53 protein-coding genes and 4 pseudogenes (1 of these 57 only partly in view) are annotated in these 115,343 nt (G+C 73.8%); 20 read left to right on the forward strand and 37 right to left on the reverse strand.

The features are described from left to right. The 5 genes and pseudogenes from ACFC0B_RS00665 to ACFC0B_RS00685 form a co-directional block, all read right to left on the reverse strand. A pseudogene (locus tag ACFC0B_RS00665) lies at window positions 1–900 on the reverse strand (ABC transporter ATP-binding protein); the annotation flags it as partial. Further along, window positions 897–1,886 (reverse strand): ABC transporter permease, encoded by a 990-nt coding sequence (locus ACFC0B_RS00670; protein ID WP_376080181.1) that lies wholly within the window; start codon window positions 1,884–1,886, stop codon window positions 897–899. The pseudogene ACFC0B_RS00665 and the gene ACFC0B_RS00670, both read right to left, overlap by 4 nt. After that, window positions 1,883–2,956, reverse strand: a complete 1,074-nt coding sequence (locus tag ACFC0B_RS00675; protein ID WP_376080184.1) for an ABC transporter permease — start codon at window positions 2,954–2,956, stop codon at window positions 1,883–1,885. The genes ACFC0B_RS00670 and ACFC0B_RS00675 overlap by 4 nt, the downstream gene beginning before the upstream one ends. Window positions 2,957–2,996: 40 nt before the next feature. Beyond that, complete coding sequence (locus tag ACFC0B_RS00680) at window positions 2,997–4,715, reverse strand: ABC transporter substrate-binding protein (RefSeq protein WP_376080186.1); 1,719 nt, start codon at window positions 4,713–4,715, stop codon at window positions 2,997–2,999. A 145-nt stretch (window positions 4,716–4,860) separates the two neighbouring features. Next, on the reverse strand, window positions 4,861–4,953 hold the full coding sequence (locus tag ACFC0B_RS00685) for an Ms4533A family Cys-rich leader peptide (RefSeq protein ID WP_376080189.1): 93 nt from the start codon (window positions 4,951–4,953) through the stop codon (window positions 4,861–4,863). Between the two features lie 385 nt (window positions 4,954–5,338). Between ACFC0B_RS00685 and ACFC0B_RS00690 the strand changes: the two genes are divergently transcribed. The 3 genes and pseudogenes from ACFC0B_RS00690 to ACFC0B_RS00700 all read left to right on the forward strand — a co-directional run. Further along, window positions 5,339–8,113 carry an AAA family ATPase gene (locus ACFC0B_RS00690; RefSeq protein WP_376080192.1) on the forward strand — a complete coding sequence of 925 codons (2,775 nt, stop codon included), beginning with the start codon at window positions 5,339–5,341 and terminating at the stop codon, window positions 8,111–8,113. 240 nt (window positions 8,114–8,353) lie between these two features. After that, the gene (locus tag ACFC0B_RS00695) at window positions 8,354–11,113 is read left to right on the forward strand and encodes an AAA family ATPase (protein WP_376080194.1); all 2,760 of its coding nucleotides are present in this window, start codon (window positions 8,354–8,356) and stop codon (window positions 11,111–11,113) included. 194 nt (window positions 11,114–11,307) lie between these two features. Then, window positions 11,308–11,949 (forward strand): annotated as a pseudogene (locus ACFC0B_RS00700) (sigma-70 family RNA polymerase sigma factor); the annotation flags it as partial. Between the two features lie 165 nt (window positions 11,950–12,114). Here ACFC0B_RS00700 and ACFC0B_RS00705 read toward each other — a convergent pair. Continuing rightward, window positions 12,115–12,990, reverse strand: coding sequence for a ribosome-inactivating family protein (locus ACFC0B_RS00705; RefSeq protein WP_376080197.1), 876 nt, complete (start codon window positions 12,988–12,990; stop codon window positions 12,115–12,117). A gap of 202 nt (window positions 12,991–13,192) precedes the next feature. After that, window positions 13,193–16,993, reverse strand: coding sequence for an endonuclease/exonuclease/phosphatase family protein (locus tag ACFC0B_RS00710; RefSeq protein WP_376080199.1), 3,801 nt, complete (start codon window positions 16,991–16,993; stop codon window positions 13,193–13,195). 265 nt (window positions 16,994–17,258) lie between these two features. On the opposite strand from ACFC0B_RS00710, the gene ACFC0B_RS00715 reads away from it, so the two are divergent. Further along, window positions 17,259–18,176 carry an MBL fold metallo-hydrolase gene (locus tag ACFC0B_RS00715; RefSeq protein ID WP_376080202.1) on the forward strand — a complete coding sequence of 306 codons (918 nt, stop codon included), beginning with the start codon at window positions 17,259–17,261 and terminating at the stop codon, window positions 18,174–18,176. A gap of 213 nt (window positions 18,177–18,389) precedes the next feature. On the opposite strand, the gene ACFC0B_RS00720 is transcribed toward ACFC0B_RS00715, so the two are convergent. Further along, the gene (locus tag ACFC0B_RS00720) at window positions 18,390–19,580 is read right to left on the reverse strand and encodes an alpha/beta hydrolase family protein (protein ID WP_376080205.1); all 1,191 of its coding nucleotides are present in this window, start codon (window positions 19,578–19,580) and stop codon (window positions 18,390–18,392) included. 167 nt (window positions 19,581–19,747) lie between these two features. Between ACFC0B_RS00720 and ACFC0B_RS00725 the strand changes: the two genes are divergently transcribed. From ACFC0B_RS00725 to ACFC0B_RS00735, 3 genes are all read left to right on the forward strand, one after another. After that, window positions 19,748–20,875 (forward strand): sensor histidine kinase, encoded by a 1,128-nt coding sequence (locus tag ACFC0B_RS00725; protein ID WP_376080207.1) that lies wholly within the window; start codon window positions 19,748–19,750, stop codon window positions 20,873–20,875. Further along, entirely contained in the window at window positions 20,872–21,558 is a 687-nt protein-coding gene (locus tag ACFC0B_RS00730; RefSeq protein WP_376080210.1) for a response regulator, read from the forward strand. The genes ACFC0B_RS00725 and ACFC0B_RS00730 overlap by 4 nt, the downstream gene beginning before the upstream one ends. 294 nt (window positions 21,559–21,852) lie before the next feature. Next, entirely contained in the window at window positions 21,853–25,137 is a 3,285-nt protein-coding gene (locus tag ACFC0B_RS00735; RefSeq protein ID WP_376080212.1) for a discoidin domain-containing protein, read from the forward strand. Between the two features lie 111 nt (window positions 25,138–25,248). On the opposite strand, the gene ACFC0B_RS00740 is transcribed toward ACFC0B_RS00735, so the two are convergent. Continuing rightward, window positions 25,249–26,523, reverse strand: a complete 1,275-nt coding sequence (locus ACFC0B_RS00740; RefSeq protein ID WP_376080215.1) for a hypothetical protein — start codon at window positions 26,521–26,523, stop codon at window positions 25,249–25,251. A 286-nt stretch (window positions 26,524–26,809) separates the two neighbouring features. Here ACFC0B_RS00740 and ACFC0B_RS00745 point away from each other — a divergent pair, with 286 nt between their 5' ends. Both ACFC0B_RS00745 and ACFC0B_RS00750 read left to right on the forward strand, forming a co-directional pair. Next, a complete protein-coding gene (locus ACFC0B_RS00745) occupies window positions 26,810–27,460 on the forward strand; it encodes a response regulator transcription factor (protein WP_376080218.1) in 651 nt (216 codons plus the stop codon). Between the two features lie 14 nt (window positions 27,461–27,474). After that, entirely contained in the window at window positions 27,475–28,647 is a 1,173-nt protein-coding gene (locus ACFC0B_RS00750) for a sensor histidine kinase (RefSeq protein ID WP_376080221.1), read from the forward strand. A gap of 35 nt (window positions 28,648–28,682) precedes the next feature. Here ACFC0B_RS00750 and ACFC0B_RS00755 read toward each other — a convergent pair whose 3' ends face one another. The 6 genes from ACFC0B_RS00755 to ACFC0B_RS00780 form a co-directional block, all read right to left on the reverse strand. Next, on the reverse strand, window positions 28,683–30,143 hold the full coding sequence (locus tag ACFC0B_RS00755) for a S41 family peptidase (RefSeq protein ID WP_376080224.1): 1,461 nt from the start codon (window positions 30,141–30,143) through the stop codon (window positions 28,683–28,685). A gap of 43 nt (window positions 30,144–30,186) precedes the next feature. Continuing rightward, window positions 30,187–31,314, reverse strand: coding sequence for an ABC transporter permease (locus ACFC0B_RS00760; protein ID WP_376082306.1), 1,128 nt, complete (start codon window positions 31,312–31,314; stop codon window positions 30,187–30,189). Between the two features lie 92 nt (window positions 31,315–31,406). Further along, the gene (locus ACFC0B_RS00765; RefSeq protein WP_376080226.1) at window positions 31,407–32,090 is read right to left on the reverse strand and encodes an ABC transporter ATP-binding protein; all 684 of its coding nucleotides are present in this window, start codon (window positions 32,088–32,090) and stop codon (window positions 31,407–31,409) included. After that, window positions 32,087–33,226, reverse strand: coding sequence for a peptidoglycan-binding protein (locus tag ACFC0B_RS00770; RefSeq protein ID WP_376080229.1), 1,140 nt, complete (start codon window positions 33,224–33,226; stop codon window positions 32,087–32,089). The genes ACFC0B_RS00765 and ACFC0B_RS00770 overlap by 4 nt, the downstream gene beginning before the upstream one ends. Continuing rightward, a complete protein-coding gene (locus ACFC0B_RS00775) occupies window positions 33,223–33,792 on the reverse strand; it encodes a hypothetical protein (protein WP_376080231.1) in 570 nt (189 codons plus the stop codon). The genes ACFC0B_RS00770 and ACFC0B_RS00775 overlap by 4 nt, the downstream gene beginning before the upstream one ends. Window positions 33,793–33,974: 182 nt before the next feature. Continuing rightward, window positions 33,975–34,910: an AraC family transcriptional regulator gene (locus ACFC0B_RS00780; RefSeq protein ID WP_376080234.1), complete on the reverse strand. Its 936-nt coding sequence runs from the start codon at window positions 34,908–34,910 to the stop codon at window positions 33,975–33,977. Between the two features lie 87 nt (window positions 34,911–34,997). On the opposite strand from ACFC0B_RS00780, the gene ACFC0B_RS00785 reads away from it, so the two are divergent. Continuing rightward, a complete protein-coding gene (locus ACFC0B_RS00785; protein ID WP_376080236.1) occupies window positions 34,998–35,927 on the forward strand; it encodes an NADP-dependent oxidoreductase in 930 nt (309 codons plus the stop codon). Between the two features lie 206 nt (window positions 35,928–36,133). On the opposite strand, the pseudogene ACFC0B_RS00790 reads toward ACFC0B_RS00785, so the two are convergent. The 4 genes and pseudogenes from ACFC0B_RS00790 to ACFC0B_RS00805 all read right to left on the reverse strand — a co-directional run. Further along, a pseudogene (locus tag ACFC0B_RS00790) lies at window positions 36,134–36,325 on the reverse strand (IS982 family transposase); the annotation flags it as partial. 205 nt (window positions 36,326–36,530) lie between these two features. Continuing rightward, window positions 36,531–36,818 carry a transposase gene (locus ACFC0B_RS00795; protein ID WP_376080239.1) on the reverse strand — a complete coding sequence of 96 codons (288 nt, stop codon included), beginning with the start codon at window positions 36,816–36,818 and terminating at the stop codon, window positions 36,531–36,533. 179 nt (window positions 36,819–36,997) lie between these two features. Further along, window positions 36,998–37,171: a hypothetical protein gene (locus ACFC0B_RS00800; RefSeq protein ID WP_376080242.1), complete on the reverse strand. Its 174-nt coding sequence runs from the start codon at window positions 37,169–37,171 to the stop codon at window positions 36,998–37,000. Window positions 37,172–37,879: 708 nt separating this feature from the next. After that, entirely contained in the window at window positions 37,880–38,212 is a 333-nt protein-coding gene (locus ACFC0B_RS00805; protein WP_073810844.1) for a PadR family transcriptional regulator, read from the reverse strand. A gap of 280 nt (window positions 38,213–38,492) precedes the next feature. On the opposite strand from ACFC0B_RS00805, the gene ACFC0B_RS00810 reads away from it, so the two are divergent. From ACFC0B_RS00810 to ACFC0B_RS00820, 3 genes are all read left to right on the forward strand, one after another. Next, a complete protein-coding gene (locus ACFC0B_RS00810) occupies window positions 38,493–39,041 on the forward strand; it encodes a SigE family RNA polymerase sigma factor (protein ID WP_376080245.1) in 549 nt (182 codons plus the stop codon). Then, entirely contained in the window at window positions 39,038–39,616 is a 579-nt protein-coding gene (locus tag ACFC0B_RS00815; RefSeq protein ID WP_376080248.1) for a PASTA domain-containing protein, read from the forward strand. The genes ACFC0B_RS00810 and ACFC0B_RS00815 overlap by 4 nt, the downstream gene beginning before the upstream one ends. 694 nt (window positions 39,617–40,310) lie before the next feature. Continuing rightward, entirely contained in the window at window positions 40,311–40,823 is a 513-nt protein-coding gene (locus tag ACFC0B_RS00820; RefSeq protein ID WP_376082309.1) for a helix-turn-helix transcriptional regulator, read from the forward strand. A 1,473-nt stretch (window positions 40,824–42,296) separates the two neighbouring features. On the opposite strand, the gene ACFC0B_RS00825 is transcribed toward ACFC0B_RS00820, so the two are convergent. Beyond that, entirely contained in the window at window positions 42,297–43,211 is a 915-nt protein-coding gene (locus ACFC0B_RS00825; protein ID WP_376082310.1) for an IS982 family transposase, read from the reverse strand. A 55-nt stretch (window positions 43,212–43,266) separates the two neighbouring features. Further along, window positions 43,267–43,687, reverse strand: a pseudogene (locus ACFC0B_RS00830) (transposase); the annotation flags it as partial. A gap of 195 nt (window positions 43,688–43,882) precedes the next feature. On the opposite strand from ACFC0B_RS00830, the gene ACFC0B_RS00835 reads away from it, so the two are divergent. The 3 genes from ACFC0B_RS00835 to ACFC0B_RS00845 are packed head-to-tail and all read left to right on the forward strand — an operon-like array spanning window position 43,883 to window position 47,959. Then, a complete protein-coding gene (locus ACFC0B_RS00835; RefSeq protein ID WP_376080250.1) occupies window positions 43,883–44,509 on the forward strand; it encodes a toll/interleukin-1 receptor domain-containing protein in 627 nt (208 codons plus the stop codon). After that, complete coding sequence (locus tag ACFC0B_RS00840) at window positions 44,506–45,939, forward strand: TIR domain-containing protein (protein ID WP_376080252.1); 1,434 nt, start codon at window positions 44,506–44,508, stop codon at window positions 45,937–45,939. The genes ACFC0B_RS00835 and ACFC0B_RS00840 overlap by 4 nt, the downstream gene beginning before the upstream one ends. A gap of 4 nt (window positions 45,940–45,943) precedes the next feature. Next, window positions 45,944–47,959 (forward strand): hypothetical protein, encoded by a 2,016-nt coding sequence (locus tag ACFC0B_RS00845; RefSeq protein ID WP_376080255.1) that lies wholly within the window; start codon window positions 45,944–45,946, stop codon window positions 47,957–47,959. 413 nt (window positions 47,960–48,372) lie between these two features. On the opposite strand, the gene ACFC0B_RS00850 is transcribed toward ACFC0B_RS00845, so the two are convergent. After that, on the reverse strand, window positions 48,373–49,176 hold the full coding sequence (locus ACFC0B_RS00850; protein WP_376080258.1) for an exodeoxyribonuclease III: 804 nt from the start codon (window positions 49,174–49,176) through the stop codon (window positions 48,373–48,375). 275 nt (window positions 49,177–49,451) lie between these two features. On the opposite strand from ACFC0B_RS00850, the gene ACFC0B_RS00855 reads away from it, so the two are divergent. The 4 genes from ACFC0B_RS00855 (at window position 49,452) to ACFC0B_RS00870 (ending at window position 58,974) form a co-directional block, all read left to right on the forward strand. After that, window positions 49,452–50,225 carry a GntR family transcriptional regulator gene (locus ACFC0B_RS00855; RefSeq protein ID WP_376080260.1) on the forward strand — a complete coding sequence of 258 codons (774 nt, stop codon included), beginning with the start codon at window positions 49,452–49,454 and terminating at the stop codon, window positions 50,223–50,225. Window positions 50,226–50,528: 303 nt separating this feature from the next. Next, window positions 50,529–58,091, forward strand: a complete 7,563-nt coding sequence (locus ACFC0B_RS00860; RefSeq protein ID WP_376080263.1) for an RHS repeat domain-containing protein — start codon at window positions 50,529–50,531, stop codon at window positions 58,089–58,091. Continuing rightward, on the forward strand, window positions 58,081–58,497 hold the full coding sequence (locus ACFC0B_RS00865; RefSeq protein ID WP_376080266.1) for a hypothetical protein: 417 nt from the start codon (window positions 58,081–58,083) through the stop codon (window positions 58,495–58,497). Before ACFC0B_RS00860 ends, ACFC0B_RS00865 begins: the two co-directional genes overlap by 11 nt. Window positions 58,498–58,575: 78 nt before the next feature. Then, window positions 58,576–58,974, forward strand: coding sequence for a hypothetical protein (locus ACFC0B_RS00870; protein WP_376080268.1), 399 nt, complete (start codon window positions 58,576–58,578; stop codon window positions 58,972–58,974). On the opposite strand, the gene ACFC0B_RS00875 is transcribed toward ACFC0B_RS00870, so the two are convergent. The 15 genes from ACFC0B_RS00875 to ACFC0B_RS00945 form a co-directional block, all read right to left on the reverse strand. After that, entirely contained in the window at window positions 58,934–60,118 is a 1,185-nt protein-coding gene (locus ACFC0B_RS00875) for an ROK family protein (RefSeq protein ID WP_376080271.1), read from the reverse strand. The genes ACFC0B_RS00870 and ACFC0B_RS00875 overlap by 41 nt on opposite strands. A gap of 301 nt (window positions 60,119–60,419) precedes the next feature. Beyond that, window positions 60,420–61,196 (reverse strand): SDR family NAD(P)-dependent oxidoreductase, encoded by a 777-nt coding sequence (locus ACFC0B_RS00880; RefSeq protein ID WP_376080274.1) that lies wholly within the window; start codon window positions 61,194–61,196, stop codon window positions 60,420–60,422. A gap of 191 nt (window positions 61,197–61,387) precedes the next feature. Next, window positions 61,388–62,770, reverse strand: a complete 1,383-nt coding sequence (locus ACFC0B_RS00885; RefSeq protein ID WP_376082313.1) for an NDP-hexose 2,3-dehydratase family protein — start codon at window positions 62,768–62,770, stop codon at window positions 61,388–61,390. Continuing rightward, the gene (locus ACFC0B_RS00890) at window positions 62,764–63,750 is read right to left on the reverse strand and encodes an aldo/keto reductase (protein ID WP_376080276.1); all 987 of its coding nucleotides are present in this window, start codon (window positions 63,748–63,750) and stop codon (window positions 62,764–62,766) included. The genes ACFC0B_RS00885 and ACFC0B_RS00890 overlap by 7 nt, the downstream gene beginning before the upstream one ends. 128 nt (window positions 63,751–63,878) lie before the next feature. Beyond that, window positions 63,879–64,616, reverse strand: a complete 738-nt coding sequence (locus ACFC0B_RS00895; protein ID WP_376080279.1) for an ABC transporter permease — start codon at window positions 64,614–64,616, stop codon at window positions 63,879–63,881. Between the two features lie 113 nt (window positions 64,617–64,729). Continuing rightward, window positions 64,730–65,641, reverse strand: a complete 912-nt coding sequence (locus ACFC0B_RS00900) for an ABC transporter ATP-binding protein (protein WP_376080281.1) — start codon at window positions 65,639–65,641, stop codon at window positions 64,730–64,732. Between the two features lie 211 nt (window positions 65,642–65,852). Then, the gene (locus tag ACFC0B_RS00905; RefSeq protein ID WP_376080284.1) at window positions 65,853–66,455 is read right to left on the reverse strand and encodes a dTDP-4-dehydrorhamnose 3,5-epimerase family protein; all 603 of its coding nucleotides are present in this window, start codon (window positions 66,453–66,455) and stop codon (window positions 65,853–65,855) included. Beyond that, the gene (locus tag ACFC0B_RS00910) at window positions 66,455–67,702 is read right to left on the reverse strand and encodes an activator-dependent family glycosyltransferase (RefSeq protein ID WP_376080287.1); all 1,248 of its coding nucleotides are present in this window, start codon (window positions 67,700–67,702) and stop codon (window positions 66,455–66,457) included. The genes ACFC0B_RS00905 and ACFC0B_RS00910 overlap by 1 nt, the downstream gene beginning before the upstream one ends. A 151-nt stretch (window positions 67,703–67,853) precedes the next feature. Beyond that, window positions 67,854–68,654, reverse strand: coding sequence for a thioesterase II family protein (locus ACFC0B_RS00915; RefSeq protein ID WP_376080290.1), 801 nt, complete (start codon window positions 68,652–68,654; stop codon window positions 67,854–67,856). Between the two features lie 108 nt (window positions 68,655–68,762). Beyond that, the gene (locus ACFC0B_RS00920; RefSeq protein WP_376080293.1) at window positions 68,763–80,273 is read right to left on the reverse strand and encodes a type I polyketide synthase; all 11,511 of its coding nucleotides are present in this window, start codon (window positions 80,271–80,273) and stop codon (window positions 68,763–68,765) included. A gap of 28 nt (window positions 80,274–80,301) precedes the next feature. Further along, the gene (locus tag ACFC0B_RS00925) at window positions 80,302–90,435 is read right to left on the reverse strand and encodes a type I polyketide synthase (RefSeq protein ID WP_376082315.1); all 10,134 of its coding nucleotides are present in this window, start codon (window positions 90,433–90,435) and stop codon (window positions 80,302–80,304) included. Window positions 90,436–90,488: 53 nt separating this feature from the next. Beyond that, window positions 90,489–95,432: a type I polyketide synthase gene (locus tag ACFC0B_RS00930; protein WP_376080295.1), complete on the reverse strand. Its 4,944-nt coding sequence runs from the start codon at window positions 95,430–95,432 to the stop codon at window positions 90,489–90,491. Between the two features lie 58 nt (window positions 95,433–95,490). Continuing rightward, window positions 95,491–100,491 carry a type I polyketide synthase gene (locus ACFC0B_RS00935; RefSeq protein WP_376082317.1) on the reverse strand — a complete coding sequence of 1,667 codons (5,001 nt, stop codon included), beginning with the start codon at window positions 100,489–100,491 and terminating at the stop codon, window positions 95,491–95,493. Further along, a complete protein-coding gene (locus tag ACFC0B_RS00940; RefSeq protein WP_376080298.1) occupies window positions 100,488–113,552 on the reverse strand; it encodes a type I polyketide synthase in 13,065 nt (4,354 codons plus the stop codon). Before ACFC0B_RS00940 ends, ACFC0B_RS00935 begins: the two co-directional genes overlap by 4 nt. Window positions 113,553–113,928: 376 nt before the next feature. Continuing rightward, a protein-coding gene (locus tag ACFC0B_RS00945; protein WP_376082320.1) for an AAA family ATPase crosses the window boundary here: on the reverse strand, window positions 113,929–115,343 show its 3' end. Its footprint extends 1,579 nt past the window's final position; the window shows 1,415 of its 2,994 coding nt (coding positions 1,580–2,994); its start codon lies off the right edge, out of view — the gene reads right to left on this strand; its stop codon occupies window positions 113,929–113,931.

Here is a 115,343-nt window from a genome sequence, read left to right on the forward strand (position 1 = left end):
CCCCGGGTGGGTCCCCTCCCGGGGGGGCGGGTGGGGGCTTCTCCTGCCCCCCCCCCCCCCCCCCCCCGGCTCGGTCGGCGAGGGGGCCTCGACCGCCCCGACCGGCGCGTCGACCCGGGGCACCGCCGACAGCAGCGCACGGGTGTAGGGCTCGCGCGGTGTGCCCAGCACCTCGGCGACCGGGCCGTGCTCGACGGCCCGGCCGTCCTTCATCACCAGCACGCGGTCGACGCTCCCGGCGACCACGCCCAGGTCGTGGGTGACCAGGACCAGCCCGGCGCCCGTCTCGGCGCGCAGTTCGTGCAGCAGGTCGAGGACCTGGGCCTGGACGGTGACGTCCAGCGCGGTCGTCGGCTCGTCGGCGACCAGCAGCCGCGGCTCGCAGGCCAGGGCCATCGCGATCAGCACCCGCTGCCGCATGCCGCCGCTGAACTCGTGCGGGCGCGAGCGCGAGCGCCGCGCCGCGTCGGGGATGCCGACGCGGTCGAGCACCTCGACGGCGCGCTCCCGGGCGGCCCGGCGGGAGACGTCCCGGTGGACCCGCACGACCTCGGCGATCTGGTCGCCCACCGCGTGGTACGGGTCGAGCGCGGAGAGCGGGTCCTGGAACACCATGGCGGCCAGTCCGCCGCGCAGGCGCCGCAGGTCGGCGCCCTCGGCGGTGACGGCGTCGACGCCGGCCACCCGGACGGAGCCGCCGATCCGGGCGCCGGTGCCGCGGTGCAGCCCGAGCAGCCCGTAGGCGACGGTGCTCTTGCCCGAGCCGGACTCGCCGACGATGCCGAGCGCCTGCCCGGCCTCCAGGGTGAAGCCGACGCCGTCGACGGCGCGCAGGTGGCCGTCGCCGACGGGGAACTCGACGACCAGGTCCCGGACGTCGACCAGTGGTTCGCGGCTCATGTGAGGACCACCCTTCGGTCGGCCATCGCGTAGAGCAGGTCCGCGATGACGTTGGCGAGGACGACGCAGAACCCGGTGACGAGGGTCAGGCCGACGACGGTCGGCAGGTCGATCAGGCCGACCGAGGTGACCAGCAGCTTCCCGAGGCCCGGGAGGCCGAAGAGCGACTCGGTCAGCACGGCGGAGCCGAACATCGTCCCCAGGTCGATGGCGGTGAGCGCGATCACCGGGGTGAGCGCCCCGCGCAGCGCGTGCCCGGTGACCAGGCGCCGCTCGCTGACGCCGTACGCCCGGAAGGTGCGGATGTGGTCGTCGGCGAGGGTCTCCAGCAGGGAGGAGCGGGTCAGCCGGGCGTACTTGGCGCACTCGATGAGCGCGAGCGAGGTCCAGGGCAGCAGCAGGCCCCAGAACCACTGCTGGGGGTCCTCGGTGAGCGGGACGTAGCTCGGGAACGGCAGCCACTGGAGCTGGGCGCAGAGGACGATGAGCAGCACCAGGCCGATGACGAAGACCGGGACGGAGCTGCCGGCGAGCGTCAGCCCGGTCAGCAGGCGTTCGCCGAGCCGGCCCCGGCGCAGCGCGGAGACCAGGCCGGTGCCGACGCCGAGGACCAGCCAGAGCACCATCGAGCCGAGCGCGAGCGAGGCCGTCACCGGGAGCCGGGCGGCGATCATGTCGGTGACCTGCTCGCCGCTGCGGTAGGAGATGCCGAGGCAGGGCGCCGGGCAGTGCAGCAGGCCGGTTCCGGCGCTGAAGTCGCGGCCGGCGACGAGGCCTTGGAGGAAGTGGGCGTACTGCAGGTAGAGCGGTGCGTCGAGGCCGAGGCGTTCGCGCACCTGGGCGACCTGGGCGGGGCTGCACTTCTCGCCGCAGGCGAGCTGGGCGGGGTCGCCGGGGGCGATGTAGAAGACCGCGTAGACGAGCACGGAGAGGGCGAGCAGGACGCCGAGCATGCCGGCGGCCTTGCGGAGCAGGAAGCGGGTCATGCGGTGGCCTCCTTGGTCGCGGCCCGGTCGGTCGCGGCCGGGTCGGTGGCGGACCGGTCGGCGGCCTGTGCGGCGGCGTCCTGGTCCGGGGCGGCCCGATCGGCGCCGCGCGACGTGCCGACCCGCAGCCGGGAGGCCGCGCGGGGGTCGAGCTCGGTGCGGACGGCGTCGCCGAGCACGGTGAAGGAGAGCACCGTGACGAACAGCAGCGCGGACGGCAGCAGTACGTACATCGGGTCGGCGCGGAACCACGTGGTGGCGCCGGAGAGCATCTGCCCCCACGAGGAGGTCGGCGGCTTGACGCCCACGCCGAGGAAGGAGAGCCCGGCCTCGGCGATCACGTTGGAGGGCAGCAGCACCGCCGCGTAGGTGATGACCGGCGCGGCGAGCGAGGGCAGCAGCTCGCGGCGGGCGATCCGCCACCGGCTCGCGCCGGCCAACCGGGCCGCCGCCACGTAGTCGAGCTGCCGGAGGCTGAGCGTCTGCGCCCGGACCAGCCGCGAGGTGCCGGCCCAGCCGAGCAGCCCGATGACCAGGGTCAGCAGGAGCGGGCGGGGGAACCCGGAGGGCACCACGGCCATCAGGGAGATGGCGAAGACGAGCGAGGGCAGCGCCAGCATCACCTCGGTGGTGTTGCCGATCAGCTGGTCGAGCACCCGGCTGCCGAGGCCGGCGGCGAGGCCGAGCACGACGCCGAGCGCGACCTGGACGAAGGTGGCGCCGACCGCGACGAGCAGCGAGATCCGGGCGCCGTGGACGAGCCGGGCGAACACGTCCCGCCCGGTGCCGGGTTCGACGCCGAGCCAGTGGTCGGCGCCGACTCCGCCGAAGGAGCCGACGGGCACGCCGCCGGCCGCCGAGTCGAGCAGGTCGTTGTGGTAGCTGGTGGGGTCCTGGCCTTCGAGCGCGCTGAGCAGCGGTGCCGCCGCGGCGACCAGGGCGAGCAGGAGGATGACGAGGCCGGCGGCGACGGCGGAGCGCCGCGCGAGCAGCCTCCGCCACACCTGCCGTCCCCCGGCGGCCGGGGAGACCGCGAGGGCCTCCCCGGCGCTGGGCTTCTGTGGAGCCATGGTTGTCCGATCGATCCGTTCGGTCCGTCCGGCCCGGCCGCTACTTGACCGCGACCTGGGAGACGTCGAGCACGCCGGTCCAGTCGCTGATCACGATGTTGCGGACGTCCTTGCCGGACAGGCGCTTGTAGACGGGGTGGAACAGCGGGACGGTGAGTGCCTGCTCACCGATCCGCTTGTCCAGGGCACCCCAGCGCTTGGCGGCCTCGGCGTGGTCGGTGATCTTGTTGATCTGGTCGATCTCGTCGTTCACCGAAGGGTCGTTCAGCTGGGCGTTGTTGAAGTTGTAGCCGTCGGTGACGATCTGCCGACCGTCGAAGATGGGCGCGAGGAACGGACCGCCGGACGGCCAGTCGGCGCCCCAGCCGGAGAGGAAGAGGCCGGGCTCGGTGCTGACGGCGTGGACCGTCTTGGAGTACCGGTTGGAGTCCAGGGCCTCCAACTGGACGGTGATCCCGGCCGCCTTCAGGCCGTCCTGGACGGCGGTGGCCAGGTCGGGGCCGTAACCCTTGCCGACGGCGCTGGAGTGGGTGAGCGTGATGGTCAGGCCGTCCGGGTGGCCGGCCTCCTTCAGCAGTTCCCTGGCCTTCTCCGGGTTGCCGGTGGCGCCGGCCGGGAACGGGTCGTACGGGGTGTACCCGAAGGTCTCCTGGGCGGGCAGGTAGGTGGTGGCGGGCTCGGCGAGCGAGGAGCCGCCGGCGGCGTTGACGACCGAGGTGCGGTTGATCGCGTAGGCGACCGCCTGCCGGACCTTCGGGTCGTCGAAGGGCTTCACCTTGGGGTTGAACGCCAGGTAGTTGACGAAGCCGAAGCGGCCGGTGCCGACGCGCGCGGCGAGGGCCTTGTCGTCCTTCACCTGGGCGAGTTCGGACGGGCCGAGGTTGGTGTCGGTGGTGACGGCGGCGGAGTCCGCGCCGGTGCCGGCGGCGAGGCGCTGGTTGATCACCGCCGGGTCGAGGCCGGACTGCACGTCGACGGTGTCCGGGTAGGCCTTGCGCTGGTCGTCCGTCGCCGAGGACCAGTTGGGGTTGCGCTTGAGGACGAGGCGGGCGCCGTCGTTCTCGTTCTTCTCCACCAGGTAGGGGCCGGAGGAGACGGGGTGCTCCTGGTACTTGGTGCCGGTGTCCTTGGCCTTGGGGACGGGCGCGAACTGCGTCTGGGTCGCGAGGTAGGGGAAGTCGCCCTCGGGCTTGTTGAGGCGGAAGACGATGGTCTTCTCGTCCGGCGTCTCGATGGCGTCCAGGGTGCGGCCGTCCTTGTACGGGCCCTGGTAGTCGGCGGCGCCGACCAGCCAGTCCCTCAGGAATGGCGCCCCGCCGGAGAGTTCGGGGGCGAATGACCTTTCGATGCCGTACTTGATATCGGCGGTGGTGATCGGCGAGCCGTCCTCGTACTTCAGGCCGTCCTTGAGGCGGTACGTCCAGACGGTGGCGCCCTCCGAGGGGGTGCCGGTGTCGGTGGCGAGGTCCGGGACGACCTTGGTGCCGGCCGCGCCGTCGACCCGGTTGCGGGTGGTGAGGGTGCGGAAGACCAGGGAGGGGACGTTGCCGCCGCCGGAGGTGTAGAGCCGCGCGGGGTCGAACTGCTCCTGCGGGTTCTGGTTGAGGATCGTGAGCGTGCCGCCCTGCTGCGGCGCGGCGTCCTTGCCGGTGTCACCACCGCCGTCGGCCTTCGGCCCGCACGCCGCCAGTCCGACGACGAGGGCGACGGTGACGGTCGCCGCGGCGAGGCGGCGAGGGGTGAGGGTGGTTCGAGACATCGGAAAGGGAGCCTTTCGCTACCGATGGTGTACGGAGGAAGGCGGGCGACAGTGAGGCTGTGAGGGGAGAGAGCGGCACCGCGCCCGCAAAAAGGGGGCGACGCCCCGAGGCGGCGATCACCGCAACGCTTCGGGACAGGCGGATTCAGCGACAGAGATTGTCGGAAACGCAGTGCTCGGCCACGCCGATCAGCGCCAGCTCGATGGCGGCGCACTCGATCGGGTGACGGTCTGACATGCGGAGAAGCCTGTATGACGATAAGAGAAATGTCAAAATTCCCGATACTTCCCGGGCGCAGGGGGCGGATTTCCACGTCCGGGTGCGGGGAGATCCCGAGGGGGAGGAGAAACGGGGGAGACGGGTGGGGGAACCGCGGAGTGGGGTACGGCGCTTTGTGCCTACGGGCTGGGCGAGGCCCTGCGGGGGAGCCGGTGCGTCGCACCCGGGTCCGCCCGGGCCGGCGGGCCGCGCGTGACGGGCTGCCCGTCCGTCGTGATGACGGTCATTCAGAAGGCCTGCGGCGGCGTCCGGCAGGGGTTTGTCCGCTCCGCGCGGGCTGATGCATGATGGGGACGACCCGGAACGATCAGGGTCCGGACCTTGAACTGCGTGGTGGTGGCGGATGGCGGGCGGCGCTCCGTGGCGCGGGCTGCGCGGCCGGCGCAGCGAGTGCGGAGTGCTGGACGAGGTGATCGCCGGGGCCCGGGAGGGCCGGGGCCAGGTGCTCGTGCTGCGCGGCGAGCCGGGGGTCGGCAAGTCCGCCCTCACGGAGTGCCTGGTGGAGCGGGCGGGTGGGTTCCGCGTCCTGCGGGCGGTCGGCGTCGAGTCCGAGATGGAACTGGCGTTCGCCGGACTGCACCAGCTCTGCGTGCCCCTGATGGGGCGGCTCGACCGCATCCCCGGCCCCCAGCGCGACGCCCTGTCCGTCGCGTTCGGCCTGAGTGCGGGGAGCGCGCCGGACCGCTTCCTGGTCGGCCTGGCGGTGCTCAGCCTGCTGGCCGAGGCGGCCGAGGAGCAGCCGCTGGTCTGCGTCGTGGACGACGCCCAGTGGCTCGACCGGGTCTCCGCCCAGACGCTGGCCTTCGTCGCCCGGCGGCTGCTGGCGGAACGGGTGGCGCTGGTGTTCGCGGCGCGCACCCCGGCGCCCGTCGCGGACGGCGACCCCTTCGGGGGGCTGCGCGAGATCGCGGTCCGCGGCCTGCGCGACGACGACGCGCGGGCGCTGCTGGAATCGGTGCTGCCCGGGCGGCTGGACGAGCGGGTCCGGGACCGCATCGTCGCCGAGACCCGCGGCAACCCGCTGGCCCTGCTGGAGCTGACCCGGGGGCTGTCGGCGGCGGAGCTGGCCGGCGGGTTCGGGCGCCCGGACGTCCGCCCGCTGGCCGGCCGGATCGAGCAGGCCTACCTGCAGCGCATCGGCGCACTGCCCGCCGCCGCCCAGCGGTTGTTGCTGGCGGCGGCCGCGGAGCCGGTGGGGGACGCGCCGCTGCTGCGGCGGGTCGCCGAGCGGCTCGACCTCGGCGCGGACGCCGCGGGAGCGGCCGAGGCCGCGGGGCTGATCGAGTTCGGCACCCGGGTGCGGTTCCGCCACCCGCTGGTCCGCTCGGCGGCCTACCGCGCCGCCGACCCGAGCGTGCGCCGCGACGTGCACCGCGCGCTGGCCGAGGCCACCGACCCCGCCTTCGACTCGGACCGCCGGGCCTGGCACCGCGCCCACGCGGCGGTGGACCCGGACGAGGCCCTGGCGGGCGAGCTCGAACGGTCGGCCGGCCGGGCCCAGGCCCGCGGCGGGATCGCGGCGGCGGCGGCCTTCCTGCGGCGCGCGGCCGAACTGACGCCCGATCCGGACCTGCGGGGCACGCGCGCGGGTGCGGCCGCCCAGGCCGCGTTCGACGCCGGATCCCCCGACGCGGCGCTCGAACTCCTCGCCGCGGCCCAGCTCGGCCCGCTGGACGAGGCGCAGCACGCCCGGCTGGCCCGGCTCCGCGCGCAGGTCGCCTTCGCCCGCCGGCGCGGCGGAGAATCGCTGCCCCTGCTGCTCGACGCGGCCGGCCGGCTGGCGCGGGCCGGGGACGCGTCCGCGCGCGAGGCGTACCTGGACGCCCTCGGATCGGCGGTCTTCGCCGGCCGCCTGGGCCGGCGGACCGGGGTGCGGGAGGTCGCCGGAGCCGCCCGCACGGCACCGCCCGGGGCGCTGCCCGCACGGCCCACGGACCTCCTCCTCGACGGCCTGGCGGCCTGGTTCCTCGACGGCTTCGCCGAGGGCGGGCCGCTGCTGCGGTCCGCCCTGGGGGCGTTCCGGCAGGCCGCCGGACGCGAGAGCGGCGACGCCATGCGCTGGCTCTGGCTGACCTGGCTGGTCGCCGGGGAGCTGTGGGACGACGAGGCATGGCACCGGATGACCGAGCACGCGGTCCGCTCGGCCCGCGAGGCCGGCGCCCTCAACGTCCTCCCCCTGGCGCTCGGCTACCGGGCCGCGCTGTCCGTGCACGCCGGCGACTTCGACCTCGCGGCGGCGCTCATCGACGAGGCCGACACCATCGCGGAGGTGACCGGCCACTCGCCGATGGCGTACCCCGCGCTCCTGCTGACGGCCTGGCGCGGCGAGGACGCGCGGACCGCCGAGGTGATCCGCAGCGCCGCCCGGGACGCGACCTCCTGGGGCGAGGGGCGCGCGATCGGCCTGGAGCACTACCTCGTCGCCGTCCTCCACAACGGCCTCGGCCGCTACCAGGACGCCCTGGACCACGCGGAACGGGCCGTCGCGCACGAGGACCTGGCCGTCCACGGCTTCGCCCTCGCCGAACTCGTCGAGGCGGCAGCCCGCGCCGACGCCCCCGAGCGGGCCGCGGCGGCCCTGCACCAGTTGGAGGAACGCGCCGGGGCGGCCGGCACCGACTGGGCCCTCGGCATGCTGGCCCGCTCGCGCGCCCTGCTGGACGACGGCCCGGGTGCCGAGCGGCTCTACCGGGAGGCCCTGGCCCGCCTCGAACGCAGCCGCATCGCCGTCCACCTGGCCCGCACCCACCTGGTGTACGGCGAGTGGCTGCGCCGGGAGAACCGGCGCGGCGACGCGCGCGGGCACCTGCGCACCGCCCACGAGCTGCTGCGGGGGTTCGGCGCGAAGGCCTTCGCCGAGCGCGCCCGCCGCGAACTGCTGGCCACCGGCGAGACGCTCCGGCCCCGCCCCGCCGTCGCGGGCGGGGCGGGGCGCGAGGCCCTCACGCCCCAGGAGGGCCAGATCGCCCGCCTGGCCGCCGACGGCCTGACCAACTCGGAGATCGGCGCCGAACTCTTCATCAGCCCCCGCACGGTGGAATGGCACCTGGGCAAGGTGTTCACCAAGCTCGACGTCAAGTCCCGCAACCGGCTGCGCGCCGCCCTGGCCGGCGCCTGAAGGTCCGCCCTCCCGGACCCCTGGGACCCCCAGGGACCCCCGGGGTCACCCGGGGGTCGACCCGGGGTTCCCCGGGCGCCGGCCGGCGGGCCGGGGCGGCAGGGTGGGCCCGGCGGCGCCGACCGGCGCCGCGCGCGGGCGCGGCCGTCCTCGGGGACGGCACCGCGGCCCGCGCCGGGAACGACCGCGCGCCGGGCCCGGGGACCCGGGCCCGGCTCGCACCGAAGGGGAGGCCCGCCCATGACTCAGGAGATGCTGGGGCGCAGCCGCGAGTGCGGGGCACTGGAGGAACTGCTCGACGCCGTGCGCGGCGGCGCGAGCCGGGTGATGGTGCTCCGCGGTGAGGCGGGCGTGGGGAAGACCCGACTGCTGGAGCACGCCTCCGCCCGGGCGCGGGGGCTCCGGACCGCCCGGGTCACCGGCGTCCAGTCCGAGATGGAGCTCCCGTACGCCGGGCTCCACCAGCTGTGCGCCCCGTTCCTCGACCGGCTCGGCCGCCTGCCGGCCCCGCAGCGCGACGCGCTGGGCACCGCGTTCGGCCTGGCCGCGGGCACCCCGCCGGACCGCTTCCTGGTCGGCCTCGCCGTGCTCAGCCTGCTCGCCGACGCCTCCGGACAGGACCCGCTGCTCTGCCTCGTCGACGACGCCCAGTGGCTGGACGAGGTCTCCGCGCAGACGCTGGCCTTCGTCGCCCGGCGCCTGCTCGCCGAGCGGATCGGCCTGGTCCTCGCGGTGCGCGAGCCGTCCCTGGAAGCCCGGTTCACGGGGCTGCCGCAGCTCACGGTCGGACGGCTCGGCGACAGCGACGCCCGTGCCCTGCTGGACTCCGTGGTCCCGGGCCGGCTCGACGAGCGCGTCCGCGACCGCATCGTCGCCGAGACCCAGGGCAACCCCCTCGCCCTGCTCGAACTGCCCCGTGGCCTCGGCCCCGAGGAACTGGCCGGCGGATTCGGACGCCCCGACGCGCGGCCTCCGGCCGGGCAGGTCGAGCAGAGCTTCCTGCACCGGATCCGGGCCCTGCCGCCCGGCGCCCGGCACCTGTTGCTCCTCGCCGCGGCCGAACCGGTCGGGGACGTCGCCCTGCTGGCCGAGGCCGCCGCCCTGCTGGGCATCGACGACTCCGCGGCCCCGTCGGCCGAAGCCGCGGGCCTGGTGACGATCGGCACCCGGGTGCGGTTCCGGCACCCCGTGGTGCGCTCGGCGGCCTACCGGGCCGCCGCGCCCGAAGCCCGGCAGCAGGTCCACCGGGCCCTGGCCGAGGCGACCGACCCGGACACCGACCCCGACCGCCGCGCCTGGCACCTCGCCAACGCCACCGCGGGGCCCGACGAGGAGGTCGCCGCCGAACTGGAGCGCTCCGCCGGCCGGGCGCAGGCCCGCGGCGGGGTCGCGGCCGCCGCCGCGTTCCTGGAACGGGCGGCCGAGCTCACCCCCGACCCGGCCGCCCGCGCCGCCAGGGCCTTGGCGGCCGCCCAGGCCAAGTACCAGGCCGGCGGCTACGACACCGCGCGCGAACTGCTGGACGCCGCCGCCCTCGGCCCGCTGGACGAGCGCCGGCTCGCCCAGGCGGACCTGCTGCGCGGGCGGATCGTGTTCGCCTCCCAGAACGCCGGCAGCGCCCTGCCGGTGCTGGTGCGGGCCGCCGGCCGCCTGGAGGCGCTGGACACCGGACTCGCCCAGCAGACCTACCGCGACGCGCTGCACGCCGCCCTCATCATCGACCGGCCGCCGAGCGGCGCCGCGCTGGCCGACATCGCCCGGGCCGCGCTCGCCGCACCGCCGGGGCCGCCCCCGGAGCGCAACGACCTGCTGCTGCGCGGCCTGGCCGCGATGACCGTCGACGGCTACCGGGCGGGCGCGCCCACGGTGCTGCGCGCCCTGGGCGCCCTGTGCGCCGAGGAGGTCTCCGCGGAGGAGGGCCTCGGCTGGTTCCCGCTCGCCGCCCGGATGGCCTTCAACGTCTGGGACTTCGACAGCAACACGGTGCTCTCCTCGCGCCTGGTCGAGCTGGCCCGCGGGACGGGCGCGCTGTCGGTGCTGCCGTCGGCCCTGCTGCAACTCGTCTCCAACCGCGTCCTGGCCGGCGAACTCGACCACGCGGACGCGCTCATCGCCGAGGCGCGGACGATCGGCGAGGCCACCGGCAGCCGCTACCTCGCCCACTACGCCTCCCTGGTGACCGAACCGTGGAGGGGCCGCGAGGCCGAGGTGCTCAGGGCGACCGACGCCATGGCCCGCGACGCCGGCCCCCACCGGGGCGGGCCGGGCGACCTCCCCGGCGCCGGCGCGTGGGCGAAGGCCGTGCTGTACAACGGGCTCGGCCGCTACGAGGAGGCCTGCGCCGCCGCCGAACGCGGCGCGGAGAGCCTCCAGGAACTCGGCCTGGCGATCAGGTCGACGGTCGAGCTCGTCGAGGCCGCCGCCCGCAGCGGCCGGCCGGCCCGCGCCGCCGAGGCGGCCCACCGGGTCGCCGACCTGGCCCGGGCCAGCGGCACCGACTGGGCCCTCGGCACCGCCGCCATGGTGCGCGCCCAGGTGAACGCGGGAGCGGCCGCCGAGGCCCTCCACCGGGAGGCCGTCGAACGCCTGGGCCGTACCGGGGTCCGGATCACCCACGCCCGCGCCCACCTGCTCTACGGCGAGTGGCTGCGCCGGGAGAACCGCCGGGCCGACGCCCGCGAGCACCTGGGCACCGCCTACCGGGCGCTGAGCCGGATCGGGGTCGAGGGCTTCGCGGAGCGCGCGTGGCGCGAGCTGCGCGCCACCGGCGCGACGGCGCCCCGGCGGTCGGCCGACTCCCGGACCGCCCTCACCGCCCAGGAGACCCAGATCGCGCGCCTGGCCGGGGGCGGGATGACCAACCCCGAGATCGGGGCCCAGCTGTTCCTCAGCCCGCACACGGTGGAGTGGCACCTGCGCAAGGTGTACACGAAGCTCGGCGTCACCTCCCGCAAGCAGCTCGGCGGCGCCCTGCTCGCCGGCTCGGCGGCCACGGCCTGAGCCCGCCCCCGCGTCCCCGCCCCCGCGTCCCCGCCCCCCGCAGGCGGGGCACCCCGCCCCGGTACCCCCGGGGTGCCCGCCACGGGGTACCGGGGCGGCGGACCAGGCACCTTCCGGGGCGTCACGGCGGGGGCCGCGGAGGGAGCGTGTTCCCCGGGGGCATCGACGGATGCCGCAGGCGGAACGGAGCCGTGATGAGCGTGTTGACAGACCTGCCCGAGAAGCGTCCGGACACCCGGCCGCCCGCCGGGGAGGCCACCCTGGACGAGGCCGCGGCCGCCTTCGAGGGGCTGCGGCCCCGCCTCTTCGGCACCGCGTACCGGATCCTGGGCAGCGCGGTCGAGGCGGAGGACGTGGTCCAGGACGTGTGGCTGCGGTGGCAGCTGACCGACCGCTCGAAGGTGGTCAGCCCCGCGGCCTTCCTGTACCGCGCCACCGCCCGGCTGGCCCTCAACGTGGCCCAGTCCGCCCGCTCCCGCCGGCAGACCCCGCTCGGCCCCTGGCTGCCCGAGCCCGTCGACACCGGCAGCGACCCCGAGGCCGGCGTGCAGCGGGCGGAGGAGCTGGCGGCCGCGCTGCTCGTGGTCCTGGAGCGGCTGACGCCCACGGAGCGGGCGGTGTACATCCTGCGCGAGGCCTTCGAGTACGCCTACGCCGACATCGCCGCGATGCTGCGCCTCAGCGCCGTCAACGTCCGCCAGATCACCAGCCGGGCCCGCCGCCGGCTGGCCGCCGAGCAGCGGGGGGCCGTCGACCCGACGGAGCACCGGCGGCTGCTGGCGGCCTTCGTCGCCGCCGCCCGGGCCGGGGACACCGCCGGCCTGGAGTCGCTGCTGGCGGCGCGCTGAGCGCGGCCTCCGCAGCGGTTCCGGGCACCGCCGGAACCGCGTCACCCGGACCCGCGGCACAACGGGCGGAGCGGGGGCGGTCCGTTCGCCGCCCCCGCTCCGCCCGTTGCGCCCGTTGTGCCCCGGCTGCCGCCGGGCGGCCCCGGAGACCCGCTATCGCCGGATCACCCGCAGGTGGTCACGCACGTCCTGCCAGGTGGCGAACGTCCCCACACCGTTGACCGTCAGCGGCGGCGTGGACGACACCTCGTTGATGTCCACCGCGAACTTGGAGATCGGCCCCCAGGCGCCGCGCAGGGCCCGCAGCCGGGGGTTCGACACCTCGAAGAAGCCGCCGCCGCTGCGTCCGGCGACGACCGGGTCCCAGGTGTCGCGGAAGTCGGTGAACCGGGCGGCCTCCGAGAAGGCGCCGATCAGTTTGATCAGCGCCCGGGCGACGGCGGCCCGGCCCGCCGCGTCGCCCATCGACTGCTCGGCCTTGCCGACCGTCTCGGCCGAGCCGATGAACCCGTTCAGCCACTCGATCGACGGCTCCTCCCCGGCGGTGGAGATCAGCGAGCCGTAGCTGCCGCCGAAGGGCAGCGTGTTCACCTGGCCGCCGCGGCCCATCTCGGTGCGCACGTTCTCCGAGGCGTCGTTGAAGGCGTACAGCTTGCCGCTCTTGGTGCGGAAGCCGCCGACGTAGAGGTTGGCCGGGTTGAGGTAGAGGCTGGACAGCTCGTTGCCGTCGCGGTCCTGGATCCGCAGGGCGATCAGGCCGGGCGGCGTCACCTGGGTGATGTAGACGTCGTCGTCGTGGAACGGCCGCCCCGCCGCCTGGCGGAGGCGGATGAGCGCCGTGTGGTACCCGGCGACGTTGCCCCCGGTGTAGTTGTAGTCGAGCTTCACCTCCACGACCTTGGTGGTGCCGTCGGGCGTGTCCGCCCGGGCCGGGGACGCGGCCCCGAGGCCCGGGACGGCGACCGCGGCGGCCACGGCGAAGGCCAGCAGGGCGCGGACCCCGCGGCGCTGGAGAACTGCTGTCGTCATGTGGGTACTCCTGATGGGTGGTGCCGGCCCGAGGGGCCGGCGTCGGACGGGGGCGTTCCCGCTCCCGAGGAGGAAGACCGGGAACGCCCCCTTTCTGTGACAAACCGTCAGCGACCGGTCGGGCGGGCCGCCGCGGAGCCCGCCGGCGGGAAGGCGCCGCCTCCGGAGTCCGCGCCGGCGCCCCGGCCGCCGGGCCGTGCCCTCACCGGGTGACCGCCTTCCAGGTCCACAGGTCCGCGGAGGTGAGGTACTCGGTCACGGCGAGACCCCGGGGGTTCGCCCGGGAGGTGAGGTAGAGGCGCTGTCCGGTGGCCGTGCGCTGGGTCAGCCGCATCCCCGCGGTGGCGTGCCGGTCCGGTGTGTCGGTGCACCACAGGTAGCTGGGGTGGTCGGGGCGGAACGGGTCGAGCATCAGGGGTGCGTCGCTCTGGGGGAACGGGGAGGAGGAGGTGTTGACGTACCGGCCTTCGTGGACGAGGTAGTAGCAGTAGTCGTCGCCGACCCGGCCCACGGGGACTGTCGTGAACTGCCTGCGGGTGCTGTTGCCTCCGGCCACCAGGTCCAGCGGGAGGCCGGTGCCGGCCGGCACCTCGATGGCGAGGTCCTGCGGGTCGTCGTCCTCCCGCAGCAGCTCGTCCGCGTCCAGCGCCTCCTGTTCGGGGTCCTGGAAGAACCACCGCTGGGAGGCGTCCTCCGAGTCGAAGTCGCGGAGCACCACCTGCTCCCCCTCGGGCCCGTCGGCGACGGCGAGGACCTGGGCGGTCTCCGCGTTCAGCACGACCCAGGTGCCGTCCTCCATGCCGATGACGCTCCAGATCTGGGTGAGCCCCTCGCCGCCCTCCGGCAGCAGCACCGCCGGTGTGTTCAGGAGGCCGAACTCCTGGCTCAGGTAGGTACGGGTCATCCGGTGCAGGATGCGGAACTGGTCCGGGTGGTCGGCGGCCTGCTCCAGGACCAGGGTCTCCATGTCGCGGTTGCCCCGGTCGACCGGGCGGGTGCCGAGCCTCCTGCCGCCGCTGCCCGTGCCGCTGCCGGGCTTGCTGGACGGGTAGGGCGCGTAGGTGCTCCTGGCGGAGCGGGCGGTGCGGTCCCCCTTGGGCTTCTTCTTCTTGGGCGCCGGTGTCGGGGCCGGCGGCGGATCGCCGGGGGCGGGGGAGAGCGTGAAGGCGACGGGGTAGTGGTCCGAGGTCGTCACGGAGTCGACCCGCTCGGCGCCCGTGAAGTACATCTGCGGCCCGGTGTCGTAGCGGGCCGCGATCGCCCCGTAGTCGTAGTTCGCCGGGGGCTGGTTGCCGCGGACCGGGAAGGTGTGGTCGAGCACCCCCCGGATGTCGAACAGCCTGATCATCTGGCGGCGGAACGCGCCCAGGTCGGTGTTGAAGTCGCCGAAGACGGCCGTGGGCAGCCCCTGCGGCAGGGCCACACGGGTCCTGACGGCGTTGAGCAGGCCGGCGGCGTTCGCGCCGCCGCCGGTGTCCATGTGCACCGTGAAGTAGAGCGCTCCGCCGATCCGCACGCCGAGCGCCGGCCGGGACGCACCGCTCCCGGAGGGGACGACGAAGATCCGCCCGGCGCCGGTGCGGTCGTCGGGGTCGAGGGCCCGCTCCCGGGTCCAGATGGCCAGGTTCATCTGGCCGACACCCGTGGTCTCGGTGTCCGTCTGCAGCCAGTACAGGTAGCCGTCCACGCCGTTCAGGGTGCGCCGGTACTCGCGGACGGGGGGCGTGTCGATGACCTCGCCCGCGGAGTTCCTGCGCTGGTAGGCGGTCTGCGGGATCTCGATGCGCTCGGCGTTGATCCCCAGCGGGAAGGGCGGGGCGCCGGCCTCCTGGAGGAGGACGACGTCCGGCTCGTGGGTGGCGGCCATGTCCTCCAGGCTCGTCCGCCACTTGTCGGAGTTGTTGTTCGAGCCCGTGATGTACCGGCCGCGCATGTTCCAGGTGATCACCTTGCGGTCGCCGTCGGCGCGGGGGTCGAGCTCGCCGCCGGTGTACCGCAGGAAGAGGGAGTGCCGTTTGCCGACGTCGAGCGGAACCACGCCCGCCCCCGTGAAGTCCAGGGTCTCCCGGCCGGTCCAGTCGGGGATGGCCTGCCCGCCCTGGCCCAGCGGCTGGAAGCGGTCCGGGTCCTCGCTGTCCGAGCCGAACTGGAAGGCGGTGCCGGTCCGGGTGCCGTAGGGCCCGTACGGCTCGAACGGGCCGCCCGGGGTGGTCTGTTTGAGCATCGTGTTGTTGTAGAAGACGTTCTGCGGGCCCGAGGAGCCGGACCACTTCCCCGCCTTGGGGCCGGCCGCCCACCAGATCGGGTACCACGTCCCCTCGTCCATCTCACCGCCCTCGCCGCCGCAGTTGGCCTGGCAGCTGCCCGAGCGGTGCTCGTACGGGACCCGCAGGGTGTTCTGCTCGAAGAGGTTGTTGTGCTCCCACCCGCCGTGCAGGTTGAGGTCGGAGTCGAGGTCGTTGCGGAAGGCGACGTTGCCGCCGGCCGACCACTGGAAGGTGAAGTGGCGCAGGTTGCGGCTGACGTTGTGGGCCCACAGGGAGTCCCAGACGCGGCTGCCGCGCAGGTAGCCGTTGCCGCCCTTGCCCTTGTTCCAGGCGCCGTCGAAGCTGTTGCGCTCGATCTGGAGGTTGCGGGCGTTCTCCGTGACGATCGGGTGCGAGCCGGTCATCTCGGCCTTCAGCCCGCGCGCCCAGCTGTTGGCGGCCCACTTGAAGACGATGCCGTGCATCGCGTACTCGGGCGCCAGGTTGCCGTAGTTGTGCACGGCCTGCTCGGGCGTCAGGTGGTAGGTCTCCTGGCCGCCGATCTTCGGCAGGCCGTCCATCTCCTGGGTGAAGGCGAAGTCCTCGAAGCCGACGCCCTCGACGGTCCTCAGCGGGGTGATCTTGCTGGCGTACGGGGTGCCGCTGCCGTTGATCGGCGGCGAGCCGTCCGACTCGGAGTTGACCGGCAGGTCCCACTCCAGCGAACGGTCCAGGGTGACCGTCCTGGCGGTGGCGTCGATGCGCGCGACCTTGAACATCTGCTGGCGCATGTGCAGCGCCTCGATCATGCTCGGATCGGTGATGCCCTGCTGCGCGTAGAAGTTCCTGCTGTTGGCCGCGCCGACCCAGACGTAGCCGCCGGTCCGGAACTTCTTCATGTCGACCTTGGCGTCCAGCCGGACGACGGAGGTCCCCTTCCGGGCGGAGTAGCCCGGGTCGCCGTCCTGGGCGGCGAGCTTCAGGCCGGAGACCCAGTGCTGGTTGACGCTGCCCTCGAAGATGTCCTTGCGCAGGGGGACGGTCGTGGCGGCCGCCCAGTCGTCCTGGTAGCGGGCGGCGACCTCCCGGGTCTGGACCCGGAACATGCCGCGCCCCGGCCACATCCAGCCGCCGGTGCCGACGTCGCTGCCGGTCCCGGCGACCATGGAGTCCTGGTCCCAGCGGCCGTTGACCACCGTGTCGTACCGGGTGCTGAGGTCGGGGCGGAAGACCAGCCGGGTGCCGCCCGGGCCCGATCCCTTCCCCCGGAGGGTGAGGAAGCTGGCGTCGACGTAGACCTGCCGGGACAGGTCGATCCGGCCGGCGGGCAGTTCGATGAGGGAGAGGCGGTTGAAGTCGCCCTTGGGCGAGCACTGGGCCTTGATGTCGTCGATCGCCCGCTGCAGGCCGGCGGTGTCGTCGGCCCCGTCGTCCGGGCGCACCCCGTAGCTGTCGGCGAGCCGCTGCGGGGAGACGCGGCAGGCGGCCTCCTCGGTGAGGGCGGACTCGCCGCGCGGCAGGTCCTGTCCGCCCCGGTAGCCGACGCGCGACCAGTCCGGCATGCCGATCGGCGGGGAGACGCGGTTGGCGTAGCTGAGGTCCGGCTCCTCCGCGGAGGCGGAGGCGGCGCCGGAGGCCGCTGTCGGGGCGGAGAGCGCCGGTGGGGCGGGCACCGGGGCCGCGGTGGCCAGTTCCGGTGCTGCGCAGGGGATCAGCAGGGCGGCCAGGAGGGCCGCTGCTGGTCGGCGGAGGTTCACGTGGCCTCGCTTCCTGTGTCGTCGTGACGTCGGAGCGGCCGTCCGTCCGGCCGGACGCACCCGTGCCGGAGGTGGCGGCGTTCGCTCCCGAACGGGAAGACCGAGTGCGCCCACCGTCTGTGACACCTCGTCGGACTCGGTCGCGAGGTACCCGCGGTTGTCACAGACCGGACCGCCCGCCGGTCTTCATGGGTGACCGGACGGCGTGGCCCGTGGTGGCGCCGTCCAGGCCTCCGGTTGACGCCCCTCGTAAGGAGAAACAGCCATGACCCAGATCGACCTCGCCCACCCCGCCGTGCCGGGACGCGACGAACCGGTCCCGTCGCGCTACGCGCTGAAGGTCGGCGACATCGACGTGCTGGTGATCAGCGACGGGGTGCTGCCGATCTCCCCGACGACGCTGGCCACCAACGCCACCCCGGCCGACCTGAAGGCCTGGCTCGGCGACGTGTACCTGCCGCTGGAGTCGATCAACTGGCCGCTGAACGTGGCCGTCGTGCGCAGCGGCGGCCGGACCGTCCTCGTCGACTCCGGCCTGGGGACGGAGTTCCCCGGCTTCCCGCGGGCCGGACAGCTGGCCGCGCGACTGGACGCCGCCGGGATCGCTCCCGCGTCGGTGACCGACGTGGTGCTCACCCACCTGCACATGGACCACATCGGCGGGCTGCTCGTCGAGGGGCTGCGGGGCCGGCTGCGTACGGATCTACGGGTCCACCTGGCCGCCGCCGAGGCCGAGTTCTGGGCGGCGCCCGACTTCTCCCGCACCGACATGCCCGCACCGGTGCCGGACGTGCTCCGCACGACGGCCTCGCGGTTCCTGGACCTGTACCGCGGCCAGTTGCGGCCGTTCGAGAAGGAGTACGAGGTGGCGCCGGGCGTCCTGATCCGCCGCACCGGCGGTCACACCCCCGGCCACAGCATCGTCCGCCTGGAGTCCGGCGGCGACCGGCTGACGTTCGCGGGCGACGCCGTGTTCCAGTGCGGGTTCGACAAGCCCGACTGGCACAACGGCTTCGACCACGACCCCGAGGAGTCGGCCCGCATCCGGACCCGCCTCCTGGCGGAAATGGCGTCGACCGGCGAGCAACTGATGGCCAGTCATCTGCCGTTCCCGTCCGTCTGCCACGTGGCGGATGCCGGCAGCGGCACCTTCCGCTTCGTACCGGTGGTCTGGGACTACTGACCGCCCCCGCCCCGGACACCCCCGCCGTGCGCAGGAAGTCGACTCCGCCGACTTCCTGCGCACCGGCCCGCTCCTCTCCGACGCGCGGCGGACGACCGCGCATCCGTACCGCATCGACTGGAGGACCCCGAAGAGCTGACCGATGCCCTGCTGGACGACCTGGCGACGAGCGCCCCCGGCGAGCCCGGACGGGCGGGACCGGTGCCAGGGCGTTCACCGGGCGTAGTCGACCTCGGGGAAGTCGGGGGAGGGGCTGTCGAGCAGCCGCCCCCGGTCGCGGAGGTGGAGGTCGAAGAAGGCTCGCGGGTAGGCGCGTTGGAACGCCTGTGCCCGGGGCCCGGGAATCGTCCCGACCTCGTACTCCAGATCGGGCGCCGACATGCCCAGGAGGGGGGCGATCAGCGGGAGGATCAGCGCATCGTCGCCGAACGACAGGTGCGCGGCTCCCCGTACGGTCAGATGCAGGCGCCAGCCGCGCAGATGCGACCAGAACGCGCGCAGGGCGGGGTTGCTCTCCATGCTGCCCTTGCCCAGGGTGTCCACGACCAGGAACGGACGGTCGAGCCCGGCGTCCACCACGGGGCCCACCGCGCCCCCGTCCAGGCTCGCTCCCGCCATGATCCGCCCGTCGGTGAGCATCGTCGCGGCGGTGGTGGCGCCGCCCAGGGAGTGGCCGAGCATCCCGACGCGCCGCAGGTCGAGCGCCCCGCGCAGGCCGGTGGGCAGCGGGGTGCGGCAGACGCCGGGGCGGCCACCCGAGCGGAGGACGGCGAGCCGGTCCAGGACGAAGCGGATGTCGGCGGTACGGACCGCGATGGCCTTGGCGTAGTCGCTGATCCCGCCCAGCGGATTCGTCTCGACGCGTCCACCGGGGAAGGCGACTGCCGCCGCGTCGTAGGTGTGGTCGACGGTGACCACCAGGAAGCCGTGACTGGCGAGGTCTTCCACGACGCCGGTGCCGAACGACCGTGACGCGTTGGCGCCGGGAGAGTAGAGCACGACGGGCAGGGGGCCCGGTGGGCCGCCGACGGGAGCGCCCTCGCGGCCGTGGGTTTCTCCCAGCCGTACCCGGCCGGGAGGCAGGCCGAGGAGGCTCAGGTACCGGTCGGCCGCCGCCGGAGGCATCCAGGGAACCGCGGGGCGGGCCGCGCGGCCGCGGGCGGGGTACCAGAGGCTGATCATCAGCTCACGGCAGGGGCGGGAGGGCACCCAGGGGTCCGGCCGCGCGGTGTCGGCCAGGTGCAGCGCGATCGTACCCACCGGGTACGGCCCGTTCGGGGCGGGCAGCTGGAAGCGCACGGGTTCCTCCTGCCCCGGTCGCGCGACGGCCACCGGCGCGAGCGGACCCGTGATCATGGCGGCGGCCAGTGCGGCGCACGAGGACAGCAGTGTTCTCCGATTCATGGCTCCACTGTTCCGTCCGACGACCCCGGCGGCTTCGCCTCCGGGGACGAACCCGGTGTCAGCCCAGGAGGGTACGACGGGCATCAGCCGCGCGGATGACTCAGCCCGCGGGATGACGTCCTCCGGGCTGACAGGCCCTGGGGCCCCGCTTGGATAGCGTGGCCGGCATGGGCGACGGGGAGTCACGGCCGCTGGTGGCCAGACGTCTGCGGGACGGACAGTGGCACGGCGTGGACACGGTCGCGGCCGTGCTCCTCGCCCTGGCGTTCGGCGCGAGCGAGACGCGGAGCGGTGGCTGGGGCGCGGGAGCCGTGGCGGCGGTGGTCTGGCTGCCGGTCGCGGTACGGCGCAGATGGTCCGTCCGGGTGCTGTACACGGTCCTGGCCGGAGCGGTCTTCGCCATGGCGTTCACCGGATGGGAGGAGTCCTGGGTCCCCGTCGGGGTCGCCCTGTACACGGTGGCGGCGCGGGAACCGCGGCGCCGGTCCGCGACGGCGCTCGGCTGCTCGCTGGGCGCCGTCGCGGCGGCCATGGCCCTCGTACCGCGACCGGTCCCGGCCTCCGGGGTCGCGTGGGGCGTCGTCTTCGCGTCGTTGATGATGACCCTGCCCTGGCTGGTGGGCACCGCGCTGAGAGAGCAGCGGTCGTACGCGGAGCTCGCCGCCCGGCAGGCCGTGACGGACGAGCGCCTGCGGATCGCCCGTGAGCTCCACGACGTGGTGGCCCATCATCTGACGGTCATCGCGGTACGGGCCGAGGTGGCCTGTGCGGTGGCCTCCACCAACCCGCGGGAGGCCGAGCGGACCCTCGCACTGGTCGGGACGGCGGGCCGGACGGCGCTCACCGAGATGCGCCGCATGCTCGGCGTCCTGCGCTCACCCGGTGACGGGGCCGAGTGGGGGTCCGCCCCCGGTCTGGCGGACCTGCCCGCGCTCGCGGACGGCGCGGGCCCGCGCGTGGAGCTGTCCGTCGACCCGGATCCACCGCTCCCCCCGGGTGTGGAGCTGGCGGTCTACCGGATCGTTCAGGAGGCCCTCACCAATGTCGTCAGGCACGCGGGATCGGCGGACTGCCGGGTGAACCTGTCCCGGACGGGTTCCGAGGCGGTCGAGATCGAGGTCGTCAACGACGCGCCGTCCCGGCTCCCGCCCCGGCGTCCTGGCGGCGGGCACGGACTCATCGGGATGCGGGAGCGGGCGGCCATGTGCGGCGGGACCCTCTCCGCGGGCCCCCTGGCGATGGGCGGATTCCGGGTGCACGCGCGGCTGCCCTGCGGATCGGAGACAGCACGGTGAACCGGCCGGTCCGGGTTCTCATCGCCGATGACCAGGCGCTGTTGCGGGAGGGCTTCCGCCTGCTCATCGAGAGCGTGCCGGACCTCACCGTCGCAGGCGAGGCCGTCAACGGCGAGCAGGCCGTCGAACTCGCCCTGCGGCTGCGGCCCGACGTCGTGCTGATGGACATCCGGATGCCGGGCACGGACGGTCTGGAGGCCACCCGGCGCATCTGCGCGGACCCGGACGCCGTCGGCACCCGTGTGCTGGTCCTCACCACGTTCGACCTGGACGAGTACGTGTACGCGGCACTGCGCGGCGGAGCCAGCGGATTCCTCCTGAAGGACATCCTCCCCGCCGACCTGCTGACGGCCTTGCGGGTGGTCGCCTCCGGCGACGCCCTGCTCGCGCCCGCGGTCACCCGCCGTCTGATCCGCGAGTTCGCCGGACGCCACGAGCCGCGCCCGCGACTCGCCCGGGAGCTGGAGGGCGTGACCCCACGGGAACGGGAGGTTCTCTGCTTGGTGGCCCGGGGACTGCCCAACCGCGTGATAGCCGAGCATCTGGGGCTGAGCATCGCGACCGTCAAGACACATGTCGGGCGGCTGCTGGCCAAGCTCCACGCCCATGACCGGGCCCAGATGGTCGTCATCGCCTATGAGACAGGCATGGTCACCGCAGGTGGGAACCTCCCGCCAGGCTGACGCCTCACTGGCGGGGACGGTGGACCTGAAGGGGACTCACCCGGCGGTGCGCAGAGTCCGTTGCGCGGTTTCCGCTACTTCGCCGACCGCGACGCGCGCAGGGCGGTGTCCATCGGGATCGGCGCCCGCCCCCGGTCCGGCCCACTGCGGTCCGGGCGCCGCGCGACCGCACCACTGACGCTGCCTCCGTTTGGCATCCGTTCGTCTCCATACGATATGACTGGCCATCATGTTCTGCCCGCCGCGCCTTCACGGCGTGCGTACACAGAGGCAGTGGAGCCAGAAAGCGAGATCGTGAACAGAACACCCGCGCGGGCGCTCGTCCCGTCCCTGATATGCCTGCTGGTCGCAGCCCTCGTCCCGGGGACGGCCGCGGTCGAGGCCGCGGCCGAGCCCGCACCGCCGTCGGTCTGGGTGGAGAGCGGCTACGACCACGTCTTCTCCTCGTCCCCCGCCCCGTCGCGCCCCGCCCGGGCCGTCGACCTGGCTGTCGCTCGCAACGAGACGCAGGCCGCCCAGATCGCCGTCCGCTCCGGCACCGACCTGACCGGTCTCCACGTGGTGCCCGGCGACCTGGCCGGCCCCGGCGGCGCCGGCATCCCGGCCGCCCGGATCACGGTGAACCGGGAGTACAACCACCCGGTCGTCGGCAAGGTCCTGCCCTGGTGGTGGCTGAACGGCAAGGACGGCCACCAGGAGCCGCCGGACGGCGGCAGCAGCTACTACGACGCGCTGGTCGACAACACGCCGTACGACCTGAAGGCCGACATCACCCAGCCGTACTACTACAGCGTCGACGTCCCGGCCGGCCAGGCACCCGGTACCTACACCGGCAAGGCCACCGTCCGGAGCGCGGAAGGCGCCGTCGACGTCCCCGTCTCGGTGACCGTCTACCCGGTCGACGTGCCCCCGGCCAACCGCTCCGCCTTCCGGATGAACAACTGGTTCACCTCGGTCGGCTGGGACTACAACTGGAGCTCCACCTCCATCCGGGCCCAGTACGGCGTCGAGGACTTCAGCGACGGCTGGTGGGAGGTGATGAAGAACTTCGCGGCCAACCACGCCGAGCACCGCAACAACGTGATCTACGCCGACTTCCAGGCCCTCGCCGTGCGCGACACCACCCTGGTCGAGGGCGAGTACACCTTCCAGTGGAAGGACTTCGACCGCTTCGTCCAGCTCTTCCAGGACGCCGGCTCGCTCCAGTACATCTACACCCCCACCCTGATCGAGGACCACGGCAAGGGCCTGGAGGCCCTCGTCACCGACGGACAGGGCGGCGTGAAGGTCGAGCACCTGCCGCTGACGACCAAGACCGAGCGGGACGTGGCCGCGGAGTACCTCGACAAGGTCTTCGCCGCGCTCAAGGCCCACCTCGACACCAAGTGCCTCGACCCGGGCCCGACCTGCGCCCCGGGCCGGCGCTGGAGCGACGTCCTCTACATGAGCGCCGTCGACGAGCCGAGCGGTGACGACCTGCCCCTCCAGAGCGTGACCGCGCCCTGGTTCTACGAGCAGTACCGCGGCCACTTCCCGCAGGGCCTGACGAACGAGGCCCACAACGGCCTCGCCCCCGCCATCGACGCCGTCCTGGGCACCGTGACCCCGCAGGCCGACGGCCTCAACTACGACCCCAACGCCGCGTACTACCAGAACCTCCGGCTCTCCGGGAAGGACCTCTGGCTGTACTACTGCAACGGCCCCGTGGACCACCACCTCAACCGGTTCATCAGCTACCCGCTGTCCGAGTCGCGCCTGACGCCCTGGATGGTCGCGGCCCTCGGAGGCAACGGCTTCCTCCACTGGGGCTGGAACCACTGGACCGACCCGGACAAGGGCTTCAGCCGCGTCGACACCCTCAACGACTGGCAGGACGGTGACCGCTTCCTGGTCCGCCCCAACCGGGGGCCGAACAACGACAAGTACGAGCTCTACAACAGCGTCCGCAGCGAGGCCCTGCTCGCCGGCATCCAGGACTTCGAGCTGCTGAACCAGCTCGCCGCCGCCAAGCCGGTGCTCGCCCGCGCCCTGATCGGCTCGCTGATCACCAACACCACCGAGTTCTCCACCTCCGGCGCCGACACCGACCAGCGCCACCGGCAGATCCTGGACGCGCTCGCCTCCGGCGGCCCCGACGCGGCCTTCCCGTTCGCCGACGACTTCTCCGCCGGCAACGACAGCCGGTGGCGCCACACGGTCGGCAGCTGGTCGGTCACCGCCGACGGCGGCTACGTCCAGAGCGACGTCCGCAGCGGCTGGGACACGGTCTCCGGCATCGCCGGCCGCGCCTACCGCGACGTCGCGGCCTCCGTCGACGTGCGGATCACCGGCACCGACGCCGACGACGGCGGCGACACCGACTGGGCCGGGCTGACGATCCGCAGCCAGAACCCGACCGACGCGCACACCGGCTACCTGGTGGCCCTGCGCAACAACGGCGAGGTCTTCGTCCACCGCAGCGGCACCACCCTGGCCGCCGCCCCCGTGCCCGGCTACACCCCGGGGCAGACGGTGGCCCTGCGGGTCGACGCCCGCGGCGACACCCTGCGCGTCTTCGCCGGGACCACGCTCCTGATCACCCTCACCGACACGGGCTACCCCGTCGGCGGCGTCGGACTCGCCACCGGCCACGCCGGCGCCCGCTTCGACAACGTGCGGCTCAACCCCGGCACCGACGCCGCCGAGAACGCCGCCGTCACCGCCTCCAGCAGCTACGAGGCGGACGGCTGGTCCCTGGCCGCCGTCACCGACGGGCGCCGCGGCCGGACGGACGGCCCCACCGGCTGGAGCAGCGCCGGCAGCTCCTCCGCCGACCACGCCGAGTGGGTGTCGGTGGACCTCGGCGCCGTCCGGCGCACCGGGCGGGTCGACCTCTACCCGCGCGCCGACGGCGCCGACACCGGCGCGGGCTTCCCGGTCGACTTCACCGTCCAGGTCTCGGCCGACGGCACCGCCTGGACCACCGTCGCCGACCGCACCGGCTACCCGCGGCCGGACGCCTCCGCCCAGTCCTTCGCGTTCCCGCCGGCGGACGTGCGCTACGTCAGGGTCGCCGCCACCAAGCTGCGCACCGACCCGCACGGCAACTACCACCTCCAGCTGGCCGAGATCGAGACCGCCGGCGGCAACCTGGCGGTGAACCGGCCGGTGGAGTCCTCCAGCAGCGTGGAGGCCGACGGCTGGGGCCGGGCCGGGGCGACCGACGGGGTGGTGAACTCCGCGCTCGGGTACTCGATGGGCTGGAGCAGCGCCAAGGCGTCCGGCCCGGCGGCCGGCGAGTGGATCACGGTCGACCTCCAGAGCACCAATGTGCTCAGCCGAGTGCGCCTGACCCCGCGCACCGACGGCGCGAACACGGGGCGGGGCTTCCCGGTCGACTACACCGTGCAGGTCTCCGCGGACAAGTCCGCCTGGACCACGGTGGCCTCCCGCACCGGCCAGACCCGGCCGGGCGCCGCGGGCGAGGAGTTCACCTTCGCACCGACCGGCGCGCGGTACGTGCGCGTCGTCGCGACGAAGCTGAGCACCGACCAGTTCGGCGAGCACTACCTGCAGTTCGGCGAGATCGCCGCGGGCTGATCCCCGGCGGACCCGTGCGGGGAGGCCGCAGCCCTCGGGGCTGCGGCCTCTTCGGCCGCGGAGCGGGCCCGGTCGGACCGCGTCAGCCGCCCGGGGACGGTGTCGCCGGGATCAGCCGAGGGCAGGACGGGCGGTGAAGTCCAGGTCGAGCCCGGCGTACTCGTTCACCACGTGCACGCCAGGGCCGTCGAGGGTTGCGCGGTCCTGGCCCGTCCTGGCGTCGACGACGACGTAGTTCTTGCCGGCGCGTCCGTACACGGCCCCGTGCCAGGCGGTGTCCAGGTCAGGGACGTTGCGGGTGGCGTCGGCACCGGAGATCGTCCACAGGAGGCTGTGGGATTCGGCGTCCACGGCGCTCATGTCCTTCTCGCCGCGGCACACGACGACCGAGCGCTGGTCGTAGGCGCAGCGCCCGTCCGCGAGACGCCCTGAGACCTCCGCCGTCATCCCGGCGGGTACCGTGCCGGTGGCGACGTCGAGGAGTTGGTGGGCCGGGGTGTGCTCCTTGTACTCCGTGTTGGCCCGTACGGAGAACATCCCGGCTCCTACACGCCGGACGTTCAGTCCGAACAGGTCCCGCGGGTCCGCCCAACGCACCGACCCGTCTGCGGCGGACCGTCCCTCCAGCGCGATCTTCCCGGTCGTCGCGGTCCACCGTTCGGAGTCCCACTCGACCGCTGCGGGGATCCGGGCACCGACGACGGTTCCCTTGTCGACGGCGGCCGCGGCGAAGCTCTTCTGCTCCCAAGCCACCTGGTGCGTGCCGAGGTCCACGCCGTAGCTCACCGCGCCGGCGCCGTCGCTCAGCCGCGGGCCGGGGCCGGTGGTGACCCTGACGACCGCATGGGTGCCGTCCACACCGACGACTGCCGGGGCCAGGACGATGGAGCCCTTGACGGCCGTCACCGGAAGCTCGACCGTCCACGAGACCTTGCCGGTCTCCGCGTCCACCGCGCAGACGTAGGTCGACGTGAGCCCGGCCGTCGTGCCGCTGCCTTCGGTGTACTTCTTGTACCCGAACAGCACGACGGCACGACCACCCTGCTCCGCGAACACCAGGGGGGCTCCGCCGGACACGGCCCGCTCCTTCACCCCGGCGGCCATGCCGGGCTCCTGCGCCGACCAGAGCCTCGCGCCGGTCCTGGTGTCGTACGCCTCTAGTGCCGCCTCGGTGAGCAGGTACGCGACAGTGCCCCGGAGGGCCGACTCCGTGGAGCGGCTCGAGTCGGCGGCCAGCTTGACGCCCGTGCCGAACTTGAGCGGAGGATCGAAAGCCTGGGCGGCGGCCCCCTTGCCGGCCCCCTCGTCCGGCGGCGCGGGCCGACCGACCGACCCGCCGGAGCAGCCGACGAGCACGACCATGCCGGCCGCGATCATTGCGCACATGGCAGCCCTGCTCACAACTCGCACGAGATCCCCCGGTTTTCATCTGGGCAGTTGTGGATTCGATCTTACCGAGGGGCGGGACTGCGGCCGGGGAATTCGCGCGGGGGCTCCGGCCGGCCAGCGGCTGCGGCGGCAACGGCGGCAACGGCGATCGGGTCGCGGGTCCTCGACGCCACGTCGGCGGCGTCGGTCTCGTCGCTTTCGTGAAGAACGGTGCGTCAGGCGCTGTCGCCGCAGCCCTCGGGCTGTCACCGGCCTGTCACCGGCGCTGTGTTACAAGGCGTACATGCGAGTTCTATTGGTGGAGGACGAGCGGCTCATGGCCGATCTGCTGGCGGACGGGCTGCGCGGGGACGCGATGGCGGTGGACGTCGTGTACGACGGGGCGGCGGCGTTGGAGCGGTTGGCGGTGAACGCGTACGACGTGGTGGTGCTCGACCGGGATCTGCCCGAGGTGCACGGGGACGAGGTGTGCCGTGAGGTGGTGCGGAGCGGGGCGCGGGTGCGGATCCTCATGCTGACGGCGGCGGACGCGGTGAGTGACCGCGTCGCGGGGCTGGGGCTGGGGGCGGACGACTACCTGGTCAAGCCGTTCGCGTACGCGGAACTGGTGGCCCGGGTGCAGGCGCTGAGCCGGCGGCAGTCGCCGGCGTCGGCGCCGGTGCTGGAGCATGCGGGCATCACCCTGGACGGGCCGCGGCGGGAGGCGTTCCGGAACGGGCGGTACCTGGCGCTGTCGCGCAAGGAGTTCGCCCTCCTGGAGGTGCTGATGCGGGCGCGGGGGGCGGTGGTGACCGCGGAGGAGCTGCTGGAGCGGGTGTGGGACGAGAACGCCGATCCCTTCACGACGGTCGTGAAGGTGACCGTCCGCAGGCTGCGGGGCAAGCTGGGCGAGCCTCCGGTGATCGTCACTGCGCACGGCGGGTACCGGCTGTGACGGCAAGGATCCCCGTGCGGCTGACGACGGTCCGGGCCAGGCTGACCGCGCTGTACGCGGGGCTCTTCACGGCCACCACGACCACCGTCCTGGTCGCGGTGAACCTGCTCCTGCCGCCGAAGATCGGCGGCGAGGTGCGCCTGGTCCACCCGGCCGGTGACGTGCCGCCCGGGGCCCTGCCGCCGGCCGGTGAGTCGATCCGGCTCGGGCCGGGCGGCGCCGAGTCCGGCCACGCGCTTCAGATCGCCGTCCGCGAGCACCAGTGGACCGCGACCTGGATCGCCGCGGCCGCACTCGCCGTGCTCAGCGCGCTGGTCGGCTGGTGGGTCGCCGGGCGGGTGCTGCGGCCGGTGCACCGGATCACCGCGACCGCGCGGCGGCTGTCGCTCTCCAACCTGCACGAGCGGATCGCGCTCGCGGGTCCGCAGGACGAGCTCCGGGAGCTGGCCGACACGTTCGACGAGATGCTCGACCGGCTGGAACGGGCCGCGGACAGCCAGCGCAGGTTCGCCGCCAATGCCTCGCACGAGCTGCGCACCCCGCTCGCCGTGCAGCGCGTCGCGATCGAGGTCGGGCTCGCCGACCCGACGCCGGAGAAGGTGGCCCGGATCCGTCGGGAGTTGCTCGACACCAACCTCCGCACCGAGCGGCTGATCGAGGGCCTGATGACCCTCGCCCGCGGTGAGCGGTCGCCTGAAGAACCGTCACTGGTCGACCTCGCGGAGCTCGCCTACGAGGCCGCGGACCAGCACCGCGACGTCGCGGCGGCGGCCGGCGTCACCGTCCGCCTCGACCTGGTGCCGGTCGAGACGGTCGGCGACCCCGTGATGATCACCCGGTTGATCGGCAACCTCGTCCACAACGGCATCCGCTACAACCACGAGGGCGGCCGGGTGACCGTGCGGACCTCGCCGGTCCACGGAGTCACCGTGAGCAACACCGGTCCGCCCGTCCCCGCCGAACGGGTCGGCGAGCTCTTCGAACCCTTCCGGAGATCGGGTGCGCCGCGGACCGGCACCGGGCCGAGTGCCGGGCTCGGGCTGTCGATCGTCTCGGCGATCAGCGAGGCGCACAGGGCGGCGCTGCGGGCCGAGGCCGGGCCCGAGGGCGGGCTGACGGTCGCGGTCCGATTCCCGGCCGCGACCGCCGTCGGGCCGCCTCGTGGCCGGACAGGAGAAGGCCCCTGACCGTGAGTGATGCCGGCCAGGGGCCTTGAGGGCGGCTAACTCGCAAGCAGCGAAAGGGCCTTGTCCAGAGCAGGGTCCCGCCCGTCGGAGAGGTCCTCGGCGGTCCGCTCGGCGGGGTGGTCGACCGGGACGCCGATCTCGTCGACCACCTCGCCGTTCGCCCAGTGGTGGCGCGTGGTGGGCATGATCAGCACGCTGTTGTCGTTGAGCTGGAACCCGTTCTGCAGCCCCGACACGGCGCCCATCGTGCGGGTGCCGACCACCTTGCCCAGGCCGAGGAACTTCGTGTTGGCGACGAAGTCCTCGCAGGCCGACGCGCACATGCTGTCGGTGACCACCGCGTACGGCAGGTCGAGCAGCGCGACGGTGTCGTCCGTACGGGTCTCGGTGCAGTGGTTCCGCACGTCGCAGTCCCGGCCGACGACCTTGCCGTGGGCGAAGGAGCTGATCAGCTTGAGGCCCTCCTCCGCGCGCCCGCCGCCGTTGCCGCGCACGTCGAAGACGATGCCGCGCAGCCCGGTGGTCCTCCGCAGCTCCGCGATCTTCGCGAGCGCCTCGTCGGCGAACCCGGGGAGCATGGCCGGGAGGGTCACCCCGGCCACGTTGCCGGGCAGCAGGGTGACCGCCACGGCCGGAAGAGCCGGCGTGCGCCGGTAGGGGCGCAGGTCCACCGAGAGCGTCTCGTCGGTGGACGGGCGCTTCACCGTCACCTTCACGGCGTCCCGGTCGCTCTTCGGGTGCAGCCACTCCATGACGCCGGTGGTGATCCTGCCGTTGACCTCGACCGGGACGCCGTTGACCGCGACCAGGACGTCACCCGGCTTCAGGCCCGCCAGGTCGGCCGGGCCGCCGGCCTTGACCAGCTTGACGTAGAGCGGCGGGGCGGCGTCCGCGAACTGCGGGGTGAACCGGCCGGAGGCGGATTCGAGGAACCCCAGCGAGAACGGGCCGCCGCCGCCACCACCCGGCCGGAAGCCGTCCCAGCGCACGTGGTTGTCGTGCAGGGCGGAGAGCATCCCGTTGATCACGGCGCCCGCGAGGGCCTGCCGCAGATCCGCGTCCTGCGGCAGGGCGTCCGTCACCCGCTGGTAGGTCGCGGCGAACGCCTTCCAGTCCCGGTCGCGGCGCCCGGTCAGGCCGGCCAGGGTGGCCTCGGGCCGGTCGGCCCCGCGGCGTATCAGCTCCTCGGTGAACGCCTTGAAGCCGGCGCGCAGCAACTCGCGCGTGTCGACCCGGGAGCCCGCGTACGCGTTGTCGAGGATGCACTCGTACGCCTGCCGCAGGGTCGCCGTGGTGGTCGGCGTCGGGTCCGGCAGCTGCGGCGGCTCACTGTCGGCCGGCAGCGGGCGACACGCCTGCACCCCGGTCGAGGCGGCGGACGCGCCGTCGGGGACGTCCGCGTACGCGGCGACGCCCGAGCCGGCCGTGAGCGCGGCCAGCGTCACCGCCGTCAGCGCGCGCCTGGTCCGGCCGATCGTTCGGATCCTGTCGTTCAAAGTCGACTCCTGTAGTGGGAGAGTGATGCGCTGTACGGGCCCGTCACGGGGCCGAGAGCGCCTGCGTCGGCGCAAGCCGCGCCGCCCGGATCGCCGGGTACAGCCCGGCCAGCGCGCCGATGGCGAGCGTCGCCCCGGCGCCGCCCGCCGAGGCCCAGGCCGGTACGACGGCCGGCCAGCCCTGGGTCGTCGCGTACCCGGTGGTGACCGCGACGCCGAGCAGGACGCCGCCGAGGCCGCCGAGCGCCGAGAGGATCAGCGACTCGGAGAGGAACTGCGTACGGATCTGGCCGCGCGTCGCGCCCAGCGAGCGGCGCAGGCCGATCTCGCCGCGGCGTTCGAGCACGGAGATCACCATCGTGTTCGCCACCCCGACGCCGCCGACCAGGAGGGCGACCGCGCCCAGGCCGACGAGCAGGCTGGTGAAGGCGGAGTTCGCGGCGCTGCGGGCGGCGAGGGCGTCGGACGGCCGCGACACCTTCACCTCGTCGGGCGCCTGCGGGTTCGCCGTCGCCGCGAGCACGTCGCGGACCGCCTCGACCGAAGCGTCCGCCGAGCGGGTGTAGACGGTCGTCGGATGGCCGTCGAACCCCAGGTAGGTCCGGGCCGCGTCCCAACCGATCAGCGTCGCATTGTCCAACTGGTGTGCCAGCGGCACGGGCCGCAGGATGCCCACCACGGTGAACCAGGTACCGCCCACGCGGATCCGTACGTCGGGGTCCACCGTGGTGATGCCCAGCCGCTGCGCCGCCGCCGAACCCAGCACCGCGGCCGGGTACGTGGCGGTGGCCGCGTTGAGCCAGGCCCCCTTGGCGAGCGTGGCGCCCGCCGTGTCGGGCAGGTCGAGATCGGCGGCCTGCACCGAGATGCCGCCGCTCTCGCCCTTGGCGATGCGGTCCGTCCGGTAGACCTTGCCCTCGGGGCCGCTGAGCGCCCCGGTCGCGGCGGCCTGCCGCACCGGGCCGATCCGCCGGATCATCGCGACCGACTCCTCGGGCAGCTTGGCGTCGCCGCCCGTCAGCGTCTTGCCCGGCGCCACCGTGAGCAGGTTGGTGCCCAGCGCCTCCAACTGCCGGTCGAGATCGGCCCGCGAGGAGGACGAGATGCCGACCACCGACACCATCGCGGCGATACCGATCGCGATGCCGAGCGCGGAGAGGAACACCCGCATCGGACGGGTGCGCAGACCTTCGCCGCCCACCCGCAGCACATCGCGCGGCCCGAGCCGGGAGGGCGTGGGCGGCCGCTGTCCGTCCGCGGCCGTCACGACGACACCACCTCCCCGTCGCGCAGCGCCACCTGCCGGGGCAGCGAGGAGGCCAGGTCCCGGTCGTGGGTGATGACGAGGACCGTCGTCCCGGCGGAGTTGAGCTCGCGCAGCAGCTCCAGCACCGCGGTGCCCGAGGCCGAGTCGAGGTTGCCGGTCGGCTCGTCGGCGAGCAGCAGCGGTGGTTCGCCGACGATCGCGCGGGCGATGGCGACGCGCTGGCGCTGCCCGCCGGACAGCTCGTGCGGCAGGTGCGTCATCCGCTCGGCCAGGCCGACGCGTTCGAGAGCCCGGCGGGCCCGTCGCCGGCGCTCCCGGAGCGGCAGGCCGGCGTACAGGACCCCGTCGGCGACGTTGTCCAGGGCGCTCCGGCCGGGCGCGAGGTGGAACTGCTGGAAGACGAAGCCGATCCGGTGCGCCCGCAGTGCGGACAGCCGGCGGTCGCCGAGCCGGGCGACGTCGCGGCCGTCGATGCGGACGGTGCCCGCCGAGGGCCGGTCGAGGGTGCCGGCCAGGTGCAGCATCGTGGACTTGCCCGAGCCGGACGGGCCGACGATGCCGACCATCTCGCCGTGGCCGATGGCGAGCGTCACGTCCCGCAGCGCGGTGACGCCGGCGGGGTAGGACTTGGAGACGCCGTCGAGCTCGACCACGGTCCGCCGGGTGTCCCGCCCGGTCATGACGGCACCCCGACGGCCGTGCCCTCGGCGAGTCCGTCGCCGGAGACCTCGACCCGGCCGTTGGCGAACATGCCGGTGGTGACGGGCAGGATGCGGGTGCCGGTGGCCTCGACCACCTGGACCCCGTAGCCGCCCTCGGTCAGGGCGAGCAGCGCGCCCGTCGGTACGGTCAGGACGTTGTCGCGCTTCGACGCGGTGAACAGGACGTCGGTGCTCGACTGGTCGAGGCCCTCCAGCGCGGCCTGGTCGTCGACGGAGACGGTGACCTTCAGCTCGGTCTTCGCCGAGTCGCCGCCGCCGGTGCTCCCGCCGGTGCTCCCGCTGGCGCTCCCGGCGCCGCCCGAGCCGCCGCCGCCCCCGCTGGTGACCGTCCGGGTGGCGGCGACCTCGCCCCGGGTGCTCGTGCCGGTGGGCAGGTTGAGCGTCACCTCGGTGCCCTTCGCGGCCAGCCGCTGCTCGTCCATGCCGAGCGTCACCTCGACCACGCGGCGGGTGCCGCTGTACGCGAGCAACTCCTTGCCGGGCTGCAGCGCGTCGCCGCTCGCCGCCGTACGGGAGTCCACCCGTACCTGCCCGGAGGCGTAGTGGACGCGGCCCGCCTCGACCTCGCCGCTCTCGTCCAGGCCGAGGGCGGCCTGCCACTTCCTGACCGCGGTCGCGGTCGCCTCGGTGAACTTCCGGTCCACCGTGAAGCCGGTGTAGCCGAGTGCGGCGAGGTTCTGCTCCAACTGCTCGACGTCCTCGCCCTCCTGGCCTGCCTTCAGCGTCCGGTAGGCGGGGAGCGATCCGTACAGCAGGACCACCGGCTTGTTGTCCACCATGTACAGCGCCGACCCGCGCGCGACGATCGATCCCACCCCCGGCAGCCGGGTGACGGTACCGCCGAGCGAGCCCTTGACCGTGACGGTCTCGCCGTAGGTGAGCGAGCCCGTCTCCGTCCGGGTGTCCACCAGGGTCTGCCGGTCGACCGTGGCGGTGGCCCGGGTCTGCCGGTCGGAAGGGCCCGTGGGAGCGCCGCCCCCGCGCGGGAGCCCGACGCCGGTCGCCGCCATCGCACCGGCGCCCACGGCGAGGATCGCGAAGGTCGTCATCGCGGCCCCGCCGCCGCGGCGCCGCTGCCGCTCGGTGCCGCTCATCCCCTCGCCCCCGCGGCCTTGCCGCCCGGCCTGGCGCCGTTGAGAGCGTCGGGCTGGAACTGCCGGCACTTCTCCTCGGCGGCCTTGAAGGCCGCCGACTCCGGGTCCAGGCCGCTGTCCTGACCGAGCATCATGCCGCTGCTGTTCGGGTCGGGGTCGGGGAACCCCGGAAGCCCGTTGCTGCGCATGCACTGCGCGAACCGGCGAAGCTTCTCCTGGTCCTCGGCGCTCGTCTTCGGCGGCTCGCCACCGTTCGGCGCCTTGTCCTTGCACTTCGTGTGCGCCGCGTCGATCTTGCTCTTGTCGGTGCCCTCCGGCACCACCATCGACCCGTTCGCCTCGGGGTCGGGGAACTCCGGTACGCCGTTGTCGCGCATGCACTTCGCGAAGTCCGCCGCGGTGCCCTTGCCGGCGTCCTTGCCGGCGTCCTTGCTCGCGGTCGCGGTCGCGGTCGGCTTGCCGGATCCCGCCGACGCGACCCGCTCCCGGTCGCCGCCGCCCGCGCCGCAGGCCACCGTGCCGACCAGCAGCACCATGGCGAGCGCTAGTCCCGCTCTGACGCGCATTCTCTCTCCCTGGCTCGGATGAGTCCCCCCGCCGCCCACGCGGTGCGCGGACGGGCCGGGGTGGAACGCATCGAGACTCGCAAGCGGGCGGTGTCAGCGCGGTGACAGCGGGCGCCGCTCGGGGATCACCGACGGTCTCGTCGGCGTACACCCGCACGTGCTCGCGGTGCTCTGCGGCCGGCTCAGCTCATCCGCCGGTACGCGCCGGGGGCCACCCCGTGCGTGCGCTTGAACGCGGTGGCGAACGCGAACTCGGATGTGTATCCCACCTGGGGGGCGATGGATCTCAGGGGCGCTCCCGTCTCCCGTAGCAGGCGGGCTGCCGTGGTCATCCGCCACCAGGTCAGGTAGCCGAGGGGCGGCCGGCCGATCAGTGAGGAGAAGCGCCTGGCGAACGCCGCCCGGGAGAGGCCCGCTTCCGCGGCGAGCTCCGCCACGGTCCAGGGAGCCGCCGGGTCCCGATGGACGGCGTGGAGGGCGGCGGTGACCGCCGGGTCGTTGAGGGCGGCAGCCCAACCGGTGGTGCTGCCGCGACCGGGCTGTTCGGCGAGCCACCTGCGCAGGATGTACATCAGGAGCGTGTCCAGGAGCGCGGGGACGGTCGCGCTGGTGCCCGGACGCGGATGACGCATCTCGGAGGCGAGGAGTTCCACCGCTGCGTTCAGCTCGTGGTGGCGGCTCGGGTCGGCCCGCAGGTGGATCAGGTCAGGCAGGGTCAGCAGCAGTGGGTGGGTCCGGGACGGGTCGATCTGGTAGGCCCCGCAGAGCATCACGGTGGCCGGACCGCCCTGGCCGAACCGGTCGACGGTGTCCGTCGCGTACGACTCGGGCAGTTCGGGGTCGTCAGGGGGACAGGCCGGGGCCGTGACCGCGGTTGCCGGGCCGTCGGCCAGCGTGTGCCCACTGCCGTGCGGCAGGAACAGCACATCGCCCGCGCCCAGTCGGACCGGCGCCGAGTGCTGGGACAGGATCCAGCAGGAGCCCTCCAGGACCATCTGGAAGGCCACCGACCCCGGTACGGACGCGAACTGCTGTCCCCACGGGGCGTGCCATCGCACGTACGCCGACCGGGGCCGGCCGGTCCGCGCCACCGTGATCACATCGCTGAGCACATCCATGGGGCGAGCGTACGGGGGAGACGCGCGCGTATGAACGGGGAACTCTGACACATGGATCCGCCCTGCGGGCGGCCGTAGATTCGCGGCATGACGATGAAGACCTCGCGCATTCACGCCTTCGGCGACGCGTCCGTGATCCGCTACGAAGACGTTCCGCAGCCTCGACCGGCCGGCGGTGAAGTGCTCGTCCGTGTCGCGGCGACATCGTTCAATCCCACCGAGGCCGCGTTGCGCGCCGGACTGCTGCAGGCGTTCCTGCCCGTGGACCTCCCCTACACGCCGGGCTGGGACGTCGCCGGCACGGTGGCCGAGACCGGCCCGGGAACTGCCGGGTTCGCTGTCGGCGACCGGGTCGTCGGGCGGCTGGAGGCTGCGGGCGCGGCTGCCGAGTACGTTCGGGCGCCGGGCGCACTGCTGGTTCCGGCGCCGGCATCCGTTCCTCTCGCGCACGCTGCGGCCCTTCCCCTGGCCGGCCTGACCGCCTGGCAGGCGGTGTTCGAGCACGGGAAGGTGACCGCCGGCCAGCGGGTGCTGGTCAACGGTGCGGGGGGAGGGGTCGGCGGCTTCGTGACACAGCTCGCCAAGCGTGCCGGAGCGGAGGTGATCGCCACGGCCGGCGCCCGCAGCACCCGGGCCGTCCTGCGGCAGGGGGCGGACCACGTGATCGACTACACCGCCGTGCCGGTCGCCACCGCGCTCGACAGGCCGGTGGACATTCTGCTCAACCTCGTTCCGCTGAGCCCGCACGACGCCGCGGATCTGGCCTCCGCGGTACGGGCGGGCGGGCGGATCGTCTCGGTCGCCACCCCGGTCGAGCCGCCTGTCGAGGCCGGGGTGAAGGCGATGCACATGGTCGCCCGCAACGATGTGGCGCAGCTCGCGGAGCTCGTGGCGCTCGTCGATGCGGGTGAGGTCACCCTCGACATCAGCGCATCCCACCCGCTGGCCGACCTCGCGGACGTCCACCGCCTCAGTGATGCCGGCCGGATCCGCGGCAAGGTCATCATCATCCCCTGAGATCGCCGGCGGCGCCCACGACCCGGAGGGCACGTTCACGTGCACGCGGCTGAGCACGTGGCCTGTGCAGCCCTGGCCGGCCCTCCCGCGCCGGTCCCCTCCGGTCCGCCACCCCCCGTCCTGCGAGGGTGAGGTTCCCCCGAGTTGCGGAAGGTCGCCGCCGGAGATGGCCTCCTGGGCGAGGAGAAGGGAGCCTCTGCACGGCCACGGAGCCGGCGGCGTTCGGAGGTGAAGCCGAGCAGGGCCTGCATCACCGCGAGGGTGACCAGCTCGGCGTCGCTCAGCCGGGGCGCGATGCCGATCTCGCGACGCCACGGCGCCAGATGCGGCGATTCCTTCAGCAGGTCGTCGGTCTTCACATAGAGTGCGGTCGCGAGGGAGTCCAGGTCAGGCGTCACAACCGGCCTTTGGACTCCCTCGCTTCATCTCATGCACGCCAGTGGGCCCTTGGCATCAATCATCTAGTAGTACTTCGTTAGGTTGGGGTTGGTGGCCGGGCATTTCGCCTGGATGCCCTTGCCGGGATTGGTTGTTGGCAGGTTTTGCAGGTGCCGGTCCAGCAGGCCAAGAGGTCCTGGATCTGGTCGAGGACCTGGTAGAAGCTCAGGCCGGCGCCTCGACTTTTGGGTCGTGGCGCCGGAGGGTGAGAAAGGCGTGGGCAGCGGTGACGAGGGTGACGTGGTGATGCCAGCCGCGCCAGGTTCGGCCTTCGAAGTGGTCCAGGCCCAGGCCGTGCTTCATCTCGCGGTAGTCGTGTTCGATCCGCCAGCGCATCTTGGCCAGGCGGACCAGGCGCCGCAGCAAGGTGGTGTTCCCTGTCAAGTTCTTGTGTTCAGGAACCAGTGGCGAGGTGCCGCGCATCTGCAAGCTCGGCCGCGCCTCGACATCCACGGGGTGCCCCTGGTGATCGATCAGTTGTGGAACGATGGTGGCTGGTTCGGCTGTGGGTCTGTTGAGGTCTCGCGGTGGCCGGCCATCGGCCCGGCAGGATTCCCGCGCACTTTGTGCGCCCTGCCGGGCCTCTCTGGGCCTACGGCTCGGCGGAAAGACTCTCAGCCGACCGCCGCCAGTCAGCTTCGGGCGCGTTCGACGATCCCGCGCAAGCTGATCGATTTCTTGAACGGGTTGCCCATCTCGTCCTCGGCGTCGGCGTACTCGTCGAACAGCCCGGGGTTGATCTGCGCGCTGCGGACAAGGTCGTCGGTGTGCGCAAGCGGGCAGGCCCGGCAGCTCAGGCGGCGCATGCCCTGGTCGTACGCCTCGTGGTGGGCGATGCCGTTGTCCTGGTGGATATTGGTAGGCGCGGATATTGGATGTTGCGGAATGCTTCCCGGGGGTTGAGGAACATCCATGCCAGATCGTGCGCTAAGGCCGGGCCGGTCTCCGGAGGCCGTTGACCTGGGCTGATCGTGGGCTCCAACCTTCGCGGGTCGATGTTGTCGATCTTCGGAGGGCCGTTGTGGCGGTCGAGTTTCTGACGGATGAGCAGGCGTCCCGGTACGGGGCGTTCTACGGCGCCCCGGCGCGGGCGGAGATGGCCCCCAGGCCGACGAGGCGCTGCGCCGGATGCGCGACTGCTCCCCGCGCCCGCGGGGATGGCCCCCCGTTCCCGGCAGCGGGTGCCGGACGTGGTCCGGCACCCGCTGCGCAGCCTGGTGGCGGTCTTCCGCCGCCCGTTGTTCGTCTTCGACGCCGGCCTGGTCGTCACCACGGCCCACCCCTGGGGCGGCGGCGAAGGCCCGGCCCGTCGGGCGGTGGGAGACCAGGCCGAGCAGGACCCGGACTCCGTGCCCGGCGACGTCGGCCACCTCGCGCAGCCCTCCGGCCGGACCGGAGAGCGATCCGGCGGGCGGCGAAGTCGGTCACCTCCGCGAGCGCGCCGGTGCCGTACGAGGACGGGTAGAGCGCGAGGGCCCGCCGGAGAAGCCAGGCGTTCAGGGGGTGCTGCGAGGTCATGCCGAGCCTCCTGCGGAACGGGTCCGGGGTGCCGCCAGGCGGCGGTCCGCCTCGCGCAGGGCGGAGCGCAGGCGGTCGGCCTCGGTCCTGAGCGACTGTTCTCCGTCCGGGGTGAGGGTGAACACGCGTCGGGGGCGTCCGTCCACCGTCTCCTCGCGCTCGACGCGGATCAGCCCCTCAGCCAGCAGGCGGTCAAGGGTGCCGTAGAGGCTGCCTGCGCCCAGTCGCACCCGACCGTCGGAGATCGCGGCGACCTCGTCCCCGAGCGCGTAGCCGTGGCGCGGCCGGTCGGCGAGTGCGGTGAGGAGGAGGAAGGTCGGCTCCTGCATGGAGCGCTTGTTCTTCACCCGGCACACCGTAGTACGGTCACCGTAGTATCTGGCAAGAGGCGCCCCCGTTCTTCTCGGCCGACTGCGGGCCGCCCACCCGGCGGCCCTCCGCTTCGCCGGGCCCCGCCCGCACCCCGGGCGGCAGCGGCGCGAGGTCCTGGGACACCCTTCCGTCCCGGCTGTGATTCACGTCACTGCCGGCGGCTCGGTGCAGCACCCGGCCCCGTTCCGCCGTCATGGGGGCAGTGATCGGGACGGGACGAGGAGAGGAGGTCGGCGGGTGAGGTTTCGCAGGAGCGGTCCGGGCAACGGATTCACGGAGTTCGTCGCACAGCGGTCGGGAGCGTTGTTCCGCACCGCGTATGCGCTGACCGGTGACGTGCACGTGGCCGAGGATCTGGTGCAGGAGACGCTGGAGCGGGCGTGCCGACAGTGGCGGAAGGTCGCGGCGGCGGACTCGCCGGAGGCGTACGTGCGCAAAGTGCTGGTCAACCTGGCCAACGACCGCTGGCGGCGGCTGTCGCGCCGGGGCGAGCGCCCCGGGCTGTCGGGGGTGCCCGAGACGGCCGACCCCCGGGACCGGTTCGGGCAGGTGGATCTGCGCGCGGAACTGATCGAGGCACTGCTCGGACTGCCGATGGGCATGCGCAGCGTGGTGGTCCTGTACTACCTGCACGATCTGGACGCCCGGCAGGTCGCCGACGTCCTGGACATCTCTTCGAGTGCGGTGAGGTCCCAGCTCGCCCGCGGCCTGGCCAAGCTGCGCGATTCCGTATCGGGCGCCCAGGCGCCGCACACGCCGCCGGCCGCTTTCGGAGGTACGAAGTGAGGAACACGTCGTCCGGACCGGCCCCGTTCGAGCCGGGCCTCGAAGCCGAGCTGCGTGCCGCGGTGGCCTCCTTCGCCGACGGGCCGACGGCGCCGGTCGTCGACGCGGCCGCGATCGAGCGAGCCGTCAGCCGCAGCCGCACCCGCCGGGCGCTCCTCGGCACCGCTGCGGCGTGCTGCGTGCTGGCGTGCGCCACGGTGGGGTTCTTCGCGCTGAAGCCCGTGCCGCCCGCGCCCGGCGCCTCCCCGTCCCTGTCCTCACCGGCGAACGGGGCGTGCACCCCGCTCGCCACCGGCACCCCCAAGAGCGGAAGCGCCGATGCGACTCCGACACAGGAGCAGGAGCAGACCGCGGGAGCGGGCATCGCGCTGCCGGACCTGGCCGGCATGCCGGTCGAACAGGCCGGAAGCCTGCTGCGCGGACTCGGACTGAGCTGCACGATCATGCGGCACACGGACTGGAACGCTCCCGCCGGGCAGGTGATCAGCAGTCAGCCCCGGGGCGGCGCAGAACCGGTGGCACCGGGCTCGTCCGTCCTCCTGCTGGTCTCGACGGGCAAACCCGGCGGAACCTGAGCGACCGGGCCCTTCGGCCCGCGCACCGGCCGAGTGACCCAGGTGCCGGTGCGCGGGCAGTCCGTCGACCGCGGCGCACCGGCTGGACGCCCGCCCCTCCGGGCCGCTGCTGGACTTTTCCGAGGGGCGCGTGCGGGGAGGGGAGTGGGGGGAGGGCTCCTGCCGGTGGGGCGCAGGGCCGTGGCGTCGGCGGAGCATGCGCGCACAGACGCTCCGCCCGTGCGCGCGCCGACCGCCGACTCCCCGTCCCGGCCGCGCCATGGCCTCGTCACGGTCCAGCGACAACGGCACCGCCGCACCCTCGCTGCTGACACCGTGTCAGTCATGAGACTCCGACTTCTCACGGTCGGCCTGACCGCCGCCGCGCGCCGCGAGCGCCCGGAAGCGAGGTGACCGGACCCTTCCGTACCGCGCGTCGCGGCCGGCGCGCGCCGACCCGTGCCAGCTGCTATCCAGGACTCATGGGTCGTTTGAGCAGGTCACAAGGCATCTACAGGTGTCAGGAACGTGAGGCTGAGCGGCCGAGTCGGTCCCCTTCCTGCAAGTGAGAACCCCACCAGGGGTGAACGGAACGCGAGACTGTCTCCCCCCTTGCGGTCCGTTCACCCCTGAACGGACCTTCGCCCACCCGGGCCATGTGCCGATCGTTCAGGGTGAACGGACTTTCGCATACGACGGCGGGTAGGAGACGGGTGTGAGCACGTTCCCGTACGGCTTCGACGCGGAGAAGCTACGGGCGGCCCGCACCGCCGCCGGCGCCTCGGTCGCCCGGATCGCCCGCGAGGTTGGCGTGACCGAGCGGGCGGTGAGCCTCTACCTCGCCGGTAGCCGCGTTCCCCGCCCGGAGCTGCTGCCCCGGCTGGCCAGGGCGGTCGGCGAGGCGGTCGAGTTCGTCGGCCCGGGCCCGAAGCAGACGGGCGTGGGTGTCGGTGCGGACGGTGTTGGCACAGCCGGGTCGGCAGTCGTACTGGCGGGGCGAGTTCGCTCCGGGGTCCGGTTCGCACAGGGCGTTGTCGCGCTTGAACGCGCAGATCAGCAGGGCGTCGGGGTTGTCGAACAGGACGATGCCGTCGCGGGCGAGGTAGTCGCGGGCCTTGTGGACGAAGGTGCGCGGGACGATGCGGCCTTCGAAGCGGGGTACGTGGGCGGCCGCGGTGAGGGCGCGCTGGGCGGCGGGGCCGGAGATGCGCTCGCCGGCGGCAAGTAGGTCGCGGAGGCGGGCGGCGGTGTCGGCCGCGGCGAGCGCGGACTCGACGTCGAGGACGGTGTGGATGCCGCCGCGGCTGCGGGTGCCGTAGCCGCTGGAGGTGCGGGCGTCCAGGACGGTTCGCATGTGGCCGTACTGGATGGCGAGGGCGACCAGGCCGCCGGGGCGGCGGGCGATGTGCCAAGCCAGGGTGCGGCGGAAGCGGCTGGTGTTGATCGGGCCGTGCGGGTCGTCGGGGATGCTCTGGCCAGTCAGGTCCTTGGTGGCGGCTTCGTCGTTGATCCAGGTCACGAAGTCCTTGATGCGGATGTTCAGGGTGCCGGCCTTCAGCGCGCCGGCGCGATCCTGGGTGAAGTGGTGAGCCGAGCCGAAGAGGAGTTCACCCGAGGGCACGATCCGCTCCAGCACGCGGATGGCGTTGACGACCGGTGTGATTGCGACCCAGGGGACGGCCCGGACTTCGCCGGCGGAGACGTGGTTGCCGTCGCTGTCGGTGACGTTCTTGAAGTGGCGGCCGCGGATCAGGTGGCGTCCGGGTGCGCCGTCGACGGTGGGCTGCGGGTCGGGGCAGCAGCCGGAGCGCAGGCTCTGGACTTCCTGGGGCCGCATGCCGGTCAGGTAGAGGCAGATCACTGCGGCGGCGGTGGCCAGGTGCCGCATCAGCTCCGCGGTCTCGTGGAAGTCCATGTGTTCGCGCCAGGGCCGGCCGTCGAGACGGCCGCGGACGGGGACGTCCATCGGGCAGGGGCCGGGTTGCTGTTCCACGGCGGCCACCAGGTCGTGCTGGAGGGCGAAGCGGTGGATCTGGCCGACGCTGGCGCCGGTCAGCGCGGCGATGTACTGCCGTGACAGCGACGCCTTGTGCGTGCCCGCGCCGGCTGGCAGGGCCTTCCCGTCCCGGATCATCGGCAGCAGCAGGTCTTCCAGCGCGGCCCAGGTCGTCGTCGTGGCCTTGCTGGTCGCGGCGAGGTCGATCTGACGGCGGCGTTCGTTCCAGGCCGTGAGGATGTCGTCGGCGAAGTCGTCGACGAATCGGATCGACCAGGCCAGCAGCGGGCCCAGGACCTGCGGGTCCAGTGGCTCGGTCGTGTTCTCGACGTGTCCGCCGTCGGCGGCCGGCAGGAAGTCGTCCACACCCTCGGTCTCCCAGGGCGTACGGGCGACGCCGGTCGGTGCAGCGCTGAGCCTGTCGAAGGCCCACAGGTCCGTCAGGCGGCCGCAGGCGATCGCCGCGGTGGTGCGCGAGAGGCCGGCCAGGCGCTCGCCGATGAACGAGCGCCAGCGCTCGGCCGTGCAGTCGCCGAGGTCGGTGACGCCGTTGCGGTGCAGCCAGCGGGCGAGCTGCATCCACTCGCTGCAGGTGGAGTACATGTCGCCGCCGGAGGTGCGCGCGCGGGCCTGGACCCCGCGGTCGTGAAGGTAGGTGGGTCTGAGCTGGCCGTTGATCATCGTCTAGATGAATGATGCGAAGGGTTAGTGGTCGTAGGCGGTCAGCGAGCGCATGACGGGCTGGCCGGTGTGGTCGTTGTGCCAGATCGCGCTGGTCAGGGCGAGGATGCGTTGCAGGACGCGGGCCATGACGCCGCCCGGGGTGCGGCCCGGGTGGCGTTCGAGGTCGAGCTGGGCCTTGAAGGTCTGGTTGACGGACTCGATGACCTGCCGCAGCGGCTTGAACAGAGCGGAGCCGGCCCGCACGGGCTCGCCCTTGCGGGCCGGCCGCAGCAGACGCACGCCCCACGAGGCGAGTTCCTCTTCGAAGACGCGGCCGTAGTACTGCCGGTCGCTGATCAGGGTCTGGCCCGGGCGGGAGGCGACGAGGTCGGGCTCGGCGTGGAACATGCCGAGCAGGGTCTCGCGCTCGTCGGCCTTCGCGCCGGTCAGCGCGAAGGCGACGGGCAGGCCGTGCAGGGCGCACAGCAGGTGCAGGCGAAGGCCCCAGAAGTATCGGGAGTGGCTGGCGCAGTAGCCGTACTCGGCCCATCCGGCCAGGTCGGAGCGCTTGGCCGTTTCTCGGGAGCGCCCGCACTCCACCGGGGTGGAGTCGACGACCCACACGGTGTCGGTCCACATCGAGGTGCCGGTCGCGAGCTGGCGGTTGACGTGGGCGATCAGGTCGGCGGCCTTGCGCAGCCGCCGGTTGTAGCCCGACTGCCCGGGCAGGTAAGGGAACAGGTGCCGCAGGTGAGCCTGGGCGTGGCGGATCCAGCGGCGTTCGGAGGTGAAGCCGAGCAGGGCCTGCATCACAGCGAGGGTGACCGGCTCGGCGTCACCGAGCCGGGGCGCGATGCCGATCTCGGGTCGCCACGGTGCCAGATGCGGCGATTCCTTCAGCAGGTCGTCGGTCTTCACGTAGAGTGCGGTCGCGAGGGAGTCCAGGTCAGGCGTCACAACCAACCTTTGGACTCCCTCGCTTCATTTCATGCGCGCCAACGTGCCCTTGGCATCAATCATCTAGTGGTCCTGCGCCAGGAATTCGTTCAAGAAACGAGGCGAGCCGTTCGAGGATCTCGTCGGCGGTCTTGATCCAGGTGAACGGGCGGGGGTCCTCGTTCCAGGTCTTGATCCAGGCCCTGATGTCCTTCTCCTGGGCCTGGACGGACTTGCGGACTGCGGACGCCGCGTCGGAGTTGCCTGTCCGTCAGCAGGACGAACCATCGCTCAACCCGGTTGAGCGAGGACGAGCCGGTCGGGGTGAAGTGCAGATGGCACCGGGGGTGGCCGGCCGGCCACTTCTGGATCGAGGGGGTCTTGTGAGTGGCGTAGTCGTCGCAGATCAGGTGCACCTCCAGATCGGCGGGCACCTCCTCGTCGGGCTTGGCGAGGAACTTCCTGAACCCGGCCGCGCGGTGGCGGCGGTGGAGTGAGTCGCAAGGCAGGACGGACGGCCGGCGACACCCCTGGAGAGCGTGGTCGAACCGTCGGACATTCCGATCAACGGCCCAGAGGCCCTTGCCCGTTGTGGCCTCGCTGACCGTCACCGGATCGGCCGTTACCTCTGAAGAAGCTCAATGATGGTGGAAAAGCACGGGGGCTCGGGGAGTAGGGGCTAACCTCCGGGTATGGGGTCATGGGAAGTTGCGATCGCCGCCATTGGCGCGGCCGCCGCCGTGTTCACTGCCGGGGCCGCCGTGCTCTCGGCCGGCATCGATGTGCGTGAGCGGCTGTCACGGATACGGCGTCCTGCGGATGCCCCGCCCGCGCTGGAACCCGTCACCGAATCCGCCACCGGACCCGCCACCGGACCCGCCACCGGACCCGCCGCCGAACCCGGCGACACGTACGACGCGTTCGTCTCCTACGCCCAGGCGGACACCGAGGTTGCGCAGGCCCTCGCCAGCCGGTTGCGTGCCGACGGGCTGCGGGTCTTCCTGGCCGAGTGGATCGGCCCGGGGCTGGTGGAGAGCCTGGAGAAGGAAGCGGCCCTGCGCGTCACGGCCAACGGGATCCTGCTCTTCAGCAGCGCGACGATGAACGACGCCGCGATCCGCGACGAGTACGCGGCGCTGCTCCAGCGTGCGCACAGCGGTGGGCGGCGGTTCATCCCGGTGCTCGTGGACGACGTGGAACTGCCGCCCTTCGCCCGGATCCGCCGGCCCGCGGACCTGCGCGACCCCGGCAGCGCGCCCTACGACGCGAACCTCGCCGCGCTGGTGCGAGCGGTACGGCCGCGGGGCGAATCCGGATGACCCAGGTGTTCCTCTCCTACGCCCGGGAGGACGCCGACTGGGCGAGAGCGCTGGCGGCCCGCCTGAGGCAGAGCGCCCTGACCGTCCTCTTCGACGAGTGGGACGTGTTGCCCGGTGACGTGGGCGTGCACCACACCGAGGCCGCGATCGAGGACGCCGGGTGTGTCCTGGTCGTCATCAGCCCGGCCTCGCGCACCTCGTCCTGGGCCCGCGAGGAGTACGCGGCCCTGGTCACGGCCGGGGCGCGGCGGCAGTTGCGGCTCATTCCGCTGCTGATCGGGGACGCCCCGCTCCCGCCCCTGGCCGCGAGCCGGGTCTGGCGCGACTTCAGGACCGTGGACGCCGCCGACTACGAGCGGAAGGTCGACGGACTCGTCGCCGCCATCCGCGGCGAGACCGTCCGGCACGGTTCCGGCGGATCCGTCGCACCGGGGCACGCGGAGAACATCGCGTCGGCCCAGCCGTCGCCGCCCCGACCCCTCGTGCCGCCCGACCGCCCCGCTGTCGTCCTCTGCTACGACAAGGCCGACACGGCGTACGCCCACGCGCTCGCCGACCAGGTGAGAGGAGCCGGACTGCACCTCTGGTCGGTCGCGGACCTGAAGGCCGGGGACTCACACGTCTGGGTGAGGCGCCAGCAGTTGGACTTCGCGACGGCCGTGATCGTCCTGATGTCACCACATTCCCAGGACTCGGACGACGTCACGGACATGATCCTGGAGGCGATGCACCACCAGCGCCCCTTCTTCCTGGTCCTGCTGGACGGGAAGCGCAACTACCTCCTGGCACACGCCTGGTACGTCGACGCCCGGGACGGTCGACTGCTGAGCCCGGAGGAACTCGGCCGGCTGCGGGACATCGACACCGCCTCCCGGAACGGCAGTTCGCCGGACGAGATGTCCGCCCTGTTCCCGGCTCCGCTCCAGCGGCCCGCGGTGCAGACGGTGCGGGTGCCGGCGGCCGTCTCCCTCGGACGCCTCGACGGCTATCTCGCCGAGGGCAACTTCGCGCACGCGGATCTCCAGACCACCACCATCGTGCTGGAGGCGGCCGACCGTCTTGACGAGGGCTGGCTGGGCACCCGCCACGCACGCCGCATCCCCGTCGAGGTCCTGGCCCGCGTCGACGGCATCTGGGCCGACCACACGCACGGACGGCAGGGCTGGAGCGCCCAGGCGGCACGGGCCGCGGTACGCGGAAACCGGCACGCGGACTTCCTCGCGCTGTCGGTGGCCTGTGGCTGGCGCAGCTCCGCCGACGCGCTGGTGCCGCGGTTCTACCCCGAAGTGACGGAGCGAGCGGGGCCCGGTCCCCGCACCGCGTACTATCCGACGCTGCGCAACCCGCAGAACGAACCGTTCAACCACTGGTACGACGAGTGGACTTCCATGGTTCTGGCCGTGCATCTACGCAGGGGGGAAAGGAGGTGAGCCGGTGAAGTGGACGAGTCGGATGGATCTGGCGATCTACCTGGTCGGGTCCTTGGCCGCGCTGTGCTCGCTGGCCGTCTGCAATCGACTGGCGATCTCCGTCCACGGGGCGGTGAACGTCTTCGGCCTCTGGGCTTACACCCCCTACGTCCTACGGAAAGTGCGCGCTGGGGAAGGGAAGCGGTCCGAACTCTACCTGACCTGCATCTCCTTCGCCGTCCTGATCCAAATCACACTTGCAGAGGTCTCATACATGGGTGTCCTGCTCGTTTCCCTCCTGCTCCTGATGGTGCTCGGTACCGCCATCCGGTTCTGTGTCCTCTACGTGCCACCCGGTCACGTCGGCCTCGTGCGGCGCCGGTACGGCCGGACCCACCCGGACTTCCCGCTGGTCACCCCGTACGCCACCCACGGGGTACTCGCCTTCACGTTCCTGCCCGGGCGCCACCGGGTTTCACCGTTCGTCCGCACCTGGACCGTCCCCCGGACGCAGGTGCCGGATGGCAAGATCGGACTGGTGACGGCGAAGGCGGGCCGGACGCGGCCGGGGAACCGGGCGCTGGCGCTGCCGGTGCCCTGCGACGACTTCCAGGACGGCGCGGGCTTCCTGCTGAACGGCGGAGAACAGGGCACACAGGTCGGTGTCCTGGTCGGTGGACAGTCCTACGCCATCAACACGGAACTGTTCCGGGTGCGGCTGGTGGACCGGGTGCACGTTCCGACGGGCACCATCGGCCTGGTCGACGCGAGGGCCGGCGGGAACCGGCCGCCCGGGGCGCTCTTCGGTCGTCATGTGGAGTGCGACGACTTCCAGGACGGCCACCGGTTCCTCGCCGGCGGCGGCCAGCAGGGCAAGCAGCTCGCCGTTCTCCAGGGCGGTGCCTACTACGACATCAACCCGGCCCTGTTCGACGTCATCACCGTGCTCAACGCGGAGGCGCGTGGCGGACCGCTGGAAGTCGAGCACCTGAAGCAGATCGCCATCCCCGCCGACCGGACCGGTGTGGTGATCACGCTCGACGGTGCGGAGCCGGGGGACGGCGACGAGATGGGACCGGTGGTGCCGGGCCACCAGGGGTTCCACCTGCCCTGGGTGTTCCTGCGCAACGGCGGCCGCCGGGGGGTGCAGGAGGAGGTCCTCAAGGGGGGAACGGTCGCGGCGCTCAACCCGTACTTCGTCCGCGTCATGCTGATCCCGACGAGCCTCCTCGTCCTGGAGTGGGACGAGAAGACGCCCGAGAAGCAGGACAACTACGACGTGCACCTGGGGAGGATCACGGTCACCGTCCAGGGCTACCGGCTGTCCGTGGATGTGAAGCAGGTCATCCGGATTCCCGCCCGGTCCGCTCCCGGACTGGTCCGGAGGAACGGCGGAGCCCTGATCTCGGACATCGGTGGCCTCGACGCCAACCGGCTGCCCGTCCAGCGCTTCGTTCAACGCGTCCTGGGCCCCATTGTCACCTCGTACTTCAACCAGATCGCCACCTCGTCGACCGTGCTGGAGTTCGTGAAGAACTACCGGGAGAACCGGCTCGACCTCGCCACCATGGTGGAGAACGGACTCCGTAACTGGGGGGTGGAGGCCGAGAGCACGCACCTGGGCGAGTTCCGGGCGGAGGACGAGAGGCTCAACGAGATGCTCAAGCGGACAGCCGACGAGGAGATGGAGAGCGAGAAACTCGCGCTGCAACTGGAGAACGCGGAGCGCGAGGACGCGATCGACAAGGTGCGGGTGGAAGCGGAGCGGCGGCGTCTGAGGCTGCCACTGGAGGCCGAGATCGAGTCCCTCGGCCTACCGAACGTCATGGTGCTCAAGATGCTCAGGGAGATCTCCCAGGCACCCGTGCCGCAGTTCCTCAGCGGGGGCGATCTCTCGGCATTCCTCGACACGCTGCCGATCAGCCGTCTTGAGGCGCTGATGGACCGGATGCAGAACCTGCGCGAGGCGGCCGGGATCGAAGACGCGGAGCGGCCCGCGCTGCCCGATGCGGAGGGCGGGGAGGCCTGGAAGGAGGAGTGAGAGACGGCGACGCGGCGGGCCGTACCAAGTAGGGGTGGGCCCCGGCTGCCGGCGGGCGGCCTCGCCCACGGCGCAAGTGGCCTCGCACTGTGTCCGTGGCAGCCCGGGCCGTCCTGCCTCGGCTCCGCCATCCATAACTCGTGTGCCGTCCGGGCACCCGGACGGCACACAAGCATCAACTTCGGACAGCGGTCGGCGGGAGCGGGATCCGCGATGAACCGGGCTGCCGGACCGCCATTCCGCTTTGACCTGCCTCAGTCCGGCCGGGCTCCTCGCCGTCAGCCGGCATGAGTGGCGTGCGGCGCTTCGCGACTATGGGCTGAGCGAGGCTCTACTGGGGATCCGGTGCGGAGCACCGTGACGGTCATGCTGCCGATGGATGCGAGCGGTAGCCCGGTTTTCCGGCACTCAGTTCAGTGTTCCAGGTCATAGGCCACAGTCACGGGCGCGTGGTCGGACCAGCGCTCGGCGTGGGTCTCGGCGCGCTCGACGCGGGCGTCGGTGGCGCGGGTGGCGAGGGTGGGGGTGGCGACCTGGAGGTCAATCCGCCAGCCGGAGTCGTTGTCGAAGGCGCGGCCGCGGTAGGACCACCAGGTGTAGGGGCCGGTGCGGTCGGGGTGGAGCCGGCGGACGACGTCGGTGTAGCCGGCCTCGTCGTAGACGCGGGAGAGCCAGGCGCGTTCCTCGGGGAGGAAGCCGGCGGACTTCTGGTTGGCCTTCCAGTTCTTGAGGTCCTCGGGGCGGTGGGCGATGTTCCAGTCGCCGCAGACCACGACCTCGCGGCCGTCGGCGGCGGCGCGGGTGCGGAGCTCGGTGAGGTGGACGAGGAATTCCGCCATGAAGCGTTCCTTCTCGTCCTGGCGTTCGGTGCCGACCTCGCCGGAGGGGAGGTAGAGGCTGGCCACGGTCAGGCCCGGGAGGTCGATTTCGACGTACCGGCCCGAATTGTCGAATTCCGCCGACTCGAAGCCGATGGCCGTACGGCTCGGCTCCGTCCGGGAGAGGATCGCCACGCCGGCGCGGCCCTTGGTGGCGGCCGGGGCCCACACCGCGTGCCAGCCGTCCAGGTCGCGCAGCTCGACGGGGAGCTGCTCGGGCTCGGAGCGCACCTCCTGCAGGCAGACCACGTCCGCCTCGGTGGCGGCCAGCCACTCGATGAAGCCCTTCTTGGCCGCCGCCCGGATTCCGTTCACATTCACACTCGTCACCACGATCACCCGGGCAGCCTACCCACTGCCGCGTGCGGGGCCGTGCCGCGACGCGTCCGCTTGCGGAGCTGACGTGAACGCACCATGAAACTCTGAGGCAGTCCCGTTGCGCCGCGCCATTGGTCTTGACCATCTCCCGATCCAGCCCCTAGGGTCACTTACTGCAAGGACCTTTAATAAAGAAGGACGGAAAAAGCCCGCTCTCCCACCTGCCGCAACAGCGGGCAGCGGGCCGGGATCCGCCCTCTTTCAGCAGTACGGAAGACACCAGGGTGGAGGACACGGTGGGAACGACAGGACAGCTCACGGCGGTACCGGAACCGAAGTACTGGCACCTGCGCACGGTGTTGCTCCGCGCCATCGACACGGAGTTCTCCACCGGCCAGATCCTGCCGAACGAGCGCGAGCTCTCCGCCCGCTTCGGTGTCGCCCGGGCCACCCTGCGGCAGGCGCTCGACCAGCTGGAGCTGGAGGGCCGTCTGGTCCGCCGGCGCGGCATCGGCACCCTCATCGCCGCCCCCCGGGTCGGCGTCCCGGTGAACCGGCAGGAGGAGGGCTGGCCCGGCGCCGCCCGCAGCCAGGCCTGGCGTACCGTGGACTGCACCACCGCCCCGGCCGCCCGGCGGCTGGCCGAGGCGCTCGGGGTCGCCGAGGGGGCCCCCGTGCACACCGTCCGCCGGGTGCGCCTCGTGCAGGGCCGGTCCATGGCCACCGAGTCGCTGCACGTCCCCGCCGCCGCGCTGCCGCACCTGCCGGGCTTCCGCGCCGAGAGCGACCGCGCCCGTTCGGTGCTGCGGCAGCTGGAGCGCCTGGAGGTCGACGGCGAGTCCCGCTCGGTCGAGCTGGGCGTCGCCGAGGCCGAGCAGGCCGCGCTGCTGGAGCGCCCGCCCGGCTCGCCGGTGCTGGTGATGACCACGCAGTACGCCGCGGCCGGCCGGCTCGTCGCGCTCGCCGTCTCCACCTACCGCGCGGACACCTGCAAGCTGACCTTCGGCGAGACCGGCCTCGTCGAGGTCACCCCCGTCGGCGCCGCCCCCGTGGGTGCCGCCGCCTCCTGAACCACTCCCGAAAACCCTCAGGCCCAGGCCCGAGCGCCCCACCAGGCGCCCGGGCCTGGGCCGTTTCGTGTCCGGCGGGGAGGCGGGGAGGCGGGGAGGCGGGGGGCGGGGCGGCGCCCGGACATCACGGGTTCCTGAACGAGGGGCAACCGTTCGGGGCCGCCCCTGGGCAGGCGCCGCAAGGGTCGATAGGTTACGGACGATCTCTGTGCGACCCGTCCGCGCGAGGCACCGCGGCGCAGGACCGGGGCAGGAAAGACCCGTTCGTGCAAGCCAAGTGTCCGGCGATCCTGGGGTGGGGCCGTGAACGCGCACGTGAACACGCACCTGAACACGCACCTGAACGCGCACCTGAAGACGCACTGGTACGGCAGGATCGGCGGGGGCCCGGTCGGGCGCCGCGTCGCGCAGCTGCTCATCCTGTCGATGTTCGCGCTCGGCCTCGGCATCCCGCCGACCGCGGCGTGGGCGGCGGGCCGGGACCACCCGGTGGTCTCCAAGCCGCTGCCACCCGGCAAGGTCAGCGCCGACGGACGGAGCGTCGATCCGCCACCGACGCAGGAAACGGCACCGGACGACAGCCCGCTCGCCCAGGAGCGGGCGAGGATCGCCACCGAGGTCAAGGCCGCGCAGCAGCCCGTGCGGCCCGCCCCCGGTCCGGACCCCGCGCCGGACGCCGCCGAGCACGGCAAGCGCCTCGGAGAGCTCGCCGCCGCGCAGCAGCTGCCGGAGTACCGGATCCCGACGGCCGAGGTGGACGACACCGGCAAGCGCCGGCGCTCCCCGGCCGGCCCGGCCCCGCTGACGCTGGAGGAACTGGCGGCGCCGACGAAGGAGGCCGCCCCGCAGGCCGTCGCCGCCCAGACCTACGGCGCCACCTACCAGGTCGGCCCGCTCGTCCTGGCCCCGCGCTACGACGAGGTCGGCTACCTCCAGGTGACGGTCACCAACACCTCCGACTTCACCTGGACGACCACCGGCCAGGCGATCGGCCTGCACCTCTACCGGTCCGACCAGACCCTGATCAACTACATCGCCTCCTTCACCAACCTCCCCTCCGACGTCGCCCCCGGGCAGTCCCTCACCTTCAACGCCGTCATCCCCTTCCTCGGCGCGGGCAGCTACCTGCTGGTGTACGAGATGACGGACCGGAGCAACGGCGCCTACTTCTTCTCCCACTACGGAGTCCCCGCCGCCCAGGCCGCCGCGCTGACCGTGCCGCACTACGCGCCGACCGCCCGGGACGGCTGGCCCGGCGTCGGCGGGACCGTCAACTCCCGCACCCCGGAGCTGTCCGCCTTCGTCGCCGACGACGGCACGGTGCCCACCTCCGCCGAGTTCCAGGTGTGCCCCTCCAACGACCCGGCGGCGGGCGGCTGCTGGGGCTCCGGCATGACGCCGCTCCGGGCCCACACCGGGTTCGGCGTCCTGGCCACCTGGACACCGCCCGCCGACGCGCTGCGCTGGAACACCACCTACTACTGGCGCATCCGCGTCCAGGACGCCGGCTACACCTCGCCGTTCAGCAGCATGAGCCCGTTCACCGTGGTCGTCCCGGTGCCGAACGACGGCGGCCACCTGGGCCTGGACCCGGCGGCCCTGGACGAGACCGGGGTCAACCTCTACGCCGGCAACTACGCCCGGCAGGACATCGACATCGACCTGCCGCAGCCGAGCATCGGCCTGCAGATCAAGCGGACGTACAACAGCGCCGGCACCACCAAGGGTGTGTTCGGCATGGGCTGGTCCACGTTCTGGGACACCGGGATGACCGACCAGGGCGGCGAGATCTCCACGCTGTGGCTGGAGGACGGGCGGAAGGTCAACTTCGGCCGCAACCCGGACGGCACCCTCGTCCCGGAGTACGGCGGCAGCGGGGTGGGCGAGTGGGTCGGCCCGGGGCATCTGCGGGTCGACGGCACGGACTACTACGGCGGTCGCCAGGTCACCCGCTCCGACGGTTTCGGCAACCTCTACAAGGACACCGACCCCACCGGCAGCCTGAGCGTGATCAACCTCGCCTCCTCCGGCCGGAAGCTGTACCTGCAGATCGTGGGCGGCAAGGTCATCTGGGTGTCGACCGACTCCTGGCCGCAGGCCCAGGGCGCGCTCACCTGGCACTACACGTACGACGGCGACTACCTGACCAAGGTCTGCGACCCGGTCGACAACTGCACCACCTACACCTACGAGGCGAGCCGCCCCGACGGCGCCCCGCGGCGGCTGGTCAAGGTCCAGCGGGCCCGCGCCGAGAACAGCACCACCATCACGTACAACGGCAACCTGGTCGAGCACGTCGGCAAGTCCGACAACACCGCCACCGGCGTCGACAACGGCTGGACGTACGACCGGTGGACGGACACCTCGGGGCCGCGGCCGAACCTGATCGTCCACCGCACCGACCCGCGCGGCGTGCACACCTACTACCAGTACAACCCGGCGGGGCAGTTGGAGTACCGGTGGTACGGGACACCGACCCCGCCGCCGGGCCGCACCCGGATGTTCCTGTACGACGCGGTCGGCCACCTCTCCGCCGCCGTCGACGAGAACGGCAACGTCCAGCGCTACGGCTGGTACTCCGGCACCAACGAGCTGGGCAGCACCATCCGCTACCGCACCCCCACCCAGCCGCTCGTCACCCAGCGGACCGAGTACTACAGCGCGGCGTGGGCGGGCGACCGGCGCAACGGCCGGCCGATCAGCGCCACCGACGCCAACCTGCACACCACCTCGATGGGCCTCACCTGGTTCGGCAACCAGAGCAGCGAGACCGACCCGACCGGCGGGGTCACCCGGACGACGTGGGCCTGCCAGGACGGCGTGCCGAGCCCGCCGGCGGTCAACGACTCCCACCCCGGACACGAGGGCGGCGCCGCCTCGACCTGCAACGTGCCGGTCACCATCACCGACCCCGACGGCCGGACCACCACCTACGGCTACGACGTCCACGGCGACCAGACGAAGGTCACCACCCCGGACGGGCAGAGCGCCAACACCTTCTACGACGACCTCGGCCGCGTCGTGAAGCGCAGCACCACGGACGCCGCCCACCCCGAGGGCGTCGTCACCACCTACACCTACGACAAGGCCGGGCGGGTCGCGACCGAGACCGGCTCCCCGGTGACGAACCCCGTCACCGGGGTCACCCACCAGTCCCGCACCACCTACACCTACGACAAGGACGGCAACCCGGCGACCCGCACCGTCGCCGACCTCACCCCGGCCGCCCAGGGCGGCGACGCCCCGCGCGTCACCGGCTACGCCTACGACGCCCAGGACCGGCTCACCACCGTCACCCAGGACGGCGTCACCACCAAACGCGTGACGTACGACCAGCTCGGCAACGTCACCGACAGCTGGAGCCCGAACGGCGCGCACTACGTCTACAGCTACGACGTCAACGGCCGGCTGAGCGGCGTCGACCTCCTCGACTTCGTCGACGACCCGACCGCCCACACCGCGCCGCGCCGCATCCGCCTCCAGGGCTACATGTACGACGCCGCCGGCCGTCTCTCCGCCGCCACCGATGCGATGCAGCACCTGGTCACCTACACCTACACCGCCGACGACCTGGTGCTCACCGAGACGTACTCGCTGGTGAACCAGCAGGGGACGAGCAGCCGCGAGATCACCCTCCACACCTACACCTACGACGACGCGGGCAACGTGGTGAAGGACGTGCGCGGCGACGGCGCCGCCGCCCGCACCACCACCTACGCGTACGACGCGGCCAACCGCCACGTCCGCACCGTCGCCGACCCCGGCGGACTCAACCGCACCACCACGACGACCTACGACCTGGCCGGCCTGATCACCGCCACCGCCGTCACCGACGGGACCCGCACCGAGGTCCGCGAGAGCGTCTGGGACCAGGCCACCGGCCAGCTCGCCGCCACCGTCCAGCGGCCCGACCCGGCCACCGCCCTGGTCACCGGCTTCCGGCGGGACGCCCGGGGCAGCGTCCTCGCCTCCACCGACCCGCGCGGCATGCCGCAGCCCGGCGCGCCCGGCCAGCCCGACCCGGCGTACACCACCACCCACACGTACGACCTGTTCGGCCGGCTGTCCACCTCGACGACGCCCGCCACCCCCGTCGAGGACGGCACCCCCGGCGCCGCCCCGGCGGCCCAGCAGGGCACCACGACCCACGGCTACAACACCTTCGGCGAACTCACCGACCTCAAGGACGCGACCGGCCGGATCACCCGCTACCTCTACGACCAGCAGGGCCGGCGCACCGAGGCCAGGCTGCCCGCCTACACCCCGCCGGGCGCCACCGCCGCGCTGAACCCGGTCGAGAAGTGGACGTACGACGCCGACGGCAACCGGACCGCGCACACCGACGCCCTCGGCCGCACCACCACCTACACCTACGACCTGCGCGACCGGCTGGTGCGCACCACCCTGCCGCCCGCCACCCCCGGCGCGACGCCCGGCGTGACCGTGGTGCGCCGGGACGACAACGGCAACGTGCTGTCCGTCATCGACCCGACCGGCTCGCAGACCCTCGCCGTCTACGACGGCATGGACCGGCGGATCTCCGCCACCGCGGTGGTCCGCAACGGCACCGCCACCCCCGACAGCCACACCACCACCTACACCCACGACGACTTCGGCGACGTCCTCACCGAGACCCTCGGCGCCACCTCCACCACGTACACCTACGACAAGCTCGGCGAGCCGGCCTCCAGCACCCCGGCCGGGCGCGGCACCACCCGCTACACGTACGACCTCGCGGGCCGCCCGCGCACGGTGACCGACCCGCTCGGCCGCACCTCCACCCGCACGTACGACCTGGCCGGGCGGGCCACCGCCGAGGCCTTCGCCGACCCGGCGGGCACCGTCCTCGCCCGCACCGCCTACGGCTACGACGCGGCCGGCAACACCGTCAGCGTCACCGACCCCGGCGGCCAGGTCCGCCGCGCCGCGTACGACGCCCGCAACCAGGCCACCACGCTCACCGACCCGCCCGTGCGCCCCGGCGACGCCGCCTCCGCCCCGGTCACCGGCCTCGGCCACGACCTGCTCGGCCGGCTCACCCGGATCACCGACGCCAACGGCAACGCCACCCACCAGCGGTACAACACGCTGGGCCTGGCCGAGGCGCAGTCGCTGCCGGCCGTCCCCGCCGACCAGTCCGCCGCCGACCGCACCACCACCAGCGTCTACGACGCGGCCGGACAGGTCACCGGCATCACCGAACCCGGCGGCGTACAGCGTGCGTTCACGTACGACGGCCTCGGCCGGCTGACCACCGAGGCCGGCACCGGCGGCGACGGCAACGCCTCCCGCACCTTCGGCTACGACCTCGGCGGGCGGGTCACCTCCGCCTCCGCCCCCGGCGGCGCCCAGACCTTCGCCTGGGACGACCGCGGCCTGCTCACCGGCAGCCAGGGCCCGCTCGGCACCAGCGCCTACACCTACGACGCCGCGGGCCGCCCGCTCACCGAGAACGACCCCGGCGGCGCCCGCGTCAGCTACACCTGGAGCGGCAACAGCGACCTCGGCACCGTCACCGACAATCTCTCCGGCCTGACCCGCACCCTCACCCACGACCCGGCCGGCCAGGTCACCACCGAACAGCGCAAGGCCGGGCAGACCGCCGGGCCCACCCGGACCCTCGGCTACGACGGCCTCGGCCGCCTCACCGCCGACACCGTCACCGACCCCACCGGCCACGTCTCCACCCAGCTGAGCTACACCTGGGATGCCGCCGGCCGCCGGCTCACCAGCGGCTCCACCGGCACCGCCGACCCGCACGGCGAGACCTACGACTACGACCCGGCCGGCCGTCTGACCCGGGTCACCAACACCACCAGGGGCACCGGCACCGACTACGGCTGGGACGCCGTCGGCAACCGCACCTCCGTCACCGACTGGACCGGCACCCCCGCCCAGCACACCACCACGGGCACCAGCACCGCCGCCTACGACGCGCGCAACCGCCTCACCTCCAGCACCGCCGCCGACGGCGCCACCACCGGCTACACCTTCACCCCGCGCGGCACCCTCGCCACCACGACCACCAAGAACGCCGCGGGCGCCGTCACCGCCTCCTCCACCAACCGCTACGACGCGCTCGGCCGGCTCACCGGCGTCGACGGCCGCTCCTACGCCTACGACGCCCTCGACCGCCTCACCGCTGCGACGGCGGGCAGCGCGGCGGCGGCCGCGTTCAGCTACCCCGGCCTCGCCAAGGAGCCGGACTCCGACGGCAGTTGGTCCTACGCCCGGGCACTGGACGGCACCCCGCTCGCGGCCGCCCCGAGCGGCGGCGGCACCGGCCGCACCCTGCTCACCGACGCCCACCACGACGTCCTCGGCACCACCGACACCGGGAGCGGCACCCTCACCGCCGGGCGCGCCTACAGCCCCTTCGGCAAGCCCACCGCCACCACCGGCGCCGCCCCCGGCCTCGGCTTCCAGGGCGGCTGGACCGACCCCGCCACCGGCCGCGTGCACGCCCAGGCCCGCTGGTACGACCCCGGCACCGGCACCTTCACCTCCGGCGACGACCGGGTGCCCGGCCTCGGCTCGGCCGCCGCCACCAACCGCTACGCCTATGGCGGCGGCGACCCGGTCAACCACTGGGACCCGAACGGCCACTTCTTCGGGGACGCACTCATCCATGGGGCCATCAAGCTGGGCGGGGGAGCGCTCTCGATCCTCGGTGAGGCCGCGGTTGCGGTCGGCAGCGAGGCCGTGGCCGCCGGAGCCGCCGCCGTGGAGGTGGGAGCCGCGGCCGTGGAAGCGGGTGCCGCAGTCGCAGCCTGTGCCGTCGGGTGCGTCACGGCCATCGTCGTCGGGACGGTCATCGCCACGGTGGTGGCGGGCGTCATCGTCTACAAGGTCCTCAACTCCAACGGCTCCACGAGCCGCACGTCCAACCCCAAGGCCCGGGTCCGGCCGGACGCCGAGCCGTCGCCCGACCCGCGGGTCGGCCCGCCGCCGCCCCCGCCGAACCCGGTGAAGCGCGGCAACCCCCGCCTGAGGAACGTCGTCACCGCCTCGGTCCGGCACGTCCCCCTCCCGCAGAGCACCCCGCCCTACGAGGAGCCGGCCGCTGCCCCGGAGCCCGAGCCGGAGCCGGAGCCGGTCGTCTTCACCGGCATCAGCTGGACCACCACCGAGGACGTCCGCACCGAGACCAGCCACTGGTGGGACGAGAGCTACCTCTACAACCGCACCGACACCTGGATCACCGACACCACGTTCATCACCTCCCACTACTCCGACGGCAGCTGGTACGAGAGCGGCCCGCAGATCAGCGTCCGCCACCTCTGGGAGACCCTCCGCAAGGCACTGATCGACTTCTCCAGCCCGGTCGAGCTGCCGGTCCCCACCGACACCAGCAGCCCCGACCCGCACATCGACAACCCCGCCGACCCCGCCGCCGGCTGCGGCACCGGCGGCCCCGCCGACACCTGCGCCGCCGCAGCCGCCGCCGGCCCCCTCCCCAACGGAGCCCTCGACCGCACCCCGGTCCCGGCCGACGCCGGCCAGGGCGGCAAGAAGCCCCCGACGGTGGACGCCCCCAACTGCGACGGCTACCCCGACGAACCAGGTGATGCCAACTCGGACGACCGCCCCGACGTGGCACGCCTGCCGGACTTTTCCGGCCTGACACAGACGCAGGCCGACGCGATCCTCGGGCAGTACGGGTTCAGCCTTCAGGCGATATCCGAGAAGTACGCCACGTACCAGGGTGCGGACAGCAGCAAGCTGACGATCCGGATCGAGGACGGAAGGGTGACTCGCACCTCGATGTTCGACCCCGGGCCGAACGAGAAGAACTACCCTCTGCGTTGGGACCAGAAGGGCAATCGGACCCAGTCGCACGACCACGGAGAGAACCTTGACTGCTGACTCGCTCGCCGCCGCCTGCGAGCAGGCCGCGGCTGATCTCGCCGGCCTCGGCGACCACTTCATCGAGCGTGTCCTGGTCGACAGCTCGACGGAGGGCGGAGGAGTGGACGTCTGCCTCCGCTACGGACCGGGTCGTCCCGACGCGGTGATCTCGCTCACCGGCATCCTGCACTTCGCCGCAGGGCCCTTTCTGGAGATGGACGGCGCCTTCATCGACGGGATCTCGCTGGACCTCATCGCTTCGGCACGTTCCGACTGGCCGGAGGGTCTTGCGCGGCTCGGACCCCGGCCTGCGGGAACACCGGACGTCGTCCGGCTGTTCGTCGAGGGCCCGATGGCGATCGAGGTGGTCGGAAGGACCGTCTCGGTGGCACTCGCGGAGGTACCGAGCCGCAATGACGAGTGATCGTCAGCCGCTCGGGTACCGCACCTGCGGGCTCCGGAGGCGAGAGCGGGACCGGCGCCCCGACTTCGGCCCGGGCCGATGACGGAGACCGGCGCGTTCTGCCGGATCTTCGTGGACGGCGGCCTCCGGGCGACCCGTGTGGTGCTGGAGGCCGCCACCGGTGGGCGGTTCGTGGACGGGGCGTTGGAGCTGCCGGAGGCCGTCGTCGAGGTCCGGCGCAACGAGGACGCGGCGGCGGGTGCGACGGACTTCCTGTGCTGGCCGGTCACCGTGGAGCTCGACTTCCCGCCCGGGCCGGTCCCGGGCGGGGCGGTCGCGCTCGTCGCCCGGGTCCTCGTCGCCCTCCACGGCGCCGGCCGGCCCGCCGTCGCCGCCTGCGACTTCGAGGACGAGCTGCCGCGGCGGGGCGGGATCGACCTGTACGGGCCCGGTGCGGTCAGGCGCGGGCCGGAGTCGGTTCCACCGCAGGGGGGTTGACGGCGAAGAGCTGCTCCTCGACCTGGTCGAGGGCGACCCGGAGGGCGCCCATGGCGACGACTTCCGAACCCAGGGCGGCGAGGGCCACCTCGGGGGCGCGGAGGGTGAATTGGGCGAGGCGTTCGCGGAGGGGGTCGAGGACGCCGTCGAGGCCGGCGGCCCAGCCGCCGATGACGACGAGCTGCGGGTCGATGGCCAGGACGAGGGCGGCGACGCTCTGCACCAGGCGGGTCAGGAAGCGGTCGGTGGCGACCTTGGCCACCTCGTCGCCCTCGCGGGCCAGTTTCAGCACCCGGGCCACCGCCGCCTCGTCCAGCGGGTTGAGGGGCTTGCCCGTGGTGGAGAGCAGCCGTTCCGGCGTCACCTCCTGGCCCAGCAGGTGCAGGGCGCCGATCTCGCCGGCCGCGCCGCCGAAGCCGCGGTGGAGGCGGCCGTTGATGAGGGAGCCGGCGCCCGGGCTCAGCCCGGCCATGACGAAGACGACGTCGTCGGCGCCGACCGCCGCGCCCTGCCAGTGCTCGGCGATGGCGGCGAGGTTGGCGTCGTTCTCGATCATCACCTGGCAGCGGAACGAGCGCCGCAGCCGCGCGCCGAGGTCCAGGCCCGTCCACCCGGGCATCGCGGTGCCCAACTGCACGGTGCCGTCCCGGTCGACGATGCCCGGGGTGCCGACGCCCACCGCCCACAGGTTGTCCCGGGAGACGCCCGCCTTGCGGAGCACCTCCGCGACCACCGACCGCACCGCGGTGAGCCGCTCCTCCGCGTCCAGGCTCTCCTCGACCGGCCGGAAGTGGGTGCCCACCACCTCGCCGGCGAGGTCGGCGAGGATGATCCGGATGTCGTGCACGCCGATCTCGATGCCGAGGATGTGCCCGGCCTCGGCCCGGAACCGGAACCACCGGGCCGGCCGGCCGCGCCGCCCGGCGCCGGGCTGACTGCCCGGCTGCGGCTGCTCGACCTCGGCGACCAGTCCGGTCTCCACCAGCCCCTCGATCACGCCCTCGACCGTCGGCCGGGAGAGGCCGGTGTCGCCGACCAGCTTGGTCAGGGTCACCGCATGGCCCTCGCGCAGCGCCCGGAGGGTCACCGCGGCGTTGATCCGCCGCAGGAGTGAGGAGTCGCCACCGGTGAGTCTGTCCGCCAAGACGCTGCCCTTCGCCGTTCCGCGCGACTGCCCTTTCGCGCGTGCCGTGTACACGGGCACCGTCGGGCGACGCCACCGGCCGGTCGTGCCGGAGGCCGCCCCCGGGCGGGCCCGCGGGAGTCAGCCGCCCGGCGGAACGGCAGGGCGGTGCTGTGCCGCCTGCGCCGGTCCGGGGTGGCCTGAGCCGGATGCTACCGGGGCCCGCTCCGCCCGGCGAGCATCTTCCCAGCTCATCAAGGCTTCGGTATCGAAATGGTACGGATCGGGTGGCAGTGCGTGACCCTGCCCGGATCGTCCGGCGTCAGGACAGGCCGCCCGTCGCGCCGAGGTTCTGCCCCGACACCCACCGGCCGTCCGGGCCGACCAGGAACGCGATCACGTCGGCGACGTCGGCCGGCCGGCCGAGCCGTCGAAGCGGCGTCAACCCGGCCACCGTCTCCAGCGCCTGCGGGGGATTGGTGGACCGCAGCAGGTCGGTCTCCACCGGCCCGGGGGAGACGGTGTTGCAGGTGATCCCGCGCGGGCCGAGCTCCACGGCCGCGGCCGCCGTCAGCTGCTCCAGCGCGCCCTTGCTGGCGAGGTACGGCGCGATGCCGGGGGCGGGGCGGCGGGTGTTGAGGGAGGAGACGTTGACGATCCGCCCGCCGTCGCGCATCCGCCGCGCCGCGTACCGCAGGGTCAGGAACACCGCGCGGGTGTTGACGGCGAGCACGGCGTCGAAGTCCGCCGCCCCGGTCTCGGCGAGCGGGGTCCGGGTGAAGCTGCGCGCCGCGTTGTTGACGAGGACGTCCAGACCGCCCAGCCGTTCCTCGGCCTCGGCCATCAGCCGTTCGGCGCCGTCCGGTTCTCCGAGGTCGGCGCGCACCGCGTGGGCCCGTCCGGCGCCGTGCCTGGCGACCACGCGTTCCACCTCCCGGGCCGCCGCGTCGTCGTGGGCGTACCCGAAGACGACGTCCGCGCCGTCCGCGGCCAGCCGCTCGACCACGGCGCGCCCGATCCCGCGCGAGCCGCCCGTGACGACCGCGGCCCGGCCCGCCAGTACCCGGCCCGCCCGTACCGGGTCAGCTTCGTCCGACATCCCGACACCCCGTTCCCGGCCGGCCGCACACCGGCTCCGGGGAGAACCTACCCTCCGGCGGATCCCGCGGCTACGGCACGAAGACAGCACGAAGACAGCACGAAGACGGTGCGGACACGGCGCGGCCGGGCCCGCGTACCGCGCCGCCGCCGGGTGGCGGTCGGTGCGGTGCGCGGGCCCGGCCGGTTGCCCTACTTCGCCACGATCGGCGCGTCCACGCTCTGCAGGCAGGCGAGCAGCGTCCGGGCCTCGATGTTGAGGTAGTGGCTGTGCCGGATCAGCCCGAGCAGCTCCGGGACGGGGATCCACCGGTAGTCGGGTCCGGGCACCACGTCACGCAGGGCGGGGCCGGCGTCGATGACCACGTAGCGGTTGCGGGCGTGGTAGAAGCGCCCGCCCTCCTCCGAGAGCACCGAGTCGAACAGCACCCGCTCCGACGGAGCCCCGAGCACGTCGTCGAGCAGCGCCGGCCGGGCGGCGGCCGGCAGCAGCGCGTAGTTCTCGGGCGTGCACTGGACGGTGGGCGCGAGTTCCAGGACGTCGGTGTACCCCGGCTCCACGCGGGCGTGCACCAGCGCCTGGAGGACGCCGTCGACGCGCCGGGTCAGGAAGGCCGACAGGCCGATGCCGTGCGGCTCGATCATCGGCTGGGTCCAGCTGCGGACCTCGCGGCCGCCGGCCTGGACGTCCACCGCGATGACGCTGAAGAAGGTGCCGTTCTCGTGCGAGATCCGGTCCGCCGAGCGGTTCCAGTTCTGGACCTTGTTCAGCGGGACGAGCTCGGCGCGCGGCTCGTACCGGGTGCGCGCCTCGGTGATCCAGCTGAGCAGGTCGGTGCGGACCGGTGCGACGTCCGAGCCGCCGTCGCCCAGCTCGCTCCCCTGGAACGGGAAGGGCAGGCAGGCGAGCACGCTGCGCGAGTCCATGTTGACCAGGTCGTCGACGACGAGCAGCTCGTGCAGCTGCCGCAGGGTCAGCCAGTGGAACCCGTCGAGGACCTCGATGTCCTCGTCCACCTCGATGATGATGTTGCGGTTCCGCTTGCGGTAGAACCAGCAGCCCTGCTCGGACTGGCGCACATCGGCGAGGGTCCGGTAGCGCCCGGGCTGCTGGAAGTACTCGACGTAGGCGACGGCCGCGCCCTTGTGGACCCGGGTGTAGTTGCTGCGGGTGGCCTGCACGGTCGGCGAGAGCTGCAGCCCGTTGCAGTTGCCGGGCTCCATCTTGGCCTGCATCAGGAAGTGCAGGACACCGTCGAACTCCTTGGCGATGATGCCGAGGATGCCGATCTCCGGCTGGTTGAGTATCGGCTGGGTCCACCGCTCGACCGGGAGGCCCGGCATGGTGACGTCCAGACCCTCGACGCTGAAGAACCGGCCGCTGTCGTGGACGAGGTTGCCCGTCTCCGGGTCGAAGCCCCAGCCGCGCATGTCCGCGAAGGCTATCCGCTCGATCCTCGACTCGTCGGCCCGGCTCCGGGCGTCGAGCCACTCGTGGAAGCCGGCCAGGGTGGCCGTGGGGGTGTCCAGGGCGTGCGCGGAGCGCGCGACGCGGGTCGTGAGAGTGGTCACCAGGCCCACGCTTCCGGGCCGGGGCCGCCGTTGCCGATCGGCGGGAACAGCCGGTCGAGCTCGGCCAGCACCTCGTCCGAGAGCTTCAGCTCCAGGGCGTTCAGGCCGCTCTCCAGCTGGGCGATGCTGCGCGGGCCGATGACCGGCGCGGTGATGCCGGGACGGGACATGACCCAGGCCAGGCCGACCTCGGCCGGGTCGGCGCCGATCTCGTCGCACAGCTTCTCGTACGCGGCGATGGCGTCGCGGTGCTTCTCCATCGCCTCCACCGCGCGGCCCTGCGCGGTCTTGACGGCGGTGCCCTCCTGCAGCTTGCGCAGCGCGCCGCTCAGCAGCCCGCCGTGCAGCGGCGACCAGGCGAGGACGGCCACGCCGTACTTCTGGGCCGCCGGGATGAGCTCCATCTCGATGTAGCGGGTGACCAGGTTGTAGACCGACTGCTCGGACACGATGCCGAGGAAGTTGCGGCGCTTCGCGGCCTCCTGCGCCTCGGCGATGTGCCAGCCGGCGAAGTTGGACGAGCCCACGTACCGGACCTTGCCCTGCTGGGTCAGCATCTCCATCGCCTGCCAGACCTCGTCCCAGGGGGCGTGGCGGTCGATGTGGTGCATCTGGAAGATGTCGATCCAGTCGGTCTGCATCCGGCGCAGCGAGTCCTCGCAGGACGCGATGATGTGCCGGGCGGACAGGCCGCCGTCGTTGGGACGGTCGGTCATCGGGGTGAACACCTTGGTGCCGAGCACGACCTGCTCGCGGCGGCCGCCGCCCTGGGCGAAGTACTCGCCGAGCAGTTCCTCGGTGAAGCCCTTGTGGACCTGCCAGCCGTACTGGTTGGCGGTGTCGAGGAAGTTGATCCCGCGGTCCAGACCGCGGTCCAAGATCTCGAAACTCTCTTCCTTGGTCGCCCGGACCCCCAGGTTCAGCGTGCCGAGGCAGAGCCGGCTCACCTGGAGGGCGGTGCGGCCGAGGTAGGTGTACTCCATGTACAGATTCCTTTTCCGGTACTTGTTCTCTGCGGACGCCCGCCGGCCGTCGGCCGGCGGGCAACCGCGTCAGGGAGACCCGGGGTGATCACCCCGGGGCCTCGCGTGGGCGGATGTGGGCCCGGGTCTCACTGCCAGCGGAACAGCCTGGACGCCAGTACGCTACACAGCGCGCCGACGGTCGCGAGGACGACCAGGTGCAGCGTCTGCGGCCAGTGTCCCTCCCAGGAGTCCCGCAGTGCCTGCAGGGTGGCGCCGAGCGGGGTGTAGTCCCCGATGGTGGCAACGGTGTCGGGCAACTGCTCCTTCGGGAGGAACACGCCTCCGAAGAACAGGCTGGGGAACAGCAGCGACAGGCCGATCGAGGTCGCCGCGCGGCTGCCCGGCGCCATCGCGGCGACCACCAGGCCGACCGAGAACAGTGCCCAGGCGCCGAGGGCGAAGGTCAGCAGGAAGGCGGGCACCTGCTCCGGCAGCGCCGTGTCGAACGCGTACCGGCCGACCCCGAGGACCAGCACCGCCGCGACGACGGCGGTCGCCAGATTGATGACGAGCTGGGCGAGCAGCAGGTTGACCGGGTGCACGGGGCTGGCCGCCATGCGGCGCAGTATCCCCTTCTCCCGGTAGGTCGCCAGGGTGGTGGGCAGCAGGTTCAGCGACAGCATGGTGAGGCACATGGACATCGCCATGGCCGGGACGAACGCCGCCATCGCGAGCTTCTCCTCGGGCGTGTCGTCCGAGTTCGTGGTGATGATGTGGAAGATCCCCAACAGCATGATCGGCAGGGCGATCACGAAGAACACCGCGGTCGGGTCGCGGAGGAAGAGCTTCGTCTCGACGAGGGTGAGCTGCGAGCGCCCGGTCATGGGTGTCCTCCTGGCGGACGGGGGCCGCCTTCGGTCGGGGTGGTCGCCGGGCGGGCCGGCGGCGGGTCGTCCTGAGGCCGGTGCGGCCCGGCGTCGGTCGGTCCGGGCACGGCTCAGTTTCCGACCGGCGCGGAACCGGTGAGCTTGACGAAGGCGTCCTCCAGCGTCGGCTGCTCCAGGCGGAGCTCCCCGGGGACGATCCCGTGCCGGGAGAGGACCGAGACGGCCGCGTACACGAGGTTCTCCGTGCCGGTCACCGTCACCCGGGAGCCGGCCCGGGTCACCGACGTGACCTCGGGCAGCCCGGTCAGCAGGGAGTCGTCCAGCGGGGCGGAGGGGACGAAGCGCAGACGCTGCTCGGAGTTGGCGGCGGAGATCAGGCCGGCCGGGGTGTCGAGGGCCGCCAGCCGCCCTTCCTTGATCACCGCGATGCGGTCGCAGAGCCGCTCGGCCTCCTCCATGAAGTGGGTGACCAGCAGCACGGTGACGCCCTGGGCGCGGACCTTCTCGATCAGCTCCCAGGTCTCCCGCCGGGCCCGGGGGTCGAGCGCGGTCGTCAGCTCGTCGAACACCGCGATCCGGGGGTTGCCGACCAGGGCGAGGGCGATGGACAGCCGCTGCTTCTGGCCTCCGGACAGCTGCCCGAACCGGCTGTCGCGCTTGCTCTCCAGCCCCCAGTCGGTGATCAGCTTCCGCCAGTCGGTGGGGTCGCTGTAGAAGGTGCTGTACAGCTGCAGCGCCTCCCAGACCTTGAGCCGGGGCGGCAGCTCGCTCTCCTGGAGCTGGATGCCGATGCGCTGGCGCAGCTGCTCCTTGTCGCGGTGCGGGTCGAGTCCCATGACGGAGACCTTGCCGCGGTCGTACCGGCGCAGGCCCTCGATGCACTCCACGGTCGTCGTCTTCCCCGCGCCGTTGGGGCCGAGGATGCCGAATATCTCGCCCTCCTCCACGGTGAAGGAGACATCGTCCACGGCGACGTGGTCGCCGTAGGTCTTGCGGAGGTCCTGGACCTCGATCACCGGCATGCCTTCCCTTTCTTCTCCACCGGGATTCCGTGCATCCGCGCCGTCGGACACGGGTGGACCCGTGCCCGCTTCGGGCCGCCCGATGCGGGGCATCGGCGGCCTTCCGTCCGGTGAACGGCACGGCTCCACCGCCGGCTGTGGGGACAACCGGCGGCGGAGCTGTCGACAGGGCGTGCCGTCGGTACGTCGGGATGCCGGGTACCGCGGTACGTCAGTTCGTGCGAAGTGCAGCGTAGCGTGCCAAGCAGGTCTCGTAGTCCGGCAGGGCACCGGCCTCCAGGGCCTGCCGGAGGCCGGGCGCGTTCCGGTCCCGGTCCGACACCAGGAACTCGACGTCGTCGGGCCAGGGCAGGGCGAGCTCGGGATCGAAGGGGTCGATCTCGTGCTCCGCGCCCGGGTTGTACTCGGTCGAGTTGAGGTACGCGGCCACGGTGTCGTCCTCCAGGGCCATGAACGCGTGCCCGAGCCCCTCGGAGAGGTAGATCCCCTGGCAGGTCACGGCGTCCAGCACCAGGGAGTCCCACTGCCCGAAGGTCGGCGAGCCCACCCGGAGGTCCACCACCACGTCGAGCAGCGAGCCCCGGGTGCAGGTGACGAACTTGGCCTGCCCGGGCGGCACGTCCGCGAAGTGGACCCCGCGGACCGCGCCGCGCCGGGACACGCTGTTGTGGTACTGCCCGAGGCGCAGCGGGTGCCCGATCGCCTCCGTGAAGACGGAGTCGGTGTAGTTCGCGCAGAACGACCCCCGGTCGTCGGGGAAGACGTTCGGCGTGAAGGCGAAAGCCCCGCCGATGGACAGTTCGCGGTATTTCACTAGTGGTGCTCCGTGGTCAGCTTCTCGAGCACCGGCACGAGGTCGGCCGGGCTCGGCGTGGACTTGATCTCCGCCTGCAGTCGGGCCGCGGACTCGTGGAAGGAGGGCTCGTTGAGCAGCCGCTCTATCCCCTCGCGCACGCCCTGGGCCGTGAGCTTACCGGCGTGCACGTAGATCCCCGCGCCCGCGTCCTCCAGGGCGTTCGCCTTGTTCCACCAGTCCGCGAACCGGATCGGGGCCATGAACTGCGGAACGCCGTGGACCAGCGCGGTCGTCCAGGAGCCGAAACCGCCGTGGTGGAGGATGGCGGAGCAGGTCGGGAGCAGCGTGTTCAGCGGCACGAAGTCCACCAGGCGCGTGTTGGCCGGAATCCGCTCCAGCCCGGCGGACACCTCCTCGGGCAGCGCCGCGACGAGCTCGATGTCGAGGTCCGCGACCGCGTCCAGGATCTCCTGGACCGGCACGAAGGAGCCGCCCAGCGCCCCGAAGGAGACACCGGAGGTCAGGCAGACCCGGGGGCGCTGGGGCTTCTCGCGGACCCAGGCCGGCTCGACCGACGGCCCGTTGTACGGCACCCAGCGCAGCGGGACGCGCTTGACGGCCAGCGGCAGCTGGAGGCTCTCGGGGATCTGGTCGATGGTCCACTGCCCGGTGGTGACCTCTTCGGCGAAGTCGGAGCCGTAGCGGGTCAGCAGCTCGGTCAGCCAGGCGGCCAGCGGGTCCTCGCGCTGGTCCTCCGGCTGCTGCTCCAGGAGCTCCAGGAAGGCCGAGCGCATCGTGGAGTAGACGTCGACGCACCACAGCATGCGCGCGTGGGCGGCGCCGACGACGCGGGCGGCCACCGGCGCGGCGTAGGTCAGCGGGTCCCAGATGACCAGGTCGGGCTGCCAGTCCCGGGCGAGGGCGACCATGTCGTCGACCATGCCGTCGTTGTAGATCCGGTAGGCGAACTGGACGCTCATCCGGTACTTGGTGAGTACCTTCTCCCAGGTCTGCTGGTCCGCGAACGGCTGCGACCAGTCCGAGATCTCGTTCTCCAGCTGCTCGTGGTGCATGGCGAACAGCTGGTGAATGTTGTGGTCCGTGCCGACGGACACCGCGGTGAGACCGGTCCGGCTGATGTCCTCGACCAGGCAGGGGTTGCTGGCGATCCGCACCTCGTGCCCGGCGGCGGCGAACGCCCATGCCAACGGGACCATGGTGTACAGGTGGGATTTCTCGGAGACGGTGGCGAACAACACGCGCATGTGTGTTTCTTCTTTCCTGGAGTCCCGTTAGGCGCATTCAGCAAAGCTGACCGGGAAGGTCGGCGACAACCCCTACCACCCCTTATGCAGCGGAATGCGTGTTCAGCTGGAATTCAGTTGGTGTAGGGCCCGCGGGCCCTTGCCCGCGCACTCACCCGGCGGCGGTGCCCGGCGAAGGCAGCAGCGTGATCGGGTTCCGGGCGATGAGGAAATCCGAGACCGTGTTCACGACGGCGGCCTTCTGGTCACTGAGGTAGAAGTGCCCGCCGGGAAAGACCTGGAGATCGAAAGTGCCGGAGGTGTGGTCGCCCCACGCCGCCACCTCCTCGACGTCGACGCGGATGTCGCTGTCGCCGCCGAGCCCCACGACGGGGCACCGCAGCGGGGGCCCGGGAACGTAGCGGTAGGTCTCCGCCGCCTTGTAGTCGCTGCGGATCGCGGGCAGCGCGAAGCGCAGCAGCTCCAGGTCGCCCAGGACGCGGGAGTCGGTGCCGCTGAGCCGCTGCAGCTCGGCGACGATGCCGTTGTCGTCGAGCAGGTGGATCTCGTTGCTGCGGTGCTGCGACGGCGCGTTCCGGCCGGAGGCGAACAGGGCGGCCGGGACGATGCCGGACTCCCGCTCCAGCAGCCGGGCCACCTCGAAGGCCACGCTGGCGCCCATGCTGTGGCCGAACAGCGCGACGGGCAGGTCCGTCCAGCGGGTGAGCACGGTGTGGATCTCCCGGGCCAGCTCCTGGACGCTCTCGACGGCCGGCTCGGTGCGCCGGTCCTGCCGCCCCGGGTACTGGACGGCCATCACCTCGATCCCCGGGGACATCTCCTCCGACATCGGGAAGAAGAAGCTCGCGGACCCGCCGGCGTGCGGGAAGCAGATCAGCCGCACCGTGGCCTCGGGCTGGGGGTGGAAGCGGCGCAGCCACAGGCTGTCGTCGTCGCTGGTGGGCGATGCCATGGTGATGGGTGTCCCTTTCGGTCTCACCGGTCGTGCCGGTACTGGTCGAATGCGAACCGTGTGCCGTGCACCCGCCGCCGCGTGGGGGCGCGGCGGCGGGTGGTGCGCTCAGCGGGCGTCGTCCCGCCGGGGCAGGGCCGAGACCCATGCCTCGATGGCGGCCGCGGTGGAGGCGACGTGGTCCTCCATCACGCTGAAGTGGTTGCCCGGGACGTCGACGACGTCGTGCGGCAGGTCCCAGAAGGAGCGCCACCCCTCGGGGGACGCCGCGGCCGCGCCGCCGCCCAGCGGCTGCTCGGCCCGGACGAGCAGGGTGGGCGCCTCGACGGGCCGCGGCTCCCACTCCTTGCAGATGTCCAGGTACCAGCCCATCGCCGTCAGCCGGTCGTCGTCCATCGCGACGAAGCTGCCCTCGCGCTCCGTCATGCCGTCCATCAGGGCCAGCCCGAACTGGTTGACGAAGTTGCTCCTGGGCACGTACGTGTCCACCAGGACGACACCGGCCGGCCGGACGCCCAGCTCCTCCAGCCGACCCGCCGCGGCCTGGGCGAACCAGCCGCCCGCCGAGGTGCCGAGCAGGACGAACGGGGCACCGTCCGCCGCCTCGGCCACGGCGGCCGCCTGGGCCTGGACGACGGCCTCCATGGTCGTCGGCAGGCTCTCGTCCTTCACGAACCCGGGCAGCGGGAGCGCGGACACGTCGCGCAGCCCCCGGAAGGACGACGCGAACCGGGCGTACTGGTGCAGCCCGGCCAGGGCCAGGCAGGAGGGGAGGCAGAACACCTGGGTCGGCGCCTCGCCCCGGGCGAGCTTGATCGGCGTCGGCGGCTTGTCGAGCTCGGCGCCGGAGCCGAACTGCGGCCGCAGCGCGGCGACCGCCCGCAGCAGGTCGAAGGCCTCCCCCCACTTGCCGCGCTGGAAGGCCCCCAGGTAGAGCGAGGCCAGCGTCGCCGAACCGCCCGCCGGGGCGGCGGCCGCCGCCTCCGGTGCCCGGTCCGCCGTGGCGGGAGCCTCGGCCAGCTCGCGGCGCAGCCGCTCCGCCAGGTCGACCGGGGTGCGGTGGTCGAAGGCCAGGGTCGCGGGCAGCCGCAGGCCGGTGGCGGCGTTCAGGCGGTTGCGCAGCTCGACCGCGGTGAGCGAGTCGAAGCCGGAGTCCACGAACTGGTGGTCCTCGGCCACCGCCTGCGGCCCCGCGTGGCCCAGCACGGCCGCCACCTGGACCCGCACCAGCTCGACCAGCGCGGCGAGCTGCTCGGCCTCCGGCAGCGCCGCCAGGCGCCCGGCCAAGGACGGGCCGCCCGTGCCGCCGTCGCCGGCCGCGCTTCCGGCCGCGGCCGCGGGCCGACGGCCCGGGGTGCGGACCAGGCCGCGGAGCACGGCGGGAAGGGGGACGCCCGACGCGGCGGCCCGCAGGGCGCCGGTGTCGATCCGGATCGGCACCAGCAGCGGCTCACCGAGGACCAGCGCCGCGTCGAACAGCCGCAGGCCCTCCTCGGACGACAGCCCGCCCACACCGGCGCGGGCCGCACGGGCGAGGTCGCCGGCGTCGAGCGTGGCGGTCATCGCGCTGAGCTCGTCCCAGGGGCCCCAGGCGAGCGAGACGGCGGGCAGCCCCTGGCCGCGCCGGCTGTGCGCGAACGCGTCCAGGAAGGAGTTCGCCGCCGCGTAGTTGGCCTGGCCCGCGCTGCCCATCACCCCGGCCGCCGAGGAGTACACCACGAAGGCGGCGAGGTCCCGGTGACGCGTGAGCTCGTGCAGGTTCAGCACGGCGTCCACCTTCGGCCGCAGCACCGCGTCCAGCCGCTCCGGCGTGAGCCCGTCGACCAGGCTGTCGTCGACGACGCCCGCCGTGTGCACCACGGCGGTCAGCGGGTGCTCCGCGGGGATCGCGGCCAGCACGGCCGCCAGCGCCTCGCGGTCGGCGGCGTCGCAGGCGGCGAGGGCGACCTCGGCGCCGAGCCCGGTGAGCTCGGCCCGCAGCGCCTCGGCGCCCTCGGCGGCCGGGCCGCGCCGGCTGGTCAGCACCAGCCGGCGGACGCCGCGCTCGCGGACCAGGTGCCGGGCGAGCAGCCCGCCCAGCAGGCCCGTGCCGGTGATCAGCACGGTGCCCTCGGGGTCCCACTGCGGCGCGGCGTCCTGCGGGACGGACGCCACCCGGGCCAGCCGCGGCACCGAGAGCTCGCCGCCGCGCACCGCCACCTGGGGCTCGCCGGACAGCAGCGCCGCGCCCAGGGCCCGGCCGGAGGACGCGTCCTCGTCGACGTCGACCAGGACGAAGCGGTCGGGATGCTCCGACTGCGCCGCGCGGACCAGTCCCCACACCGCGGCGTCGGCCAGGTCGGAGACGCCCTCGTCGGGGGCGGTGCCGACCGCCCGCCGGGTGACGAACACCATCCGGGACGACGCGAACCGCTCGTCCGCGAGCCAGCCCTGGACCAGCGCCAGGGCGCGGTGGGTGGCGGCCCGCACCGCCTCGGCGCCGTCCGGCGCGGAGGGGCAGGAGACGAGCACCATCGCGGGGGCCGAGCTGCCCGAGGCAACGGCGCCGGCGAGGGCGTCCAGGTCCGTGTAGGACTCCAGGAGGAACCCGAGCTCGTCCAGGACCTCCATCTGCTTGAGGTCGTCCGACCCGACCAGGGCCAGCCTGGTGCCGGACGGCTGCCGCGCCGGGGCCGGCACGGACGGCCAGTCGACCCGGAACAGCGACTCCTGCCCGGACGGCCGGGCGGACCCGAGCTGCCCGGCCGCCATCCTGCGCAGCACCAGGGCGTCGACGACGGCGACCGGGCTGCCGGAGGAGTCCGCGACCGCCACCGAGACCGCGTCGGTGCCGGCGGCACCGATCCGCACCCGCAGCTCCGTCGCTCCGGAGGCCCGCAGGGAGACGCCGGTCCAGGAGAACGGCAGGCGGCCCTCTCGTTCGTTGTCGGGGCCGCTGTCGGGGCCGCTGTCGAGGATCGAGCCGAGCGCGAGGCCGTGCAGGGCGGCGTCCAGCATGGCCGGGTGCAGGCCGTAGGAGGCGGCGGCGGACTGCTGGTCCTCGGGCAGCCGCACCTCGGCGTAGACGGCGTCGCCGGTCACCCACACCTGTCGCAGGCCCTGGAAGGCGGGGCCGTAGCCGAAGCCTCCCTCGGCGAAGCGCTCGTAGAGGTCGCCGACCTCGACGGGCTCCGCGCCGACCGGGGGCCACACGACCAGGTCGCCGTCGGCGGCGGTGGTGCCGTCACCGATGCCCAGAACGCCGGTGGCGTGGCGGGTCCAGGGGTGGTCGGGGTCGGCGTTCTCGGGGCGGGAGTGGATGGTGATCGAGCGGGTGTTGGTGTCGTCGGGTGCTTCGGCGGTGATCTGGAGGGTGATGCCGCCGTGCTCGGGGAGGATGAGGGGTGCTTCGAGGGTGAGCTCGTGGACGTGGTCGCAGCCGGTGCGGTCGGCGGTCTGCAGGGCGAGTTCGAGGAAGGCGGTGCCGGGGAAGAGGATGGCTCCGGCGACGGCGTGGTCGGCGAGCCAGGGGTGGGTTCGGACGGAGAGGCGGCCGGTGAGGACGAGGCGGTCGCTGTCGGCGAGGGGGAGGGCCGCGCCGAGGAGGGGGTGGTCGGCGGCGTCGAGGCCGGCCTGGGTGAGGTCGGCGGTGGTGTGGGGTGCGTCGAGCCAGTAGCGGTCGCGTTGGAAGGCGTAGGTGGGCAGGTCGACGCGGTGGGCGGTGGTGAAGAGGGTGTCCCAGTCGACGGTCAGGCCGGTGGTGTGGATGCGGCCGAGCGCGGTGATGGCGGATTCCTCCTCGGGGTGGTTCTTGCGGAGGAGGGGGATGAACTCGCCGTTCTCGACGCAGGACTGGCCCATGGCGGTGAGGACGGCGTTGGGGCCGAGTTCGATGTAGCGGGTGACGCCGCGGTTGTTGAGGGTGGTGATGCCGTCGTGGAAGCGGACGGCCTGGCGGACGTGGCGGACCCAGTAGTCGGGTGAGCAGACGAGTTCCGGGGAGGCGACCTCTCCGGTGACGTTGGAGATGAGGGGGATCTTCGGCTCGTGGTATTCCAGGCCCTGGGCGATCTGCCGGAAGTCCTCCAGCATGGGTTCCATGAGGGGCGAGTGGAAGGCGTGGCTGACGCGCAGGCGGGTGGACTTCCAGCCGCCCGCTTCGACGATCGCCAGGACCGCTTCCTCGTCGCCCGACAGGACGGTGGCGGTGGGGCCGTTGATCGCGGCGATGGAGACGCGGTCCTCGTGTCCGGCCAGGAACGGCAGGACGTCGTCCTCGGAGGCGATCACGGAGACCATGGCGCCGCCGGTGGGCAGGGCCTGCATCAGGCGTCCGCGCGCGGCCACCAGCGCGCACGCGTCCTGGAGCGACCAGACACCTGCGACATGAGCGGCGGCGAGTTCGCCGACGGAGTGGCCGACGAGGAAGTCGGGGCGCACGCCCCAGGATTCGACGAGGCGGTAGAGCGCGACCTCGATCGCGAACAGGGCGACCTGCGCGTAGCCGGTGCCCTCCAGCGCGGTGGCGTCGGAGGAGATGACTTCGCGCAGCGGACGGTCGAGGTGCCCGTCGACGGCGGCGCAGACCTCGTCGAAGGCGGCGGCGAACACCGGGAATGCCTCGTGCAACTCCTGGCCCATGCCGATGCGTTGTGCGCCTTGTCCGGTGAACAGGAACGCCGTCCGGCCGTCGGTCATCGGGGTGGCGGTGACGTCCTCCAGGGCGTTCAGCAGTTCCTCGCGGTTGCGTCCGACCACCGCGGCGCGGTGCTCGAACGCCGTCCGGCCGGTCGCCAGCGAGTAGCCGACGTCGACGGGGGACAGTTCCGGCGAGGCCGCCACGTACTCGCGCAACTGCTCCACCTGGGCGCGCAGCGCCGCCGCCGACCTGCCGGACAGCACCCACGGGATCACAGCACCACTGCCCGCGGAGGGCGTGTCGGCATCGTCGGGGGCCTGCTCCAAGATGGTGTGGGCGTTGGTGCCGCTGATGCCGAAGGCCGAGACGCCGGCGCGGCGGGGGGCGCCGGTCTGCGGCCAGGGCCGGGCCTCGGTGAGCAGTTCGACCGCACCGGCCGACCAGTCGACGTGCGGCGAGGGCTCGTTGACGTGCAGGGTCGCGGGCAGCACGCCGTGCCGCAGCGCCATCACCATCTTGATGACGCCGGCCACGCCGGAGGCGGCCTGGGTGTGGCCGATGTTGGACTTCAGCGCCCCCAGCCACAGCGGCCGGTCATCGGACCGTCCCTGGCCGTAGGTGGCCAGCAGGGCGCCGGCCTCGATCGGGTCGCCCAGCGTCGTCCCGGTCCCGTGCGCCTCCACCGCGTCCACGTCCGCCGTGCCCAGGCCGGCCGAGGCCAGCGCGGCGCGGATCACCCGCTGCTGCGAGGGGCCGTTCGGGGCGCTCATGCCGTTGCTGGCGCCGTCCTGGTTGATCGCGGTGCCCCGGACGACCGCCAGCACCCGGTGGCCGTTGCGCCGGGCGTCGGACAGCCGCTCCAGGAGCAGCATGCCCGCGCCCTCGCCCCAGCCGGTGCCGTCGGCGGCCGCGGAGAACGCCTTGCAGCGGCCGTCGGGGGCCTGGCCGCCCTGGCGGCTGAAGTCGATGAAGAGGTTGGGGGTGGACATCACGGTGGCACCGCCGGCCAGCGCCATCGAGCACTCGCCCCGGCGCAGCGACTCCGCGGCCAGGTGGAGCGCCACCAGCGAGGAGGAGCAAGCGGTGTCGACCGTCACCGCCGGACCCTCCAGACCGAAGAGGTAGGAGATCCGGCCGGAGGCGACGCTGCCGGAGCTGCCGCTGCCGATGTACGCCTCCAGGTCCTCCGGCACCTGCGGCAGCCGCAGGCTGTAGTCCTGGTACATCAGGCCCGCGAACACGCCGGTCCGGCTGCCCTTCAGCGAGCCCGGCGCGATGCCGGCCCGCTCGAAGGCCTCCCAGGAGGTCTCCAGCAGCAGCCGCTGCACCGGGTCCATCGCCAGCGCCTCGCGCGGCGAGATGCCGAAGAAGGCCGGGTCGAAGTCGTAGGCGTCGTAGAGGAAGGCGCCCTCGTTCGCGTAGGACTTGCCGGGCAGGCTGCCCGTCGGGTCGTACAGGTCCTCGACGTCCCAGCCGCGGTCCGTCGGCATCGCGGCCATCGCGTCCGTGCCCTGGGCCACCAGCCGCCACAGGTCCTCCGGGCTGCGCACGCCGCCGGGGAAGCGGCAGCTCATGCCGACGATGGCGATCGCGTCCTCGGCGCCGTCGCGCACCGGTGACGCGGCCGAGGTGCCGGTGGCCGCGGCGGCCGTGCGCAGCCGGTCGCCCAGGGCCTCGGTCCGCAGGTACTCGGCGAGCGCCGTGGGGTTCGGGTAGTCGAAGACCAGCGTGGTCGGCAGCCGCAGCCCGGTGGCCGTGTTCAGCCGGTTGCGCAGCTGCACCGAGGTCAGCGAGTCGAAGCCGAGCTCGCGGAAGGCCCGGTCCGCGGTGATCGCGTCGGCCGAGGCGTGCCCCAGCACGGCCGCGACCAGCGAGCGCACCAGGTCCAGCAGGAAGCGCTGCTGCTCGGTCTCGCTCTGCCCGGCGAGGCGCCGCGCGAGCGAGTCGGTGCCGTCCTCCGGCGTCCCGGCCTCCACCACGCGGCGGGCGGGGGTCCGGACCAGGCCCTGGAGCATGGCCGGGACGGAGCCGGTGGCGGCGCTCGCCCGCAGGGCGGCGGTGTCCAGCAGCATGGGCACCAGCAGTGGCTCGTCCAGGGCCGCGGCGGCGTCGAACAGCGCCATGCCCTGGTCGGCGGAGAGCGGGGCCACGCCCGAGCGGGCGGAGCGCGCGGTGTCCTCGGCGTCGAGGTGGCCGGTCATGCCGCTGCGGTCGGCCCACAGGCCCCAGGCCAGTGACTGGCCGGCCAGGCCGGCGGCCCGGCGGCGGCGGGCCAGGGCGTCGAGGAACGCGTTGGCGGCGGCGTAGTTGGCCTGGCCGGGGCCGCCGAGGACGCCCGCCGCGGAGGAGTAGAGCACGAAGCCGGACAGGTCCAGGCCCGCGGTCAGCTCGTGCAGGTTGACGGCCGCGTCGACCTTGGGGCGCAGCACCCGCCGCAGCTGCTCGGCGGTGAGTCCGCTCACGACGCCGTCGTCCAGCACACCGGCGGTGTGCACGACCGCGGTGAGCGGGTGGGCCGGGTCGATGCCGGCCAGCAGGGCAGCCAGGGCGTCGCGGTCGGCGGCGTCGCAGGCGGCCACCGTCACCGAGGCGCCGGCGGCGGTCAGTTCGGACCGCAGCTCCTCCGTGCCCGCGGCGTCGAGGCCGCGGCGGCTGGTCAGCAGCAGGTGGCGGATGCCGTGCCGGGTGACCAGGTGGCGGGCGAGCAGTCCGCCGAGGGTGCCCGTGCCGCTGATCAGCACGGTGCCGTCGGCGTCCCAGTCGAGGGCGGACCCGGCGGCGGGGACGGGGACCCGGGCCAGCCTGGCCGCCCGTACGGCGCCCTCGCGGACGGCGAGTTGGGGCTCGCCGCCGGCCAGGGCGGCGCGCAGGGCCCGGACGGAGTCCGGGTGCCCGTCGATGTCCACCAGGGCGAAGCGGCCGGGGTTCTCGGTCTGGGCCGAGCGCACCAGGCCCCACAGGGTGGCGTGGGCCGGGTCGGTCACGTCCTCGCCGGGCACGGCGATGGCGCCGCGGGTGACGAAGACCAGCCGGGAGTCCGCGAGGCGCTCGTCGCGCAGCCAGGTCTGCACCAGGTCCAGGGCCCGCTCGGCGGCGGCCCGGGCCGCCCCGGCCGCGTCGGCCGCGTCGGTGTCCGGTCCGGGGGCGCACGGGACGAGGACGACCTCCGGCAGCGGGCCGTCGGCCGCGTCGAGGGCGGCCGGGTCCAGCGGCGCCAGCCCCGGCAGGGCGCCGAGGCCCAGCCGGTCCGCGCCCCACACGCCCCAGGGGGCGGCGGACCCGGGGTCGGCGAGCGCCGAAGGCGTCCAGTCGACCCGGAACAGGGCGTCGGTGAGCGCGGACCCGGCGCCGGCGAGCCGCTCGGGGCGGATCTCGCGCAGCAGCAGCGCGTCGACGGAGGCGACCGGCCGGCCGGCGGTGTCGGCGACCCGGAGGGCGACCGCGTCGGGGCCGGCGGGGGACAGCCGCACCCGCACCTCGCCGGCGCCGGAGGCGTGCAGGGTGACGCCCGTCCACGAGAACGGCAGCCGTCCGTTGCCGCCGCCGGCCTCCTCGGAGGCGAACAGCGGCCCGAGCGCGATGCCGTGCAGCGCCGCGTCGAGCAGCGCGGGGTGGAGCCCGAAGGCGCGCGCGCCCTCCTGGTGGTCCGCCGGCAGCCGCACCTCGGCGAACACGTCGTCACCGAGCCGCCAGGCGGCGCGCAGGCCGCGGAAGGCGGGCCCGTAGCCGAAGCCGTTCTCGGCGTACCGCTCGTAGAGGTCCTGGACGGCCACGGGCTCGGCGCCGGCGGGCGGCCACGCGGCGAGGTCGAAGGAGGCGGCTCCGCCGGAGGGCACGACCGTGCCGGAGGCGTGAGCGACCCAGGCGTCCTCCGCCGCGTGCTCCGCGCGCGAGTAGACGCCCACCGTGCGGCGCCCGGCGGGGTCCGGCTCGCTGACGGTGACCTGCACCGCCACGCCGCCGGTCGCGGGCAGCAGCAGCGGCGCCTGGAGGGTCAGCTCCTCGACCTGCGCGCAGCCGACCCGGTCGGCGGCCTGCACCGCGAGCTCCAGGAACGCCGTGCCGGGCAGCAGGACGCTGCCGGTGAGGGCGTGGTCGGCCAGCCAGGGGGAGGTCTCCAGGGACAGCCGGCCGGTCAGCAGCAGCCGGTCGGAGTCCGCCAGGTGCACGGCGGCGCCGAGCAGCGGATGGTCGGCGGCGCCGAGTCCGGCCGACGCCACGTCCCCGGCGGCCACCGGGGACTCCAGCCAGTAGCGCTGCCGCTGGAACGCGTAGGTGGGCAGCGGGACGCCGCGTGCCCCGGTGCGGGCGAACACCGTCGCCCAGTCCACCGAACCGCCGGCGACGTGCAGTTCGCCGAGCGAGCCGAGGAAGCGGTCGTAGCCGCCCTCGTCGCGCCGCAGGGTGCCCACGGCGACGGCGCCCGAGCCGGCGTCCTCGAAGGTCTCCTGCATCGCCATCGCCAGGACGGGGTGGGGGGCGGCCTCGACGAACGCGGTGTGGCCGTCGGCGAGCAGCGCGCGGACCGCGCGCTCGAACTCCACCGGCTGCCGCATGTTCCGGTACCAGTAGTCCGCGTCGAGCCCGTCGGTGTCCTGGAGGGCGCCGGTCACCGAGGAGTAGAAGGGGATCTGCGCGGCGCGCGGCCGGACCGGCGCCAGGTCGGTGAGCAGCCGCTCGCGCAGCGCCTCGACCTGCGGCGAGTGGCCGGCCATCCGCACGCCGGGGACCCGGCGGGCCTTGACGCCGTCCTCGGTGAGCCGGGCCAGCAGCTCGTCGAGGGCGTCGGGGTCGCCGGCGACCGTCACGGAGGCGGGGCCGTTGGCCGCCGCGAGGGCCAGCCGGCCGGCCAGGGCCTCCAGCCGGGGCGCGATCCGCTCGGCGGAGGCCAGCACCGAGAGCATGCCGCCCTTGCCGTCGATGGCCAGCATCGCCCTGCTGCGCAGTGCCACCACCCGGGCGGCGTCCTCCAGCGACAGGGCGCCCGCCACGTACGCGGCGGCCACCTCGCCCTGGGAGTGGCCGACGACCGCGTCGGGCTCGACACCGTGCGAGCGCCACAGCGCGGCCAGCGCGACCATCACGGAGAACAGCACCGGCTGGACGACGTCGGTCCGGTCGGCCGCCGGCGCACCCTCGGCGCCGCCGAGGGCGTCGAGCACCGACCATTCCAGGTACGGGGCCAACGCCGCGTCACAGGCGCGCAGCTGCTCGGCGAAGACCGGCGAGGAGGCCAGCAGCGGCCGGGCCATGCCGGCCCACTGCGAGCCCTGGCCGGGGAAGACGAACACCGTCTTGCGGCGGCCGTCCGCCAGGCCCTGGACGAGCTGGGCCGCCGGCTCGCCGGCCGCGAGGGCCCGCAGGGCGCCCAGCAGCCCCTCCCGGTCCGGGACGACGATCGCGGCTCGGTGGTCGAGGGAGGCGCGCTCCAGGGCCAGCGAGTACCCCAGGTCGGCGGCGGCCAGCTCGGGGCGGGCGGTCACGTGGTCGAGCAGCCGCCCGGCCTGGGCGCGCAGCGCCTCCGCCGTCCGGCCGGAGACCAGGAAGGGCAGCACCGAGGGGGCCTCGGCCGGGGGCCGGTCGGCGGCGTCCGCCTCGTCCGCCTCGTCCGCCGACGGCTCGGGCGCCTGCTCCAGGATCACATGGGCGTTGGTGCCGCTGAAGCCGAAGCCCGAGACGGCGGCCCGGCGCGGGGCACCGGTCCTCGGCCACTCCCGGGACTCCGTCAGCAGCTCGACGCCGCCGGCCTCCCAGTCGACCATCGGGCTGCGGTCCTCGGCGTGCAGGGTCTTCGGCAGGACCCCGTGCTGGAGCGCCAGCACCATCTTGATGACCCCGCCGACCCCGGCCGCGGCCTGGGTGTGCGCGAGGTTGGACTTCAGCGAGCCCAGCCACAGCGGCCGGCCCTCGGGACGCTCCGCGCCGTACGTGGCCAGCAGCGCGCCGGCCTCGATCGGGTCGCCGAGCCTGGTGCCGGTGCCGTGCGCCTCCACCGCGTCGACCTCGGCGGCGGACAGCCGGGCGTCGGCCAGCGCGGCCCGGATCACCCGCTGCTGCGAGGGCCCGTTCGGCGCCGTCAGCCCGCTGCTGGCGCCGTCCTGGTTGACGGCCGAGCCGCGGACCACGGCGAGCACCGGGTGTCCGAGGCGCCGGGCGTCGGACAGCCGCTCCACCAGGAGCATCCCGACGCCCTCGCCCCAGCCGGTGCCGTCCGCCCGCGCCGAGAACGCCTTGCAGCGGCCGTCCGAGGACAGCGCCCGCTGCCGGGCGTACTCGATGAACGCGACCGGGGTCGACATCACCATGGAGCCGCCGACCAGGGCGAGCGAGCAGTCGCCGCGGCGCAGCGCCTGCGCGGCCAGGTGCAGCGCCACCAGCGAGGACGAGCAGGCCGTGTCGACGGAGACGGCGGGCCCCTCCAGGCCGAAGGTGTAGGAGATCCGGCCCGAGGCGACGCTGCCGGACCCGCCGGCGCCGAGGTAGCCCTCGACGTCCTCGGGCACCGTGGTCAGCCGGGAGCCGTAGTCCTGGTACATCACGCCCGCGTACACACCGGTCCGGCTGCCCTTGAGCGTGGTCGGGTCGATGCCGGCCCGCTCGAAGGTCTCCCACGCGGTCTCCAGCAGCAGCCGCTGCTGGGGGTCCATCGCCAGCGCCTCGCGCGGGGAGATGCCGAAGAAGCCGGGGTCGAAGTCGTACGCGTCGTCGAGGAAGGCCCCCTCCTCCACGTAGCTCTTGCCCTGGGCGTCCGGGTCGGGGTCGTACATCGCCTCGACGTCCCAGGCCCGGTCGCCGGGCAGCGGACCGACCGCGTCACGCCCCTCGGCCACCAGCCGCCACATGTCCTCCGGGGTGCGCACGCCCCCGGCGTAGCGGCAGCTCATGCCGACGATCGCGATGGGCTCCTGGTCCCGCTCCTCGATCTTCTGCAGACGCTGGCGCGTGCGGTGCAGGTCCGTCGTCACGCGCTTGAGGAAGTCGCGAAGCTTCTCTTCGCTCACGGTGCTCACCGTTCAACCGCCGCTTTCTTCAGGAAAGTCCGAGTTCGTTTTCGATGAAGTCGAAGATCTCGTCGTCGGACGCGGAATCGAGTCCGGCCTCCGCGAGGTCGTCCACCGGGTCCTGGGCGTGGCCCAGCTTCGACAGGAGGTCCTGCAGGCGGGTCGCGAGCCTGGTCCGGGCGGCCTCGTCCGCGGCCACCCGCGGCAGGTCCTGCTCCAGTCGGTCGAGCTCGGGGAAGACCAGCGGGACGGCCGCCGGCTCGGCCGGAGTGACCGAGTCCGCCAGGTGCGCCGCGATCGCGCTCGTCGTCGGGTAGTCGAAGAGCAGGGTGGCGGCCAGCCGCAGCCCGGTCACCCGGCCCAGCTGGTTGCGCAGTTCGACGGCGGTGAGCGAGTCGAAGCCGATCTCCAGCAGCCCGCGGTCGACGTCGATCGCGTTCGGGTCCGTGAACCCGAGGACGGTCGCCGCCTGGCTCCGCACCAGGTCCAGCAGCACCCGGCCGCGCTGCGCCTCGGACATCCCCGCCAGCCGGGCCATCAGCCCCCCGGCGTCCTCGGCGGCCGTGCCGCCGCCCGCGGTGCGGCGGGCCGCGGGCCGGACGGGCGTCCGGACCAGGCCGCGGAGCAGCGGCGGCACCGGGCCGGGGCCGCCGGGCCGGGCCGCCACATCGAGCCGCATCGGCAGCAGCACCGGCGCGTCCAGCGCCCGCGCCGCGTCGAACAGCGCGGCGCCCTCGGCGGAGGAGAACGCGACGATGCCGCCGCGGGCCAGCCGCGAGAGGTCCGCGTCGGCCAGCTTCCCGGTCATCTCGCTGCGCTGCTCCCACAGGCCCCACGCCAGCGACTGCACGGGGAAGCCCTGGGCGCGGCAGTGGGTGGCGTAGGCGTCGAGGAACGCGTTCGCCGCCGCGTAGTTGCCCTGGCCCATGCCGCCGAAGGTGCCGGCGATGGAGGAGAACAGCACCAGGGCGGAGAGCCCGAGGTCGCGGGTCAGCTCGTGCAGGTTGACCGCCGCGTCCACCTTGGGGCGCAGCACCCGGTCGACCCGCTCGGGGGTGAGCCCGCTCACGACGCCGTCGTCCAGCACGCCGGCGGTGTGCACGACCGCGGTGAGCGGATGCGCGCCGCTGACGCCGGCCAGCAGCCGGGCCAGGTCCGCGCGGTCCGCGACGTCGCAGGCGGCGAGGGTGACGTCGGCGCCGAGCGCCGTCAGCTCGGCGCACAGCTCCTTCGCGCCGTCGGCATCGCCGCCGCGCCGGCTGGTCAGCAGCAGGTGGCGCACGCCGCACTCGGCGACCAGGTGCCGCGCCATCACGCCGCCGATGACGCCGGTGGCGCCGGTGACCAGCACCGTGCCGGAGCCCCAGTCGGGGGCCGGCCGCTCGGCGGGGCCGGACGCGGACGGTGCGGGGACGCGGGCCAGCCTGGCGGCCCGGAAGGAGCCGTCGCGCAGGGCCAACTGGGGCTCGTCGGTGACGAGTTCGCGCAGGCGCGCGCCGATGTCCGCGGCGTCGGTGTCGGCTTCGGTGTCGATCAGGACGAACCGGTCCGGGTTCTCCGACTGCGCGGAGCGGACCAGTCCCCAGACTGCGGCGTGCGGCAGGTCGGTCACCCGCTCGGCGGGAGTGGCGGCCACCGCGCCGCGGGTGAGGAAGACCATCCGGGAGGACGCGAAGCGCTCGTCCGCGAGCCACCCTTGGACCAGCTCCAGCGCCCGGTCGAGGGCGGTGCGCACCGAGGCGGCGAGACCGTCGGCGTCGGCGGGCTGCGGCGGGCAGGCCACGAGGACGAACTCGGGCGGTGCCGCCAGGTCCGTGGCGGCGGCCAGGGCGTCCAGGTCCGGGTAGGCCGGCAGTCCCTGCGCCGCCGCCACGCCGAAGTCGTCGCCACCGACCAGGGCCCAGCCCGCGGCGGACGGCCGGGAGTCGGTGTTCGCGTCGAGCTCGGGCCAGTCGAGGACGTACAGGGAGTCGTCCGTGCCGGGAGCGCCCAGCCGCTCGGGCCGGGCCCGCAGGGCGAGCGAATCGACCGTGGCCACCGGCCGGCCGATCGGGTCCGACAGGGTCAGCGACACCGTGTCGGCGCCGACGGGCGTCAGCCGCACCCGCACCTCGCCGGCACCCGAACCGTGCAGCGTCACTCCCGCCCACGAGAACGGTAGCTTCCCGCCGCCGAGTTGGAGCGCCGGGCTCAGGGCGATGCTGTGCAGGGCGGCGTCGAGCAGGGCCGGGTGCAGGCCGTACGCGCCGGCGGCGGACTGCTGCTCCTCGGGCAGCCGCACCTCGGCGTGGACGGTGTCGCCGACCAGCCAGGCCGCCCGGATGCCCTGGAAGGCGGGGCCGTAGGCGAAGCCGCCGTCGGCGAAGCGCTGGTAGAGGTCGTCGACCTCGATCGGGGTGGCGCCCTCCGGCGGCCAGACGGCCTGGAGGTCGTACGAGCCCTCCTGCGCACCCAGGCCGAGGACGCCGGTGGCGTGGCGGGTCCAGGGGTGGTCGGGGTCGGCGTTCTCGGGGCGGGAGTGGATGGTGATCGAGCGGGTGCCGTTGTCGTCGGGGGCTTCGGTGGTGATCTGGAGGACGACGGCGCCGCGCTCGGGGAGGACGAGGGGTGCTTCGAGGGTGAGTTCGTCGACCTGGTCGCAGCCGGCGCGGTCGGCGGTCCGCAGGGCGAGTTCGAGGAAGGCGGTGCCGGGGAAGAGGATCACGCCGGAGACGGCGTGGTCGGCGAGCCAGGGCTGGGTCCGGACGGAGAGGCGGCCGGTGAGGATCAGGCGGTCGCTGTCGGCGAGGGGGAGGGCCGCGCCGAGGAGCGGGTGGTCGGCGGTGCCGAGGCCGGCCTGGGTGAGGTCGCCGGTGCCCTGGGGCGCGTCGAGCCAGTAGCGGTCGCGTTGGAAGGCGTAGGTGGGCAGGTCGACGCGGTGGGCGCCGGTGAAGACGGTGGTCCAGTCGATGCTCAGGCCGGTGGTGTGGATGCGGCCGAGCGCCGCGACGGCGGATTCCTCCTCGGGGCGGTCCTTGCGCAGGAGCGGGATGAACTCGCCGTCCTGGACGCAGGACTGGCCCATGGCGCTGAGCACACCGGCCGGGCCGAGCTCGATGAACCGGGTGACGCCGTGCGCGCCCAGCGTGGTCATGCCGTCGTGGAAGCGCACCGATGCGCGGACGTGCCGCACCCAGTACTCGGGCGAGCGGACGAGTTCCGGCTCGGCCACGTCACCGGTGACGTTGGAGACCAGGGGGATCTTCGGCTCGTGGTATTCCAGGCCCTGGGCGATCTGGCGGAAGTCCTCCAGCATGGGTTCCATGAGGGGGGAGTGGAAGGCGTGGCTGACGCGCAGGCGGGTGGACTTCCAGCCGCCCGCTTCCACGATGGCCAGGACCGCTTCCTCGTCGCCCGACAGGACGGTGGCGGTGGGGCCGTTGATCGCGGCGATGGAGACGCGGTCCTCATGGCCGGCCAGGAACGGCAGGACGTCGTCCTCGGAGGCGATGACGGAGACCATGGCGCCGCCGGTGGGCAGGGCCTGCATCAGGCGTCCGCGTGCGGCCACCAGGGCGCACGCGTCGGCGAGGGACCAGACGCCCGCGACGTGGGCGGCGGCGAGTTCGCCGACGGAGTGGCCGACGAGGAAGTCGGGGCGCACGCCCCAGGATTCGACGAGGCGGTAGAGCGCGACCTCGATCGCGAACAGCGCGACCTGCGCGTAGCCGGTGCCCTCCAGCGCGGCGGCGTCGGAGGAGAAGACCACTTCGCGCAGCGGACGGTCGAGGTGCCCGTCGACGGCGGCGAAGACCTCGTCGAAGGCGGCGGCGAACACCGGGAACGCCGCGTACAACTCCCGGCCCATGCCGACCCGCTGCGCGCCCTGACCGGTGAACAGGAACGCCGTCCGGCCGGACACGGGTCGGCTACCGTCGCTGTGGCCGTCGGCCAGGGACTCCAGGCCGCGCAGCAGTTCCTCGACATCACGCCCGACCACCGCCGCGCGGTGGTCGAACGCCGTCCGACCGGTCGCCAGCGAGTAGCCCACGTCCGCAGGGGACAGCTCCGGCGAGGCCGCCACGTGCTCCCGCAGCCGCCAGGCCTGGGCGCGCAGCGCCGCCGCCGACTTGCCGGACAGCACCCACGGCACCACCGATCCGCTGCCCGTGGAGGGCGTGTCGGCAGCGTCGGGGGCCTGCTCCAGGATCAGGTGGACGTTGGTGCCGCTGACACCGAAGGCCGACACACCGGCCCGGCGCGGGGCACCGGTCTCCGGCCAGGGCCGGGCCTCGGTCAGCAGCTCGACCGCCCCCGCCGACCAGTCGATCTTCTCCGACCGCTCGTCGGCGTGCAGCGTGCGCGGCAGCACACCCTGCCGGATCGCCATCACCGTCTTGATCACGCCCGCCACGCCGGAGGCGGCCTGGGTGTGGCCGATGTTGGACTTCAGCGCCCCCAGCCACAGCGGCCGGTCGGCGGGCCGTCCCTGGCCGTAGGTGGCCAGCAGCGCGCCGGCCTCGATCGGGTCGCCGAGCGGGGTGCCGGTGCCGTGCGCCTCCACCGCGTCCACGTCCGCCGGTGCGAGCCCGGCGGAGGCGAGCGCCGTCCGGATGACGCGCTGCTGCGCGGGTCCGTTCGGGGCGGTGAGGCCGTTGCTGGCGCCGTCCTGGTTGACGGCGGAGCCCCGGAGCACCGCGAGCACCGGGTGCCCGTTGCGCCGGGCGTCGGACAGCCGCTCCAGCAGGATCATGCCGACGCCCTCGGACCACCCGGCGCCGTCCGCCCGGGCGGAGAACGCCCGGCAGCGGCCGTCGGGGGACATGGCGCGCTGGCGGCTGAACTCGATGAAGCTGTCCATGGTGGACATCACGACCACGCCGCCGGCCAGTGCCATCGAGCACTCGCCCTGGCGCAGCGACTGCGCGGCCAGGTGCAGGGCGAGCAGCGAGGAGGAGCAGGCCGTGTCGACGGTCAGCGAGGGGCCCTGCAGACCGAAGGTGTAGGAGACCCGTCCGGAGGCGACGCTGCTGGCGCTGCCCGTCGCGAGGTAGCCCTCGAACTCCTCGGGCGCCTGCTGGAAGCGGGACCCGTAGTCGTTGTAGCTGGCGCCGATGAACACGCCCGCCTCGGTGCCCTTCATCGACTCCGGCGCGATGCCGGCCCGCTCGAAGGCCTCCCAGGAGGTCTCCAGCAGGAGTCGCTGCTGCGGGTCGATCGCCAGCGCCTCGCGCGGGGAGATGCCGAAGAACGTCGGGTCGAAGTGGTCGGCGTCGTACAGGAATCCGCCGCCGCGCGCGTAGAAGGTGCCGGGCTTGTCGGCGTCCGGGTCGTAGCGGCCCTCGATGTCCCAGCCGCGGTCGGTGGGGAAGCCGGCGACCGCGTCCCGGCCCTGGTCGACCAGCTCCCACAACTCCTCGGGGGTGGTCACGCCGCCGGGGAGCCGGCAGCTCATCGCGACGATCGCGATCGGGTCGTCGTCCACGGCCGCGGCCCCGGCCGTCGGCGCGGGCGCGGCGGGCCGGGTGCCGATCAGCTCGGCGTGCAGGTGCCGGGCCAGCGCGGTGACCGACGGGTAGTCGAAGACCAGGGTGACCGGCAGCCGCATGCCCGTGCCGGCCGACAGCCGGTTGCGCAGGTCGACGGCGGTGAGCGAGTCGAAGCCCAGCTCGCGGAACGCCCGGCCCTCCTCGACGGATGCGGGACCGGCGTAGCCGAGCACGGCGGCGACCTGGGCGCTGACCAGCTCCACCAGGGCCTGGACCGCCTCGCCGTCCGACAGGCCCGCCAGCTGCTGGGCCAGCGGGGAGTCACTGCCGCTCCCGCCGGCCGTCGTGCCGGAACCGGCGGCGCCGAGCACGCCGCGCACCTCGGGCAGTTCGGCGAGCGCGGGCGCGGTGGGACCGGCGGGCGAGGACGCCGTCAGCCGCTCCCAGTCGATGTCGGCCACGGCCACGTACGGGTCGCCCAGGTCGAGGGCCTGCTGGAGCGCGGCGATCGCCGACGCGGGCTTCATCGCCGGCATGCCGCCCTTGCGCAGCCGCGCCTCGGTGGCGTCGTCGACCAGACCGCCGCCGGCCCAGGGGCCCCAGGCGACGGAGGTCGCCGCCAGACCGGCGGCGGCGCGCTGCTGCGCCAGGGCGTCGAGGTACGCGTTGGCCGCCGCGTAGCTGCCCTGGCCGGGGCCGCCCAGCGTGCCCGCGAAGGAGGAGAACAGCACGAAGGCGGTGAGGTCCCGGCCCGCGGTCAGCTCGTGCAGGTTCAGCGCGGCGTCCACCTTGGGCCGCAGCACGGTGCGGGCCCGCTCCGCGGTGAGGGTGTCGAGGACCCCGTCGTCCAGGACACCGGCCGTGTGGAAGACCGACCGCACCGGGGAGCCCTCGGCGTCGAGGCGGTCGAGCAGGGCGGCCAGGGCGTCGCGGTCGACGGTGTCGCAGGCGGCGAGGGTGACGCGGGCGCCGAGTGCGGTGAGCTCGGCCTCCAGCTGCTGCGCGCCGGGGGCGGCCGCTCCGCTGCGGCTGACGAGGACGAGGTGCTCGGCGCCGTGGCCGGCCAGCCACCGGGCGACGTGACGGCCGAGGCCGCCGGTGCCGCCGGTGATCAGGGCGGTGCCCCCGGGCTGCCAGGTCCCGCGCGCCGCGCCTCCCGGCGTGGCGCGGACGAGCCGTCGGCCGAAGGCCGCCGAGGTGCGGACGGCGATCTCGCCCTCCGCGCCGTGCCGGCCCGCCAGGGCCGTGGCCAGGCGTGCCGCGGTGACGGGGTCGAGGGCCGCGGGGAGGTCGATCATGCCGCCCCATCGCTGCGGGTACTCCAGCGCGGCGATCCGTCCCAGGCCCCAGACCATCGACTGGAGCGGGTCCGCGACGGACTCCGGCCTGCCGGTGGTGACGGCGCTGCGGGTGGCGAGCCAGAGCGGGGCGTCGATGCCCGCGTCGCCGAGTGCCTGGATCAGCGTCAGCGTGTGGGCGAATCCGGCCGGCAGCTCGGGGTGGCCCGGGTGGCGGCCCTCGGTCAGGGCCAGCAGGGAGAGCACTCCGGCGGGGGCCGTGCCGTCCAGCGCCTCCCGGATACGGGCGGCGAGCGCCTCGCGGTCGCTGTCGTCCGCGCCGATCTCCAGGGGCAGCAGGGTCATGCCCTGCTGGGTGAGGGCATCGGCCACCGGGTCCGTCCCGGACCGGCCGGCGGGTGTCACCAGCAGCCAGGTTCCCGAGGGAGCGCCGGGCGTCGGCTCCGCCAGGGGCTTCCAGGTGATGCGGTAGCGCCAGGAGTCGGTGACGGCTTGTTCGCGGCTGCGGCGTCGCCAGGAGGCGAGGGAGGGGAGGAGGGGGAGCAGGGTGTCGGGTGCGTCGAGGTCGAGGGTGGTGAGGAGGGAGTCGAGGTCTTCTCGTTCGACGGCGTCCCAGAAGGCGCTTTCCGCGGGGTCGGCACCGAGGACGGTGGTGGCCGTCGTGGTGCCTCGGTCTTCGAGCCAGTAGCTGCGGCGGTCGAAGGCGTAGGTGGGCAGGTCGATCCGGTGGCGGGTGTCGGGGTCGAGGGCGGCCTGCCAGTCGAGGGTGGTGCCGTGGGTGAAGAGGTGGGCGGCGGAGGCGAGGAAGCGGGTGGGTCCGCCTTCGCCGCGGCGCAGGGTGCCGGTGACGACGCTGTCCGCGTTGGCTGCGTCGAGGGTTTCCTGGAGGGCCATGGTGAGGACGGGGTGGGGGCTGGCCTCGATGAAAACGCCGTATCCGTCGCGGGCCAGGGCTTTTGTCGCGGTGTCGAGTTGGACGGTCTGGCGGAGGTTGGTGTACCAGTACTCGGCGTTCAGGGTCGCGGTGTCGAGGGGTGTGCCGGTGACGGTGGAGTAGAACGGCACGGTCGTGGAGCGCGGTGCGATGGGGGTGAGGGCTTCGAGGAGTTCTTCGCGGATGCGTTCGACCTGGACGGAGTGGGAGGCGTAGTCGACGGGGATGATCTTGGCGCGGATGCCGTCGGTTTCGCAGGAGGTCTGGAGTTCGCGGAGGGCTTCGGGTTCGCCGGCGACGACCATGGAGGTGGGTCCGTTGACGGCGGCGAGGGAGATGCGCTCGCCCCAGGGCGCCATATGCTCGTGGAGTTGGTCCTGGGGGAGGGAGACGGACATCATGCCGCCGGTGCCGGAGAGGGCGCGGATGGCCTGGCTGCGGAGGGTGACGACGCGGGCGGCGTCGTCGAGGGTGAGGGCTCCGGCGACGCAGGCGGCGGCGATCTCGCCTTGGGAGTGGCCGATGACGGCGTCCGGGGTGATGCCGAGGGAGGCCCAGAGGGCGGAGAGGGAGACCATGACGGCGAAGAGGGCGGGCTGGACGACGTCGACGCGGTCGAAGGTCGGTGCGCCGGGGGCTTCGCGCAGGACGTCTTCGAGGGACCAGTCGACGAACGGGGCGAGGGCCTGTTCGCATTCGGCGAGGCGCTGGGCGAACACGGGTGAGGTGTCGAGGAGTTCGACGGCCATGCCGGCCCATTGGGAGCCTTGGCCGGGGAAGACGAAGACCCGTCGGCCGACGGGGCCCGCGACGGCGGTGGTCACGTTGTCCGCGGGGGTGTCGGCGGCCAGCGCGGCGAGGCCGGCGGCGGCGTCGGCGGTGTCGGTCGCGAGGATCACGGCGCGGTGCTCGAACACGGCGCGTGAGGCGATCAGAGAGTAGCCGACCTCGCCCAACTCGGTTCCGCCGTCGGCCAGGAGCGCGCCGAGGCGTTCGGCCTGGCCGCGCAGCGAGGCGGCACTGCGCGCCGACACCACCAACGGCACCACACCCGCAGTCATCACGGACGCGTGGTTCTCGACGGCGGCCGGCTCCTCCGGCGGCGCCTGCTCCAGGACGATGTGCGCGTTGGTCCCGCTCACGCCGAAGGAGGACACGCCGGCCCGGCGGGGCTCCTCGCCCTGCGGCCACGGTCGGGCCTGCGTCAGCAGCCGGACCGCGCCGGACTCCCAGTCCACCTTCCGCGACGGCTCGGCGACGTGCAGCGTGCGCGGCAGCACACCGTGCCGCAGTGCCATCACCATCTTGATGACCCCGGCCACTCCGGACGCCGCCTGGGCGTGCCCGAGGTTCGACTTGACCGAGCCCAGCCACAGCGGCCGGTCGTCCGACCGTCCCTGGCCGTAGGTGGCCAGCAGGGCGCCGGCCTCGATCGGGTCGCCCAGCGTCGTCCCGGTGCCGTGTGCCTCGACCAGGTCGACCTGCTCGGGCTTCAGCCGGGCATTGGCCAGCGCGGCCCGGATCACCCGCTGCTGCGCGGGGCCGTTGGGCGCGCTGAGGCCGTTGCTGGCGCCGTCCTGGTTGATCGCGCTGCCCCGGATCACGGCGAGCACCCGGTGCCCGTTGCGCCGCGCGTCCGACAGCCGCTCCAGCAGCACCACGCCGACGCCCTCGCCGAGGCCCATGCCGTCGGCGTCCTCGCTGAACGCCTTGCAGCGACCGTCCAGAGCCAGGCCGCGCTGGCGGCTGAAGCCGACCAGGCCGAGCGGGTCGGCCATGATCGCGGCGCCGCCGACCACAGCCATCGCGCAGTCGCCCTGCCGCAGCGACTGGACGGCGAGGTGCAGCGCCACCAGCGAGGACGAGCAGGCGGTGTCGACCGTGACGGCGGGGCCCTCCAGGCCGAGGGTGTACGAGACGCGGCCGGAGATGACGCTGGTCGACATGCCGGTGACCAGGTGGCCCTGCACGCCGTCGGGAACGTTCTGGTAGTCGATGCCCCAGCCCTGGTACGCCGCTCCGACGAACAGGCCGACCTTGTTGCCGCTCAGGGCCGAGGGGTCGATGCCGGCCCGCTCGAAGGCCTCCCAGGAGGTCTCCAGCAGCAGCCGCTGCTGCGGGTCCATGGCACCGGCCTCACGCGGCGAGATGCCGAAGAACGCCGGGTCGAAGCGGTCGGCGTCGTGCAGGAAGCCGCCCTCGGTCGTGTAGACCTTGCCGTGCTCGTCCGGGTCCGCGTCGTAGAGGCCGTCCAGGTCCCAGCCGCGGTTGACGGGGAACCCGGAGATGGCGTCCTTCTCCTCCGCGACCAGGTTCCACAGCTCCTCCGGGGAAGCGACCCCGGGGTAGCGGCAACTCATGGCGACGATGCCGATCGGCTCCCGTGAGGCCGCCGTGAGCTGCTGGTTGGCCCGCCGCAGCCGCTCGGTCTCCTTCAGAGACTCGCGCAGTGCTCCGACGATCTTGTCATCGGCGCTCGTCATCATCTGCTCCGCTCTTTGCGTCTTCTCAGAGGTCATTTGTCGTACGCCATGCGGATCAGCCCGTCGACGTCCAGATCGTCGATGGCGCCGGCGGAGTCGTCGTCGCCGGGCACCGCGGCGGAATCGGTGTCGGGCGACTGGGCCAGCCTGCGCAGCTCGTCGAGCAGCCCGGACTCCTGGAGCCGCAGCAGCGGAATGGAGTCCAGCAGCTCCCTGACCTCCGCCTCGGCGGGGTCGGCCGGGACCGCGCGGCCCTGGTCGGGGAAGAGCGCGGCACCGAGGTGCTCGGCCAGTGCCCGGGCCCGCGGGTAGTCGAACACCACCGTGACGGGCAGGCGCAGCCCGGTCGCGGCGGTCAGCCGGTTGCGGAGGTCGACGGCGCTCAGGGAGTCGAACCCGAGCTCCCGGAAGGCCCGCGACTCGTCGACGGCCGCCGGGCCGGGGTAGCCGAGCACCGCGGCGATCTGGGTGCACACCAGCTCGGAGAGGGCGCGCCGGCGGTCCTCGGCGGACAGCCCGGCCAGCCGCCGGCGCATCGAGGAGTCGTCGGCCCCGGCCTCGGCCGGGGCGGCTTCGGTGGCCAGGATCCTGGCCACCTCCGGCACTCCGCCGAGCAGCGGGCTGGGCCGTGCGGAGGTGAACACCGGCACGAACCGCTCCCAGTCGACGTCCGCGACGACCACCACGCCGTCGTCGCGGTCCATGACCCGCTGGAAGGCGTCGATGGCCAGCCGCGGCGACATGAACGGGATGCCGCGGCCGCGCAGCTGCTCCTCGGCGAGGTTGGCCGCCATGCCGCCGCCGTCCTCCGGGCTCCAGATGCCCCAGACCACCGAGGTGGCGGCGAGGCCCCGGGCCCGGCGCCGCTCGGCGAGGCCGTCGAGGTACGCGTTGGCCGCCGCGTACGCCCCGTGGTCCCCGCTTCCCCAGACCGCGGAGATGGAGGAGAAGAGCACGAAGGCGTCCAGGTCGGCGCCGTCGAACACCGCGTCCAGGTTGGCCGCGCCGACGATCTTCGCGTGGGCGGTGTCGGAGAACTCCGGGAGGTCGGTGTCCGCGAGCGGCACGAGCACGCCCGCGCCCGCGATGTGCATCACGGTGCGGATCGTCGAACCGTCGGCCTCCACCTGTCGGACCAGCGCGGTCAGGGCGTCGAGGTCGGTCACGTCGCAGGCGGCGAGGGTGACGCGGGCGCCGAGTGCGGTGAGTTCGGCTTCCAGCTGCCGCGCGCCGGGGGCGGCCGCTCCGCCGCGGCTGGTGAGGACGAGGTGCTCGGCGCCGTTGAGGGCCAGCCAGCGGGCCGTCCGGCTGCCGATGCCGCCGGTGCCGCCGGTGATCAGAACGGTGCCGCGGGGCTTCCAGGCCGGGACGGGATCCGCCGCGGCCGACGACCGGACCAGCCGGCGGACCAGGATCCGGGTGCCGCGCACGGCCAGCTGGTCCTCGTCCTCGGGGCCGGCCAGGGCCGCGCACAGCAGCGCGGCCGCGCGGCCGTCCAGGCTCTCGGGGAGGTCGATCATGCCGCCCCAGCGCTGCGGGTGTTCGAGGGCGGCGACCCGGCCCAGGCCCCACACGGCGGCCTGGACGGGGTCGACCGGCCCGTCGCTGCCGGCGGTGCCGGCGGGGGCGGTGGTGACGGCGCCGCGGGTGGCGAGCCAGAGCGGGGCGTCGACACCCGCGTCGCCGAGCGCCTGGATCAGCGTCAGGGTGAGGCCGAGTCCGACCGGCAGGTCCGGGCAGCTCGGGTGCGGGCCCTCGGTCAGGGCCAGCAGGGAGAGCACTCCGGCGGGGGGCGTGCCGTCCAGCGCCTCCCGCAGCTGCGAGGCGAGCGCCTCGCGGTCGGCGTCGGCCGGCTTGACCTCCAGGGGCACCACGGTCATGCCCTGGCCGCGCAGTGCCTCGATCACCTGCTGCGCCTCGGGGGCGCCGGCGGGGACCACGACCGGCCAGGTGCCGGACGGCACGGTGGTCCTGGGATCGGCCAGGGGCTTCCAGGTGATGCGGTAGCGCCAGGAGTCGGTGACGGCTTGTTCGCGGCTGCGGCGTCGCCAGGAGGCGAGGGAGGGGAGGAGGGGGAGCAGGGTGTCGGGTGCGTCGAGGTCGAGGGTGGTGAGGAGGGAGTCGAGGTCCTCGCGCTCCACGGCGTCCCAGAAGGCGCTTTCGACGGGGTCGGCGCCGGTGGTGGTGGCGGTGCTGGCGGTTGCGGGTTCGAGCCAGTAGCTGCGGCGGTCGAAGGCGTAGGTGGGCAGGTCGATCCGGTGGTGGGTGTCGGGGTTGAGGGCGGCCTGCCAGTCGAGGGTGGTGCCGTGGGTGAAGAGGTGGGCGGCGGAGGCGAGGAAGCGGGTGGGTCCGCCTTCGGCGCGGCGGAGGGTGCCGGTGACGATGCTGTCCGTGTCGGTGGTGTCGAGGGTTTCCTGGAGGGCCATGGTGAGGACGGGGTGGGGGCTGGCCTCGATGAAGACGCCGTATCCGTCGCGGGCCAGGGCTTTTGTCGCGGTGTCGAGTTGGACGGTCTGGCGGAGGTTGGTGTACCAGTACTCGGCGTTGAGGGCGGCGGTGTCGAGGGGTGTGCCGGTGACGGTGGAGTAGAACGGCACGGTCGTGGAGCGCGGTGCGATGGGGGTGAGGGCTTCGAGGAGTTCTTCGCGGATGCGTTCGACCTGGACGGAGTGGGAGGCGTAGTCGACGGGGATGATCTTGGCGCGGATGCCGTCGGTTTCGCAGGAGGTCTGGAGTTCGCGGAGGGCTTCGGGTTCGCCGGCGACGACCATGGAGGTGGGTCCGTTGACGGCGGCGAGGGAGATGCGCTCGCCCCAGGGCGCCATACGCGCGTGGAGTTGGTCCTGGGGGAGGGAGACGGACATCATGCCGCCGGTGCCGGAGAGGGCGCGGATGGCCTGGCTGCGGAGGGTGACGACGCGGGCGGCGTCGTCGAGGGTGAGGGCTCCGGCGACGCAGGCGGCGGCGATTTCGCCTTGGGAGTGGCCGACGACGGCGTCCGGGGTGATGCCGAGGGAGGCCCAGAGGGCGGAGAGGGAGACCATGACGGCGAAGAGGGCGGGTTGGACGACGTCGACGCGGTCGAAGGTCGGTGCGCCGGGGGCTTCGCGCAGGACGTCTTCGAGGGACCAGTCGACGAACGGGGCGAGGGCCTGTTCGCATTCGGTGAGGCGCTGGGCGAACACGGGTGAGGTGTCGAGGAGTTCGACGGCCATACCGGCCCATTGGGAGCCTTGGCCGGGGAAGACGAACACCCGCCGGCCGACGGGGCCCGCGACGGCGGTGGTCACGTTGTCCGCGGGGGTGTCGGCGGCCAGCGCGGCGAGGCCGGCGGTGGCGTCGGCGGTGTCGGTGGCGAGGATGACGGCGCGGTGTTCGAACACGGCGCGTGAGGCGATCAGGGAGTAGCCGACCTCGCCCAACTCGGTTCCGCCGTCGGCCAGGAGGGCGCCGAGGCGTTCGGCCTGGCCGCGCAGTGAGGCGGCACTGCGCGCCGACACCACCAACGGCACCACACCCGACCCCGGCAGCGCGGCGGCCACGTCGGGCCCGCCCTGCGCCTCCTCGGCCACCCCGTCCTCGGGGTCCTCCGCCGGCGCCTCCTCGATGATCGTGTGGGCGTTGGTGCCGCTGGCACCGAAGGAGGACACGCCGGCCCGCCGGGGCTCCTCGCCCTGCGGCCACGGCTGCTCCCGCATCAGCAGCCGCACCGCGCCCGACTCCCAGTCCACCTTCCGCGACGGCTCGTCCACGTGCAGCGTGCGCGGCAGCACACCGTGCCGCAGCGCCATCACCGTCTTGATGACCCCGGCCACGCCGGAGGCCGCCGCCGAGTGCCCGAGGTTGGACTTCAGCGAGCCCAGCCAGAGCGGCCGCTCGGTGGGCCGCCCCTGGCCGTACGTCGCGAGCAGGGCGCCGGCCTCGATCGGGTCGCCCAGCGTCGTCGCCGTGCCGTGCGCCTCGACCAGGTCGACCTGCTCGGGCTTCAGCCGGGCGTCGGCCAGCGCGGCCCGGATCACCCGCTGCTGTGCGGGGCCGTTCGGGGCGGTCAGGCCGTTGCTGGCGCCGTCCTGGTTGATCGCGCTGCCCCGGACGACCGCGAGCACCTGGTGCCCGTTGCGCCGCGCGTCCGACAGCCGCTCCAGCAGCAGCACGCCGACGCCCTCCGCCCACACGGTGCCGTCCGCCGCCTCGGAGAACGCCCGGCAGCGGGCGGTCGGGGACAGCGCGCGCTGACGGCTGTACTCGATGAAGCCGGTCGGGGTCGCCATGACCGTGGTCCCCCCGGTCAGCACCATCGACGACTCGCCCTTGCGCAGCGACTGGCAGGCCAGGTGCAGCGCCACCAGCGAGGACGAGCAGGCGGTGTCGACCGTGAGCGCGGGCCCCTCCAGGCCGAGGGTGTACGAGACGCGGCCGGACAGGATCGCACCGGACGCGCCCAGCGACATCTGGCCTTCCAGGCCCTCCGGGAGGTCGGTGACATTGCTGCCGTAGTCGAAGTCCGTGGCCCCGATGAACACGCCCGTCCGCGACCCGCGCAACGAGCCGGGCGTGACCCCGGCGCGCTCCAGCGTCTCCCAGGCGACCTCCAGCAGCAGCCGCTGCTGGGGGTTCATCGACAGCGCCTCACGGGGCGAGATGCCGAAGAAGGGGGCGTCGAACCGGTCGACGTCGTCGAGGAACCCGCCCTCGCGGACGTAGGTCCGCCCCGTGCGGTCCGGGTCCGGGTCGTAGAGCGTGTCGAGGTCCCAGCCGCGGTCGGCGGGGAACGGCGTGATCGCGTCCCGGCCCTCGGCGACGAGGTCCCAGAGGTCCTCGGGGGTCCGGACGCCTCCCGGGAAGCGGCAGCCCATCGCCACGACGGCGATCGGCTCGTGCTCCTTCTCCTGGAGCTCCTCCAGGCGCTGACGGGCCACACGCAGGTTGGCGGTTGTCCGCTTGAGGTAGTCGCGAAGCTTCGCTTCGTTCTCCATCACTCGTCAGCTCCTCGAAGACCGTGAAACGGAAGGCCGTGGGTGGGTGTGCGGTGGTTCATGCGATGTCGTCGAGTTCCAGGTCCAGCAGGTCGAACATCTCCTCGTCGGTGGCCGCTTCGAGGTCGTCGACGGTGCCGTGCGCCTCGGAGGAAGCGGACCAGTCGCGCAGCAGGGACTGCAGGCGCTCGGACACCGCGGCGCGGGCCTCCGCGTCGGAGCCGATCGCCGCCAGGGACGCTTCCAGCCGGTCCAGTTCGGCGAGGACGGGCCCGGCGGGCGAGCCGCCGTCGGGCAGCAGTTCGGCGTCGAGGCGGGCGGCGAGCGCGGCGGCCGTGGGGTGGTCGAAGACCAGCGTCACCGGCAGCCGGAGCCCGGTGGCCGCGCCCAGGCGGTTGCGCAGCTCCACCGCGGTGAGCGAGTCGAAGCCCAGCTCCTTGAACGCCCGGTCGGCCTCGACGGCGGTGGGGTTGGGGTGGCCGAGGACGACGGCGGCCAGCGACCTGACCAGGTCGAGCAGGACCCGCTGCCGGTCCTCGCCGCCCAGCGGGGCGAGGCGCCGCAGCAGGGCCTCGGAGTCGTCGTGGTCCTCGCCCTCCGGGCCCGGCGCGGCCGCGAGGGCCGCCCGGGCCTCCGGCAGGTCGCGCAGCAGGGGCAGCGGCCGGCCGGCGGCGAGCGCGGGCGCGAACCGTGCCCAGTCGAGGTCGGCGACCACCTGGCACGGCTCTCCGCCGCCCACCGCCTGGAGCAGCGCGTCGCCGGCGCGGTCGCCGGCCATGGGGGCCGCGCCGCGCCGCCGCAGCTGCTCGGCCACCGCCGCGTCGATCATGCCGCCGTCGGCGAGCGCGCTCCAGGCCACCGAGGTGGCGGCCAGCCCGTCGGCGTGGCGCTGGTGGGCGAGCGCGTCCAGGACGGCGTTCGCCGCGGCGTAGCTGCCCTGGCCGGCGGCGCCCACGGTGCCGGCGATGGAGGAGAAGAGCACGAACGCGGACAGGTCGCAGTCCTTGGTGAGTTCGTGCAGGTTCAGCGCCCCGGTCACCTTCGGCCGCAGGGTCCGGTCGGCCTCCTCGGCCGTCAGGGTGTCGAGGACGCCGTCGTCGAGGACGCCCGCGGCGTGCACCACGGCGGTCAGCGGCAGCTCGCGGGGCAGGGACTCCAGCAGGCCGGCGAGCGCGGCGCGGTCGGCGACGTCGCAGGCCGCGATCGTGACCCGGGCGCCGGACGCGGTGAGTTCGGCCTCCAGCTCCGCGGCGCCGGGTGCCGCGCTGCCGCGCCGGCCGACCAGCACCAGGTGCTCGGCGCCCTCCCGGGCGAGCCTACGGGCCACCGCGGCGCCCGCGCCGCCCGTCCCGCCGGTGATCAGGACGGTGCCGGTCGGCTGCCAGTCGGCCGAGGGGTCCGGCGCGGCGGCGCGCAGCAGACGGCGGGCGAACACGCCCGCGCCCCGCACCGCGAGCTGGTCCTCGGCCTCGTCGCCGCCCGTGCCGCGCCGATCGGCCAGCACGGCGGCCAGCCGGGCCACGGCCCGGTCGTCGAGGACGGCCGGCAGGTCGACCAGGCCGCCCCAGCGCTGCGGGGACTCCAGGCCGACCACCGCGCCCAGCCCCCAGACGGCCGCCTGGGCGGGGCTGTCGGGCCGGTCGTCGGCGCCGGTCGACACCGCGCCCCGGGTCGCCAGCCACAGCGGCGCCTCGATCCCGGTGTCGCCCAGCGCCTGGACCAGCGCCAGGGAGAGGGCGAGCCCGGCGGGGACGGACGGGGCACCGGGGCGGGGCGCCTCGTCGAGGGCGAGCAGCGAGAGCACCCCGGCGGGTGCCGTCGCGGTGTCCGCCAGCGCCGCGCCGATCAGCCCGGCCAGGGCGGCGCGGTCCGTGCCGGTGGCGACCTCGACGGGGACGAGGTCCGCGCCGAGCCCGGCGAGGCCGGTGAGCACGGCCGCGGCCGGCTGCTCCGCGGTGTGGCCCGCCGGGACGGCGACCAGCCAGGGGCCCGCGAGCGGCGCGCCGGCCGGCTCGGGGAGCGGCCGCCAGCCGATCCGGTACCGCCAGGAGTCCAGTGCCGCGCCGTCGGTCCGCCGGCGGCGCCACGCGGACAGCAGGGGCAGCGCCGAGCGCAGCGCGGCGGCCGTCCCGGCACCGGTGTCGGCGTCGGCGCTGGTGTCGGTGTCGGTGCCGAGCAGGGTGCCGGTGCCGAAGGTGGTGTCGCCGTCCAGGGTCGCGGCCAGCGCCGGGAGGTCCTCGCGCTCCACCGCCGCCCAGAAGGCGGCCTCCACCGGGTCGTGCGCGGTCGCGGACGCCGCGGCGGAGGTCTCCAGCCAGTAGTTCTGGTGCTGGAAGGGGTAGGTGGGCAGCTCCACGGCGCGGGTGCGGGGGCCGGGGTGGACGGCCGCCCAGTCGACCGCGGCCCCGCGCACGTAGGCCTGGGCCAGCGACAGCAGCATCCGGTCGGGGCCGCCCTCGTCGCGGCGCAGCGAACCCACGACGGCGGCCTCCGCGCCGACCGCCTCGATGGTCTCCTGCACGGCGAAGGACAGGACGGGGTGGGGGCTCACCTCGACCAGGATCCGGTGGCCCGCGGCCAGCATCCGGCGGGTGGCCTGCTCCAGGAGGACGGTCTCGCGCAGGTTCCGGGCCCAGTACTCGGCGTCCAGGGCGGAGGTGTCGATCGGCTCACCGGTGACCGTCGAGTAGAAGACCGTCTCGGACGAGCGGGGGGAGATCGGCGCGAGCAGCTCCAGCAGCCGGCCGTGGATCCGCTCCACCTGCCGCGAGTGCGAGGCGTAGTCGACGGGGATGATCCTCGCCCGGACGCCGTCGGACTCGCAGGACGCCAGCAGCTCGCGCAGCGCCCCGGGTTCGCCGGAGACCACCATCGAGCCGGGGCCGTTGACGGCGGCCAGTGACAGCCGCTCGCCCCACGGCTCCATCCGCGCGAGGAGCGCGTCCTGCGGCAGCGAGACGGACATCATCCCGCCGTCCCCGGACAGCGCCCGCAGCGCCTGGCTGCGCAGCGCCACCACCCGGGCGGCGTCCTCCAGCGACAGCGCGCCCGCCACGCACGCCGCGGCGATCTCGCCCTGGGAGTGGCCCGCCACGGCGGCGGGCTCCACGCCGTAGGAGCGCCACACGGCGGCGAGGGCCACCATGACCGAGAACAGCAGCGGCTGGACCACGTCCACGCGCTCGAAGGCCGGCGCGCCGGGGGCCTCGCGCAGGACGTCTTCGAGGGACCAGTCGACGAACGGGGCGAGGGCCTGCTCGCACTCGGCCAGGCGCTGGGCGAACACCGGGGAGGAGTCGAGGAGTTCGACGGCCATGCCGGCCCACTGAGAGCCCTGGCCGGGGAACAGGAAGACCGGCCGGGTGGTGTTCACCGCGACGCCCTCGGCCAGCCCCGGGGCGGCGGCCCCGGCGGCGAGCGCGTCCAGGCCGGCGCGGAAGTCCTCGCGGGTGCGGCCGACCAGGACCGCGCGGCGCTCGAACGCGGAGCGGGTGTGCGCCAGCGCGGCCCCGAGGTCGGCCGGCTCGTCCAGCGGACGGCGGTCCAGGTGCAGGCGCAGCTGCGCGGCGCGGGCCCGCAGCGCGGCCTCGGTGCGGCCGGACAGCGGCCAGGCCAGCGGGCCCGGGGCCGGGGCGCCGGCGGTGGCGGGTTCCGCGTCCTCCTCGGCCGGAGCCTGCTCCAGGATGACGTGCGCGTTGGTGCCGCTGACCCCGAACGCCGACACCGCGCCCCGGCGGGGGCGTCCCAGCTCCGGCCACGGCGCGGCCTCGCGCAGCAGCGAGACGGCGCCGGCGGACCAGTCCACGGCGGGCGAGGGCTCGTCGATGTGGAGGCTCGCGGGCAGGACGCCGTGGCGGATCGCCAGGACGGTCTTGATGATGCCGCCGACCCCGGCGGCCGCCTGGGTGTGGCCGATGTTGGACTTCAGCGAGCCGAGCCGCAGCGGCTGGTCGGCCGGCCGGCCCCGGCCGTAGGTGGCCAGCAGCGCCTGCGCCTCGATGGGATCGCCGAGCCGGGTGCCGGTGCCGTGCGCCTCCACCAGGTCGACGTCGGCCGCGGTCAGTTCGGCCGCGGCCAGCGCCTGCTGGATGACCCGCTGCTGGGCGGGGCCGTTGGGCGCGCTGAGGCCGTTGCTGGCGCCGTCCTGGTTGATCGCGCTGCCCCGCACGACGGCCAGCACCGGGTGCCCGTTGCGCCGCGCGTCCGACAGCCGCTCCAGCAGCACCATGCCCGCGCCCTCGCCCCAGCCGGTGCCGTCGGCGGCGGCGGCGAAGGCCTTGCAGCGGCCGTCGGGGGCCAGGCCGCGCTGGCGGCTGAACTCGACGAAGACGCCCGGGTTGGCCACGATCGCGGCGCCGCCCGCGAGGGCCAGCGAGCACTCGCCCCGGCGCAGCGACTGGACGGCCAGGTGGAGGGTCACCAGCGAGGACGAGCAGGCGGTGTCCAGGGTGATGGCGGGCCCCTCCAGCCCGAGGGTGTAGGAGATCCGGCCCGAGGCCACGCTGGTCACGTTGCCGATCAGCAGGTGGCCCTCGACGCTCGGGTCCGCCACCGCCGGATCGCCCCCGTACTGGAAGGAGGTCGCGCCGACGAAGACGCCCGCGTCCGCCCCCTTCAGCGACAGCGGGTCGATCCCGGCGCGTTCGACGGCCTCCCAGGAGACCTCCAGGAGCAGCCGGTGCTGCGGGTCCATCGCCAGCGCCTCGCGCGGCGAGATCCCGAAGAAGGCCGGGTCGAACCGGCCGGCGTCGTAGAGGAAGCCGCCCTGGCGGGTGTTGCAGGTGCCGGAGGTGGCCGGATCCGGGTCGTAGAGGCCGTCGAGGTCCCAGCCGCGGTCGGTGGGGAAAGCGGAGACCGCGTCCCGGCCCGCGGCGACCAGCTCCCACAGGTCCTCGGGCGAGCGCACCCCGCCCGGGAAGCGGCAGCCCATGCCCACGATCGCGATCGGCTCCCGCTCCCTGTCCTGCACCTCCTGGAGGCGCTGGCGGGTGCGGTGCAGGTCGGTGCTGACCCGCTTGAGGTAGTCGAGAAGCTTCTCTTCTTGCTCGTTGGCCATCAGGACGCCCCGAAGTCGTTGTCGATCAGCTTGAAGATCTCGTCGGCGGAAGCAGTCAGCAGCTGCTCCTCGACCGAGGCCGCGGCGCCGCCCTGCGGGGTGCCGCCGTTGCCGCCGGTGCTTTCGAGCCGTGCCACCAGGCCCTGCAGACGGCTGGTGAGCCGCTCGCGGACGCCGCTGTCCGCGGTGAGCTCCGCCAGCGCCTCCTCCCACCGGTCCAGGTCCTCCAGGACCGCGTCGGCCGTCATCGGCTGCGGCGGGAACAGCTCGGCCCGCAGGTACCGGGCGAGCGGAGCCGGGGCGGGGTAGTCGAAGATCAGCGTGGCGGGCAGCGACAGCCCGGTGGCGGCGTTCAGCCGGTTGCGCAGTTCGACGGCCGTGAGCGAGTCGAACCCCAGCTCCTTGAAGGCGCGGTCGTCGGAGATCGCGTCGGGGGAGGAGTGGCCGAGGACGGCCGCGGTGTGCGTCCGCACCAGGTCGGTCAGGATCCGCTCCCGCTCCGCGTCCGGCAGGGCGGCCAGGCCCTCGGTGACGCTGCCGGCGCTCTCCCGCACGGCGGCCTCCGGCTCCGATGCCGCCTCCAACGCCCGCCGGACCTCCGGCAGTTCGTCGATGAGCGGGCGGCGGCGGGCGGCGGTGAAGCCCGGCACGAACCGGTCCCAGCGCACGTCCGCGAGGACCAGCGTGGTCTCCTGGCGGGCCAGCGCCCCGTGCAGGGCCGCCACCGTGAGGTCCGGCGCCATCGGCGGCAGGCCCCGGCGGCTCAGGTGCTCCTCCACGCCCTCGCCCTCGATCATGCCCTTGTCCGCCCAGGGGCCCCAGGCCACCGAGGTGGCCGCCAGGCCGCGCGCCCGGCGCTTCTCGGCGAGCGCGTCCAGGAAGGAGTTGGCCGCGGCGTAGGCGCTCTGCCCGCCGCTGCCCCAGGCGGCGGCGACGGACGAGAAGAGCACGAACGCCTCCAGGCGGGGGCCGTCCAGGAGTTCGTCGAGGTGGACGGCCCCGGACACCTTGCCCTCGGCCATCGCCGCGAAGTCGGCCGCCGTGCTGTCGGCGACCTGCCGGAAGTGGACCACCCCGGCCGCGTGGAACACCGCGCGGACGGCGCGGCCCTCGGCCTCCAGGCCGTCCAGCAGCCCGGCCAGCGCCGCGCGGTCCGCGACGTCGCACGCGGCGACCGTCACCCGGGCGCCCAGGTCCCGCAGTTCGGCCGCGAGCTCCTCGGCCCCCGGCGCCGCGGAGCCGCGCCGGCTGGTGAGCACCAGGTGCTCGGCCCCGGTGCGGGCCAGCCAGCGGGCCACCTGGGCACCCAGACCGCCGGTGCCGCCGGTGATGAGGACGGTGCCGCCCGGCTGCCACTTGGCCTCGCCGGCCGGCGTGCCCAGCGGGGCGTGCACCAGCCGCCGGACGAAGACGCCCGCGGTGCGCACCGCCAGCTGGTCCTCGTCGCCCGCGGCGGCGAGGACCCCGGCCAGCCGGGCGGCGGCGCGCTCGTCGACGACGGCGGGCAGGTCGACCAGACCGCCCCAGCGCTCGGGGTGCTCCAGGCCGACCACGCGTCCCAGGCCCCAGGCGGTCGCCTGCTCGGGACGGTCGACGGGGTCCGTCGGGCTCACCGAGACGGCGGCGCGGGTCGCGAGCCAGAGGGGGCAGTGGACCTCCGCGTCCCCGAGCGCCTGCACCAGGGCGAGGTTCAGCGCCAGGCCGTGCGGCAGGACCGGGTGCCGCGGGTCCGGCCCGTCGGCGAAGGCGAGCAGGGACAGCACGCCCGCCGGCGCCTGGCCGGCCGCGGCCTCCCGCAGGCGTGCGGCGACCGCGCCGCGATCGTCCTCGGCCAGCTCGACGGTGACCGTCCGCGCTCCGCGCTCCTCCAAGGCACGAAGGACGGCGGCGTGGGCGTCGCCGCCGGCGTCCGGCGTGGTGGCCGCCGGAACGGCGACCAGCCAGGTGCCGGACAGGTTGCCGCGCGGCTCGGTGGCCAGCGGGTGCCAGGCGATCCGGTACCGCCACGCCTCCAGGGTGGCCCGGTCGTTCTGCCGGCGGTGCCAGGAGGACAGCAGGGGCACCATGTCGCTCAGCGGTGTGGCGGGGTCGACTTCGAGCATCGCCGCCAGCGCGTCCGGGTCCTGGTGCTCGACCGCCGCCCAGAACCGCCCGTCCGCGGAGGCGGACGGCGACGCGGACGCGCGGTCGTGCGCTCCGCCCGTCGGGGCGTCGGCCACGGCGGGCGTCGCGAACCAGTAGCGGTCGCGTTGGAAGGCGTAGGTGGGCAGGTCGACGCGGTGGGCGGTGGTGAAGAGGGTGTCCCAGTCGATGCTCAGGCCGGTGGTGTGGATGCGGCCGAGCGCGGTGATGGCGGATTCCTCCTCGGGGTGGTTCTTGCGGAGGAGGGGGATGAACTCGCCGTTCTCGACGCAGGTTTGGCCCATGGCGGTGAGGACGGCGTTGGGGCCGACCTCGATGTAGCGGGTGACGCCGCGGTTGTTGAGGGTGGTGATGCCGTTGTGGAAGCGGACGGCCTGGCGGACGTGGTGGACCCAGTACTCCGGCGAGCGGACGAGTTCCGGCTCGGCCACGTCACCGGTGACGTTGGAGATGAGGGCGATCTTCGGCTCGTGGTAGGTGAGTTGCTGGGCGATCTGCCGGAAGTCGTCCAGCATCGGTTCCATGAGGGGTGAGTGGAAGGCGTGGCTGACGCGCAGGCGGGTGGACTTCCAGCCGCCCGCTTCGACGATGGCCAGGACTGTTTCTTCGTCTCCGGAGAGGACGGTGGCGGTGGGGCCGTTGATCGCGGCGATGGAGACGCGGTCCTCGTGGCCTGCCAGGTGGGGGAGGACGTCGTCCTCGGAGGCGATGACGGAGATCATGGCGCCGCCGGTGGGCAGGGCCTGCATCAGGCGTCCGCGCGCGGCGACCAGGGCGCATGCGTCCTGGAGTGACCAGACGCCCGCGACATATGCGGCGGCGAGTTCGCCGACGGAGTGGCCGACGAGGAAGTCGGCTTGCACGCCCCAGGATTCGACGAGGCGGTAGAGCGCGACCTCGATTGCGAACAGGGCGACCTGCGCGTAGCCGGTGCCCTCCAGCGCGGTGGCGTCGGAGGAGATGACGTCGCGCAGCGGACGGTCGAGGTGCCCGTCGACGGTGGCGCAGACCTCGTCGAAGGCGGCGGCGAACACGGGGAACGCCGCGTACAACTCCTGGCCCATGCCGACGCGTTGTGCGCCTTGTCCGGTGAACAGGAACGCCGTCAGGCCGTCGGTGACCTGGGTGCCGGTCACGTCCTCCAGGGCGCTCAGCAGTTCCTCGCGATTGCGTCCGACCACCACGGCGCGGTGCTCGAAGGCGGTGCGGCCGGTCGCGAGCGAGTAGCCCACGTCGACCGGCGACAGCTCCGGCGAGGCCGCCACGTACTCGCGCAACTGCTCCACCTGGGCGCGCAGCGCCGCCGCCGTCTTGCCGGACACCACCCACGGCACCACGGAATCGACACCGTGGGGCACGACCTGCGCGGAGGGCTCATCGGCGGCGTCCGGCGCCTGCTCGACGATGGCGTGCGCGTTGGTGCCGCTGATGCCGAAGGCCGAGACGCCGGCGCGGCGCGGGGCGCCGGTCTGCGGCCAGGGTCGGGCCTCGGTGAGCAGTTCGACCGCACCGGCCGACCAGTCGACGTGCGGCGAGGGCTCGTTGACGTGCAGGGTCGCGGGCAGCACGCCGTGCCGCAGTGCCATCACCATCTTGATGACGCCCGCGACACCGGAGGCGGCCTGGGTGTGGCCGATGTTGGACTTCAGCGCCCCCAGCCACAGCGGCCGGTCGTCCGACCGTCCCTGGCCGTAGGTGGCCAGCAGGGCGCCGGCCTCGATCGGGTCGCCCAGTGTCGTCCCGGTGCCGTGGGCCTCCACCGCGTCGACCTGCTCGGGCCGCAGCCCGGCGTTCGCGAGCGCGGCCCGGATCACCCGCTGCTGGGCGGGGCCGTTGGGCGCGCTGAGGCCGTTGCTGGCGCCGTCCTGGTTGATCGCGCTGCCCCGCAGGACGGCGAGCACCTGGTGGCCGTTGCGCCGCGCGTCGGACAGCCGCTCCAGCAGCACCATTCCGGCGCCCTCGGACCAGCTGGTCCCGTCGGCGGCCGCCGAGAACGCCTTGGAACGGCTGTCGCGCGCCAGTCCGCGCTGCCGGCTGAACTCGATGAACAGGCTGGGGGTGGACATCACGGTGACACCGCCGGCCAGCGCCATCGAGCACTCGCCCCGCCGCAGCGACTGCGCGGCCAGGTGCAGCGCCACCAGCGAGGACGAGCAGGCCGTGTCCACCGTCACCGCCGGACCCTCCAGGCCCATCGCGTAGGCGATGCGGCCGGAGACCACGCTGGCGGCCTTGCCGGTCAGCAGGTAGCCCTCCAGGTCCTCGGGCAGCTGCCGCAGGTGCGAGGCGTAGTCCTGCCCGTTGGTGCCGATGAACACGCCCGTCGGCGTCCCGCGCCGCCCGGCGGGGTCGAGGCCCGCGCGCTCCACGACCTCCCACGAGGTCTCCAGCAGCAGCCGCTGCTGCGGGTCCATCGCCAGCGCCTCACGCGGCGAGATGCCGAAGAACTCCGGGTCGAAGTCGTAGGCGTCGTAGAGGAATCCGCCCTCCTTCGCGTAGGTCTTGCCGCGCTGGTCCGGGTTGGGGTCGTAGAGGTCCTCGACGTTCCAGTTCCGGTCCGTGGGGAAGGTGGAGATCACGTCGCCGCCGTCGGCCACCAGCCGCCACAGGTCCTCCGGGCTGCGCACGCCGCCGGGCAGGCGGCAGCTCATCGCGACGATGGCGATCGGGTCGTCGTCCGCGGCGGCCGCCGTGCCCGCCGCCACCGGAGCGGCCGCGGTGCCGGACTCCCCGAGTGCCGCCGTGCGGATGTGCGCGGAGAGCGTCTCGGGGGTCGGGTAGTCGAAGAGCAGGCTGGTCGGCAGCCGCAGCCCGGTGGCCGTGTTCAGCCGGTTGCGCAGTTCCACCGCGGTCAGCGAGTCGAAGCCGACCTCGCGGAACGCCCGGGCCGGGGCGATCGCGTCCGGGGATCCGTGGCCGAGGACGGCCGCGGCGTGGGAGCGCACCAGGTCCAGCAGGAACCGGTCGCGCTCCGGCCCGGGCAGTCCCGCCAGCCGCTGGGCCAGCGAGGAGGCGCCGGTGTCGGCGAGGCCCTGCGCCGCCCGCCGGTTCGGCGTCCGGACCAGGCCGCGGAACAGGTGGGGCACCGGCCGGGTGTCGGCCTGGGCCCGCAGCGCCGCCAGGTCCGTGCGGGCCGGGACGAGCGCGGCGTCGCCGAGCGCGAGGGCGGTGTCGAACAGGGCCATGCCCTCCGCTGAAGGCATGGCGGCGATGCCGGACCGGGCCATCCGCTGCACGTCGGTGTCGTCCAGGTGGACGCTCATGGTGCTGCGCTCGGCCCACAGGCCCCAGGCCAGCGACTGGCCGGCCAGGCCGGCGGCCCGGCGGCGGCGGGCCAGGGCGTCGAGGAACGCGTTGGCCGCGGCGTAGTTGGCCTGTCCGGCGCCGCCGATGGTGGCGACGACGGAGGAGTACAGCACGAAGGCGGTCAGGTCCAGGCCGGCGGTCAGCTCGTGCAGGTTCGCCGCCGCGTCGACCTTGGGCCGCAGGACGGCGTCGACCCGCTCGGGGGTGAGGGCCGCGACGACGCCGTCGTCCAGCACACCGGCCGTGTGGATCACCGCGGTCAGCGGGTGTGCGGCGGGCACGCGGGCCAGCAGGCCGGCGAGCGCCGCGCGGTCCGCGACGTCGCAGGCGGCCACCGTCACCGAGGCGCCGGCGGCGGCCAGTTCGGACCGCAGCTCCTCCGCACCCGCGGCGTCGAGGCCGCGGCGGCTGGTCAGCAGCAGGTGCCGCACGCCGTACCCGGCCACCAGGTGGCGGGCCGCGAGGGCGCCCAGCGTCCCGGTGCCGCCGGTGATCAGCACGGTGCCGTCCGGGTCGAACGACGGCGGGACGGCCGGGGCGTCGGCCGGAACCCGGGTGAGCCGGGGAACGAGCACGGCGCCGTCGCGGACGGCGAGCTGGGGCTCGCCGGAGGCCAGCGCGGCCGGAAGCGCGCGCAGCGACTCCGGGGCCGCGTCGACGTCCACCAGCACGAACCGGTCCGGCTCCTCGGTCTGCGCCGAGCGGACCAGCCCCCACAGCGCGGCGTGGGCCGGGTCGGGCACGTCCTCGTCGGGGGCGGCCGCGACGGCGCCCCGGGTCACGAACACCAGCCGGGAGGAGGCGAACCGCTCGTCGGAGAGCCAGCGCTGGGCGAGCGCCAGGGCCCGGTGGGTGACCTCCCGGACGGCGTCCGCGGTGTCCGCGGCGGTGTCGTGCGGCGTCGTGCAGGCGACCAGGACGGCGTCCGGTGCCTCGGCCGGGTCCGCGTCGAGGTCGAAGGCCGGGAGGTTGAGGCCGCTCCGCAGGGCGAGGCCGTCGTCCCCGAGGACCGCCCACCGGCGGGATCCCGGGGATCCGGCGCCGCGTACCGGGCTCCACGTCACGCGCAGCAGCGACCGGTGGAACGCGGGGCGGCCGCCCCGGATCTCCTCGGGGCGCGTCGTGCGCAGTGCCACCTCGCCGATCGCCGCGACGGGCCGGCCGGTCGGGTCGGCGAGCGCGACGGACATCCCGTCGGGTCCGGTGGGGGTCAGCCGCACGCGCAGGGCGGACGCACCGGTCGCGTGGAGCGCGACGTCCTTCCAGGCGAACGCCAGCCGGGCGTCGTGCTCCGCGCCCTCGGCACCGCCCTCGCCGTTCATCGCGTCCGCCGCGCCCAGGGCGGCCTCCAGCAGCGCCGGGTGCAGGCCGAAGAGCGCGGCCTCGCCCGCGGTGTCCTCGGTCAGGGCGACCTCGGCGTACACCTCGTCGCCGAGCCGCCACAGGGCGGTGATCCCGTCCGCCCCGGCGCCCTCCGCGGGGACGGCGCCGGCCGGCGGCCAGTCCGCCAGGTCGAACGGCTCGGCCGGGCCGCCGGCGGCCGCGAGGAGGCCGGTGGCGTGCCGCTGCCACGGCCGGTCCGCCTCGGCCGGTTCCTCCTCGGCCCGCTCGGGCCGCGCGAACACCTCGAAGGTCCGCCGGTCGTCCTCGGCCGCGCCGAGGCGGACCTGGATCACCACCGCGCCCTGGGCGGGGAGGGCCAGCGGCGTCTCGACGACCAGCTCCTCGATCCGCTCGTACCCGAGGCGGTCCCCCGCGCGGACGGCGAGCTCGACGAAGGCGCCGCCCGGCAGCACCGGGGTGCCCAGCGCCGTGTGGTGGGCGAGCCAGGGGTGCGTCTGCACGGACAGGCGGCCGGTGAACAGGTGGGCGTCCGATCCGGCCAGGGCGACCGCGGCGCCGAGCAGCGGGTGGTCGGCCGGGTCCAGGCCCACCGACGACACGTCACCGCTCGCGGCGGGCCGGGAGAGCCAGTACAGCTCGCGCTGGAAGGCGTAGGTCGGCAGCTCCACCCGCCGCGCGCCGTGCCCGGCGAAGACCGCCGCCCAGTCGGGTTCGATCCCCTGGACCTGGGCCTGCGCGAGGGAGGCGACGAAGCGCCGCGCTCCGCCCTCCTCCCGGCGCAGCGTGCCGACGGTGGCGATCCCGGTGCCGGCCTCCTCGGCGATCTCCTGGAGCGCCGTCAGCAGCACCGGGTGCGGGCTGCACTCGACGAACCCGGTGAAGCCCGCGGCCAGCAGCGTCCGCGCGGCCTGCTCGAAGTCGACCGTGTCGCGGATGTTCCGGTACCAGTACCGGGTGTCCAGCTCGCGGGTGTCCAACCGCTCGCCGGTCACGGTGGAGAAGAACGGGACGGCGGAGGCCGTCGGCGCCACCGTCCGCAGCCCCTCCAGCATGCGGTCGCGCAGGACGTCCACCTGGGCGGAGTGGCCGGCGGTGTCGACGCCGCGGATCCGGCGGGCCTGCACCCCTTCGGCCTCCAGCGCGGCCTGCAGCTCGTCGAGTGCCCCGGGGTCGCCGGAGACGGTCACGAACCTCGGGCCGTTGACGGCGGCGATCGACAGCCGGTCGGACCAGCGGGCGATGCGCTCGCGGGCCTCGTCGGCGGGCAGGGAGACGGCCGTCATGCCGCCCTTCCCGGTGAGCTCCGACCACAGCAGGCTGCGCAGCGCCACGATGCGGGCCGCGTCCTCCAGCGACAGTCCGCCGGCGACGTGGGCCGCGGCGATCTCGCCCTGGGAGTGCCCGACCACGGCCGCGGGCTCGATCCCGTACGACCGCCACACGGCCGCCAGCGAGACCATCACCGCGAACAGCGTCGGCTGGATCACGTCGATGCGGTCCAGCGAGGGCGCGTCCGGCTCGCCGCGCAGGACGTCGAGCAGCGACCAGTCGACGAACGGCCGGAACGCTTCCGCGCAGGCCTGCAGCCGCTCGGCGAAGACCGGGGAGTCGCGCCACAGCTCCTGCGCCATGCCGAGCCACTGTGAGCCCTGGCCGGGGAAGACGAAGACGACCTTGCGCCGGTCGCCGCCCGTGCCCTGCACCAGGTCGGGCGTGGTCGCGCCGTCCGCCAGGGCGTCGAGCCCCTGGAGGAAGCCCGCGCGGTCCTCCGCGACGATCGCGGCGCGGTGGGCGAAGGCGGTGCGGGTGGTGGCGAGGGAGTACCCGAGGTCGGCGAGCCCGGTGCCGGGGTGGGCCGTGAGGTGCGCGCGCAGCCGCTCGGCCTGCGCGCGCAGCGCCCGGTCCGTGCGGCCGGAGAGCGTCCACGGGAGCGGGGCGGGGAGGACGTCGTCGGACGGCGTGCGCTCGGGCGGGGCGTCGGCCTTCTGCGGGGCGTCGGTCTCCTGCGGGGCGTCCTGCGGGGCCTGCTCGATGATGGCGTGGGCGTTGGTGCCACTGATCCCGAAGGAGGAGACGCCGGCCCGGCGCGGGGCGCCGGTCTCCGGCCAGGGCCGGGCCTCGGTCAGCAGCTCGACCGCGCCCGCCTCCCAGTCCACGTGCGGGGACGGCTCGTCGACGTGCAGGGTCTGCGGCAGCAGGCCGTGGCGGATGGCCATCACCATCTTGATGACCCCGGCCACCCCGGCCGCCGCCTGCGGGTGGGCGAAGTTGGACTTCAGCGAGCCGAGCCACAGCGGCTGCCCGTCGGCCCGATCCTGGCCGTAGGTCGCGAGCAGCGCCCCCGCCTCGATCGGGTCGCCGAGGGCGGTGCCCGTTCCGTGCGCCTCGACGGCGTCCACGTCCCGGGTGGACAGGCCCGCGTCCGCGAGCGCCGCCCGGATCACCCGCTGCTGCGAAGGGCCGTGCGGGGCAGTCAGGCCGTTGCTCGCACCGTCCTGGTTGACGGCGCTGCCGCGGACCACGGCCAGCACCTGGTGGCCGTTGCGCCGGGCGTCGGAGAGCCGCTCCAGCAGGATCATGCCGGCGCCTTCGCCCCAGCCGGTGCCGTCCGCCTGCGCGGAGAAGGCCTTGCAGCGGCCGTCGGCGGAGAGCGCCTTCTGCCGGCTCAGTTCGACGAAGATGCCGGGGCTGGACATCACGGTGACACCGCCGGCCAGCGCCAGGGAGCACTCGCCCCGGCGCAGCGACTGGACGGCCAGGTGGATGGCCATCAGGGAGGCCGAGCACGCGGTGTCCACCGAGACGGCCGGGCCTTCGAGGCCGAGGGTGTAGGAGATCCGGCCGGAGATGACGCTGGTGGTGCTGCCGGTCAGCAGGTAGCCCTCGTACCCCTCCGACGGCTCCTCCATCCGGGGCCCGTAGTCCTGGGGCATGGCGCCGACGAACACCCCGCAGCGGCTGCCCTTCAGCGACGCGGGCCGGATGCCCGCGCGCTCCAGGGCCTCCCAGGAGGTCTCCAGCAACAGCCGCTGCTGGGGGTCCATGGCCTGGGCCTCGCGGGGGCTGATGCCGAAGAAGGCCGGGTCGAACCAGCCCGCGTCGTGCAGGAACCCGCCCTCCCGGACGTAGCTCTTGCCCTGCTTGGCGGGGTCGGGGTCGTACAGGTCCGCGAGGTCCCAGCCGCGCTCGGTGGGGAAGCCCGCCACGACGTCCCGGCCGGCGGCGACCACCTCCCACAGGTCCTCGGGAGTCCGCACGCCTCCCGGGAGGCGGCAGCTCATCGACACGATCGCGATCGGGTCGTGGTCGTCACCCTCCTCGGCGGACGGCCGGGGCGCCGCGGGGAGGGCGGCGACGCGGCCCCCCGTGTCGAGGTCCCGCGCGTCGAGGGCCGCGGCGGAGGTGCGGATGTGCCGGGCCAGGGCGGCGGGCGTGGGGTGGTCGAAGAGGACCGTGCCGGGCAGCCGGAGCCCGGCGGCGGCGTTCAGCTGGTTGCGCAGTTCGACCGAGCTGATCGAGTCGAAGCCCAGTTCCTTGAACGCCAGGCCGATGTCGATCGCCTCGGGGGCGGCGTGGCCGAGGACGAACGCGGCGTGCTTGCGGACGAGTTCCTCGGCGGCCTCCTGCTGCTCGGCCTCGTCGGCGAGGGCGGCCAGGCGGTCGCGCCAGGTGGACGGCTCCTCGGCAGCGACGGCGTCGAACTCGGGGATCGGGGTGTCGAGCCAGTAGCGGTCGCGTTGGAAGGCGTAGGTGGGCAGGTCGACGCGGTGGGCGGTGGTGAAGATGGTGTCCCAGTCGATGCTCAGGCCGGTGGTGTGGATGCGGCCGAGCGCGGTGATGGCGGATTCTTCCTCGGGGTGGTTCTTGCGGAGGAGGGGGATGAACTCGCCGTTCTCGACGCAGGATTGGCCCATGGCGGTGAGGACGGCGTTGGGGCCGACCTCGATGTAGCGGGTGACGCCGCGGTTGTTGAGGGTGGTGATGCCGTCGTGGAAGCGGACGGATGCGCGGACGTGGCGGACCCAGTAGTCGGGTGAGCGGACGAGTTCCGGCGAGGCCAGGTCACCCGTGACGTTGGAGATGAAGGCGATCTTCGGCTCGTGGTACGTGAGTTGCTGGGCGATCTGGCGGAAGTCTTCCAGCATCGGTTCCATGAGGGGCGAGTGGAAGGCGTGGCTGACGCGCAGGCGGGTGGACTTCCAGCCGCCTGCCTCGACGATGGCCAGGACTGTTTCTTCGTCTCCGGAGAGGACGGTGGCGGTGGGGCCGTTGAGGGCGGCGATGGAGACGCGGTCCTCGTGTCCGGCCAGGTGGGGCAGGACGTCGTCCTCGGAGGCGATGACGGAGATCATGGCGCCGCCGGTGGGCAGGGCCTGCATCAGGCGGCCGCGCGCGGCGACCAGGGCGCATGCGTCCTGGAGTGACCAGACGCCCGCGACGTGGGCGGCGGCGAGTTCGCCGACGGAGTGGCCGACGAGGAAGTCGGCGCGCACGCCCCAGGATTCGACGAGGCGGTAGAGCGCGACCTCGATCGCGAACAGGGCGACCTGCGCGTAGCCGGTGCCCTCCAGCGCGGTGGCGTCGGAGGAGATGACCTCGCGCAGCGGACGGTCGAGGTGCCCGTCGACGGCGGCGCAGACCTCGTCGAAGGCGGCGGCGAACACCGGGAACGCCGCGTACAACTCCCGGCCCATGCCGACCCGCTGCGCGCCCTGACCGGTGAACAGGAACGCCGTCCGGCCGTCGGTCACCGGGGTGGCGGTCACGTCCTCCAGGGCGCTCAGCAGTTCCTCGCGGTTGCGCCCGACCACCACGGCGCGGTGCTCGAAGGCGGTGCGGCCGGTCGCCAGCGAGTAGCCCACGTCGACGGGGGACAGCTCCGGCGAGGCCGCCACGTGCTCACGCAGCCGCTCGGCCTGGGCGCGCAGCGCCGCCGCCGACCTGCCGGACACCACCCACGGCACCACGGAACCGTTCCCCGGTGCCGCGGAGGGCTGCGCGGCGTCCGACCAACTGGACAGCACCACATGGCAGTTGCTGCCGCCCATGCCGAACGAGCTGACGCCGGCGATCAGCGGGCCGCCGTCGGTGCGGTTCCACGCCTCGCGCTCGGTCTGGACGCGGAGGTTCAACGCGTCGAGCGCGATGGCGGGGTTGGGCGTCTCGAAGTTGAGGCTCGGCGGGAGTTCCGCGTGGTGGAGGGAGAGGACGGCCTTCAGCAGGCCGGTGATGCCGGCCGCGCCCTCCAGGTGGCCGATGTTGGTCTTGGCGGAGCCGACCCGCAGCGGGCCGTCGGCGGGCCGGGCCGCGCCCAGCACCGCGCCGAGGGCCGCCGCCTCGATCGGGTCGCCGACCCGGGTGCCGGTGCCGTGCAGCTCCACGTACTGCACCTCGGCGGGGTCGACTCCGGAGCGCCGGTAGGCCTCGCGCAGGACCTCCTCCTGGCCGGCCCGGTCGGGCGTGGTCAGGCTGAGGCCGCCGCCGTCGTTGTTCGTCGCGGAGCCGTGGATCAGGCAGTAGACCCGGTCGCCGTCGGCGACCGCGCGGGAGAGCGGCTTGAGGACGACGAGGGCGCCGCCCTCGCCCCGGACGTAGCCGTTGGCCCGGGCGTCGAAGGTGTGGCACCGGCCGTCGGGGGAGAGGGCGCCGAACTTCGAGGCGCCGGCGAAGCTCTCGGGGGCGAGGTTGAGGTTGACACCGCCGGCCAGCGCGATGTGCGACTCTCCGCGCCGAAGGCTTTCGCAGGCCAGGTGGACGGCGACCAGGGACGAGGACTGGCCGGTGTCCACGACCAGGCTGGGGCCGCGCAGTCCGAGGGTGTGGGAGAGGCGGTTGGCGATGATGCCGCGCTGCAGTCCGGTCAGCGAGTGCTGGGTGAGGGCGGGCAGGCCCAACTGGCGCTGGAGGGCCGCGTAGTCGTCCGCGATGGCTCCGACGAAGACGCCGGTGCGGCTGCCCGTCAGGGAGGCGGGGACGGTGCCCGCGTCCTCCAGTCCCTCCCAGCCCAGTTCGAGTACGAGCCGCTGCTGCGGGTCCATGGCGACGGCTTCGCGCGGCGATATCCCGAAGAACCCCGGGTCGAACCGGTCGATCTGCCCGATGAATCCGCCCCGGCCGGTTTCCGGGTCGGATCCGCCGATGCCGGAACGTTCACCGGGTATTCCGGTGATGGCGTCGACGCCGTCGCGCAGAAGTCCCCAGAATTCATCCGGATTTGTCGCGCGCGGAAGGCGGCAGGCCAATCCGACGACGGCGATCGGATCGTTGTGCATCTCGGTGTTCCCAGACATCGCGACTCGGATCGCCTCTCCACAGGAAAATCAAATGCGGAAGAAAGATCGGGCAGTTGGATCTACCGGGAGGCTATCGCGCGAAGTAGGGGCAGGCCATCCCCTAGTTTCCCGGTGGCGACCCCTACCGTATTTCGCATCATTTCGGGAGCGTTGCCGGAAGCCCCCGCCGCCCGATGTCCTCCGTGTGCCATCGAATGGTTGCGGCCCGAATGACCGGTGCCGACGCATTCAAATTATCAACGCGGGCGGTGGGGGAGAGCCTTGCGGAACGTTGTAGGGGTCGCACCGGGCATGACAGGGGTCGGCCGGACGGAGTCGTACGGGAACCGTCACGATCCGTGTCCGGCCGGTCCCGTCAAGCGAATCCGGATGCCATGGGGACGCGGTCCACGGGGAAGTCGACCATGAGCTGCCGCCGCCCGCGGATGTTGAGCTTCCGGTACACCCGGGTGAGGTGCTGCTCGACCGTGCTCACCGTGATGTACAGCTCGGCCGCGATCTCGCGGTTGGTGGACCCCTGCGCCGCGAGGGCCGCGACCCGCAGCTCCGAATCGCTGAGCTTGGCGAGCGGGCCGGCCTCGCTGTCGTCCACCTGCGAGCGCTCGTGCGCCTTCAGCCGGCCCGGCCGGATGGCCTCGCACAGGGCGTCGGCCCCGCACTCCTTGGCCATCTGCCAGGCCCGGTCGGTGACCGCACCGGCCCGGCTGAAGTCGCCCTGGGCCCGGTGCGCCCGGCCGAGGTCGGCCAGGGCGCGGGCCAGTTCGAGCCGGTCGCCGGACCGCTCCAGCTCCGCCACCGCCAGGGCCAGCGTCCGGGGGCGCAGCGCGGGCTCGCTGAGGCCGGCGTGCAGCCGCAGCGCGGTGCCCCGGATGCGGGAGCTGCCGGTCTCCTTGAGCTGACTCCTGATCAGGCGCTCGGCCGGCTCCCGCTCGCCGATGCGCAGCCACGCCTCCGCCGCGTCCAGGTTCCAGGGCAGCAGCACGGGCTGGTCGATGTTCCACTGCTTGGCCAGCCGCTCCGCCATGAGGAACTCGCCGAGCGCGGCGTGCGCCCGGCCCGTCGCCAGGTAGTAGTGGCCCCGGGCCCGCAGGTACTTCAGTCCGTAGGTGCTGCGGAACACGCTGTCGCGGACCGGGCGGCTGAGCTGGCGGCCCGCCGCGTTCAGCCGTCCCATGGCGGTGTAGGCGAGGATCTGGGTGGCGATCGCGCCCGCGGCGAAGACGTTGCCGACCTCCTCCGCGATCCCCTCCAGGGAGTCGGAGGCGTGCTCCACCGCCTTGTGCAGGTCGCCCTGCCACAGCGAGATCTCGCTGCGGATCATGGCGAGTATGGTCCGCCAGCCGGGCGTCTGCCAGCCCTGGGCCTCGGCGGTCAGCAGCTGCCACCAGGTCTCGATCTCGGCGGAGCCGCGGTTGCCCCGGGCCAGGGCGGACAGCGCCGTCACCGCGGGCTCGAACGTCGCCTCGGTGAGCGCCAGGAGCTGCAGCGAGCCCTCGGCCACCAGGGCGACCGGCTCGTTGCGGACCGGGCGGGCCGGGGTGGGGCCGGGCAGCGTCACGGCCGGCGCGGCGGAGCTGTACACGGGCGTCGTCAGCGTCGAACCGAGCAGCGCGGTGTCGAGCGTCCCGGGCGCGTGCGCGCCGCCGGGACCGTCCTGGTCCGCGCCGCCGAAGCGGTCGAGGGTCTGCCGTGCCTCCTCGACCCGGCCCAGCGCGAAGAGCAGCCGGGCCAGCGGGGCCGCGCAGGACTCGGGCAGCCGGTCGCTGCCCA

This window comes from Kitasatospora sp. NPDC056184 (genome assembly GCF_042268405.1).
In the GTDB taxonomy this organism is placed as follows: domain Bacteria; phylum Actinomycetota; class Actinomycetes; order Streptomycetales; family Streptomycetaceae; genus Kitasatospora.

Excerpts from the sequence above, each read along its gene's own strand:
- ACFC0B_RS00670 (WP_376080181.1), bottom strand. The coding sequence starts at position 1,886 with ATGACCCGCTTCCTGCTCCGCAAGGCCGCCGGCATGCTCGGCGTCCTG.
- ACFC0B_RS00680 (WP_376080186.1), bottom strand. The coding sequence starts at position 4,715 with ATGTCTCGAACCACCCTCACCCCTCGCCGCCTCGCCGCGGCGACCGTC.
- ACFC0B_RS00785 (WP_376080236.1), top strand. The coding sequence starts at position 34,998 with ATGACGATGAAGACCTCGCGCATTCACGCCTTCGGCGACGCGTCCGTG.
- ACFC0B_RS00870 (WP_376080268.1), top strand. The coding sequence starts at position 58,576 with ATGACGGAGACCGGCGCGTTCTGCCGGATCTTCGTGGACGGCGGCCTC.
- ACFC0B_RS00835 (WP_376080250.1), top strand. The coding sequence starts at position 43,883 with ATGGGGTCATGGGAAGTTGCGATCGCCGCCATTGGCGCGGCCGCCGCC.
- ACFC0B_RS00725 (WP_376080207.1), top strand. The coding sequence starts at position 19,748 with ATGGGCGACGGGGAGTCACGGCCGCTGGTGGCCAGACGTCTGCGGGAC.
- ACFC0B_RS00715 (WP_376080202.1), top strand. The coding sequence starts at position 17,259 with ATGACCCAGATCGACCTCGCCCACCCCGCCGTGCCGGGACGCGACGAA.
- ACFC0B_RS00805 (WP_073810844.1), bottom strand. The coding sequence starts at position 38,212 with ATGCAGGAGCCGACCTTCCTCCTCCTCACCGCACTCGCCGACCGGCCG.
- ACFC0B_RS00940 (WP_376080298.1), bottom strand. The coding sequence starts at position 113,552 with ATGCACAACGATCCGATCGCCGTCGTCGGATTGGCCTGCCGCCTTCCG.
- ACFC0B_RS00765 (WP_376080226.1), bottom strand. The coding sequence starts at position 32,090 with ATGACCGGGCGGGACACCCGGCGGACCGTGGTCGAGCTCGACGGCGTC.
- ACFC0B_RS00880 (WP_376080274.1), bottom strand. The coding sequence starts at position 61,196 with ATGTCGGACGAAGCTGACCCGGTACGGGCGGGCCGGGTACTGGCGGGC.
- ACFC0B_RS00690 (WP_376080192.1), top strand. The coding sequence starts at position 5,339 with ATGGCGGGCGGCGCTCCGTGGCGCGGGCTGCGCGGCCGGCGCAGCGAG.
- ACFC0B_RS00800 (WP_376080242.1), bottom strand. The coding sequence starts at position 37,171 with ATGCGCCGCCTGAGCTGCCGGGCCTGCCCGCTTGCGCACACCGACGAC.
- ACFC0B_RS00770 (WP_376080229.1), bottom strand. The coding sequence starts at position 33,226 with ATGAGCGGCACCGAGCGGCAGCGGCGCCGCGGCGGCGGGGCCGCGATG.
- ACFC0B_RS00745 (WP_376080218.1), top strand. The coding sequence starts at position 26,810 with ATGCGAGTTCTATTGGTGGAGGACGAGCGGCTCATGGCCGATCTGCTG.
- ACFC0B_RS00695 (WP_376080194.1), top strand. The coding sequence starts at position 8,354 with ATGACTCAGGAGATGCTGGGGCGCAGCCGCGAGTGCGGGGCACTGGAG.
- ACFC0B_RS00900 (WP_376080281.1), bottom strand. The coding sequence starts at position 65,641 with ATGCCGGTGATCGAGGTCCAGGACCTCCGCAAGACCTACGGCGACCAC.
- ACFC0B_RS00685 (WP_376080189.1), bottom strand. The coding sequence starts at position 4,953 with ATGTCAGACCGTCACCCGATCGAGTGCGCCGCCATCGAGCTGGCGCTG.
- ACFC0B_RS00910 (WP_376080287.1), bottom strand. The coding sequence starts at position 67,702 with ATGCGCGTGTTGTTCGCCACCGTCTCCGAGAAATCCCACCTGTACACC.
- ACFC0B_RS00780 (WP_376080234.1), bottom strand. The coding sequence starts at position 34,910 with ATGGATGTGCTCAGCGATGTGATCACGGTGGCGCGGACCGGCCGGCCC.
- ACFC0B_RS00890 (WP_376080276.1), bottom strand. The coding sequence starts at position 63,750 with ATGGAGTACACCTACCTCGGCCGCACCGCCCTCCAGGTGAGCCGGCTC.
- ACFC0B_RS00760 (WP_376082306.1), bottom strand. The coding sequence starts at position 31,314 with ATGCGGGTGTTCCTCTCCGCGCTCGGCATCGCGATCGGTATCGCCGCG.
- ACFC0B_RS00675 (WP_376080184.1), bottom strand. The coding sequence starts at position 2,956 with ATGGCTCCACAGAAGCCCAGCGCCGGGGAGGCCCTCGCGGTCTCCCCG.
- ACFC0B_RS00930 (WP_376080295.1), bottom strand. The coding sequence starts at position 95,432 with ATGGAGAACGAAGCGAAGCTTCGCGACTACCTCAAGCGGACAACCGCC.
- ACFC0B_RS00720 (WP_376080205.1), bottom strand. The coding sequence starts at position 19,580 with ATGAATCGGAGAACACTGCTGTCCTCGTGCGCCGCACTGGCCGCCGCC.
- ACFC0B_RS00895 (WP_376080279.1), bottom strand. The coding sequence starts at position 64,616 with ATGACCGGGCGCTCGCAGCTCACCCTCGTCGAGACGAAGCTCTTCCTC.
- ACFC0B_RS00775 (WP_376080231.1), bottom strand. The coding sequence starts at position 33,792 with ATGCGCGTCAGAGCGGGACTAGCGCTCGCCATGGTGCTGCTGGTCGGC.
- ACFC0B_RS00915 (WP_376080290.1), bottom strand. The coding sequence starts at position 68,654 with ATGGCATCGCCCACCAGCGACGACGACAGCCTGTGGCTGCGCCGCTTC.
- ACFC0B_RS00740 (WP_376080215.1), bottom strand. The coding sequence starts at position 26,523 with ATGTGCGCAATGATCGCGGCCGGCATGGTCGTGCTCGTCGGCTGCTCC.
- ACFC0B_RS00840 (WP_376080252.1), top strand. The coding sequence starts at position 44,506 with ATGACCCAGGTGTTCCTCTCCTACGCCCGGGAGGACGCCGACTGGGCG.
- ACFC0B_RS00705 (WP_376080197.1), bottom strand. The coding sequence starts at position 12,990 with ATGACGACAGCAGTTCTCCAGCGCCGCGGGGTCCGCGCCCTGCTGGCC.